Origin of the sequence: Micromonospora musae (assembly GCF_003626545.1) — a bacterium.
GTDB classification, from domain to species: domain Bacteria; phylum Actinomycetota; class Actinomycetes; order Mycobacteriales; family Micromonosporaceae; genus Micromonospora; species Micromonospora musae.
Genome location: NZ_RAZS01000006.1, coordinates 1 through 113941 on the forward strand (window position 1 = coordinate 1; position 113941 = coordinate 113941).

Annotated in this window: 101 protein-coding genes and 2 pseudogenes (1 of these 103 cut by a window edge); 57 read left to right on the top strand and 46 right to left on the bottom strand. The window is 72.5% G+C overall.

The window, feature by feature from the left end:
* Positions 1-618: 618 nt before the first annotated feature.
* Positions 619-2532 carry a glutamine--fructose-6-phosphate transaminase (isomerizing) gene (gene glmS, locus D7147_RS17480; RefSeq protein WP_120678982.1) on the top strand — a complete coding sequence of 638 codons (1914 nt, stop codon included), beginning with the start codon at positions 619-621 and terminating at the stop codon, positions 2530-2532.
* Positions 2533-2730: 198 nt separating this feature from the next.
* Here the strand turns inward: glmS and D7147_RS17485 are convergent, their stop codons facing one another.
* Positions 2731-4323 carry an alpha/beta hydrolase gene (locus D7147_RS17485; RefSeq protein WP_120678984.1) on the bottom strand — a complete coding sequence of 531 codons (1593 nt, stop codon included), beginning with the start codon at positions 4321-4323 and terminating at the stop codon, positions 2731-2733.
* The gene (locus tag D7147_RS17490; protein WP_120678986.1) at positions 4320-4616 is read right to left on the bottom strand and encodes a hypothetical protein; all 297 of its coding nucleotides are present in this window, start codon (positions 4614-4616) and stop codon (positions 4320-4322) included. The genes D7147_RS17485 and D7147_RS17490 overlap by 4 nt, the downstream gene beginning before the upstream one ends.
* Positions 4617-4792: 176 nt before the next feature.
* On the opposite strand from D7147_RS17490, the gene D7147_RS17495 reads away from it, so the two are divergent.
* The 6 genes from D7147_RS17495 (at position 4793) to ung (ending at position 10399) form a co-directional block, all read left to right on the top strand.
* A complete protein-coding gene (locus D7147_RS17495; RefSeq protein WP_120679808.1) occupies positions 4793-5161 on the top strand; it encodes a holo-ACP synthase in 369 nt (122 codons plus the stop codon).
* Between the two features lie 48 nt (positions 5162-5209).
* Complete coding sequence (locus D7147_RS17500; RefSeq protein WP_120678988.1) at positions 5210-6679, top strand: NAD(P)H-hydrate dehydratase; 1470 nt, start codon at positions 5210-5212, stop codon at positions 6677-6679.
* A 135-nt stretch (positions 6680-6814) separates the two neighbouring features.
* Entirely contained in the window at positions 6815-7933 is a 1119-nt protein-coding gene (alr, locus tag D7147_RS17505) for an alanine racemase (protein ID WP_120678990.1), read from the top strand.
* A gap of 94 nt (positions 7934-8027) precedes the next feature.
* Complete coding sequence (locus D7147_RS17510) at positions 8028-9116, top strand: alpha/beta fold hydrolase (RefSeq protein WP_120678992.1); 1089 nt, start codon at positions 8028-8030, stop codon at positions 9114-9116.
* On the top strand, positions 9110-9598 hold the full coding sequence (tsaE, locus tag D7147_RS17515) for a tRNA (adenosine(37)-N6)-threonylcarbamoyltransferase complex ATPase subunit type 1 TsaE (RefSeq protein WP_120678994.1): 489 nt from the start codon (positions 9110-9112) through the stop codon (positions 9596-9598). Before D7147_RS17510 ends, tsaE begins: the two co-directional genes overlap by 7 nt.
* 102 nt (positions 9599-9700) lie before the next feature.
* On the top strand, positions 9701-10399 hold the full coding sequence (gene ung, locus D7147_RS17520; RefSeq protein ID WP_120678996.1) for a uracil-DNA glycosylase: 699 nt from the start codon (positions 9701-9703) through the stop codon (positions 10397-10399).
* Here ung and D7147_RS17525 read toward each other — a convergent pair.
* Positions 10282-11121, bottom strand: a complete 840-nt coding sequence (locus D7147_RS17525) for a helix-turn-helix domain-containing protein (RefSeq protein ID WP_233563195.1) — start codon at positions 11119-11121, stop codon at positions 10282-10284. The genes ung and D7147_RS17525 overlap by 118 nt on opposite strands.
* A gap of 325 nt (positions 11122-11446) precedes the next feature.
* On the opposite strand from D7147_RS17525, the gene tsaB reads away from it, so the two are divergent.
* From tsaB to D7147_RS17555, 6 genes are all read left to right on the top strand, one after another.
* Positions 11447-12124 (top strand): tRNA (adenosine(37)-N6)-threonylcarbamoyltransferase complex dimerization subunit type 1 TsaB, encoded by a 678-nt coding sequence (tsaB, locus tag D7147_RS17530; protein ID WP_120678998.1) that lies wholly within the window; start codon positions 11447-11449, stop codon positions 12122-12124.
* Positions 12125-12179: 55 nt separating this feature from the next.
* Positions 12180-12632 carry a ribosomal protein S18-alanine N-acetyltransferase gene (gene rimI / locus D7147_RS17535; RefSeq protein ID WP_199716574.1) on the top strand — a complete coding sequence of 151 codons (453 nt, stop codon included), beginning with the start codon at positions 12180-12182 and terminating at the stop codon, positions 12630-12632.
* 3 nt (positions 12633-12635) lie between these two features.
* On the top strand, positions 12636-13697 hold the full coding sequence (gene tsaD, locus D7147_RS17540; RefSeq protein ID WP_120679000.1) for a tRNA (adenosine(37)-N6)-threonylcarbamoyltransferase complex transferase subunit TsaD: 1062 nt from the start codon (positions 12636-12638) through the stop codon (positions 13695-13697).
* Positions 13694-13948: a hypothetical protein gene (locus tag D7147_RS17545; protein ID WP_120679002.1), complete on the top strand. Its 255-nt coding sequence runs from the start codon at positions 13694-13696 to the stop codon at positions 13946-13948. Before tsaD ends, D7147_RS17545 begins: the two co-directional genes overlap by 4 nt.
* A gap of 82 nt (positions 13949-14030) precedes the next feature.
* Complete coding sequence (locus D7147_RS17550) at positions 14031-15731, top strand: ABC transporter transmembrane domain-containing protein (protein WP_120679004.1); 1701 nt, start codon at positions 14031-14033, stop codon at positions 15729-15731.
* On the top strand, positions 15731-17563 hold the full coding sequence (locus D7147_RS17555) for an ABC transporter ATP-binding protein (RefSeq protein WP_120679006.1): 1833 nt from the start codon (positions 15731-15733) through the stop codon (positions 17561-17563). The genes D7147_RS17550 and D7147_RS17555 overlap by 1 nt, the downstream gene beginning before the upstream one ends.
* Before the next feature lie 25 nt (positions 17564-17588).
* Here D7147_RS17555 and D7147_RS17560 read toward each other — a convergent pair whose 3' ends face one another.
* The 7 genes from D7147_RS17560 to D7147_RS17590 all read right to left on the bottom strand — a co-directional run bounded on the left by D7147_RS17560 (position 17589) and on the right by D7147_RS17590 (position 24904).
* Positions 17589-18329 carry a DUF4142 domain-containing protein gene (locus tag D7147_RS17560; RefSeq protein ID WP_120679008.1) on the bottom strand — a complete coding sequence of 247 codons (741 nt, stop codon included), beginning with the start codon at positions 18327-18329 and terminating at the stop codon, positions 17589-17591.
* A gap of 165 nt (positions 18330-18494) precedes the next feature.
* Complete coding sequence (locus tag D7147_RS17565; protein ID WP_120679010.1) at positions 18495-19676, bottom strand: ROK family protein; 1182 nt, start codon at positions 19674-19676, stop codon at positions 18495-18497.
* Between the two features lie 22 nt (positions 19677-19698).
* A complete protein-coding gene (locus D7147_RS17570) occupies positions 19699-20958 on the bottom strand; it encodes a sugar ABC transporter permease (RefSeq protein WP_120679012.1) in 1260 nt (419 codons plus the stop codon).
* Positions 20955-21785 (bottom strand): ATP-binding cassette domain-containing protein, encoded by an 831-nt coding sequence (locus D7147_RS17575; protein ID WP_120679014.1) that lies wholly within the window; start codon positions 21783-21785, stop codon positions 20955-20957. The genes D7147_RS17570 and D7147_RS17575 overlap by 4 nt, the downstream gene beginning before the upstream one ends.
* 119 nt (positions 21786-21904) lie before the next feature.
* Positions 21905-23002, bottom strand: coding sequence for a sugar ABC transporter substrate-binding protein (locus D7147_RS17580; RefSeq protein WP_120679016.1), 1098 nt, complete (start codon positions 23000-23002; stop codon positions 21905-21907).
* 215 nt (positions 23003-23217) lie between these two features.
* Positions 23218-23697 (bottom strand): Cys-tRNA(Pro) deacylase, encoded by a 480-nt coding sequence (gene ybaK, locus D7147_RS17585; protein ID WP_120679019.1) that lies wholly within the window; start codon positions 23695-23697, stop codon positions 23218-23220.
* A 10-nt stretch (positions 23698-23707) separates the two neighbouring features.
* Positions 23708-24904, bottom strand: a complete 1197-nt coding sequence (locus D7147_RS17590) for a THUMP-like domain-containing protein (RefSeq protein WP_120679021.1) — start codon at positions 24902-24904, stop codon at positions 23708-23710.
* 251 nt (positions 24905-25155) lie between these two features.
* Between D7147_RS17590 and groES the strand changes: the two genes are divergently transcribed.
* The 3 genes from groES to D7147_RS17605 all read left to right on the top strand — a co-directional run bounded on the left by groES (position 25156) and on the right by D7147_RS17605 (position 28964).
* Positions 25156-25470 (top strand): co-chaperone GroES, encoded by a 315-nt coding sequence (gene groES / locus D7147_RS17595; RefSeq protein ID WP_018222648.1) that lies wholly within the window; start codon positions 25156-25158, stop codon positions 25468-25470.
* Between the two features lie 69 nt (positions 25471-25539).
* The gene (gene groL / locus D7147_RS17600; protein WP_120679022.1) at positions 25540-27186 is read left to right on the top strand and encodes a chaperonin GroEL; all 1647 of its coding nucleotides are present in this window, start codon (positions 25540-25542) and stop codon (positions 27184-27186) included.
* Between the two features lie 125 nt (positions 27187-27311).
* Positions 27312-28964 (top strand): molybdopterin-dependent oxidoreductase, encoded by a 1653-nt coding sequence (locus tag D7147_RS17605; protein WP_120679024.1) that lies wholly within the window; start codon positions 27312-27314, stop codon positions 28962-28964.
* Between the two features lie 75 nt (positions 28965-29039).
* On the opposite strand, the gene D7147_RS17610 is transcribed toward D7147_RS17605, so the two are convergent.
* A complete protein-coding gene (locus tag D7147_RS17610) occupies positions 29040-29453 on the bottom strand; it encodes a WhiB family transcriptional regulator (protein ID WP_120679812.1) in 414 nt (137 codons plus the stop codon).
* Between the two features lie 254 nt (positions 29454-29707).
* On the opposite strand from D7147_RS17610, the gene D7147_RS17615 reads away from it, so the two are divergent.
* Positions 29708-30535, top strand: a complete 828-nt coding sequence (locus tag D7147_RS17615) for a response regulator transcription factor (RefSeq protein WP_120679026.1) — start codon at positions 29708-29710, stop codon at positions 30533-30535.
* 1087 nt (positions 30536-31622) lie between these two features.
* Here D7147_RS17615 and D7147_RS17625 read toward each other — a convergent pair.
* Entirely contained in the window at positions 31623-32060 is a 438-nt protein-coding gene (locus D7147_RS17625; RefSeq protein ID WP_120679814.1) for a DUF5319 domain-containing protein, read from the bottom strand.
* Positions 32061-32243: 183 nt separating this feature from the next.
* On the opposite strand from D7147_RS17625, the gene guaB reads away from it, so the two are divergent.
* The 4 genes from guaB to D7147_RS17645 all read left to right on the top strand — a co-directional run bounded on the left by guaB (position 32244) and on the right by D7147_RS17645 (position 38029).
* On the top strand, positions 32244-33806 hold the full coding sequence (gene guaB, locus D7147_RS17630) for an IMP dehydrogenase (protein WP_120679030.1): 1563 nt from the start codon (positions 32244-32246) through the stop codon (positions 33804-33806).
* Positions 33807-33840: 34 nt separating this feature from the next.
* A complete protein-coding gene (locus D7147_RS17635; protein WP_120679032.1) occupies positions 33841-34959 on the top strand; it encodes a GuaB3 family IMP dehydrogenase-related protein in 1119 nt (372 codons plus the stop codon).
* A gap of 88 nt (positions 34960-35047) precedes the next feature.
* Positions 35048-36412 carry a M1 family metallopeptidase gene (locus D7147_RS17640; protein WP_120679816.1) on the top strand — a complete coding sequence of 455 codons (1365 nt, stop codon included), beginning with the start codon at positions 35048-35050 and terminating at the stop codon, positions 36410-36412.
* A 162-nt stretch (positions 36413-36574) separates the two neighbouring features.
* Positions 36575-38029 (top strand): M1 family metallopeptidase, encoded by a 1455-nt coding sequence (locus tag D7147_RS17645; protein WP_120679818.1) that lies wholly within the window; start codon positions 36575-36577, stop codon positions 38027-38029.
* 29 nt (positions 38030-38058) lie between these two features.
* On the opposite strand, the gene D7147_RS17650 is transcribed toward D7147_RS17645, so the two are convergent.
* A complete protein-coding gene (locus tag D7147_RS17650; RefSeq protein WP_120679034.1) occupies positions 38059-39174 on the bottom strand; it encodes an LCP family protein in 1116 nt (371 codons plus the stop codon).
* Positions 39175-39317: 143 nt separating this feature from the next.
* Here D7147_RS17650 and D7147_RS17655 point away from each other — a divergent pair, with 143 nt between their 5' ends.
* Together D7147_RS17655 and guaA are read left to right on the top strand one after the other, a co-directional pair.
* Positions 39318-41012 carry an FAD-dependent oxidoreductase gene (locus D7147_RS17655; protein WP_120679036.1) on the top strand — a complete coding sequence of 565 codons (1695 nt, stop codon included), beginning with the start codon at positions 39318-39320 and terminating at the stop codon, positions 41010-41012.
* A gap of 81 nt (positions 41013-41093) precedes the next feature.
* The gene (gene guaA / locus D7147_RS17660; protein ID WP_120679038.1) at positions 41094-42647 is read left to right on the top strand and encodes a glutamine-hydrolyzing GMP synthase; all 1554 of its coding nucleotides are present in this window, start codon (positions 41094-41096) and stop codon (positions 42645-42647) included.
* Positions 42648-42735: 88 nt separating this feature from the next.
* On the opposite strand, the pseudogene D7147_RS17665 reads toward guaA, so the two are convergent.
* Positions 42736-43068 (bottom strand): annotated as a pseudogene (locus D7147_RS17665) (PspC domain-containing protein); the annotation flags it as partial.
* 144 nt (positions 43069-43212) lie between these two features.
* Between D7147_RS17665 and D7147_RS17670 the strand changes: the two are divergent.
* From D7147_RS17670 to D7147_RS17680, 3 genes are all read left to right on the top strand, one after another.
* A complete protein-coding gene (locus tag D7147_RS17670; RefSeq protein ID WP_120679042.1) occupies positions 43213-44160 on the top strand; it encodes an NUDIX domain-containing protein in 948 nt (315 codons plus the stop codon).
* Between the two features lie 124 nt (positions 44161-44284).
* Entirely contained in the window at positions 44285-45184 is a 900-nt protein-coding gene (locus D7147_RS17675; RefSeq protein WP_120679044.1) for an NUDIX domain-containing protein, read from the top strand.
* A gap of 366 nt (positions 45185-45550) precedes the next feature.
* A complete protein-coding gene (locus tag D7147_RS17680; protein ID WP_233563230.1) occupies positions 45551-46456 on the top strand; it encodes a CDP-alcohol phosphatidyltransferase family protein in 906 nt (301 codons plus the stop codon).
* Positions 46457-46536: 80 nt separating this feature from the next.
* On the opposite strand, the gene D7147_RS17685 is transcribed toward D7147_RS17680, so the two are convergent.
* The 3 genes and pseudogenes from D7147_RS17685 to D7147_RS17695 form a co-directional block, all read right to left on the bottom strand.
* Positions 46537-47790: a phosphatidylserine decarboxylase gene (locus D7147_RS17685; RefSeq protein ID WP_120679048.1), complete on the bottom strand. Its 1254-nt coding sequence runs from the start codon at positions 47788-47790 to the stop codon at positions 46537-46539.
* 601 nt (positions 47791-48391) lie between these two features.
* Positions 48392-48670: pseudogene (locus D7147_RS17690) on the bottom strand (hypothetical protein); the annotation flags it as partial.
* Entirely contained in the window at positions 48667-50685 is a 2019-nt protein-coding gene (locus D7147_RS17695; protein ID WP_199734198.1) for a PspC domain-containing protein, read from the bottom strand. The gene D7147_RS17695 and the pseudogene D7147_RS17690, both read right to left, overlap by 4 nt.
* Before the next feature lie 200 nt (positions 50686-50885).
* Here D7147_RS17695 and D7147_RS17705 point away from each other — a divergent pair, with 200 nt between their 5' ends.
* Both D7147_RS17705 and D7147_RS17710 read left to right on the top strand, forming a co-directional pair.
* Positions 50886-52133 carry an ATP-binding protein gene (locus D7147_RS17705; RefSeq protein WP_255510747.1) on the top strand — a complete coding sequence of 416 codons (1248 nt, stop codon included), beginning with the start codon at positions 50886-50888 and terminating at the stop codon, positions 52131-52133.
* Positions 52134-52135: 2 nt separating this feature from the next.
* Positions 52136-52822 (top strand): response regulator, encoded by a 687-nt coding sequence (locus D7147_RS17710; RefSeq protein ID WP_120679050.1) that lies wholly within the window; start codon positions 52136-52138, stop codon positions 52820-52822.
* 14 nt (positions 52823-52836) lie between these two features.
* Here the strand turns inward: D7147_RS17710 and D7147_RS17715 are convergent, their stop codons facing one another.
* Positions 52837-53571, bottom strand: coding sequence for a PIG-L deacetylase family protein (locus D7147_RS17715; protein WP_199716576.1), 735 nt, complete (start codon positions 53569-53571; stop codon positions 52837-52839).
* Positions 53572-54006: 435 nt separating this feature from the next.
* On the opposite strand from D7147_RS17715, the gene D7147_RS17720 reads away from it, so the two are divergent.
* From D7147_RS17720 to D7147_RS17740, 5 genes are all read left to right on the top strand, one after another.
* Entirely contained in the window at positions 54007-55644 is a 1638-nt protein-coding gene (locus D7147_RS17720) for a peptide ABC transporter substrate-binding protein (RefSeq protein WP_120679052.1), read from the top strand.
* A gap of 138 nt (positions 55645-55782) precedes the next feature.
* Positions 55783-56709 carry an ABC transporter permease gene (locus D7147_RS17725; RefSeq protein ID WP_120679054.1) on the top strand — a complete coding sequence of 309 codons (927 nt, stop codon included), beginning with the start codon at positions 55783-55785 and terminating at the stop codon, positions 56707-56709.
* A 72-nt stretch (positions 56710-56781) separates the two neighbouring features.
* A complete protein-coding gene (locus D7147_RS17730) occupies positions 56782-57759 on the top strand; it encodes an ABC transporter permease (protein ID WP_120679056.1) in 978 nt (325 codons plus the stop codon).
* Positions 57760-57785: 26 nt separating this feature from the next.
* Positions 57786-58808 (top strand): ABC transporter ATP-binding protein, encoded by a 1023-nt coding sequence (locus D7147_RS17735; RefSeq protein ID WP_120679058.1) that lies wholly within the window; start codon positions 57786-57788, stop codon positions 58806-58808.
* The gene (locus D7147_RS17740; protein WP_120679060.1) at positions 58801-59817 is read left to right on the top strand and encodes an ABC transporter ATP-binding protein; all 1017 of its coding nucleotides are present in this window, start codon (positions 58801-58803) and stop codon (positions 59815-59817) included. The genes D7147_RS17735 and D7147_RS17740 overlap by 8 nt, the downstream gene beginning before the upstream one ends.
* Before the next feature lie 184 nt (positions 59818-60001).
* Here the strand turns inward: D7147_RS17740 and D7147_RS17745 are convergent, their stop codons facing one another.
* Positions 60002-60406, bottom strand: coding sequence for a chorismate mutase (locus tag D7147_RS17745; protein WP_120679062.1), 405 nt, complete (start codon positions 60404-60406; stop codon positions 60002-60004).
* A 340-nt stretch (positions 60407-60746) separates the two neighbouring features.
* Here D7147_RS17745 and pcrA point away from each other — a divergent pair, with 340 nt between their 5' ends.
* A complete protein-coding gene (gene pcrA, locus D7147_RS17750; RefSeq protein WP_120679064.1) occupies positions 60747-63146 on the top strand; it encodes a DNA helicase PcrA in 2400 nt (799 codons plus the stop codon).
* A gap of 91 nt (positions 63147-63237) precedes the next feature.
* Here pcrA and D7147_RS17755 read toward each other — a convergent pair whose 3' ends face one another.
* Positions 63238-64002 carry a M23 family metallopeptidase gene (locus D7147_RS17755; RefSeq protein ID WP_120679066.1) on the bottom strand — a complete coding sequence of 255 codons (765 nt, stop codon included), beginning with the start codon at positions 64000-64002 and terminating at the stop codon, positions 63238-63240.
* A 264-nt stretch (positions 64003-64266) separates the two neighbouring features.
* Positions 64267-64977 carry a M23 family metallopeptidase gene (locus tag D7147_RS17760; protein WP_120679068.1) on the bottom strand — a complete coding sequence of 237 codons (711 nt, stop codon included), beginning with the start codon at positions 64975-64977 and terminating at the stop codon, positions 64267-64269.
* A 465-nt stretch (positions 64978-65442) separates the two neighbouring features.
* On the opposite strand from D7147_RS17760, the gene D7147_RS17765 reads away from it, so the two are divergent.
* The 4 genes from D7147_RS17765 to D7147_RS17780 all read left to right on the top strand — a co-directional run bounded on the left by D7147_RS17765 (position 65443) and on the right by D7147_RS17780 (position 69884).
* On the top strand, positions 65443-65847 hold the full coding sequence (locus D7147_RS17765) for a cobalamin B12-binding domain-containing protein (RefSeq protein ID WP_120679070.1): 405 nt from the start codon (positions 65443-65445) through the stop codon (positions 65845-65847).
* Between the two features lie 439 nt (positions 65848-66286).
* Positions 66287-67465: an ADP-forming succinate--CoA ligase subunit beta gene (gene sucC, locus D7147_RS17770; protein WP_120679072.1), complete on the top strand. Its 1179-nt coding sequence runs from the start codon at positions 66287-66289 to the stop codon at positions 67463-67465.
* A gap of 2 nt (positions 67466-67467) precedes the next feature.
* A complete protein-coding gene (gene sucD / locus D7147_RS17775) occupies positions 67468-68355 on the top strand; it encodes a succinate--CoA ligase subunit alpha (protein WP_120679074.1) in 888 nt (295 codons plus the stop codon).
* Positions 68356-68603: 248 nt separating this feature from the next.
* Positions 68604-69884, top strand: coding sequence for a cell division protein PerM (locus D7147_RS17780; protein ID WP_120679076.1), 1281 nt, complete (start codon positions 68604-68606; stop codon positions 69882-69884).
* Between the two features lie 226 nt (positions 69885-70110).
* Here D7147_RS17780 and D7147_RS17785 read toward each other — a convergent pair whose 3' ends face one another.
* Positions 70111-70638: a DUF4190 domain-containing protein gene (locus D7147_RS17785; protein WP_120679078.1), complete on the bottom strand. Its 528-nt coding sequence runs from the start codon at positions 70636-70638 to the stop codon at positions 70111-70113.
* A gap of 408 nt (positions 70639-71046) precedes the next feature.
* On the opposite strand from D7147_RS17785, the gene purN reads away from it, so the two are divergent.
* Entirely contained in the window at positions 71047-71667 is a 621-nt protein-coding gene (purN, locus tag D7147_RS17790; protein WP_120679080.1) for a phosphoribosylglycinamide formyltransferase, read from the top strand.
* A complete protein-coding gene (gene purH, locus D7147_RS17795; RefSeq protein WP_120679082.1) occupies positions 71664-73232 on the top strand; it encodes a bifunctional phosphoribosylaminoimidazolecarboxamide formyltransferase/IMP cyclohydrolase in 1569 nt (522 codons plus the stop codon). Before purN ends, purH begins: the two co-directional genes overlap by 4 nt.
* A 141-nt stretch (positions 73233-73373) precedes the next feature.
* Here purH and D7147_RS17800 read toward each other — a convergent pair whose 3' ends face one another.
* From D7147_RS17800 to D7147_RS17820, 5 genes are all read right to left on the bottom strand, one after another.
* Positions 73374-74405 (bottom strand): ABC transporter ATP-binding protein, encoded by a 1032-nt coding sequence (locus tag D7147_RS17800; protein WP_120679084.1) that lies wholly within the window; start codon positions 74403-74405, stop codon positions 73374-73376.
* On the bottom strand, positions 74389-75426 hold the full coding sequence (locus tag D7147_RS17805) for an ABC transporter ATP-binding protein (protein ID WP_120679086.1): 1038 nt from the start codon (positions 75424-75426) through the stop codon (positions 74389-74391). The genes D7147_RS17800 and D7147_RS17805 overlap by 17 nt, the downstream gene beginning before the upstream one ends.
* A gap of 66 nt (positions 75427-75492) precedes the next feature.
* Positions 75493-76446, bottom strand: a complete 954-nt coding sequence (locus D7147_RS17810) for an ABC transporter permease (protein WP_120679088.1) — start codon at positions 76444-76446, stop codon at positions 75493-75495.
* A 150-nt stretch (positions 76447-76596) separates the two neighbouring features.
* Positions 76597-77535, bottom strand: coding sequence for an ABC transporter permease (locus tag D7147_RS17815; protein WP_120679090.1), 939 nt, complete (start codon positions 77533-77535; stop codon positions 76597-76599).
* A 194-nt stretch (positions 77536-77729) separates the two neighbouring features.
* Positions 77730-79331 (bottom strand): peptide ABC transporter substrate-binding protein, encoded by a 1602-nt coding sequence (locus tag D7147_RS17820; protein ID WP_120679092.1) that lies wholly within the window; start codon positions 79329-79331, stop codon positions 77730-77732.
* Positions 79332-79782: 451 nt separating this feature from the next.
* Here D7147_RS17820 and D7147_RS17825 point away from each other — a divergent pair, with 451 nt between their 5' ends.
* Together D7147_RS17825 and mdh are read left to right on the top strand one after the other, a co-directional pair.
* The gene (locus D7147_RS17825; RefSeq protein WP_120679094.1) at positions 79783-80643 is read left to right on the top strand and encodes a bifunctional methylenetetrahydrofolate dehydrogenase/methenyltetrahydrofolate cyclohydrolase; all 861 of its coding nucleotides are present in this window, start codon (positions 79783-79785) and stop codon (positions 80641-80643) included.
* A 150-nt stretch (positions 80644-80793) separates the two neighbouring features.
* On the top strand, positions 80794-81744 hold the full coding sequence (gene mdh / locus D7147_RS17830; RefSeq protein WP_120679096.1) for a malate dehydrogenase: 951 nt from the start codon (positions 80794-80796) through the stop codon (positions 81742-81744).
* A gap of 257 nt (positions 81745-82001) precedes the next feature.
* Here mdh and D7147_RS17835 read toward each other — a convergent pair whose 3' ends face one another.
* On the bottom strand, positions 82002-82808 hold the full coding sequence (locus tag D7147_RS17835; RefSeq protein WP_120679097.1) for an MBL fold metallo-hydrolase: 807 nt from the start codon (positions 82806-82808) through the stop codon (positions 82002-82004).
* 133 nt (positions 82809-82941) lie between these two features.
* Between D7147_RS17835 and D7147_RS17840 the strand changes: the two genes are divergently transcribed.
* A complete protein-coding gene (locus tag D7147_RS17840) occupies positions 82942-84159 on the top strand; it encodes an NADP-dependent isocitrate dehydrogenase (protein WP_120679099.1) in 1218 nt (405 codons plus the stop codon).
* Positions 84160-84452: 293 nt separating this feature from the next.
* Here the strand turns inward: D7147_RS17840 and galT are convergent, their stop codons facing one another.
* The 4 genes from galT to D7147_RS17860 all read right to left on the bottom strand — a co-directional run bounded on the left by galT (position 84453) and on the right by D7147_RS17860 (position 89833).
* A complete protein-coding gene (galT, locus tag D7147_RS17845; protein WP_120679101.1) occupies positions 84453-85529 on the bottom strand; it encodes a galactose-1-phosphate uridylyltransferase in 1077 nt (358 codons plus the stop codon).
* Positions 85526-86332 carry a DeoR/GlpR family DNA-binding transcription regulator gene (locus D7147_RS17850; RefSeq protein WP_120679103.1) on the bottom strand — a complete coding sequence of 269 codons (807 nt, stop codon included), beginning with the start codon at positions 86330-86332 and terminating at the stop codon, positions 85526-85528. The genes galT and D7147_RS17850 overlap by 4 nt, the downstream gene beginning before the upstream one ends.
* Positions 86333-86630: 298 nt before the next feature.
* Positions 86631-88160 carry an adenylyl-sulfate kinase gene (gene cysC, locus D7147_RS17855; RefSeq protein ID WP_120679105.1) on the bottom strand — a complete coding sequence of 510 codons (1530 nt, stop codon included), beginning with the start codon at positions 88158-88160 and terminating at the stop codon, positions 86631-86633.
* Between the two features lie 116 nt (positions 88161-88276).
* The gene (locus D7147_RS17860; protein ID WP_120679107.1) at positions 88277-89833 is read right to left on the bottom strand and encodes a glycosyltransferase family 2 protein; all 1557 of its coding nucleotides are present in this window, start codon (positions 89831-89833) and stop codon (positions 88277-88279) included.
* Between the two features lie 198 nt (positions 89834-90031).
* On the opposite strand from D7147_RS17860, the gene D7147_RS17865 reads away from it, so the two are divergent.
* The 5 genes from D7147_RS17865 (at position 90032) to D7147_RS17885 (ending at position 94271) form a co-directional block, all read left to right on the top strand.
* Positions 90032-90946, top strand: a complete 915-nt coding sequence (locus D7147_RS17865) for an ABC transporter ATP-binding protein (protein WP_120679826.1) — start codon at positions 90032-90034, stop codon at positions 90944-90946.
* Entirely contained in the window at positions 90939-91829 is an 891-nt protein-coding gene (locus tag D7147_RS17870; RefSeq protein WP_120679109.1) for an ABC transporter permease, read from the top strand. The genes D7147_RS17865 and D7147_RS17870 overlap by 8 nt, the downstream gene beginning before the upstream one ends.
* Positions 91826-92785 carry an ABC transporter ATP-binding protein gene (locus tag D7147_RS17875; RefSeq protein WP_120679111.1) on the top strand — a complete coding sequence of 320 codons (960 nt, stop codon included), beginning with the start codon at positions 91826-91828 and terminating at the stop codon, positions 92783-92785. Before D7147_RS17870 ends, D7147_RS17875 begins: the two co-directional genes overlap by 4 nt.
* Position 92786: 1 nt before the next feature.
* Complete coding sequence (locus D7147_RS17880; RefSeq protein WP_120679113.1) at positions 92787-93497, top strand: ABC transporter permease; 711 nt, start codon at positions 92787-92789, stop codon at positions 93495-93497.
* A 126-nt stretch (positions 93498-93623) separates the two neighbouring features.
* The gene (locus tag D7147_RS17885; RefSeq protein ID WP_233563197.1) at positions 93624-94271 is read left to right on the top strand and encodes a hypothetical protein; all 648 of its coding nucleotides are present in this window, start codon (positions 93624-93626) and stop codon (positions 94269-94271) included.
* Between the two features lie 126 nt (positions 94272-94397).
* Here D7147_RS17885 and valS read toward each other — a convergent pair whose 3' ends face one another.
* Positions 94398-97010 carry a valine--tRNA ligase gene (gene valS, locus D7147_RS17890; protein WP_120679117.1) on the bottom strand — a complete coding sequence of 871 codons (2613 nt, stop codon included), beginning with the start codon at positions 97008-97010 and terminating at the stop codon, positions 94398-94400.
* Positions 97011-97081: 71 nt separating this feature from the next.
* Here valS and D7147_RS17895 point away from each other — a divergent pair, with 71 nt between their 5' ends.
* Complete coding sequence (locus tag D7147_RS17895; RefSeq protein ID WP_120679119.1) at positions 97082-97729, top strand: nitroreductase family protein; 648 nt, start codon at positions 97082-97084, stop codon at positions 97727-97729.
* A gap of 38 nt (positions 97730-97767) precedes the next feature.
* Here D7147_RS17895 and D7147_RS17900 read toward each other — a convergent pair whose 3' ends face one another.
* From D7147_RS17900 to D7147_RS17915, 4 genes are all read right to left on the bottom strand, one after another.
* On the bottom strand, positions 97768-98280 hold the full coding sequence (locus D7147_RS17900; protein WP_120679121.1) for a methylated-DNA--[protein]-cysteine S-methyltransferase: 513 nt from the start codon (positions 98278-98280) through the stop codon (positions 97768-97770).
* The gene (locus D7147_RS17905; RefSeq protein WP_120679123.1) at positions 98277-99797 is read right to left on the bottom strand and encodes a DNA-3-methyladenine glycosylase 2 family protein; all 1521 of its coding nucleotides are present in this window, start codon (positions 99795-99797) and stop codon (positions 98277-98279) included. The genes D7147_RS17900 and D7147_RS17905 overlap by 4 nt, the downstream gene beginning before the upstream one ends.
* A gap of 135 nt (positions 99798-99932) precedes the next feature.
* Positions 99933-101261 carry an FAD-binding oxidoreductase gene (locus D7147_RS17910; protein WP_120679124.1) on the bottom strand — a complete coding sequence of 443 codons (1329 nt, stop codon included), beginning with the start codon at positions 101259-101261 and terminating at the stop codon, positions 99933-99935.
* Positions 101258-102157, bottom strand: coding sequence for an LLM class flavin-dependent oxidoreductase (locus D7147_RS17915; RefSeq protein WP_120679126.1), 900 nt, complete (start codon positions 102155-102157; stop codon positions 101258-101260). The genes D7147_RS17910 and D7147_RS17915 overlap by 4 nt, the downstream gene beginning before the upstream one ends.
* Before the next feature lie 66 nt (positions 102158-102223).
* On the opposite strand from D7147_RS17915, the gene D7147_RS17920 reads away from it, so the two are divergent.
* The 4 genes from D7147_RS17920 to ychF all read left to right on the top strand — a co-directional run bounded on the left by D7147_RS17920 (position 102224) and on the right by ychF (position 105170).
* The gene (locus D7147_RS17920) at positions 102224-102616 is read left to right on the top strand and encodes a winged helix-turn-helix transcriptional regulator (RefSeq protein ID WP_199734199.1); all 393 of its coding nucleotides are present in this window, start codon (positions 102224-102226) and stop codon (positions 102614-102616) included.
* Between the two features lie 113 nt (positions 102617-102729).
* Positions 102730-103242 carry a hypothetical protein gene (locus D7147_RS17925; RefSeq protein ID WP_233563198.1) on the top strand — a complete coding sequence of 171 codons (513 nt, stop codon included), beginning with the start codon at positions 102730-102732 and terminating at the stop codon, positions 103240-103242.
* Between the two features lie 84 nt (positions 103243-103326).
* Complete coding sequence (locus D7147_RS17930) at positions 103327-104061, top strand: Type 1 glutamine amidotransferase-like domain-containing protein (protein WP_120679128.1); 735 nt, start codon at positions 103327-103329, stop codon at positions 104059-104061.
* Positions 104062-104084: 23 nt separating this feature from the next.
* Entirely contained in the window at positions 104085-105170 is a 1086-nt protein-coding gene (gene ychF, locus D7147_RS17935) for a redox-regulated ATPase YchF (RefSeq protein ID WP_120679130.1), read from the top strand.
* 39 nt (positions 105171-105209) lie between these two features.
* On the opposite strand, the gene D7147_RS17940 is transcribed toward ychF, so the two are convergent.
* On the bottom strand, positions 105210-106022 hold the full coding sequence (locus D7147_RS17940) for an alpha/beta fold hydrolase (RefSeq protein WP_158609364.1): 813 nt from the start codon (positions 106020-106022) through the stop codon (positions 105210-105212).
* A gap of 190 nt (positions 106023-106212) precedes the next feature.
* Between D7147_RS17940 and D7147_RS17945 the strand changes: the two genes are divergently transcribed.
* Positions 106213-107316 carry a threonine aldolase family protein gene (locus tag D7147_RS17945; RefSeq protein ID WP_120679131.1) on the top strand — a complete coding sequence of 368 codons (1104 nt, stop codon included), beginning with the start codon at positions 106213-106215 and terminating at the stop codon, positions 107314-107316.
* Positions 107317-107334: 18 nt separating this feature from the next.
* On the opposite strand, the gene D7147_RS17950 is transcribed toward D7147_RS17945, so the two are convergent.
* The 5 genes from D7147_RS17950 to D7147_RS17970 all read right to left on the bottom strand — a co-directional run bounded on the left by D7147_RS17950 (position 107335) and on the right by D7147_RS17970 (position 110537).
* On the bottom strand, positions 107335-107793 hold the full coding sequence (locus tag D7147_RS17950; protein WP_120679133.1) for a GNAT family N-acetyltransferase: 459 nt from the start codon (positions 107791-107793) through the stop codon (positions 107335-107337).
* Between the two features lie 85 nt (positions 107794-107878).
* Positions 107879-108256, bottom strand: coding sequence for a carboxymuconolactone decarboxylase family protein (locus D7147_RS17955; protein ID WP_120679135.1), 378 nt, complete (start codon positions 108254-108256; stop codon positions 107879-107881).
* Positions 108257-108422: 166 nt separating this feature from the next.
* Positions 108423-109178: a class I SAM-dependent methyltransferase gene (locus D7147_RS17960; protein WP_120679137.1), complete on the bottom strand. Its 756-nt coding sequence runs from the start codon at positions 109176-109178 to the stop codon at positions 108423-108425.
* Between the two features lie 65 nt (positions 109179-109243).
* The gene (locus D7147_RS17965) at positions 109244-109606 is read right to left on the bottom strand and encodes a PH domain-containing protein (protein ID WP_120679139.1); all 363 of its coding nucleotides are present in this window, start codon (positions 109604-109606) and stop codon (positions 109244-109246) included.
* Positions 109607-109652: 46 nt separating this feature from the next.
* On the bottom strand, positions 109653-110537 hold the full coding sequence (locus tag D7147_RS17970; protein WP_120679141.1) for a LysR family transcriptional regulator: 885 nt from the start codon (positions 110535-110537) through the stop codon (positions 109653-109655).
* A gap of 108 nt (positions 110538-110645) precedes the next feature.
* Here D7147_RS17970 and D7147_RS17975 point away from each other — a divergent pair, with 108 nt between their 5' ends.
* A complete protein-coding gene (locus D7147_RS17975; RefSeq protein WP_120679143.1) occupies positions 110646-111005 on the top strand; it encodes a DUF1801 domain-containing protein in 360 nt (119 codons plus the stop codon).
* A complete protein-coding gene (locus D7147_RS17980) occupies positions 111002-111397 on the top strand; it encodes a VOC family protein (RefSeq protein ID WP_120679145.1) in 396 nt (131 codons plus the stop codon). The genes D7147_RS17975 and D7147_RS17980 overlap by 4 nt, the downstream gene beginning before the upstream one ends.
* Before the next feature lie 120 nt (positions 111398-111517).
* Here D7147_RS17980 and D7147_RS17985 read toward each other — a convergent pair whose 3' ends face one another.
* Positions 111518-111823 (bottom strand): 4a-hydroxytetrahydrobiopterin dehydratase, encoded by a 306-nt coding sequence (locus D7147_RS17985; RefSeq protein ID WP_120679147.1) that lies wholly within the window; start codon positions 111821-111823, stop codon positions 111518-111520.
* 183 nt (positions 111824-112006) lie between these two features.
* Between D7147_RS17985 and D7147_RS17990 the strand changes: the two genes are divergently transcribed.
* The gene (locus D7147_RS17990; RefSeq protein WP_120679149.1) at positions 112007-112447 is read left to right on the top strand and encodes a (deoxy)nucleoside triphosphate pyrophosphohydrolase; all 441 of its coding nucleotides are present in this window, start codon (positions 112007-112009) and stop codon (positions 112445-112447) included.
* Positions 112448-112637: 190 nt separating this feature from the next.
* Here D7147_RS17990 and D7147_RS17995 read toward each other — a convergent pair whose 3' ends face one another.
* Positions 112638-113702 carry a succinate dehydrogenase/fumarate reductase iron-sulfur subunit gene (locus D7147_RS17995; protein WP_120679151.1) on the bottom strand — a complete coding sequence of 355 codons (1065 nt, stop codon included), beginning with the start codon at positions 113700-113702 and terminating at the stop codon, positions 112638-112640.
* A protein-coding gene (locus tag D7147_RS18000) for a fumarate reductase/succinate dehydrogenase flavoprotein subunit (protein WP_120679152.1) crosses the window boundary here: on the bottom strand, positions 113702-113941 show its end. 1677 nt of this gene lie beyond the right edge of the window; 240 of the gene's 1917 nt are visible here — the last part of the coding sequence; its start codon lies off the right edge, out of view; the stop codon is at positions 113702-113704. The genes D7147_RS17995 and D7147_RS18000 overlap by 1 nt, the downstream gene beginning before the upstream one ends.

Here is a 113941-nt window from a genome sequence, read left to right on the forward strand (position 1 = left end):
CGGCCTCCCGGCCTCCCGGCCTCCCGGCCTCCCGGCCTCCCGGCCTCCCGGCCTCCCGGCCTCCCGGCCTCCCGGCCTCCCGGCCTCCCGGCCTCCCGGCCTCCCGGCCTCCCGGCCTCCCGGCCTCGGCCTCTCGGCCCCCGGCCCCCGGCCCCCGGCCCCCGGCCTCCCGGCCCTCGGCGTGCGGCGGCGCTGCGAGATCAACTCGACTTCCTTGAGGTCGGGGCATCCGCCGACCCGGACACCGCGACGTCAAGGAAGTCGTGTCGATCAACGGTCCGGCGGCGGCGTTTCGGTGGTCCGGTCGTGGCGACCAACGGCCCGGCCGCGGAGATCAGTGGTCCGCCGGCCGCACGGTTCGGACATCTGGTCCGGTACGGACACGGACGGGACGTGAACTCGGCGCGGCGGGTTGTCGCCGGTCAGCTGGTCGCCCGTCCGCCGGTTGCGGCAGTGGATGTACGGGTAGGCGGGGGCGGTGAACCGCCGCGTCGTCGCACGTCCGGCCAGGGATTCGGTCCGGTCGTCGCGTCGACTCGGTCGTTCGCTCAAGTTCAGTGATCGTTTACCGGGCTTTCGCGCACACGCGATGAGCGAAACTGGGTTAGGCTGCGGACCATGTGTGGAATCGTGGGTTACGCCGGCGCGCGGCCGGCGCTCGGCATCGTGCTCGACGGGCTGCGGCGGCTGGAGTACCGCGGCTACGACTCGGCGGGCGTCGCCGTGGTGTGCGACGGGCAGCTGCTGACCGAGAAGAAGGCCGGCAAGCTGGCCAACCTGGAGAAGGTGCTCTCCGAGCGCGCCGCCGAAGATCCCACCTCCTGTGCGGCCAGTCCGATCGGCATCGGTGACGGCACCACCGGCATCGGGCACACCCGCTGGGCCACCCACGGCGGTCCCACCGACCGCAACGCCCACCCGCACGTCGCCCCGGACGGCCGGGTGGCCGTGATCCACAACGGCATCATCGAGAACTTCGCGAAGCTCCGCGCCGAGCTGGAGGCCGACGGCGTCCAGTTCACCAGCGACACCGACACCGAGTGCGTAGCCCACCTGCTCTCCGCCGCGCTCACCGAACTGCGCGCCGCCGGCCAGCCGGACGCTCCGCAGCTGCTCGCCGCCGCCATGCGGGTCGTCTGCCAGCGCTTGGAGGGCGCGTTCACCCTGCTCGCCGTCGACGCGGGCGTACCCGGTGCCGTGGTCGGCGCGCGGCGCAACTCCCCGCTCGTGGTGGGCCGGGGTCAGGGGGAGAACTACCTCGCCTCCGACGTCGCCGCGTTCATCGAGCACACCCGGGACGCGGTGGAGCTGGGGCAGGACCAGATCGTCCTGATCACCGGCGACACGATCGAGATCACCGACTTCGACGGCCAGCCCGCCAGCGGCAAGGACTTCCACATCGACTGGGACTCGTCGGCCGCCGAGAAGGGTGGCTACGACTGGTTCATGCTCAAGGAGATCGAGGAGCAGCCGCAGGCGATCGCCGACACCCTGCTCGGCCGGCTCACCGAGTCGGGCGAGATCGCGCTCGACGAGGTCCGCCTCAGCGACCAGGACCTGCGGGACGTCGACAAGATCTTCATCGTGGCCTGCGGCACTTCGTACCACGCCGGCCTGGTCGCGAAGTACGCCATCGAGCACTGGACCCGGATCCCCTGCGAGGTGGAGCTGGCCAGCGAGTTCCGCTACCGGGACCCGGTGCTCGACCGGTCCACCCTGATCGTGGTCATCTCGCAGTCCGGCGAGACGATGGACACCCTGATGGCGCTGCGCCACGCCAAGGAGCAGAAGGCCCGCGTGCTCGCCATCTGCAACACCAACGGCTCCACCATCCCGCGCGAGTCCGACGCCGTGCTCTACACCCACGGCGGCCCGGAGATCGCCGTGGCCTCCACCAAGGCGTTCCTCACGCAGGTCGTCGCCTGCTACCTGATCGGCCTGCACCTGGCCCAGGTACGCGGGATCAAGTTCGCCGACGAGGTGGGCGCGGTGGTCGCCCAGCTGCAGGAGATGCCGGGCAAGCTGCGGGAACTGCTCGACCGGATCGAGCCGGTCCGCGAGCTGGCCCGCGCGCTGAAGTCCGAGCCGACCATCCTCTTCATCGGCCGCCACGTCGGCTACCCGGTGGCGCTGGAGGGCGCGCTCAAGCTCAAGGAGCTCGCGTACATGCACGCCGAGGGCTTCGCCGCCGGCGAGCTGAAGCACGGCCCGATCTCGCTGATCGACAAGGGCACGCCGGTGATCTGCGTAGTGCCCTCGCCGGTGGGCCGGGGCATGCTGCACGACAAGGTCGTCTCCAACATCCAGGAGGTCCGCGCCCGGGGCGCCCGGACCATCGTGATCGCGGAGGAGGGCGACGAGGCGGTCGTCCGCTACGCCGACCATCTGATCTACGTGCCGCGGACGCCCACCCTGCTCTCGCCGCTGGTCACCACCGTGCCGCTGCAGGTGCTCGCCGCCGAGATCGCCGCCGCCCGGGGGCACGACGTCGACCAGCCGCGCAACCTCGCGAAGTCGGTCACCGTCGAGTAGCCACGACGACCCGTCCGGTCCCGGTCCGCCGCACCCGGTGGGCCGGGACCTCGGTGTTTCGGGAAGCCGCCTGCGCACCTCGTGCGCGCCGGTGACCAGCTTCGACGCCGAACTACGCCGGCCGCCGGCAGGTCGTGGTGGCTGGCCCGGAGCTGCCGGCGGTGGTCGCCCCGGCCGTCCGAGACCGTGGCCCGGCAGTCAGCGGCCGAGCACGATGCGGGCCATGCCGTCCAGCGCCGGGTTCTCCGCGTCCCAGTAGCCGGTGTGGCCGCGCGCTCCGCTGGCGAAGATCCGACCGCCGAAGCCCGGCGTCGCCGGATCCCGCCCGAACCACAGCTCGTGCCCACCCTGCCCCGGCCAGCCGAGCGCCGCAGCCAACGGCGAGGCGTGGAACATGGCCCGCCGGGCCAGGTCGTCCGGGGAACGGGCCAGCCGGATCACGTCGTCCGGCGCGCTGCTCGCCCAGACCTCGCCGGAGGGCACGCGCAGCTCGGTGGCGTGCCCCACACCGACTCCCGGCGAGCCCACGAAGACGAGGGCGTCGGCGGCCAAGCCGTGCTCCCGGGCGGCCGTGCCCACCACCAGCGACCCGTAGCTGTGCCCGAGCACGGTCTGCCGGGCCGGCGGGCCCTCGTGGGTGGCCCGCAACCCCTCCTGGAAGTTGTGCAGGGTCGGCCCCGCGTCCCGCGCCTGGCCGGCCGTGACCGCCTCGTGCAGGAAGTCCGGAGCGTCGTAGTCGAGCCAGAGCACGGCCGCGCTCCGTTCGTCGGGCGCCAGCTCGGCGCAGCGGGAGAGCACCTGTGCCGCCCGGCCGAGCTCGCCGGGCGCGTCGTCGAGGCCGGCGGTCATCCCCGGCACGTACGTCAGCACCCGGTCGGAGTGGTCCGGGTCGCCGAGCGCGACGACCACCCGCCCCTCCCCGGCCGGGTCGAGCCCGAGCAGGTACGCGCGCGGCCCCGCCGCCCCGGTCAGCCGGTCGGTGAGCGCGTCCAGGCCGGTCAGCCGGCCGGCGAGCCAGCGCAGCCGGGCCGCCTCGACCGGGCCGGTGGGCACCCGGCCCAGCAACCGCTCCCGCTGCGCAACCAACTCCGCCCGGTGAGCGCCGAGCAGGAGGCGGTTGGCCTGGTCGCGGGCGGTCACCGGCACCCCGTCCAACCGGCCCACCAGCGCCGGCTCGCGCGCCACCAGCCAGCGCCGCTGGGCCGGCGTCAGCCCCGCCCACCAGGCCCGGACGAGCGCCGGGTCGGCGTCCGGCCCGGGCCGGACGGGCGGCGGCGGCTCCTGCCAGCCCGCCGTGGCGGCCCCCGCGAGCGCGGCCAGCTTCGCCGCCGCCGCCCGGTCGGCGGCACCGGCCGACTCGAGCGCCTCCCGCAGGGCCGCCGTCACGCGGGCCGCGGCCGGGCCGTCCCGCTCGCTCGGCCGGATCCGGGCCGGATCCGTGCTCACCCGCCCCTCGCGGTCGATCGCCAGCCCGGACGCGTCCGCGACGGCCACGGCGGCGGCGAGCTGCCCCTTCGCGGTCGCGATCCGTGCCGCCAGCTCGGCGAGCACCTGGTCGGCCTCGATCAGTGCCGGCGTCACCGAGGTCAGGTCGGCGCGGAGGTCGGTGACCCGCGCGCCGGCCGCGGTGGCCGCCGTGCCCGACCACCCCTGCGCCAGCGCCGCACCCCGCGCCGCCAGCGCCGCCGAACGCCTGTCGACGAGGGCCGTCAGCCCGGCCCACTCCGCGCCGGCGGTGCGCCAGGCGCCCGGATCGGCCGCCCAGAGCTGGGCGTAACCGATCGTGGTCATCGGGGCAGGACGGCGAGCCGGCGGGCGGCGCGGTCGTCGACCGCCTGATATCCGTCGACCGACGCCCGGACCGCTCCACCCGCCTCGGCCACCCGACCGCCGAGCCGGCCGAACCAGCCGTGCACCGCGACCTCCAACGCGTCCAGCGCCGCGGCCGTCGACCAGCCGGGAGCGGCCACGGTCAGCCCCGGCGTGCCGGCCAGCCCGTGCGCCAGCCGGTAGGCGTCGTCGTCCAGCGCCCGCGCCGCCTCCCGCAGCACCTCCGGCCGGACCGTGAACTGCTCCTCGGTCATCCCCGCACCCCCCCCGCGTCGATCGGCGTCGACAGCGTGACGTTAGGCGGCCGGAGGCGCGTTCCGGGTGCCCTGTGGACGGCGTGCGGCGGTCGTACGCCCAGGTCGTCCACAGGCGTTGTCCGGCGCGGACCCGGCGGCTAATCTGCGCGGTTCTCCGCCGGTAGGGTGAAGTGGTGATCGTCGCTGTCGGCATCGACGTCGTGCTGGTCGACCGGTTCGCCCGGGCGCTGGAGCGGACGCCGCTGCTCGCCGAGCGGCTCTTCACCGAGGCCGAGCGGTACACCCGCGCCGGCAGCCCGCGCCTGCCGGAGTCGCTCGCGGCGCGGTTCGCCGCGAAGGAGGCGGTGGCCAAGGCGCTCGGCGCGCCGGCCGGCCTGAACTGGCACGACTGCGAGATCGTGCCGGATCCGGGCGGACGGCCCTGGCTCTCCGTCTCCGGCACGGTGGCCGCGGCGGCGGTCGAGCACGGGATCAACCGCTGGCACCTCTCGCTGTCGCACGACGGCGGGATCGCCTCGGCGATGGTGGTCGCGGAACGCTGAAGGTCGGTCGGGCCGATCGGCCCGGGACGTGGGACGGGAGACGGTGCCGTGAGACCGGTGTGGCGGGTGGCGGACGTACGCGCGGCGGAGGCCGGCCTGCTCGGCACCCTCCCGCCCGGGACCCTCATGCAGCGCGCGGCCGCCGGGTTGGCCCGCCGCTGCGCGCTGATCCTCGCCGACCGGGGTGGTGTCTACGGCTCCCGGGCGCTGGTGCTGGCCGGCTCGGGCGACAACGGTGGCGACGCGCTCCTCGCCGGCGCCCACCTGGCCCGGCGCGGCGTCGCGGTGTCGGCCCTGCTGCTCACTCCCGGCCGGGCCCACGCCGAAGGGCTCGCCGCGCTGCGCGCGGCGGGCGGCCGGGTCGTCGACCGCCCGCCGGCCGTGCTCGACCTGGTGCTGGACGGGATCGTCGGCATCGGCGGCACCGGCGGGCTGCGGGAGACGGCGGAGCAGTTGGCCGCCAGCCTGGCCGGCTGCTGCGGGCGCGACGGCCTGCGGGCCACCGTGGTGGCGGTGGACGTGCCGAGCGGGGTCACGGTCGACACCGGCCACGTGCCGCTCACCGCCGCCGGCCGGCCGAACGCGGTCCGGGCCGACGTGACGGTGACCTTCGGGGCGTTGAAGGCCGCCCTGGTGGTGGGCCCGGCCGCCCCGCTCGCCGGTGAGGTCGAGCTGGTCGACATCGGGCTCGGGCCGTGGCTGCGCGGCACACCGGCGCTGCGGGTCACCGAGCGGTCGGACATCGTGCGGTGGTGGCCGAAGCTCGGCCCGGCGTCGGAGAAGTACACCCGGGGAGTGGTCGGGGTGGCGACCGGCTCGGCCACGTACCCCGGCGCGGCGGTGCTCTCCGTGGGTGGGGCGTTGGCCGGGCCGACCGGCATGGTGCGCTACGCCGGCGGCGCCCGGGACGAGGTGCTGCGCGAGCACCCTTCCGTGATCGCGACCGGGCGGGTCGCCGACGCCGGACGGGTGCAGGCGTGGGTCTGCGGCTCGGGGCTCGGCACCGGCGAGGACGCCGCCGCCGAGCTGCGCGCGGTGCTCGCCGCGCCGGTTCCCGCAGTGCTCGACGCCGACGCGCTCACTCTGCTCGTGGACGGCTCCCTCGCCGAGAACCTGCGCAAACGGGACGCCCCGACCGTGGTCACTCCGCACGACCGGGAGTTCACCCGGCTCTGCGGGGAGGAGCCGGGCGCCGACCGGGTGGGGGCCACGCTGCGGCTCGCCGCCTGGATGAACGCCGTGGTCCTGCTCAAGGGCGACCGGACGGTGATCGGCACGCCCGACGGCCGGGCGTACGTCAACCCGACCGGCACCCCCGTGCTGGCCACCGGCGGCACCGGTGACGTGCTGGCCGGGCTGCTCGGCTCGCTGCTCGCCGGTGGCCTGCCCGCGGAGCGGGCGGCGGCCGCGGCGGCGTACCTGCACGGGCTGGCCGGCCGCGAGGCGGCCCGGAGCGGCCCGGTGATCGCACCTGACGTGGCCGCCGCGCTCCGCCCGGTGATCGCCCGGCTGGGCTGATCGTCCCGCGGTGTCGTGGGCGCGGCCCGGGTCGGCCCCCCACCGGGGCGGCGTTGCGGGCGGTCGGGCACGGCGCTGGTCACGCACGCGTGCGTCCAGCCGCGCGTTGATCACACCGGAAAGTACGCTGGGCACATGTGGCAGGCCGAGGTACGCGTCGATCTTGACGCGATCCGTGAGAACGTGAGCCGGATCCGGTCCGGCACCACCGCAGAGGTGATGGCGGTGGTGAAGGGCGACGGGTACGGGCACGGCATGGTTCCGGCCGCCCGCGCGTCGCTGGACGGCGGGGCCTCCTGGCTCGGCGTCTGCACGCTCGACGAGGCGCTCACGCTGCGCCGGGCCGGGATCACCGCGCCCGTGCTGGCCTGGCTGCTGGCCCCTGGGCTGCCGCTGGACGAGGGGATCGCCGCCGGGGTCGACCTGGCCGCCGCGAGCCTTCCGCAGCTCGACGAGATGATCCAGGCGAGCCGGCGCGCGGAACGTCCGGCGCAGCTGCACCTGAAGATCGACACCGGGCTCTCCCGGGGCGGGGCGACCGTCGCGGACTGGCCGGCCCTGCTCGAGGCGGCCGCCAAGGCGCAGTCCGACGGGTTGATCGAGGTCGTCGGGGTGTGGAGCCACTTCGTCTACGCCGACATGCCCGGTCATCCGACGACCGACCGGCAACTGGCCGTCTTCCACGAGGGGCTGAGCATGGCCGAGGAGGCGGGGCTGCGTCCCCGCTACCGGCACCTGGCCAACTCGGCGGCCGCCCTGACCCGCCCCGACACCCACTTCGACCTGGTCCGACCCGGGCTGGCCGTCTACGGTCTCTCCCCGGTGGCGGGGGAGACCTTCGGTCTGCGCCCGGCGATGACGGCCCGCGCCAAGGTGGTGCTGAGCAAGCGGGTGCCGTCCGGCAGCGGCGTCTCGTACGGGCACACGTACACCACCGAACGGGAGTCGAACCTGGCCGTGGTGCCGCTCGGTTACGCCGACGGGGTGCCCCGGCACGCCTCCAACTGCGGTCCGGTGCACCTCGGCGGCGTGCGACGGACCATCTCCGGCCGGGTCTGCATGGACCAGTTCGTGCTCGACTGCGGGGACGACCCGGTCGAGGCCGGCGACGTGGTGACCCTCTTCGGCAGCGGCGCCGACGGCGAGCCGACCGCCGACGACTGGGCCGAGGCCGTGGGCACCATCAACTACGAGATCGTCACCCGGTTCGGCAGCAGCCGGGTGCCCCGGGTCTACGACGGCGAACGACCGTGAGCGGCGAGTCGGGCTCGCGGGCCCCGCGATCGCGAGCGAAGGTAGCGACTGTGGGTGTGAGGAGTGCGCCAGGCCTGCGAGCCGGGGTCGCGCCGTGACGCCGTACCGCATCCCCCGGCCGCGGAGCGCGGCCGGCCGGGTCGCGGGGGTGGTCGGTGCCGCGGTGGGGGTCGCCGCCGCTGGTCTGGCCGCCGGCGTCGCCACCGAACGCGTACTGGTCCGCCGGCTCAAGTCCCGTCCGGCCGATCCGTACGCCGACGAGCAGTTCGGCCAGCAACCGTACGACGAGGCGTTCCAGCTGGAGCTGCCGGACGGTACCGACATCCACGTAGAGGTCGTCGAGCCGAAACGCGCGGCGCCGCGCCGGCCGACGGTGGTGCTGGTGCACGGCTTCTGCCTGGACATGGGGACGTTCCACTTCCAGCGCAAGATGCTCACCGAGCGCGGCGAGCACCGGGTGGTCGCGTACGACCAGCCCGGCCACGGCCGCTCCGGCAGGTTGGAGACCGGCGAGTACGACCTCACCCTGCTCGGCCACACCCTCCGCCGCGTGATCGACCGGACCGCCCCGGAGGGGCCGCTGGTGCTGATCGGTCACTCGATGGGCGGGATGACCATCATGGCCCTCGCCGAGTTGTTTCCGGAGATGTTCGGCGACCGGGTCGTGGGCACGGTGCTGATGGCCACCTCCGGCGGGCTGCTCGCCGAGACCAAGCTGGTGGCGCCGGCACTGATCGGCCGGGTCGGCGGGCCGGTGCTGCACATGATGAGCAACGCCACCCGCTACGGCGGCACGGTCATCGACAAGGCCCGCAAGTCGACGTCGAACGTGGCGTGGCTGCTCACCCGCAAGTACGGCTTCGGGGGCCGTAGTCCCAGCCCGGCCCTCGTGTCGTACGTGGAGACGATGAACTCGCGCACCTCGGCGGACACGGTCACCCGGTACCTGCGTACGCTGGCCACGCACTCCCGGTACCCGGCGTTGGCCGCGCTGGCCGGCACGCCGGTGCTGGTGGTCGTCGGTGACAAGGACATGATCACACCGGTGACCCACTCGGAGGAGATCGTCCGCCGGCTGCCGCACGCCGAGTTCGTCAAGATCCCCGACAGTGGCCACGTGGTGATGCTGGAGCATGCGGACGAGGTCAACGCCGCGGTGGCGAGGTTCCTGGAGGAGTGTTGAACAAGGTCGTCGTGAAGCTGCCCACCGTCTCCGACACGCAGGAGTTCGGCCGCCGGCTGGCCGACGTGCTGCGCGCCGGTGACCTGGTGCTGCTGACCGGTCCGCTGGGCGCCGGCAAGACCGCGTTGACCCAGGGCATCGGCGCCGGCCTCGGCGTGCAGGGTGCGATCACCTCGCCGACCTTCGTGATCGCCCGGGTGCACCGGCCCGATCCGGCCGGCGGCGGCCGGGTGGCGCTGGTGCATGCCGACGCGTACCGGCTGGGAGACGCCGCGGATCCGCGCGCCGAGATCGACGACCTGGACCTGGACGCCTCGGTGGACGAGTCGGTGACGGTGGTCGAGTGGGGCGAGGGGCTGGTCGAGCAGCTCACCGACGCGCACCTTCGGGTACGCATCGACCGCCGCGAGGACGACACCCGGATCGTCGAGCTCGAGCCGGTGGGCGGCGACTGGCCGCAGCGCCTCGACGCCCTGGCCTGAGCGGCTCCTTCCCACGCCGGCCACCCGAGCGGCGGTCTCCCGCCGCGGCGGTGTCGGGGGCGGCTGGTAGGAAGAGGGCCGACCGACTGCGAAAGGTTGCCGATGGCCGACGTTCCCGCCCTGGACCTGCCGGCGCTCCTGCCGGAGGAGTGGCGCTCCCTGCTCACCCCGCACCTCGATCCGGCCCGCACGGCGGCGCTGGGTGAGTTCGTCGCCCGCGAGTACGCGGCCGGGCCGGTCTTTCCGCCCCTGGAGGACCTCTTCTCCGCCTTCCGGCTCTGCCCACCGGGCGCCTGCCGGGTGCTGATCCTCGGGCAGGACCCCTACCACCGGGCCGGGCAGGCCCACGGACTCAGCTTCAGCGTCCGCGAGGGCGTCTCCGTCCCGCCGTCGCTGCGCAACGTCTTCAAGGAGCTCGGTGAGGACGTCGGAGCGCCGAAGCCGCGCAGCGGCAACCTCGCCGGCTGGGCGGCCCAGGGCGTGCTGCTGCTCAACAGCGTGCTCACCGTCCGGCAGGCCACTCCCGGCTCACACGCCAACCAGGGGTGGGAGGAGTTCACCGACGCCACCATCCGGGCGCTCGACGCGCTCCCCGAGCGGGTGGTCTTCCTGCTCTGGGGCGGCTACGCCCGCAAGAAGGCGGCGCTGGTCACCAGCCCGCAGCACGTCGTGCTGGAGGCGGGTCATCCCAGCCCGATGAATCCGCGTGGCTTCCTCGGCAGCCGGCCGTTCAGCGCGGCCAACAAGGCCCTCGCCGACGCCGGCCGTCCCACCGTCGACTGGGAGCGGTCCGCCGGCTGACCGGTCACGCCGGGTGGTGGCCGGTGCGCGGGCGCAGCTGCCCTTCGCGGTAGCGGTGCAGGAGCGCCGCCGTGCGGGGATCGGTCACGTCCAGCTGCACCAGGGGCACCACCCGGTAGCTCCGGCCACCGTGCCGGACCTCGACGGTCTCCGGCAGCTCGTCGCACATGACCGCGCGGATCTCGCCGTAGCGGGGTGCGCCAGCGATGCTCGCCCGGCTCCTCGGGTTCGAGGTGCGGCCCGCCGAACTCTTTCCACCGGGCGTTCCACCGCTGGCCGTACGCCTTCTCCAACCAGCGGGTCAGCCGGGCGGAGTCGCGCCAGCGGATCGCCAGCTCCGGGGCGTCGACCGGTAGCGGCGCCCCCTGGAGCAGCGCGGCGGTCGCCCCGGTGATCGCGTTCGGCAGGTCACCCAGCCGGTCGAGCAGCTGGTCCAGGTTGAGGCGCTCGATCCGGTCGGCCAGTGGGCGGCCGGCCAGGGCGGCCAGCTCGGCGTCCAGGTGCGCGTCGAGCGGCTCGACCGCGACCGTGAGCTGTCCGCCCATCGCGGCGAGCAGGTTCTCGAGCACGGGCAGGGTCGGGGTGCGGTCGCCGCGTTCGATGCGGGCGACAGTGGCCTGGCTGAACCCGGCCAGCTCCGCCAGCTGCCGCTGGGTCAGCGCACGCGACTCGCGCTGCTGTCGGACGGTACGGCTGAGGATCCTCACGAGGCGGGTCGACATGGCGGCAATCGTGGGGCAGGCCGCTGCCGTGGCGGTACCGCGGCGGCGACTACCCGACTCGACCGATCCCGCCAGGCCCGCCGCCGATCGGGTCCGACACACCGAACCACCCACAGATGCGTCACAAGACCCATATTTATGCCTGTGAGGTATCAAGCTCGCGAGTAGTTACGGCACCGACGGTGGTGGTCGCGGCGACTCGCGGCACGAATCGGCGCGGGCGGAGACGTTCGGGGGACGGCAACGACGAACGTCGGTACGGGATGTGGGACGGCGGGTGGGGCGTCACCGGGCGTGACGAGAGGTCCGGCTAGGCTGGCATACCGTGCTCGTACTCGTGGTGGACAGCTCGACCCCTGCGGTCACCGCGGCGCTGGTCGAGGTCTCGGCGGACGGCGTCGCGTTGCGGGCGCACCGGTGCACGGTCGATGCCCGGGCGCACGGTGAACTGCTCGCCCCGGAGGTGGACGCCGTCCTCGCCGAGGCGGGCGCCCGCCCCGCCGACCTCGCGGCGATCGTCGCCGGGCTCGGCCCAGGTCCGTTCACCGGGCTGCGGGTGGGCCTGGTCACGGCCGCCACGATGGGCCAGGTGCTCGGCGTACCCACGTACGGTGTCTGTTCGCTGGACGGCATCGGTCACCCGGTGGCCGCCGGCGAGCCGGTGCTGGCGGTCAGTGACGCGCGCCGCAGGGAGGTCTACTGGGCGGTCTACGACGGCGCGGGCCAGCGGATCGCCGGGCCGGAGGTGAGCGCCCCCGCGGTCGCCGCCGAGCGGGCCCGCGACCTCGCGGCCACCGTCGCGGTGGGCGACGGCGCGCACCGGTACGCCGATGTCCTGGGGCTGCCGGTCCGCGCCGAGCCCCGCTTCCCGGACCCGCTCGAACTGGCCCGTCTGGCCGCCGAGCGGATTCGCGCCGGCGCGCCCGGCGAGCGGCTCACCCCGCTCTACCTGCGCCGCCCGGATGCCGTGGCGTCGATCGCCCGCAAGCCGGTCCTCCCGTGAGCGCGAGGAGTGAGCCGGGCCTGCGAGCCCCGCAGTCGCGAACAAGGGTTGCGCCGTGAGCACCGTGCGGCTCGGCAGCTTCCGCTGGTGGCACATCGACGAGGTGCTGCCGATCGAGGCGGACCTCTTCGGCGCCGAGCAGTGGTCGGCGGCGATGTTCTGGAACGAGCTGGCCAACGGGCACTACTACCGCATCGCGACCGGCGACGACGACGTCGTGCTCGGCTACGCCGGGCTGGCCGGGGCCCCACCGGACGAGGTGTGGGTGCAGAACATCGCGGTCCGGCGGGACGCCCAGCGTCGGGGCGTCGGCCGGCTGCTCCTGGAGGACCTTCTCGCCGAGGCGACCCGGCGTGGTGCGCGCAGCACCCTGCTGGAGGTCGCCGTCGACAACGCCCCCGCCCAGCGGCTCTACGCGATGTACGGCTTCGAGCCGATCGGGGTGCGGCGCGGCTACTACCAACCGAGCAACACGGACGCGCTGGTCATGCAGCGGAGCGAGGACTGATCCATGGCTGACGAACCGCTCATCCTCGGCATCGAGACCTCCTGCGACGAGACCGGGGTCGGCATCGTCCGCGGGCACACCCTGCTCGCGGACGCGCTGGCCTCCAGCGTCGAGGAGCACGCCCGCTTCGGCGGTGTGGTGCCCGAGGTGGCCAGCCGGGCCCACCTGGAGGCGATCGTGCCGACCATGGACCGGGCGTTGACCGAGGCGGGCGTGACCATCGCGGACATCGACGCGATCGCCGTCACCTCCGGACCGGGGCTGGCCGGCGCGCTGCTCGTCGGCGTGGCCGCCGCCAAGGGGTACGCGCTCGCCGCCGAGAAGCCGGTCTACGGGGTGAACCACCTCGCGGCGCACGTCGCCGTGGACACCCTGGAGCACGGGCCGCTGCCGGAGCCGGCGATCGCGCTGCTGGTCTCCGGTGGGCACTCGTCGCTGCTGCTCGTCGACGACCTGGCGCGCGGGGTCACTCCGCTCGGCGCCACCATCGACGACGCGGCCGGCGAGGCGTTCGACAAGGTGGCCCGGCTGCTCGGGCTGCCCTTCCCGGGTGGTCCGCCGATCGACCGGGAGGCTAGGGCCGGCGACCCGGCGGCCATCGGCTTCCCGCGCGGCCTCACCGCCGCCAAGGACCTCGCCGCGCACCGGTACGACTTCTCCTTCTCCGGGTTGAAGACGGCGGTGGCGCGCTGGGTGGAGGCCCGCCAGCGGGCGGGTGAGCCGGTGCCGGTGGCCGACGTGGCGGCCTCCTTCCAGGAGGCGGTCTGCGACGTGCTCACCGTGAAGGCGCTGGAGGCCTGCCGCGCCAACGGGATCGAGACGCTGGTGATCGGTGGGGGAGTGGCGGCGAACTCGCGGCTGCGGGCGATGGCCGAGCAGCGGGCCGAGAAGTACGGCGTCCGCGTCCGGGTGCCCCGGCCCAAGCTCTGCACCGACAACGGGGCGATGGTCGCCGCGCTCGGCTCGCACCTGGTCGCCGCCGGGGTGGAGCCGAGCCGGCTGGACCTGCCGGCCGACTCGGCGATGCCGCTGACCGTCGTCAGCGTCCCCGGGGACGTGCGGTGATCGTCCGGATGTGGGAGGTGCGGGCGGAGTCGTACGGCCTCGCCGACCTGATCACCTGGGTCTGCGACACGGCCCTGCCGGAGTTCGAGCACGATCCGCGCCACCTCAGCAGTGAGGTCTTCTCCTCCACCGATCATCGGCTGGTGGTGATCTCGAAGTGGCGCAGCGATCCGCCCGCGTTCCCGGATCCGCCGCCGATGCTGGTCGCCCGACCGCCGCACGCCTGGGACTTCACGCAGGTCGATCGCTGACCCCTGGGGTGCCGAAGAACACGTCCGTCAGCTGGTAATTGGTTCGCACGGGCAACCGCCGGCCGCCTAGCGTCGACGGGCCATGCGTTTCTCACCGGCCGGAGATCCCGGCGTACCCGATGACCGGTCGGCGACCCGCTACCTGATCTGGTTGGCCGGCCGGCAAAAGCTGATCTTCGCGACGGGCATCCTGCTCGGCGTGACCTGGATGGTCGCCCAGGCCCTGATGCCGGCCGCCGTCGGTCGGGCCGTCGACGGGCTGAGTCGTCGGGACGACGGCGCGTTGCTCACCTGGGGTCTGGTGCTGCTCGGTCTCGGCGTGCTCCAGGCCGTCGCCGGAGTGCTGCGGCACCAGTGCGCCGTACGCAACTGGCTCGCCGCCGCGTACCGGACGGTGCAGCTCACGGTGACGGCCGCGAACCGGCTCGGTGCCGCCCTGCCGCGCCGGGTGGCCACCGGCGAGGTGGTGAGCATCGGCACCTCCGACATCAACCAGATCGGGCACGCCGTCGACATCACGGCCCGGGGCACCGGAGCCCTGGTGGCGATCGTGACCGTGGCGGTGATCCTGCTCGGCGCGTCGGTACCGCTCGGGTTGGTCGTGGTGCTCGGCGTGCCGGTGCTGATGGCGGTGGTCGGCCTGCTGATCCGGCCGCTGCATCGGCAGCAGCACGCGTACCGGGACGCCGAGGGGAAGTTGACCACTCGGGCCGGTGACATCGTCTCCGGCCTGCGGGTGCTGCGCGGCGTCGGCGGCGAGCCGATGCTCTCGGCCCGCTACCGGGCCGAGTCGCAGGCGCTCCGCTCGCACGGCGTACGGGTGGCCCGGGTCGAGTCGCTGCTGGAGGCGGCGCAGGTGTTGCTGCCCGGCGCGTTCCTGGTGCTGGTGACCTGGCTCGGGGCGCGGTTCGCGCTGGACGGTCGGATCAGCCCCGGCCAGCTCGTCGCCTTCTACGGCTACACGGCGTTCCTGGTCAGCCCGCTCCGGCAGCTCACCGAGGCGGTGGACAAGCTGACCCGGGGGCACGTGGCGGCCCGGCGGGTGGTCCGGCTGCTCCGGCTCACCCCGGACCTGGTCGACCCGGCCCGACCCGCGACAGTGCCGGACGGGCCGGGGGAGCTGGTCGACGTCGAGTCCGGGGTGCGCGTGCCGCCGGGCCGGTTCACCGCGATCGCCGCCACCACCCCGGAGGAGGCCGCCGCGATCGTCGACCGGCTCGGTCGGTACGTCGACTCGGACGCCACGCTGCACGGCGTACCGCTGCGGGAGCTGCCACTGGCGACGGTGCGGGAGCGGATCCTGGTGGCCGACAACGACGCGCGCCTCTTCACCGGCCCGCTCCGGACGGAGCTCGACCCGCGTGACCTCGGCGACGCCGACGCGCTCGACGCGGCGCTGCGGGCGGCGAGCGCCACCGACATCGTCGAGGCGCTGCCCGACGGGCTGGACAGCCGGGTCGCCGAGCGCGGCCGGGAGTTCTCCGGGGGGCAGCAGCAGCGCCTGCGGCTCGCCCGCGCGCTGGTCGCCGCCCCGGAGACGCTGCTGCTGGTCGAACCGACCAGCGCCGTCGACGCGCACACCGAGGCGCGGATCGCCGCCGGGCTGGGCGCGGCCCGACCCGGCCGGACCACCCTGGTCTGCACCACCAGCCCGCTGCTGCTCGGGCACGCCGAGCACGTGATCTTCGTCGAGGACGGCAAGGTCGTGGCCGAGGGCAGCCACGCCCACCTGTACGACAGCGAGCCGCGCTACCGGGCCACGGTCAGCCGGGGGGAGAACTGATGGCCGCCGCGCTGCCCGTCGCCGACGCCACCCAGGTGCGCCGCTACGCGCGTACGTTGATCCGCCGGCATCCGCGGGCCCTCGCCGTGGCGCTCGGCCTGCACGCCCTGGCCGCCGCGGCCGGTCTGGTCGCCCCGCGGTTGCTCGGCGACCTGGTCGAGGGCATCTCCCGCGGTACGTCCCAGGTGACGGTGGACCGGGTGGCCCTGCTGATCGCCGGGTTCGTGGTGGTGCAGGCGGTGCTGGTCCGCTTCGCCCATCTGGCGTCGGCGCGGCTCGGCGAGCGGGTGCTGGCCCAGCTGCGGGAGGAGTTCGTCGACCGGGTGCTCGCGCTGCCGCTCTCCACGGTGGAGCGTGCGGGCACCGGTGACCTGCTGACCCGTACCTCGCGGGACGTCTCGGCGCTGTCCCGGACGGTCCGCCTCGCGGTGCCCGAGACGCTCGTCGCGCTCGTTACGGCCGCCTTCATCATCGGCGCGTTGCTGCTGGTCAGCCCGCTGCTCGCACTGCCCTGTCTGATCGCGGTCCCGGTGCTGTGGGCCGGCACCCGGTGGTACCTGCGCCGGGCGCCCGCCGGATACCTGCGGGAGAACGCGGCCTACTCGGACATCACCGACGGGATCAGTGAGACGGTCGAGGGCTCACGGACCACGGAGGCGTTGCGCCAGCAGGCCCGCCGCCGTGCCCGCACGAACGCCGACATCGCCCGGTCGTACGCCGCCGAGCGCTACACCCTCTTCCTGCGTACCGTCTTCTTCCCGGTGGCCGAGATCGGCTACGTGGTGCCGGTGGTGGCGACCCTCGTCGTCGGCGGCTGGTTCTACCTCAAGGGCTGGGTGAGCCTCGGTGAGGTCACCGCCGCCACGCTCTACGTGCAGCAGCTGGTCGACCCGGTGGACCGGCTGCTGTCCTGGTTGGACGAGCTGCAGGTCGGCGGCGCCTCGATGGCCCGCCTGCTGGGCGTCGCCGAGCCCTCGCCGGCGGGCGCCGCCGATCGGGCCGCGCCCGAGGGGCGGGACGGCGTCACCGATCGGGCCGCTCCCGAGGGGCGGGACGGTGCCGTGGTCGCGGCCGACGACGGCGGCGACGAAGTGGCGGGCGAACGGCGGCTGGTGGCCCGGAACGTGCGGTACGCGTACCGGGCCGGGCGGGACGTACTGCACGGCGTGACGTTGGTGCCCGAGCCGGGGGAGACGCTGGCCGTCGTGGGGCCGTCCGGCGCCGGCAAGTCGACCCTCGGCCGGCTGCTCGCCGGGGTGCACGCCCCGCACAGCGGCACGGTCACCGTGGCCGACCGCCCGCTGGAGACCCTGCCGCTGGCCGAGCTGCGTTCGCACGTCGCGCTGGTCACCCAGGAGCATCACGTCTTCATCGGTACGCTCCGCGAGAACCTGGCGATGGTCCGGCCCTCGGCCACCGACGCGGACGTACGGGCGGCGTTGTCGGCGGTGGCCGCACTGGACTGGGCGCAGGCGCTGCCGGACGGGCTGGAGACGCCGGTCGGCTCGGGCGGGCATCCGCTCTCCCCGGCGCAGGCGCAGCAGCTGGCGCTGGCCCGGCTCGTGCTCGCCGACCCGCACACGCTGGTGCTGGACGAGGCGACCTCGTTGATCGACCCGCGTGCCGCCCGGGAGCTGGAGCGCTCCCTCGCCGCGGTGCTCCAGGGGCGCACGGTGATCGCCATCGCGCACCGGCTCTTCTCCGCCCACGACGCGGACCGGGTGGCCGTGGTCGAGGACGGGCGGATCACCGAGCTGGGCTCGCACGACGAGCTGGTCGCCGCCGACGGCTCGTACGCCGCCCTCTGGCGCTCCTGGCACGGCACTCCCTGACCCCGCGGCGCTGGTCCGGCCTGGGTCAGGTGCGGCGGAGGAGACGGTAGGTGGCGACGCCGCCGGTGCCGAGGGCGGCGAGGAAGACCAGCCAGACCACCGTGCTGCTCACCCCCGCGTTCGGGCCGGTGTTCGCGGAGGCGGCGGCGAGCAGACCGTCGGCGCCGGGGGCGGGCAGCGCCGCCGGCGGCAGCTCCGGCCAGCGGACCAGGTTGGTGCTCTCCAACATCTGCATGTGGTGCAGCACGAACCGGTTGGCGTCGTCGCAGAGCTTGCGGACGGTGGCGTCGCGGGTGCTCGCCCGGACCGCGCCGATCACCGGGAAGATCTTGCCGTGCGCCACCCGGAGCCGGGTCACGAAGATCTGGTCGAACCGGGCCCCGGAGGCGTTCTGCATTTCCTTGAGCCAGCCCTTCTGCTCGTCCGTGGGCTCCGACGGGATGCTGGCCCGCAGCTTGTTGGCGGCGTCCACGACGAGCTGGTCGAGCTCCTGGTGCTCGGTGGCGATGCCCGCCCCGATCTCCCGTACCTTGGCCGACTGGCCCTTCTCGGCCGCCATCTGCCCGGCCGGCATCTCCCAGAGCCCGGCCAGTCGCACCCCGTTGAGCAGGGTCATGTCGGCCGCGTTGAGCTGCTGGCCACTCGCCGGCGCGGCGACGGCCGCCCCGGGCAACACCCCGAGCGTCGCCAGGATCGCGACGAGCAGCAGCGCCGCCCGGTGCGGGCGGTGTCCCGGGCGGCTACGGGCGGTTCTGAGCGCGGCCATGTCTGCGGTGCCTCCTCGGTGCGGGCCGAACGTGCCGGGGCCGGGCCGCCGGTTGAGGCGGCGGCCCGGTCGGAGACTGGTACGGACCGATCGCCGTTTCAGTTCACGAATCCTCGGCGCGGCGCGCGAATCGGTGACGTCCGCGGTGCCCGGGAGTGGCCGCCGTCAGCCGATGTCGAGCGGATCGGCCAGCAGTCGTTCGAAGGCCAGCTCGGCGGCGCCGACGAGGGCGGCGTCGTCGCCGAGCTTCGGGGTGCGCAGTCGTACGTGCTCCACACAGGCCGGTAACGCGTTGGCGTTGAGTCGGCTGCGGATCTGGGCGGCCGCCGCGAGGTAGAGGTCGCGCATGGTCCCGCCGAAGATGACCATCTCCGGGTTGAAGAGGTTCACCAGGTTCGCCACGCCGAAGCCGAGCCAGTCGCCGGCCTGCCGCACCGCCGCGCCGGCCCGGGCGTCGCCGCGATCGGCCGCGTCGAAGACGGCGAGCAGCGCCTCCCGCCCCTGCGCGTCGGAGCGGCCGGCGTTGCGCAGCAGGCCGTACTCGCCGATCTGGGTCTCCCAGCAGCCCCGGGAGCCGCACTCGCAGCGCTCGCCGTCGCGGACCACCTTCATGTGCCCGACCTCGCCGCCGTACCCGCCGTGCCCGGTGACCCGCCGGCCGCCGGCGATGATGCCGGCGCCCACGCCGACGTCGCCGTACAGGTAGACGACGTTGTCGCAGCCGGCGGCGACCCCGCGGGCGTGCTCCGCGAAGGCGGCCACGTCGGCGACGTTGCCGACCGTGATCGGCACGTCGACACCGAGCTCGGCGCCGAGCGCCGCAGCGACCGGCTCGTCCACCCAGCCGGTGGTGGGGGCGAGCCGAACCAGTCCGTCGTCGCGGCGGACCATGCCGCAGACCGCGACGCCGGTACCGACGCAGACCGCGTCGGCGGGCACCCGCTGCTGCATCTCCTTGACCGCGCCGGCGAGCAGCGGCGCGGCCTCGGCGACGAGCAGGCCCCGAGGCCGGTCCAGCTCCCGGCGGTCGAGCACCACGCCGCCGAGGCCGACGCGGGCGGCCCGCAACCGATCCACCTCGATGCTGTAGGCGTACGCGTGGATCCGGGTCGACTCGGGCCGGACGACCGGCGACGGTCGCCCGGCCCGGCCGGTCTCCTTCGGTGCGCCCTCGCTGACCAGCCCCGCACCGGCGAGGTCGGCGGTCAACGCGCCGATGGTGCTGCGGTTCAGGCCGAGCGCGGTGGTCAGTTCGGCGCGTGAGGTCGCCCCGTGGACGTGGACGTGACGCAGCAGGGCACCGAGGTTCTGCCGGCGGATCTCGTCCTGGCTCGGTCCTGGGGGCATGTGCGGCTCCGGTGGCGCGGGGTCAGCGGGTGCCGGTCGCGGCGGAGCGGCGGCGGGAGAAGGCGTCCACGGTCGCGGCGAGCAGCAGCACCACGCCGGTGAGCGCGTACTTGACGCCCGAGCTGTACCCCATCAGGCCCATGCCGTTGTCGATGACAGCGATCACCGCGCCGCCGAGCACCGCGTCGAGCACCCGCCCCTTGCCACCGAAGAGACTGGTGCCGCCGATGACCGCCGCCCCCACCGCGTAGAGCAGCACGCTGCTGCCGCCGGTGTTCGGGTCCACCGAGTTGGCCCGGCTGGCCGCCACGATGCCGCCGATCGCCGCCATCGAGGAGCAGATGACGAAGACGGAGATGCGGATCCGGTCGACGTCGATGCCGGCCCGGCGGGCGGCCTCCCGGTTGCCGCCGACCGCGTAGACGTGCCGGCCGTAGCGGGTGCGCTGGAGCACGAAGGTCCAGAGGACCAGCAGCACCGCGATGACCGGCACCACGATCGGGACGCCCTTGAGCGAGGTGATCAGGACGTTCCGGCTGCGCTCCAGGTTGAGGATGAAGACCGCCACGCCGAGGATCAGCGCCAGGCCGCCGATCCGGGCGAGGACCACGGCGATCGGGTCGGTGACCAGCCCGCGGGCGGCCCGGTTGCGGTGCCGCAGCAGCTGCGCCGCGCCGTAGCCGGCGACCGCCACGAGCGCGAGCAGCCAGCCGAGCAGCGGGGGGAGGTTGCGGTTGGAGATGGCCACCAGCACGTCGTCGCGGACGGCGATGTTCTTGCCCTCCTCCATGAGCATCAACGCGATGCCCTGGAAGGCGAGGAAACCGGCGAGGGTGACCACGAAGGACGGAATGCCGATCTTGGCCACCAGGAGGCCGAGCAGCGTACCGATGACCACGCCGGTGACGACCGCCGCGAGCACCGCGACGTACCAGGGGTAGCCGAGCACCGTCACCACGTTGGCCAGTACGGCCGCGCAGACGCCGCTCGCGAAGCCGGCGGAGAGGTCGATCTCGCCGAGCAGCAGGACGAAGATCAGCCCCATTGCGATCAGCGTGGTCGCCGCGCCCTGGGTGAGCAGGTTGGCGAAGTTGCCGGCGGTGAGGAACGACGGACGGGCGATCGAGAAGACCGTGCAGAGCACGACCAGTCCGAGGACCGCGGGGAGCCCGCCGATGTCGCCGCCGCGTACCCGGCTCCAGTAGTTGCGCGCGTGACCCGCGACGGTCGGCGGCGGTGTGACGGCCGCCGGGCCCTGCTCCTGTACGGCTGTGGTGGTCATCGGTCGCCTCCTGCGGTCGAGCCGGCCGGCTGCCCGCCGTTGCCGGTGCCGTTGCCGCCCTGGCCCGGCTCGGCGGTGAGACCGAGGCCGCCGGAGCGGCCGGCGGTGATCAGCTCGACCACCTGGGCGTGGGTGATGTCGGTGGTCTTCACCTGGGCGACCATCTGGCCGAGGTAGAGGGCGGCGACCCGGTCGGAGACGGCGAAGACGTCGTTCATGTTGTGCGAGATGAGTACGACGGCCAGACCGTTGTCGGCGAGCCGGCGGACCAGTTCGAGCACCTGCGCGGTCTGCGCCACGCCGAGCGCGGCGGTCGGCTCGTCGAGGATGACGAGGCGGCTGTTCCAGAGCACCGCCTTCGCGATGGCCACCGTCTGGCGCTGCCCACCGGAGAGGCTGGAGACGTGTTGCCGCAACGACTTCACCGTGCGTACGGAGAGGCCGGCGAGCGTCTCCGCGGCCATCTGCTCCATGGTCGGCTCGTCGAGGACGATGCCGCTGCGCTTCTCCCGACCGAGGAACATGTTCTGCACGATGTCGAGGTTGTCGCAGAGCGCGAGGTCCTGGTAGACGACCTCGATGCCGAGCGCGGCGGCGTCCCGGGGGCTGTGGATCGCGACGGGGCTGCCGTCGAAGAGGAACTCGCCGGCGTCGGTGGGGTGGATGCCGCTGATGCACTTGACCAGGGTCGACTTACCGGCGCCGTTGTCGCCGACGAGCGCGGTCACCTCGCCGGCGTGAGCGGCGAACGCGACGTCACGCAGGACCTGGACGGGACCGAAGCTCTTGTCGATCCCGCGTAGCTCCAGCAGGGGAGTTGCGGACACGGGGGGTCTCCTTCGGATGGACGGCGGATCTTCCTCGGCCCGTCCGGCGAGTGCCGCCCGGCACGGGAGGCGACTCCCGTGCCGGGCGGCGGTTGCGCCTCGGCGGGTGCGGCGTCAGGTCAGCTGATGCCGGCGTCGGCGCAGAGCTTCGCGTACGCCTCGGTGCAGACCTCGTCCTTGGTCACGTAGCCGTCGGCGATGACGTCCTTGACGGTCTCCTTGTAGATCGCCTTCGGGGTCAGCAGCACGGACGGGACGTCCCGGCCGCCCTCCGGGTCCTTCACCGTCTGGCCGGTCTCCTTCCGCTCACCCTTGGCGAGCCCGATGGCCAGGTCGGAGGCGGCCTTCGCCTCCTCCTTCACCGCCTTGTAGACGGTCATGCACTGGTCGCCGGCGAGGATGTTCTGCAGGCCCTCGGGGGTGGCGTCCTGGCCGGTGACCGGGACCCGACCGTTGAGCTTGTTCTTCTTCAGGATGGAGATGGCCGCGTTGCCCAGCCCGTCGTTCGCGGCGAGCACGCCGTCGATCTTGCCGCCGGTCTTGGTGAGCTGCTGCTCGAAGATCGTGGCGGCCTGGGCGTTGTCCCAGTCCGGCACGGCGTCGTCGGCGGCCTTCGTGTACTCCTTCGAGTCGAACTTCGGCTTGAGCACCGAGTCGTACCCGCTCTTGAAGAGGGTGGCGTTGTTGTCGGTCGGCGAGCCGTTGAGGTAGGCGACCGCGGGGCTCTTCACGTTCTTGTCGGTGAGGCACTTGACCAGGCCCTCGCCCTGGAGCTTGCCGACGGCCACGTTGTCGAAGCTGACGTAGTACTCCGCCGAGCCGCCGAGGGTGAGCCGGTCGTAGTCGATGGTCGCCACACCCTGGGACTTCGCCTTGTCGAGTACGGCCTTGCCGGTCCCGGAGTCGAGGTTGACGATCATCAGCACGGTCACGCCGCTGGTGATCATCTGGTCGGCGATGGTCTGGAACTGGGTCTTGTCGCCCTGGGCGTTCTGGATGTCGTACTGGACGTCGGCGGCCTTGAAGGCCTCCTCCAGGAACTTGCGGTCGGCGCCCTCCCAGCGGGCGGAGGACTTGCTGTCCGGCAGGATCACGCCGATCTTCGGGGTCTGGCCGGAGCCGGCCTGGTCGTTCCCGCCGGAGTCGTCGCCGCAGGCGGCCAAGCTACCCGTCGCCAGCAGGCCCACGGTGGCGAAGGTGAGGAGCCCTTTACGCATGTTCAGGGTCCTTTCGGAGGGTGGGGGAAGGTGTTGTTTTGTTGTGCCCGGCAACGTATGGCGGTTGTGAGGCCGCACACAAGAGAGCCGATGGGGCGTTTTTGTTGGGGGCAGTAACAATTCAGCAACGCGCCCCTCACCCTGCGGTCACCCAGGCGCAAGCCGCCGGTGGCGCGGTCGGTCGCCGGCACGCGATCGGCGCGGCCCGGGAACGCTCAGCCGGCGGCGAGCGGCGCGGTGTCGGCGTCGGTCAACGCCACCAGGTCAGCCGGCGTGAGCTGGAGCTGAAGCCCGCGACGGCCCGCCGAGACGTAGATCGTCGGAAAGGTCAGCGCGGACGAGTCGAGCACGGTCGGCAGCCGCTTGCGCTGGCCGAGCGGGCTGATGCCGCCCCGGACGTAGCCGGTGGCCCGCTCGGCGGCCGCCCGGTCGGCGAGCGTGGCCCGCTTGCCGCCGACCGCCGCGGCGAGCGCCTTCAGGTCCAGCTCCCCGGTGACCGGCACCACCGCCACGGCGAGCGCCCCGTCGACCACGGTGACCAGGGTCTTGAACACCCGCTCCGGGGGTACGCCGAGCGCGGCCGCGACCAGCGCGCCGTAGTTCGGCGCGTCCGGACTCACGTCGTACGGGTGGGTGCTGTGCGCGACCCTCCGCTTCGTCAACAGCGCCGTCGCCGGTGTGCCCTGTCCCGCCACGATCGGAAATCTAGCCCCGCACCGGTTGGCAGACCAGCACGGTCGGCGCGCCGGCGACCCGGGTGAGCACGAGGCTCGCCGCCGCGTCGCCGGCCAGCCGCAGGTCCCGCCGCAGCTGCTCCGGGGTGAGCGCCGAGCCACGCTTGAGGATCTCCACCCGGCCCACACCCCGCTCCCGCAGGAGCGCGCGCAGCCGCTTCAGCGAGAACGGCAGCACGTCGGTGATCTCCAGGCAGCGGGCGTACGGTCCCGGCGTCGGCTCGTCGGCGTAGAGGTAGGCGATGGCGGGATCGGCGAGGGTGGCGTCCAACTCGTCGGCGAGCTCGGCGACCAGGTGCGCGCGTACGACCGCCGGATCGGGGTCGTGCAGGAACCGGCGTACCGGGCCGACCTCCGCCTCCCGATCCCCGGCGCCCGTCAGCCGGTTGCCCGGGTGTCCTTCCTGCGCACTCAGCAGGGTGGCTCGGCGGGGGACCTCGGCCAGTTCGCCGCACCAGAGAGCCGCCTCGACCAGGTCGCCGTCGACGCTGACCCACTCCGCCTCGGCGCCCGCGGGGATCAGGCCGTGATCGATCCCGGGGGCGACCTTCACCACCGTCCGGGGCACCCGTTCGGCGAGCCGCGTCACGAAGTCCCAGGGCGGTGAGTAGGCGTTCGGATCGAAGATCCGCCGGCCGGTGCCGCCGGCCCGCCGAGCCGGGTCGCAGAAGACCGCCTCCACCCGGTCCACGTCGAACTTCGTCGCGTCACCGCACTCCACCGTGAAGAGGTCGGCCACGCCGGCCGCCTCGGCGTTGGCGGCGGCCATCGCGGCGGTCAGCGGGTCGGCCTCCACCCCGTACACCCGGATGCCGGCTCGGGCGGCAGCGAGCGCGTCCGCGCCCAGCCCGCAACCGAGGTCGGCCAGCGTGCGTACCCCGGCGGCCCGCAGCCGCGCCGCGCGCCGCGCGGCCACCACGCCCCGGGTCGCCTGTTCGAGGCCGGCGCGGGTGAGGAACATCCCGGCGGCCGCCGCCCCGAACTTGGCCGTCGCCCGGCGGCGCAGCTCGACCTGGGTCAGCGCCGCCGCGGCGAGCCCGGCGGGCACCCCGGCCGCGCGGAGGGCGGATGCGGCGGCCAGCGGGTCGCCGGCGCTCACCCGGGCCGCCGCGTCGAGCGCGGCGACTCCCTCGGCGGTACGCAGGGCGGCCAGCTGATCGAGATCCACCCGGTCATTGTGGTGGTCGACCTCGACGCGCCGCCCGGTGGGTTGGCACTCTCCTTGACGGAGTGCTAGCCACGGAATAACCTGCGATTAGCACTCTCAACCTGAGGGTGCCAGCTCCCGGGTCGATCCGACCCGAGCGCTGAACGCCAGGCGGACCGGCACCCGCGACGACGGCCCCGCCCGGTGGCATGTGGCAGATTGACGCTGGTCGGCCCAGTCGACCAGCACAGGAACCAGTACCCCAGGAGGGTATGCCCGTGACTACCGCGACCAAGGTTGCGATCAAGCCGCTCGAGGACCGGATCGTGGTCCAGGCGAACGAGGCTGAGACCACCACGGCGTCGGGCATCGTGATCCCCGACACCGCCAAGGAGAAGCCGCAGGAGGGCACTGTCCTCGCTGTCGGCCCGGGCCGGATCGACGACAAGGGCAACCGCGTCCCGATCGACGTCAAGGTCGGCGACACCGTCCTCTACTCGAAGTACGGCGGCACCGAGGTCAAGTACGCCGGCGAGGAGTACCTGGTGCTCTCCGCCCGCGACGTCCTCGCGGTCATCGAGAAGTAAGCAACCGATCAGTGTCGTTGCCCCGGTCCGGTTCGCCGGGCCGGGGCAGCGCCGCTTGAAGGGACATTGATGGCGAAGATCCTGAGCTTCTCGGACGACGCCCGACACCTGCTCGAGCACGGTGTCAACGCCCTCGCGGACGCGGTGAAGGTCACCCTCGGCCCGCGCGGGCGCAACGTCGTCCTGGACAAGAAGTTTGGTGCGCCCACGATCACCAACGATGGTGTGACCATCGCCAAGGAGATCGAGCTCACCAACCCGTACGAGAACCTCGGCGCGCAGCTGGTCAAGGAGGTGGCGACCAAGACCAACGACGTCGCCGGCGACGGGACCACCACCGCGACCGTGCTGGCCCAGGCGATGGTTCGCGAGGGCCTGCGCAACGTGGCGGCCGGGGCCAACCCGACCGGCCTGAAGCGCGGCATCGACGCGGCGAGCGCCAAGGTCTCCGAGGCGCTGCTGGGCCGGGCCGTGGAGGTGGCCGGCAAGGAGGCGATCGCGCACGTCGCGACGGTCTCCGCGCAGGACGCCACGATCGGCGACATGATCGCCGGGGCGATGGAGAAGGTCGGCCGCGACGGTGTCATCACCGTCGAGGAGGGCTCCACCCTCGCCACCGAGCTGGAAGTGACCGAGGGTCTGCAGTTCGACAAGGGTTTCGTCTCGCCGCACTTCGTCACCGACGCGGAGTCGCAGGAGGCGGTCCTCGAGGACGCCTACATCCTCATCACCACGCAGAAGATCTCGGCGATCGAGGAGCTGCTGCCGCTGCTGGAGAAGGTCCTCCAGAACAGCAAGCCGCTGCTGATCATCGCCGAGGACGTCGAGGGCCAGGCGCTCTCGACGCTGGTGGTCAACTCCATCCGCAAGACCCTGAAGGTCTGCGCGGTGAAGGCCCCCGGCTTCGGTGACCGCCGCAAGGCGATGCTGCAGGACATGGCGATCCTGACCGGTGCCGAGTTGGTCGCCCCGGAACTGGGCTACAAGCTCGACCAGGTCGGCCTGGATGTGCTGGGCTCCGCCCGGCGCGTCGTGGTCGACAAGGACAACACCACGATCGTCGACGGCGGCGGCCAGTCCGCCGACGTCGCGGACCGGGTGGCCCAGATCCGCAAGGAGATCGAGGCCTCGGACTCCGAGTGGGACCGGGAGAAGCTCGCCGAGCGACTGGCGAAGCTCTCCGGCGGCATCGCCGTCATCAAGGCCGGCGGCGCGACCGAGGTCGAGATGAAGGAGCGCAAGCACCGCATCGAGGACGCCATCGCCGCGACCAAGGCCGCGGTCGAGGAGGGTACGGTGCCCGGCGGTGGCGCCGCCCTGGCGCAGATCCTGCCGGCGCTCGCCGACGACCTCGGCCTCACCGGTGACGAGAAGGTCGGCGTCTCGATCGTCCGCAAGGCGCTCGTCGAGCCGCTGCGCTGGATCGCCGAGAACGCCGGTCACGACGGCTACGTGGTGGTGCAGAAGGTCGCCGCCGCCGAGTGGGGCAACGGCCTGAACGCCGCCACCGGCGAGTACGTCGACCTGGGCAAGTCTGGCATCCTGGACCCGGTGAAGGTGACCCGCAACGCGGTCGCCAACGCCGCTTCCATCGCCGGCCTGCTGCTCACCACGGAGAGCCTCGTGGTGGAGAAGCCGGCCGAGCCGGAGCCGGCTGCCGCCGGCGGTCACGGCCACTCGCACGGCCACGGCCACCAGCACGGCCCGGGCTTCTGACCCACGTCGTACGCCCGGTCGGGGCACACCGTCAGCCGACGGTGTGCCCCGACGCGTTCGTGGCGGTGGTTACCGAACGCTGACGTCACTACCGGCCGGCCCGGTCGATCGGAAACACTGGGCCGATGAGCACCACCACCCGCCGGTTCGCCGCGCTCGCCGGGATCACCTCCGCCGCCGTGGCGATCGGCGTCGCCGAAGTGGTCGCCGTGTTGACCGGCCCCCGCTCCGCGCCGCTGGTCGCGGTGGGCGCAGTGGTCGTCGACACGGTTCCGGAGCCGCTCAAGCAGTTCGCCATCGACGTCTTCGGCCGGCACGACAAGCTCGCCCTGCTCATCGGCACGGCCGTGCTGCTGGCCGGCTTCGCCGCGCTGCTCGGCGTGCTCGCCGTACGCCGCCTCGCGATCGGCCTCGCGGGGGTCGCCGCCTTCGGGGCGCTCGGGGTGGCCGCCGCCCTGACCCGGCCCGGCGCGGACCTCGTCGACGCGCTGCCGTCGCTGGTCGGCGGCGGTTTCGGGGCGCTGGTGCTCTGGGCGTTCATCGCCGGCCCGCTGGAGCTGAATCCCTGGCCGTGGAGCCCGCCCGGCGACCAGCTTCCGCCGCCCGGACCCGCGGCGGCGCGGAGCGCCGATCCCGTGGCGGCGGCGCCCGCGACGCGGGAGCGGACCGTGGCCGCGGACGCGCCGCTGGAGCGGACCGATCCGGAGTCCCGGCGGCGGTTCCTGACCGGCACCGGTGCGCTGCTCGGCGCGGCGGCGGTGGCCGGGTTCGGCGGGCGGTGGTTGGCGGGCCGGCGTGGGGTGTCGGCGGCCCGGGAGGCCGTCGTGCTCCCCGCCCCGGCGTCCCCCGCCCCCGCGGTGCCCGCCGGAGCCGACCTGTCCCTGACCCAGCTCGCCCCGTACGTCAGCTCGAACTTCGGTTTCTACCGGATCGACACCGCGCTGGTGGTGCCCCAGGTCGACCCGGAGACCTGGCAGTTACGCATCCACGGTCGGGTCCGCAATCCGATCACGCTGAGCTTCGCCGACCTGCTCGCCCGGCCGCTGGTGGAGCGGTACGTCACCCTCGCCTGTGTCTCCAACGAGGTCGGCGGCGACCTGATCGGCAACGCCCGGTGGCTCGGCGTGCCGATCCGGGAGCTGCTCGACGAGGTCGAGCCGGAGGAGGGCGCCGACCAGGTCGTCGGGCGGTCGGTCGACGGTTGGACCTGCGGCACCCCGACGGCGCTGCTGCGCGACGGGCGGGACGCGTTGCTGGCGGTGGGGATGAACGGCGAGCCGCTGCCCGTGGAGCACGGCTTCCCCGTCCGGATGGTCGTGCCGGGCCTCTACGGCTACGTGTCGGCCTGCAAGTGGGTGACCGAGCTGGAGTTGACCAGCTTCTCGGACTTCGACGCGTACTGGGTGCCGCGGGGCTGGTCGCCGGAGGGGCCGATCAAGACCCAGTCGCGGATCGACACGCCGCGCCCGCGCAATCGGCTGACCGCCGGGCCGGTGACGGTGGCCGGGGTGGCCTGGGCGCAGCACCGCGGCATCCGTCGGGTCGAGGTACGCGTCGACGACGGCCCCTGGCAGGAGGCGGAGCTGGCTCCGGCGGTCTCCGTGGACACCTGGGTGCAGTGGTCGTGGCGGTGGGCGGCCACGCCGGGGGAGCACCGGCTCCAGGTGCGGGCCACCGACGCCACCGGTCGGACGCAGACCGACCGCCGGCAGGACGTCGTCCCGGACGGCGCCACCGGCTGGCACACCGTCCGGGTCACCGTCCGCCCCGCCGCCTGATCGACGCGAACGACGGCGCCGCGCCCCGGGTAGGGACGCGGCGCCGACGTTCGATGTGGGGCCGGGGGTGAGAGGTCAGGCGACCTTGCGTTGGGTGGGCACGGCGCCGCCGGGCGCGGGGGCGATGCTCTCGGCCGACTTGTGCGGGCGGCCCAGGCGGGCTTCCAGCCGGGCGACATCGACCCGGGTGTGCCGGCGGTCGGCCAGGTCCTCCCAGCCGGTGGCGAGCAGCCGCAGCCGCTCGGATTCGCTGAAACCGCCCCAGACGCCGTACGGCTCGCGCACCGCCAGCGCGTGCGCGGCGCACTCCGCCCGTACCGGGCAGGCGCGGCAGACCGCCTTCGCCCCGGATTCCCGGCGCAGTCGGGACGAGCCCCGTTCGCCGTCCGGGTGGAAGAACTGGGCACTGTCGCGTCCCCGGCAGGAGCCGAGCCGCTGCCAGTCCCAGAGATCGACGATGGGTCCGGGCAGTCTACGTACGTTCGACATCAGCACCCCTCCTCCCTCGCGGCACCGCGAGAATCTTCGTGGCCGGCCTCCGGGCGGCGGTCCGCACAGGCGCACCGATCCCGGCCTGGCACTCCCGTACCCGAACGCCTCAGAACTCACACGTGTGTGATCCAAAACCTTTAACGGTTTGCCGCATATGCCCCTTCTGTCGGAAAAGTTCGAAGGATTGCCGGGAACCCCCTCCCGGACCGACCCGCTCATGGTCTGCTCGTTGGCGGAGAGGAGACCCCACAGTGCGTACGGTTCTTGTCTGCGTCCGGACACCACTTGCGGCGCAACACCTGACCTCCGCGGCAGCCCGCCTCGGACTGTCCGCGGTCGTTCGTACCGCCGTCTCCGATCCCGAGGTGATGCTGCGGCTCGCCGAACGGCAACCCGACGTGGTGCTCGCCGACACGGCGCTCACCCGCCCCGACAGCGCCGGCTTCGTCCGCCGGGTGCTGGCCCGCGCGCCGCAGGCCGCCGTGCTGCTCTTCGGCGCCGAGGAGTCCGAGGCCGCCGCCGCGACCATCAGCGCCGGAGCCCGGGGCCTCATCCAGGGCGCCGACCACGATCTCACCAGCGCGGTCGCCAAGGCCCTGCTGCTGCTCTCCGCGCCCGGCCGGGCGGCCCGGCACCGGGTCAACGACCCCGCGCGGGACACCGCGGCGGTCGGCGGGACGAGCCGCTCCGCGCCCGCCGGTCGTTCCGGCGGCGACCCGGCCGCTGGCTGGTCGGCGGGGCCGGCGGAGGGGCCGAACGGTGGGCCCTCCGTGGTGCCGGTGCAACGCGGCGACGACGGGCCGGAGGGCAACGGCGGTGAGCCCGAGGGCACGCCCAAGGACGGGCAGCGACCAACGCCGAACGCCCGCGCCGCGCGTGCGTCCGTCGGGCTGACCGAGCGCGAGCTCCAGGTGCTGCTCGGCATGGCGGAGGGCAAGAGCAACGCCGAGATCGGGCGGGAGCTGTTCGTCTCGGAGGACACCGTCAAGACGCACGCGCGTCGGCTCTTCCGTAAGTTGGGCGCCCGGGACCGGGCCCACGCCGTGGCCGCCGGCTTCCGCGCCGGACTGGTGGCCTGAGCCCCGCCGCATTGGCGGCGTGCGCGGCGCTGGGCTGGTGGTTCGAGCAGCGCCGGGCTGGCGGTGCGCGCTGCGCCTGGCTGGTGGTCCGTGCCGCGCTGGGGCCGATGCTCTGAACCTTGCGGGGCTGGCGGTGCGCGCTGCGCCCGGCTGGTGACCCTGGGGCCCAATGCAAACCCTTGCGGCGACGCTTCAGAGCTGATGTCGCAAAGGAGTCGCCGGCGGACGCGGTAGCTGATCTGTCAGACGGTTGCCCGGCTTCCCGAAAGGCTGTACGGCCCCCGCACCGCTCGCAATCACCGGTGGGAACGATCGGTGAGCTTGTTCAACGGGATCGCCGACGGCGCGCCCGGCCGCTGATATCGCCGGTGGTAGCGGGCCGCTGGTGTCGCCGGTGGCGGCCGTGATGCTGTTGTCGCCGGTGGGCGAAGGTGGCCGCTGGGGTCGCCTTTGGGTTCGTCAAGGGATAGCCGATGGCGGCAGTGGCTGCTGAAATCGCCGGTGGCAGTGGCAGTGGCAGTGGCAGTGGCAGTGGCAGTGGCAGTGGCAGTGGCAGTGGCAGTGGCAGTGGCAGTGGCGGCGGCGGTGGCGGTGGCGGCTGGTATCGGTGGTGACGGCAGTGGTCGGCCGATGTCGCAGATGATTCAGCTCTAAAGCGTGCCCGAGGGGGATCCGCTGCCGCGGAGGTGGCGCAACCGGGTTCGCGCTCGTGCGGCGGGCCCGATGCCACGCGAAGCACAGGCCGCGCGGGGCCGGTTCATCTACCGGGCCGGCGGTCTACTACCTCGGCCGTCGGGATGTTCCACGCCGGCGGCCCGGCCACGATTGCGGCCCGAGGCCACCGCTTACATCTCGAACCGCCCAAACTACCCCAGACAGGCCGACCAGGCCCGGCCTGCCCCGCACCCGAATCGGACGTCGCGGCACGTTGACCCCAGCCGCGCTCGTGATCGACTCGGGTTCCTTGAAGTCGGGCCATTACGCGGCCGGGACACCCCGACATCAAGGAAACCGAGTCGGACCCCAGCACGACCAGCACCGGCGTCGGCGCTTCGGCGGCGGTCGGGCTCCTGACGCCGGTCGGCCTTCAGCGGAGGTCGGGCTCCTCGCGTCCGTTCCCCTCGCGCCCGGGCTCCTCGTCGTTGCCGCCGGTCAGCGTGTCGTGCACGCCGTCGGCGTAGCCCCGGGCGTACTCCCAGGTCACGTAGTGGTCCGGGTCGGGGTCGTAGGCCGGCTCGTGCACGCGGGGACGGCCCGAGCTGAGCAGGTGGCGCAGGTTACCCCGGAGCAGGTCCCAGTCGAAGTAGTGCGGCTCGCGGCAGTCCTCGCACTCGATCACCAGACCGCGCACGCCCACCGGGGCCAGCAGAGCCTGGTAGATCTCCAGGTCGGCGAGATCCTCCAGCACGTCCTGCCGCTCGACGTCGGTCAGTGCGTCCAGCGGTGCGTCGTCGCCCGGGTCGTGCAGGCCGGCTGCCGGATCGGCCGGGTCGCCGTTGAACGGGTCGATGGGCTCGTCGTGCACCTCCTCACCGTAGACCCAACGCCGCGACGACGCCCGCCCCCGCACCTGCGCGGACCGGCCCGGCGCGACGAGGGCCAGCTCAGCCGGATGGGTACGATGGAGCGACGCGCCGCGTGCGGCGCTCCTCCGGTGCTCGCCGCGCCACCTCGCTGAAGCCCGTTCGACCAGCTCAGGGGAGCAATCGTGGAAATTTCGCCCAGCACCGATCTTCCGGCCGGCGCCGATCACGGCGAGCTGGGCGGCCACCTGCCAGAGCTGCCCGCCGGCTCGGCCCGGGTGGTACCCCTCGGCCTCACCTTCGACGACGTACTGCTCCAGCCCGGCGAGTCGGACGTGGTGCCGAGCCGGGTGAACACCGTCACCCGGTTGACCCGCAACGTCACGCTCTCCGTGCCGCTGCTCTCCAGCGCGATGGACACGGTGACCGAGGCGCGCATGGCGATCGCGATGGCCCGGCAGGGCGGCATCGGCGTGCTGCACCGCAACCTCTCGGTGGAGGACCAGGCGCTCCAGGTGGACCTGGTCAAGCGCTCCGAGTCCGGAATGATCACCAATCCGGTCACCGCCAGCCCGGACGACACCCTGCGTGACGTCGACGCCCTCTGCGGCCGCTACCGGATCTCCGGGGTGCCGGTCGTCGACGGAGACGGTCAGCTCGTCGGCATCGTGACGAACCGCGACATGCGGTTCGTCTCCGACCCCGGCACGCCGGTTCGCGAGATCATGACCCAGGCCCCGCTGATCACCGCGCCGGTCGGGGTGAGCAAGGACGAGGCGCTGGCCCTGCTGCGCCAGCACAAGGTGGAGAAGCTGCCGATCGTGGACGGCTCCGGCCGGCTGCGCGGGCTCATCACCGTCAAGGACTTCACCAAGAGCGAGCAGTACCCGGACGCAACGAAGGACGACGCGGGCCGGCTGCGGGTGGCCGCCGCCATCGGTGTCGGTGAGGACTCCTACAAGCGGGCCCGGGCCCTCGTCGACGCGGGCGTGGACGTGCTGATCGTGGACACGGCGCACGGCCACCAGCGGGCCGTGCTGGACATGGTCCGCCGGCTCAAGAAGGACGTGACGATCGACATCGTGGGCGGCAACATCGCCACGTACGCCGGCGCCCGGGCCCTGGTCGAGGCCGGCGCGGACGGTGTCAAGGTCGGCGTCGGCCCGGGTGCGATCTGCACCACCCGGATCGTCGCGGGCGTGGGCGTCCCACAGATCACCGCGATCATGGAAGCCGCCCGGGCCGCCCGCCCGGCGGGCGTGCCGGTGATCGGCGACGGCGGCATCCAGTACTCCGGCGACATCGCGAAGGCGCTGGTGGCCGGTGCCGACACGGTGATGCTCGGCAGCCTGCTGGCCGGCTGCGAGGAGAGCCCCGGTGAGCTGATCTTCGTCAACGGCAAGCAGTTCAAGGCGTACCGGGGGATGGGCTCGCTCGGCGCGATGCAGTCCCGGGGGCAGGCCAAGTCGTACTCCAAGGACCGCTACTTCCAGCAGGACGTGACCAGCGACGAGAAGCTGGTCCCGGAGGGCGTCGAGGGTCAGGTGCCCTACCGCGGGCCGCTCTCCCGGGTCGCCCACCAGCTGGTCGGCGGCCTGCGGCTGGCGATGGGCTACGCCGGCGCGGAGACCATCCCCCAGCTCCACGCGCGCGGCCAGCTGATCCGGATCACCGCGGCCGGGCTCAAGGAGAGCCACCCGCACGACATCCAGATGACCACCGAGGCGCCCAACTACCACACCCGCTGACCCCCACCACCCCCGACAACAACTGGAGTGAGCCATGCGTGACGTGGTCGAGATCGGGTTGGGCAAGACCGCGCAACGCGGCTACCACCTGGACGACATCGCCATCGTCCCGAGCCGTCGGACCAGGGACGTCGACGACGTCTCCACCGCCTGGCAGCTCGACGCGTACCAGTTCGGCATCCCGTGCGTCGGGCACCCCTCCGACGCCACGATGAGCCCCACCTCCGCCGTCCGCCTCGGCGAACTCGGCGGGCTCGGCGTGCTCAACGTCGAGGGGCTCTGGACCCGCTACGAGAACCCGACGAAGGTGCTCGAGGAGCTGGCCGGGCTGGACGAGGACGCGCGGGCGACCAAGCGTCTCCAGGAGGTGTACGCCGAGCCGATCCGGCCGGACCTGATCGCCGAGCGCGTACGGGAGCTGCGCGCCGGGGGCGGCACGGTGGCGGTGCGGGTCTCCCCGCAGCACACCTTGGCGCTCGCCCCGGTGATCCTGGACGCCGGGGTGGACATCCTGGTCATCCAGGGCACGATCGTCTCCGCCGAGCACGTCTCGACCACCGACGAGCCGCTGAACCTGAAGGAGTTCATCGCGGACCTCGACCTGCCGGTGATCGTGGGCGGCTGCACCGACTACAAGACGGCGCTGCACCTGATGCGTACCGGCGCGGCCGGCGTCATCGTCGGCATCGGCGGGGACGACTGGTCGACCACCGAGTCGGTGCTCGGCATCCGGGTGCCGATGGCCACCGCGATCGCCGACGCGGCGGCGGCCCGCCGGGACTACCTGGACGAGACCGGTGGCCGTTACGTGCACCTGATCGCCGACGGGGACATCCAGACCCCCGGCGACATCGCCAAGGCGCTCGGCTGCGGCGCGGACGCGGTGATGCTCGGCGAGCCGCTCTCCCGCAGCGAGGAGGCGCCGGCCGGTGGCGCCTGGTGGCACTCGGCCGCCAGCCACCCGTCGCTGCCGCGCGGGGCGTTCGAGGCGGCCAGCGCGCCGATCGGCTCGCTGGAGCAGGTCCTCTTCGGCCCGGCCGACGAGCCGGACGGCCAGCTCAACCTCTTCGGCGGGCTGCGCCGGGCGATGGCCAAGTGCGGCTACCGCGATCTCAAGGAGTTCCAGAAGGTCGGCCTGGTTCTCGACCGCTGACCTGCGCGAATGCTTCGTGTCGCACCGGCCGCGCCGTTAGGCTCGGCCGGTGCGACGTAGCTGGCCCCGGATCCTGCTCGCCGCCGCGCTGGCGGTGGCGCTCGCGGCGGGCGGCTGCACCCGGTCCGATGAGGACGGCGGGTTCCGGCCGGGCAGCGCCGATCTCGGCGACCCGTACGTTCCCGGGCACGGCAACGGCGGGTACGACGTGGCGCACTACGCCCTCGACGTGCGGTACGAGCCGGCGACCGACCGGCTCACCGGGCGGGCGGTGCTGACCGCGACCGCCACCCAGGGGCTGTCCCGGTTCAACCTGGACCTCACCGGCCTGGAGGTCGACCAGGTGATCGTCGACGGCGCCACGGCGAAGCACCGACGGAGCGGGAACGAGCTGGTGGTGGAGCCCGCCCGGCGGGTTCCGCGCGACACCCGGTTCACCGTCGAGGTGGCGTACGCCGGGGTGCCCAGCACGGTCACCGACACCGCGCTCGGCTCCGGTGGTTTCCTGCACACCGGCGACGGCGCGATCGCGCTCGGCCAGCCCGACTCGGCGGCGACCTGGTTCCCGGTCAACGACCACCCCTCGGACAAGGCCACCTACGACATCGCGGTGACCGTTCCGGAGGGGCTCGCCGCGCTGAGCAACGGGGTGCCCGGCCCGAAGCGCAGCGACGACGGCTGGACCACGTGGCGGTGGAGCGAACGGTCGCCGATGGCGAGTTACCTGACCACGTTGGTGGTCGGCGACTACCGGGTGACCACCGGCACCCACGACGGCCGGCCGATCGTCACCGCCGTTCCGTCGGGCGAGCCGCCGAACGGTCCGGCCGCCGCCTCGCTGGCCCGCACCGGCGAGATCGCCGACTTCCTGGCCGGCTACTTCGGTCCGTACCCGTTCGAGTCGTACGGCGGGGTGGCGATCGCCGACGAGCGGATCGGGTACGCGCTGGAGACCCAGTCCCGGCCGGTGTACGGCCCGGGCTTCTTCGCCGACGGCCGCCCGAACCCGACGGTGGTGGCGCACGAGCTGGCCCACCAGTGGTTCGGCAACAGTGTCTCGTTGAGCCGGTGGAGCGACATCTGGCTGAACGAGGGCTTCGCCACGTACGCCGAGTGGCTCTGGCAGGAGCACGACGGCGGCCGGAGCGTGCAACGTTCGTTCGAGGCCCAGTACGCCGCCACCGACTGGTCGCAGCCCTCGGTGAACCCGGGCCGGGAGGCGATGTTCGGCACCGCCGTCTACAAGCGCGGTGCGCTGGCCGTGCACGCGCTGCGTCGCACCGTCGGCGACGACGCGTTCTTCCGCGTCCTGCGAGAGTGGACGACCGAGCGACGTGACCGCAACGGCACGACAGCCGACCTGGTCGCCCTCGCCGAGCGGGTCTCCGGCCGGCAGCTGCGGTCGCTGATGGACGCCTGGCTGGTCGGCGGTAACGCGCCGGCCCTGCCGTAGCCCCGGCCGCCGGCCCGCGCCCGGCCGAGTGGCGACGACGGGATCGATCCTCGGTAGGCTGCCGCGAACGGACCGGGCGAGAGCGCGGACGGTACGGGTCTTGCGGCGGCGGCTCGCCGGCGGATGGGCGGGATGCCCGCCGGCAATCGGGAGGACGAGGCGATGAGGCAGCCACGGCGGTCTCTGCGGGCGAAGGTCGGTCTGCTGCTGGTCGGGGCGTTGCTGACCGGGTGCGGTTCGACGCCGGACGCGGCCGAGCCGGCCGGCACCCCGTCCCAGGCGGCGCAGCGGCAGTTCAAGCCGGGTGCCGCGGGCGCGGGCGACCCCTACTTCCCCGGCTACGGCAACGGGGGCTACGACGTCAGCCGGTACACGGTCAAGGTCCGGTACGACCCGGCGAAGGACAAGCTCACCGGCACCACCACGGTGCACGCCTCGGCGACCAGCGACCTCTCCGCGTTCAACCTCGACCTGGCCGGGCTGACCGTGCGTTCGGTGACCGTGGACGACGAGCCGGCCAGGTACACCCGCAAGGGCGACGAGCTGACGGTGACCCCGGCCAAGGGGCTGATCACAGGGAACGGCTTCGTCGCGGAGATCCGGTACGACGGAAAGCCGGAGCCGCTGGAGAACGAGCTGCTGGGCGGTGGCGGCTTCATCCACACGACGGACGGCGCGATCGCGCTCGGCCAGCCGGAGTCGGCGAGCAGTTGGTTCCCGGTCAACGACCACCCGTCCGACAAGGCCACCTACGACTTCGAGATCACCGTGCCGGACGGGCTGACGGCGGTCAGCAACGGAGTGCCGGGCGGGAAGGCCAGTCGCGCCGGTTGGACCACCTGGAAGTGGGCCGAGCGTGCGCCGATGGCCAGTTACCTGAGCTTCGTGGTGATCGGCGACCTCCGGGTGACCACCGGGAAGCACAAGGGGCGGCCGATCTACAGCGCGGTCCAGACCGACGTGCCGGAGGGTGCCGCGGACGACTCGATCGCCGAGACCGTGAGGGTGGCCGACTACCTGGAGACGGTTTTCGGCCCGTACCCCTTCGAGGCGTACGGCGGGGTGGTGATCTCCGACCCGCGGATCCGGTACGCGTTGGAGACCCAGTCCCGGCCGGTCTACGCGGTCGACTTCTTCCGGCAGGGGGTGAACACCGAGGTCGTCGCGCACGAGTTGGCCCACCAGTGGTACGGCGACAGCGTGTCGCTGACCCGTTGGCAGGACATTTGGCTCAACGAGGGGCTCGCCACGTACGCCGAGTGGCTCTGGACCGAGCACCGCGGCGGCCGGAAGGCCGAGGAGTCGTTCGCCTCCCGCTTCCACGGTTCGTCGGACCAGGTCTGGCGTACGCCTCCGGGCAAGCCGGGGGTGGAGAACCTGTTCGGCAACTCGGTCTACCAGCGGGGCGGGATGACCGTGCACGCGCTGCGGGTGGCCGTCGGCGACGACGCGTTCTTCAAGCTGTTGAAGACCTGGTCGGCGGAGCAGCGCAACGGCAACGGCGGCACCGACGAGTTCGTGGCGCTGGCCGAACGGGTCTCCGGCAAGCAGTTGGACAAGCTCTTCGACGCCTGGCTCTACGGCACCGAACGCCCCGCCGAACCCAAACCCCTCTGACGGCGGCGATCCCCTGCGCCGCCGGACGGTCAGGTTTTGACGCGGAGGGTGGGGTTCTTGGTCAGGTAGGCGTCGGCGCGACCGGCGCGGAGCTCGGTGAGGAAACGGCGGCCGACCGGAGTGAGCTGCTCGCCCCGGTAGCCGCTGCCCGAACCGACCGACCTGCCGGGCAGGCCGACCAGCACGAACCGGTCGGCAGGTAGGCCGCCCAGGGCGTACGCGACGTCGATCAGCCGACGCCCGCCGACGTAGATCAGCGTGTCGCCGAGCGCGTCGACCACCTGCTGCACCCGGTCCGGGTCCCGGGCGAGCCCCTGGTCGAGGATCTTGCCGACGAGCGCCCGGATCAGCTGCTGCTGGTGGCGCTGCCGGCTGTAGTCGCCGCCGGGGATGTAGCGCTGCCGGGCGTAGTCCAGCGCCTGCCATCCGGTCAGGTGGCGGTTGCCCTTCTCGTACACCATCTGCGGGCCGGTGTAGCCGCCGGGCGCGCTCTCCCGGTGCCGGCCGTCGGGTTGCCGGTGCCGGGAGACGACCCGCTGGTCGATGTGGAGGTCCACCCCGCCGAGGCTGTCCACCAGCCGGTCGAAGCCGGCGAAGGTGACCACCGCACCGGCGTCGATGCGCAGTCCGGTGTAGCCGCTCACGGTGCTGCGCAGTAGCTCGTACCCCTGGGCGGCGCTCGGCTGCTTCGGGCGGCCGGGCACCCGGCTGCCGTAGCTCATCGCGTGGGTCAGCTTGGTCCGACCACCGCGGTAACCCGCCTTCGGGAACGCGGGGATGTCGACCACCAGGTCGCGGGGGAGTGAGAAGAGGTACGCCCGGCCTAGCCCGCGCGGCACGTGCAGGACGAGCACCGAGTCGGCGTGCGGCTCCCAGCCGGGGACGCTGACCCGGGTGTCCACCCCGACCAGCAGGAGGTTGAGCGGGCCGGTGATGTCGGCGCCCGGCGGGGGTGGCGGCGGGCTGGGGCTGGCGGTCGGCGGGTTCGTGGCCGACGGGCTCGCCGGCGCGGCGCCCCGCTCGGGGCCCGACCCGCCAACGAGGCGGCTGACCACGACGCCGCCCACCGTCACCAGCACGACTGCGGCGAGCAGCAGCACGATCAGCGTTCGGCTACGCCGGGCCGCGCCTGCACCGAGGCTCATCTGGGCCTCCTTCCACCCGTACTCGAACAACGCGCCGACGGGGGTCTGGGGTTGCGGCCGGGACGCCGGTGCGGCGGGTGGAGAGCATGATCGCGCGAATCGTGGCCCTGGCGCGACAGCTACCGGCGGGTAATGATGCGGGGATGCGGTACGACGTGGTCGTCATCGGGTCCGGCTTCGGCGGCAGCGTCACCGCGCTGCGGCTGACCGAGAAGGGTTACTCCGTCGGCGTCCTGGAGGCCGGGCGGCGCTTCGCCGACGACGAGTTCCCCCGCACCTCGTGGCGGGTACGGCGCTTCCTATGGGCGCCGCGGCTCGGCTGCTACGGCATCCAGCGGATCACGCTGCTGCGGGCCGCCGACCGGCGAGCCGGCGGCGGGGTGCTGGTGCTCTCCGGCGCCGGCGTGGGCGGCGGCTCCCTGGTCTACGCGAACACCCTCTACGAGCCACTGCCCGCCTTCTACGCCGATCCGCAGTGGCGGGACATCACCGACTGGCGCGACGAGCTGGCCCGCCACTACGACCAGGCGAAGCGGATGCTGGGCGTCGCCACGTACCCGGTGGAGACCGGGGCGGACCGGGCGATGCGGGCGGTGGCCGAGCGGATGGGGGTCGGGAACACCTTCCACGCCACCCCCGTCGGCGTCCACCTCGGACGCCCCGGCGAGCGGGTCGCCGACCCGTACTTCGGGGGCGCCGGCCCGGAGCGCACCGGCTGCACCCACTGTGGCTCGTGCATGACCGGCTGCCGGGTCGGGGCGAAGAACACGCTGGTCAAGAACTATCTGTGGCTGGCCGAACGGCTCGGCGCGCGGGTGCATCCGCTCACCACGGTGACCGCCGTGCGCCCCCATCCCGACGGCGGGTACGAGGTGCACACCGTCCGGACCGGCGGCTGGCTGCGCCGGCGGCAGGTGATCCGCGCCGACCAGGTCGTCTTCGCGGCCGGGGCGCTCGGCACCCAGCGGCTGCTGCACGAGATGAAGGCCACCGGCGCGCTGCCCGACCTCTCGCCCCGGCTCGGCGAGCTGACCCGGACCAACTCCGAGGCGATCCTGGGGGCGTCGGTGCCGCGTCGGCAGGCCCGGGCCGCGGGGCTCGACCTCACCGAGGGCGTCGCCATCACCAGCTCCTTCCACCCGGATCCGCAGACCCACATCGAGCCGGTCCGCTACGGCCGGGGCTCGAACGCGATGGGGCTGCTCCAGTCGCTGCTGGTCGAGGGCGGGCCGCACCGCGTCCGGCGCTGGCTCGGCAGCCTGCTGCGCCAGCCCGGCACCGCCGCCCGGTTGCTCTCCGTACGGCGCTGGTCCGAGCGGACCGTGATCGCCCTGGTCATGCAGGCGGCCGACAACTCGCTCACGCTCCGGTTCCGGCGCGGGCGGTGGCGGGGGCGGCTGGTCGGCGGCCCCGGGCACGGCACTCCGAACCCGACCTGGATCCCCGCCGGCCACACGGCGGCCCGGTTGCTCGCCGAGGAGATCGGCGGTACGCCAGGCGGCGCGCTGACCGAGCCCTTCGACATCCCGATGACAGCGCACATCCTCGGCGGGACGGTGATCGGCGCCACCCCGGTCGACGGGGTGATCGACCCGTACCACCGGGTCTTCGGGCATCCGGGGCTGCACGTGGTGGACGGGGCGGCCGTCTCGGCGAATCTCGGGGTGAACCCGTCGTTGACCATCACCGCGCAGGCCGAGCGGGCGATGTCCCTCTGGCCGAATCGGGGCGAGGAGGACCCGCGACCGCCCCTCGGCGAGCCGTACCGGCGGATCGATCCGGTGCCGCCGCGCAGTCCCGCGGTGCCGGCGTACGCTCCCGCCGCGTTGCGACCGTGACGTCGGGCCGAAAAGGGGACGTCCGGGGCGACCGCGGGGCGCGGCCGGGGGCGGCCGGAACAGTAGGTAGGCTTTCTCCACATGAGCACGCCTCGCCCCGTCCTCGTGGTGGACTTCGGAGCCCAGTACGCCCAGCTCATCGCGCGCCGGGTACGCGAGGCGAAGGTCTATTCCGAGATCGTCCCGCACACCATGCCGGTCGCCGAGATGCTGGCGAAGAACCCGGCAGCGATCATCCTCTCCGGCGGCCCGGCCAGCGTCTACGCGCCGGGTGCCCCGCAGGTCGACGCCGGCATGTTCACCGCCGGGGTGCCGGTCTTCGGCATCTGCTACGGCTTCCAGGCCATGGCCCAGGCGCTCGGCGGCACGGTGGCGCACACCGGCAACCGCGAGTACGGCGGCACCCCGTTGCAGGCCCGCCCGGAGGCGGGCGTGCTGCTCAAGGATCTCCCCGCGGACCTGCCGGTCTGGATGAGCCACGGCGACTGCGTTACGGAGGCGCCGGCCGGCTTCACGGTGACCGCCGAGTCCGCCGGCGCGCCGGTCGCCGCCTTCGAGGACCTCGTCGGGCGGCGGGCCGGCGTGCAGTTCCACCCGGAGGTCGGGCACACCGCGCACGGCCAGGAGATGCTCACCCGGTTCCTCTACGAGATCGCCGGCATCGAGCCCACCTGGACGCCGGAGAACATCATCGACGAGCAGGTCGCCCGGATCCGCGAGCAGGTCGGCGAGAAGGAGGTCATCTGCGGCCTCAGCGGTGGCGTCGACTCGGCGGTCGCGGCGGCGCTCGTGCACAAGGCCGTCGGCGACCAGTTGACCTGTGTCTTCGTCGACCACGGTCTGCTCCGGGCCGGCGAGGCCGAGCAGGTCGAGAAGGACTACGTGGCGGCGACCGGCATCAAGCTCAAGGTGGTCGACGCGCGGGACCGGTTCCTGGGCGCGCTCGCCGGGGTGACCGACCCCGAGCAGAAGCGCAAGATCATCGGCCGGGAGTTCATCCGGGTCTTCGAGGCCGCCGCCCGGGAGATCGCCGCGCACGGTGACGTCGAGTTCCTGGTGCAGGGCACCCTCTACCCGGACGTCGTCGAGTCCGGTGGCGGCACCGGCACCGCCAACATCAAGAGCCACCACAACGTCGGCGGCCTGCCGGAGGACCTGAAGTTCGCGCTGGTCGAGCCGTTGCGCGCGCTCTTCAAGGACGAGGTCCGCACCCTCGGGCTCCAGCTGGGGCTGCCGGAGGAGATGGTCTGGCGTCACCCGTTCCCCGGCCCGGGGCTGGCGATCCGGATCATCGGTGCGGTCGACGAGGAGCGGCTCGCGCTGCTCCGCAAGGCCGACCTGATCGCCCGCCAGGAGTTGACCGCCGCCGGCCTGGACCGGGACGTGTGGCAGTTCCCGGTGGTGCTCCTGGCCGACGTACGCAGCGTCGGGGTGCAGGGCGACGGGCGCAGCTACGGGCATCCCGTGGTGCTGCGCCCGGTCTCCAGCGAGGACGCGATGACGGCCGACTGGTCCCGGCTGCCCTACGACGTGATCGCGCGGATCTCGACCCGGATCACCAACGAGGTGGCCGAGGTCAACCGGGTGGTGCTGGACGTGACCAGCAAGCCGCCGGGCACCATCGAGTGGGAGTGAGCGGCGCTCAGCCCGCGGTCGGCGGTACGGGCCCGCTCGGCGGGACCGGCGCCGTCGCCTGCGGCGCGGTGCCGACGGGCTCGGCGGCCGCCGCCGGCGGGTAGTAGGGCGGCGTCGGGGCGTACCCCGGCCGGCTCGTCGCCGTGGTGGTCGGCGGCGGAGGCTGCGGCGCGGCACCCGCGGGGTGCGGCCAGGCGGGGGCGCCGGGCGGCTCCTCCGGCATCAGGAACCACATGACCGGGTACGCGAGCAGCGCCAGCCCGCCGGTGAGCAGGACGGCGACCGCGAAGAGCACCCGGATCATGGTGGGGTCGACGCCGAGGTAGCGACCGACGCCACTGGCGACACCGGCGACCATGCGGTCGGTGGTGGGGCGCCGGAGCTGCTTGTACGGGGCCTGGGGAGGGGTGTTGGTTGTCATGTCTCCACCCTCCGCGTCGGCTGCGGCGGCGACCTCGGTGAGCGCCCGGATCCTTACCCTGACCGCTCCCTGAGTCGCGAGCCCTGTGTCAGCAATCTGACTCTTTTCGATGCCGGTAACCCGCCCGAGGGAGAATTTTTTTCCGTGACCACCGCGCTGACGCCGCTCCGCAGGATCGCGGCATACGCAGTTTGTGCCGATTCGGCTGGCCGGGTTCTCCTGGTTCGTGCCTCCCCACGCTCCGGCACCCCCGGCCGATGGTCGCTGCCCGGCGGCGCGGTCGACCACGGCGAGGATCCCAACCACACGGTGGTCCGGGAGACGGCGGCCGAGACGGGGTTGTCGGTCTCCGTGACCGGGCTGCAGGACGTGCTGGCGGACATGCGGGCGCTGCCCGAGCGGGGCATCACGATCCACACCGACCGGCTCATCTACCAGGTGTCGGTGCGGGGCGGGACCCTCACCGACCGGGTCGACCGGCCGACCGACCTGGCCCGGTGGTTCACCCGGGAGGAGGCCGCCGAGCTGCCGCTGCGCTCGTTCACCTCGCGCGCCCTCGGCCTGCCCGCGTCCTCGGGCGACGTGGTTCCGGACGAGCCGCCCGAGTTCCCCTCCTTCTACGCGGTGCCCGGGCCGGACGGGCTGCACCGGGCGCAGCGCTTCGCCGCGTACGCGGTCTGCACCGACCCCGAGGGCCGCGTCCTGCTCACCCGCGTCGCCGACGGCTACCCCGGCGCCGGCTGCTGGCACCTGCCCGGCGGCGGCACCGACTACGGGGAGCAGCCCGGCGCGGCGCTCATCCGTGAGCTGGTGGAGGAGACCGGGCAGGACGGGCGGCTCGTCGAGCTGCTCGGCGTGGCCAGTCACCGGGACGCCGCCTCGCTCGGCCCGGAGGGCTACCCGATCGACTGGCACGGCGTACGCGCCTTCTACCGGGTGGTGGTCGACCGGCCCGCCCCGCCCACCGTCGCCGACGTCGGCGGTTCCACCAGCGAGGCCCGCTGGTTCGCCCCCGCCGAGCTGGGCGCCCTGCCGGCCGAACGCCTCACCGAGGTCACCGCCGAAGCCGTCCAAGCCGCCCACCTCACCTGACCCCTACTCCCACCCCCACCTCCGCCCGGCCTGTGGTGATCATGAGGTTATTGTCGGGACACGCCGGGATGGACGGCGATAACTTCATGATCGACCAGACTGGGACGCGGGCGGGGGCCACGGGATGCAGCAGCGGCGGCAGGTGGGTGCGTACGGGCTCTGCCGCGACGACGGGCGGGTGTTGCTCGTACGCGGCTCCGCCGCCGCCCAATTCCCGGCGGTCTGGCACCTGCCCGGTGGCGTCGTGCCGCACGGCGAACACCCCGCGCACGCCGTGCTCCGCGAGGTGGGCGAGGAGACCGGGCTGACCGTCGAGGTGACCCGACTGCGCGCGGTGCTCGCGGACGTCGTCCCGTTCCCCGACGCGGACGTGTCACTGCATACCGATCGGCTCGCCTTCGACCTGGCCGTCACCGGGGGAGCGCTGCGCGACGGGCCGGCGGGGGTGACCGACTCGGCCCGCTGGTTCACGCCGCGGGAGGCGGCGGCGGTGCCGCTGGCGCCGTTCACCGCCGAGCTGCTCGGCCTGCCGGTCTCCCCGTTGCCCGCGGGGCACGCGGGACCCTCCTCCTTCCCGCCGCTCGGCGACCGCCGGCTGCGCTTCGCCGCGTACGGGCTGGTCACCGACCCGCAGGGGCGGGTGCTGCTCACGATGATCGCCGAGGGGTATCCCGGCGCCGGGCTGTGGCACCTGCCCGGCGGCGGCACGGACCACGGTGAACAGCCCGAGCCCGCGCTCCTGCGCGAACTGGTCGAGGAGGCCGGGCAGCTCGGCCGGGTGATCGAGCTGATGGGCGTGGACAACCTGCACAACCCGGCCGCGTTCGGGCCCGAGGGGCGCCCGCTCGACTGGCACGGGGTACGGGTGATCTACCGGGTGGTGGTCGATTCGCCCACCGAGGCCCGGGTCACCGAGGCGGCCGGCGGCTCGACGGCCCGCGCGGCCTGGTTCACGGCCGACCAACTCGACGACCTGCCGTTGACGGACGTCGCTGCCTGGGCGACCGGACAGCGAGTCGGATAAGCCGCACCGCCCGAGCCGGTTCGGGCCCGTTGGGCTACAGTCGAGGTAGGGAATGATGGATAACGGGCGATGAGGCCCGGGATGCGAACGAGAGAGCCGTCTGAGCGGTATATGGAGATATAAGCCCGCCGACAGCTATCGCCAAGCGCCGTTCCCTGTGTAATGGTGTACTCCGCACAACGGCTGCCGGGCCGAGAGTGGTCCGGTACGAGACAGCCGGATGCACGTCCCGAAGACTCATCCGGTGATGGAGGAAGCGTGCCGAGAGCCCCATGGCGCCGGCGTCGTACGACTGACAGTCCGCGCCCCGCAGGGCGTCGCTGGGCGGGCCGGCTCCGCCGCAGCGGCGCGTTCGCCCGGCAGGTTCTGCTGGTCCGGGTGGGCCGGCGTGACGGCGAGCTGACCACAGGCACCGAAACCGCTCTGGTCGAGCCCCGCTACCGCAGCCGTCGTCGCCGCTACGGGCTGGACCGGTTCAGCCGGGCACAGGTCGAGTCGGTCATGCCGGTCAGCCCGGCGCTGCCGCCGATCAGCCCGGCGCTGCCACCGGTGACCGCGCCCGACGACACGGCGGCCGGGTCGATCCCGCTGCTCCCCGGCGAGCGCACCGTCACCCGCCGGGTGAAGTTCGCACTGGTCAACGCGTGCACCCTGAGCAGCCTGACCCTCGGCATGCTCGCCATCTTCCTGGCCATGCAGGGCGAGGTGCGCATCGCCGCGCTCTCCCTCATCGCCTGCGTCGCGTTCGACGGTCTCGACGGGGCGCTGGCCCGCAAACTCGGCGTGGCCAGCCCGTTCGGCGCGCAGATGGACTCGCTGGCCGACATGTGCTCGTTCGGCCTCGCCGCGCCGGTGGTCGTCTACGCTTCGCTCGCCGGCTCCGTGTCGACCGCCGCCGCGGCCGTCGCGTGCGCGCTCGTCGCGGCCTGCGCCGCGATCCGGCTCGCCCGGTTCAACGTCAGCCCCAAGGACGGCCGATTCTTCTGCGGCGTGCCCACCACCATGGCCGCGGCCGTGCTCGCGGTGACCGTGGCCATCGGGTTGCCCGTGCCCGGTCCGGTCCTCCTGGCCGGGGTGGCGCTGCTGGCCTTCGCGATGGTGTCCAGCTTCCCGTACGCCAAGCTCGCCCGGCTGGTGAAGCTGCCGCCGTGGCTGTGGCTCGCCCCGGTGATCGGCGCGCTGGTCGACATCCGGCTCACCTTCGCCCTGATCGTGGTGGGCTACCTGGTCAGCGGGCCGGTGCTCTGGCTGCGCCAGCGGCGAGCCGCCTGACCGGGCGCAAGAGCCGCCACACCCCGTACCGGAAAAGAGAGAGGCGCCGCGATCCGCGGCGCCTCTTCTCGTCGTTCGGCTCAGAGCCAGCGGGCGATCACCGTCGTGCCACCGACCACCTTGTCGCCGGGGCCGACGAGCGGCTCCGCCGCATCGGCCGGCAGGTAGACGTCGGTACGCGAGCCGAACCGGATCAGCCCGAAGCGCTCGCCCTTGGCCAGCAGCGACCCGATGGGCACCCGCTGCACGATCCGACGGGCGATCAGGCCGGTGCGCTGCGCCACCACCACCGTGCCGTGCACCGTGTCCAGCACCGTGTACGCGGCCACGTTGTGCTCGGCGTCCGGCTTCATGGCGTTGACGAACCCGCCGTCGGCCACGAAGTAGTCGACCACCTTGCCGGCCACCGGAGCACGGTTGACGTGCACGTCGAGCACCGACAGGAAGACCGCGACGCGTAGCCACTCGCCGTCGCCGAAGCGCTCGTCGTGCAGGCGCTGCACCGACAGCACCTGGCCGTCCGCGGCGGCCACCACCGCCGCCGGGTCCTCGGGCACGTCCCGCTCCGGGTCGCGGAAGAACGCGGCGACCGGTGCGGCGGCGAGGGCCGGCAACAGCCAGAGCTTCGACTTCGGCCGGGTCAGCCGGGCCAGCGCGGCCAGACCGAGGCTGATGCCGGCCGCCGCGACCCCGTTGGAGTCGATGTGCATGGTCCGGGTCAGCGGCACGCTCGACGGCCGGTGCGCGGCGGCGAGCCGATCCGCCGTGGCCGGGCTCGCCGGGCTGAACCGGAGCCGGTGCAGACGTACCGGCGGCGAGTTGCGCAGCACCAGGTCGACGCCGACGCCGTGCAGGGCGCTCTGCCGCTCGAGCTCCGCCGCCGCGCCCAGGGTCCGGCCCGGCCCGGCGGCGGTCGCCACGCTGAGCACCGCCCCGGCGTTGAGGTACTTGGTGAGGGTCTCGATCGTGGTGCGGGTCTCGTCGGCGGCGCCGAGCAGCGGCTCGGCCGCGATCACCACCTCGGCGGGGTCGGCCTCGGTGAGGGAGTCGACCACCCGGACCCGGTCGGCGACCCACCGACCCTGGGCGGTGACGTGTTCGCGCAGGGCGGCGGTGGACCCTCCCTCGGCGGCCACCACGGTGAGCCGGTCACCGGGCAGCAACGCCTCGATCGCCGCGGCCAGCACCGCGGACTGCGGGTTCACGCCGACCAGCAGCGCGGCCTTCGAGTCGTTGAGCCGGGCGAGCTCGGTGACGAGGGTACGGGCGGCTCGCTCGCCGATGCGGACCGGACCGGGCCGGCCGGGGGTACGCACGGCGGGGGACTGGGTCATGTCGGACGGGCTCCTGACGGGGTAGACACGGCAAGCGCGGGACGGGCCGCCGCGGCGGGGTGGGATCGACCCACGAAGGCGGAAACTCCATCGGCCAGCATAGGCGTCCCCGCGTGCCGATCGCACCGCCGCCGAGGGGCCGGGTCGAGCACTTTCCCCGCCGGGCCGAGGGTCTGTTTCATAAGGCTCGCCCGAACCTTGTGAAACAGACCCCAGGTCAACGCCGCGGGTCGTCCCCGTCGTCGGGGCGAGTCGACCCGGGAGCGCCCACGCCCTCCGGGCCACCGCCCGACCGCTGCTCGGCCGGCCCGCCGACGACAGTCCCGGTCGGCCGCTCGTCGACGCCGTCCCCCCGGTCGGGACCGGCAGCCGTCTGATCGATGGTGGTCGTGCTGACCTCCGCCCGGTCGAGGGCAATCGTGGCCGGGTCCGCCGGTTGCCCGTCGTCGTCCGGCCGGATCTCGGCCGTGCGGTCCACCTGCCAGGCCGGATGGATCGCGCCGGTGGCCGGCTGGTCCGGCTCCCAGCCGGGGAGGATCCCGCCGGAGACGGGCTGGTCCGGGTGCCATCCGGGGTCCACTCCGGTGGCCGGAAGGTCGGCCCGCGGCTCCCCGGCGGCCGGCGCGCTCGCCCGCTCGGCCGCGGTCACGTCCGCGGCCGGTTGGGCGTCGGCCGGGGCCACCTCCCGGTCGGCGTGCCGGCCCGAGCGGAGCGCGCCCACCAGACCGAAGACCCCGATCAGGATCAGCCCGCCGGCGAGGAACCAGCCGACCGGGGGTAGGGCGAGCCCGAGGATCTTGCCGGAGAGCCACCAGGCGGCGAGCGCCAGGAAGAGCAGCCCGAAGGCGAAGGAGACGAGATCGGTACGGTGCGCCTTCATCGGGTCACCACCAGGCTTCCGGCATTGATGTGGACGAAGAGGCGCAGGGTGCCGCCGCCGGCGCCGTCCGCGCCGAGGTCGCTGAACTCCCGGGATCCGCCGGCTGCCCCGGCCTGGTGTTGCCCGAAGACTGTCGCGTCGCCGGCGTTGACGTCGGTCACCGTGGTCACGTCGACGTTCTGCGGCACCACGACCGTGCCCTGTCCGAAGTTCACCGAGACGGTGATCTCGGCGTTGTGTCCGGCGAAGTCGACCGAACGCAGGTCCAGCACCGCGTCACCGAAGCTGTTCTCGTAGCGCGTGGCGAGGTCCTGGTAGCTCGACGGAGCCCAGGTCACCGCGCCGTCGACGCCCCGGAACCGGTCGTACGACTCGGCCACCGTCGCCACGGCGAGCGCGGCGGCGGTCACCAGACCGAGCGCGATCAGCCAGCGGGCCCGGCCGAACCAGGTGCCGACCAGCAGCCCGACCCCGATGGTGGCCAGCGCCGCGGCGAAGTACGCCGACGCGCCGACGTCGAAGACGTTGAGCAGGTCGAGGATGACGACCAGGCCGAGCGCCAGGAAGATCAGGGAGAAGGTCACCGCGCCGAGCGCCGAGCGCTCCTTCGGGCGCTTCGGTGGCTTCGGCGGTTTCGGTGGCTTCGCCGGCGGAGCGGCACCCGGGGACTGGGTCGCGTACGGGCCGTGCGGGGCGAACGGCGGACGGTAGCCGGTCGGCGGCATCGGAGCGGTGGGGGTGTGCCCGCCGCCCGGCTGGCCCCCGCCGAAGGGGTCGGACGCGGGCCCGGTCGGCGCCGGCCAGCCGGGTGCCGCCGGGGCCCCCCACTGGGGTGCGGTCGGCTGGGCCGGCGGCCAGCTGGGCAGCTCGGCGGTGCGGTCGGCGGGCTGCCCGGAGACCGGTGCGCCGGCCTGGGGCTGGGGAGCGCTCCCCCCGTGCGGAGCGATCACCTCCCGGGCCTCCGGCCCCGGCGAGGGCTGGGGCTGCGGGCCGACCCCGGGCGCGGGCGCGCCGGGCATGGCGCTCAGGTCGGCGGTGGGTGGTGCGGCGTACTGGGTCGGCGCGGGGTAGCTGACCGGGGGCACCGGGCCGGGCGGCGCGGGTGGTGGCCCGGCCGGGGCGGGCTGGGAGCGTCGGTGCCCGCGGTTCAACAGCAGCGCCCCACCGATCAGGATGGCCGCGCCGAGCAGCACCGCGCGGAAGGCGTCGGTGACGATGTAGCCGAAGCCGACGGCCGCGACGATGCCGAGCACGATCACGGTGACCGGCGACATGCTGGACCGGCCGCGGCCGAGCATCGACTCGATCGGTGACGCGGTGTCGCCCTCGCCGGGGATGATCAGCCACGCGGCGATGTAGACCAGGATGCCGACCCCGCCGAAGAAGCCGAGCACCGCGAGGAGCACCCGCCAGAGCACCGGGTCGGTGTTGGTGGCGCGGCCGATGGCGGCGCAGACACCGGCCAGGTAGCGCCCGTCGCGCGGGCGGACCAGCCCGTACCGCGTGGTGAATCCGAATGCGCCGGGCGGGGGGCCACCGGCCGCGCCACCCGGGCCGCCCGGCGGTGGCGGCGGGGTACCCCCGCCCCCGCCCCCGCCGCCGGCGAACCCGAAGGCCGGACCGGGGTCGCCGCCTCCTGACCCGAAGGCCGGACCGGTGCCGCCGCCACCGAATCCGGAGGCCGGCCCGGTGCCGCCGCCTCCGGGCCCGAAGGCCGGACCGGTGCCGCCACCACCGAATCCGGAGGCCGGCCCGGTGCCGCCGCCTCCGGGCCCGAAGGCCGGACCGGTGCCGCCCGGGCCGAAGCCCGGGGTGGGGCCGGCGCCGGCCGTCTCCGGACCCGGTCCGTACCAGGCCGGTCCCGGCCCGGCGTCCGTCGGTCCGGGCCCGGGGCCCGCGCCGGGCGGCGGACCGGCCGGTGCGGGTCCCGTCCAGCCGGGGGAGCCGGGCGGAGGCGTCGCTCCGCCCGGCGGTGCCACCCCTGCGCGGGGCGACTGGGCAGCTTCCTCGGTCATGCTTCCGATCCTGCTGCTTCACCCGCCCGAGTGACCTCAGGAGCCGACCCTGACGGCACCCTGAGATCCCGGGGCGGGAATGTCGGGGGCGTCCCCGTGGTCGAGACCCGTCGCAGCGTGTGACGATCGAGCGGTACCACCGTCAGGTGCCGGCCGCACCGCCACGGCCCGGCGCCGTCGCCGCGACGAGGGAGCCTCCGATCAGCAGCGTCAGCCCGCCACCGCGCCTCTACCGCGCCCCGGAGCACCGGATGGCCGCCGGGGTGGCCGCCGGTATCGCCGAACATCTCGGCATCTCGGTGCTGCGGGTACGGGTGGCCTTCATGGTCCTGCTCGGGCTGAGCGGGCTCGGCCTGCTGCTCTACGCGGCCTTCTGGGCGGTGGTGCCGCTGCGACCCGGTGACACCGGCGTGCCGCCGCGTCGTGACGTGGCGCAGCTGTTGCCGTTCGTGGCGATCGGGCTCGGTGTCCTGCTGGTCCAGGTGATGGTCTTCGACTCGATCGGCGCGGCCGGCACCGCCGGCTGGCTGGTGGCGATCATCGCGGTGGGCGCGGGGGTGATCTGGCACCAGTCGGCGCCCGAGCGGCGTCGGCGGTGGGGCGAGTCCCTGCCGGTGCCGTGGCTCGGCGCCGTGGTCGAGGAGAGCGACCGGCGGGCGTTCGTGCTCCGCTTCATCGGTGGCGGGGTGCTGGTCGCGGTCGGCATCATCGGGGTCGCCGCCGTCTACTCCCCGGCCCAGAACCTCGACGCGGTGATCAACGGCGTCATCTTCGCGCTGGTCGGCCTCGCCGGGGTGGGCGTGGTCGCCGCGCCGGTGCTGTGGCGGACGTACAACCAGCTCCGCTCGGAGCGGGAGGGACGCATCCGCGAGCAGGAGCGGGCCGAGCTCGCCGCGATGGTGCACGACCAGGTGCTGCACACCCTGGCCCTGATCCAGCGCAACGCCGGCGACGTCAAGACGGTGCAGCGGCTGGCCCGGGGTCAGGAGCGGTCGCTGCGCAACTGGCTCTACAAGCCGACCGCGTCACCGACCGAGCGGTTCGCGGCCGCGTTGGAGCAGGCCGCCGCCGAGGTCGAGGACACCTTCGCGATCAACGTCGAGGCGGTGGTGGTCGGCGACCGGGAGACCGACGAGCGGGTCGGGGCGCTGGTCGCCGCCGCCCGCGAGGCGCTGGTGAACGCCGCCCGGCACGCCGGGGTGCAGACCGTATCGCTCTATGCCGAGGTGGAGCCCGAACAGGTCAGCGTCTTCGTCCGGGACCGGGGGAAGGGATTCGACCCGGATACGGTGGAGGACCACCGGCACGGGGTACGTGGTTCGATCGTCGGACGGATGAGTCGGCACGGCGGGCGGGCCGAGATCCGGTCCGCGCCGGGGGAGGGCACCGAGATCCGGTTGATCCTGCCGATCTCCCGGGACTCGTCCACAGCGGAAAGGGACAGATGACGATGGCCGAGCAGCCGATGGAACCGGTCGACGGGGCGGGTGTCCGCGCCGAACGGCTGCGGGTGTTCCTCGTGGACGACCACGCCATGTTCCGCGCGGGCGTACGAGCCGAACTCGGCGCCCACGTCGAGGTGGTGGGTGAGGCGAGCACGGTGGCCGAGGCGGTCAACCGGATCGCCGCGACCGTGCCGGACGTGGTCCTGTTGGACGTGCACATGCCCGACGGGGGCGGGCGCGCGGTGCTGGAGGCGATGCGGCGTACCCACCCGCAGGTCAAGTTCCTGGCGCTGAGCGTCTCGGACGCCGCCGAGGACGTCATCGGCCTGATCCGGGCCGGGGCGCGGGGTTACGTCACCAAGACCATCTCCCCGGACGAGCTGACCGCGGCGATCCGCCGGGTGGCCGACGGGGACGCCGTGTTCAGCCCCCGGCTGGCCGGTTTCGTGCTCGACGCCTTCGCGGCCCGGCCGGACGCCCCGGTCGCCGACCCCGAGCTGGACCAGCTCACCAACCGGGAGCGTGAGGTGCTCCGGCTCCTCGCCCGGGGGTACGCGTACAAGGAGATCGCCAAGGAGCTGTTCATCTCGATCAAGACGGTCGAGACGCACGTCTCCAATGTGCTGCGCAAGCTGCAGATGTCCAACCGGTACGAGCTGTCCCGCTGGGCGGCGGACCGCCGGCTGGTCTGAGCGGCGGCTCTTCCTCACTCGGTACGCAGCACGGTGTACGCCTCGACGAGGCGACCGGGTGGCAGGCCCGCGTTGTCCGCGGCGGTGGTGAGCCGGTCCCGGATCCAGCTCTCCACCTCGAAGTGTCCGGTCTGCGAGCGGTGGGCGCGCATCGCCGCCAGCTTGCGGTCGAACCGGTCGGTGATGTCGACCGCGTGGTCCGGGGCGGGGCCGCCCGCGTACCAGACCTCCCGGACGACCCACGGCTCCAGCCCCTCGGCGATCAGCTCCGGATGGGCGAACCGGTTGCGCGCGTCGGGGTAGACGGCACAGGTGGTGGCCTCGCCGACGGCCAGGTGGTCGGGGTGACTCGGCCCGGTGAGCTGCTCCCAGCGCCGCAGCGGGGCGTGGGTCAACACCCGGTCGGGCCGGAACCGGCGGATCGCCGCGGTGATGTCGCGACGTAGCGCCAGGGTGGGGGCGAGCGCGCCGTCCGGGTAGCCGTCGAGGTGCTCGACCTGTTCGACACCGAGCGCCGCGGCGGCGGCCCGCTGCTCCGCTTCCCGCAGCCGGGGTATCTCGGCGCGTTCGGTGTCGTCGAAGCCGCCCGACTCCCCCCGGGTGACGATCAGGTAGGCGACCTCGATACCCTCATCCCTCCAGACGGCGATCGTGCCCGCGCAGGCGAAGTCGACATCATCCGGATGGGCAAAAACCGCCAGCGCGCGACGGACGTCGGCGAGTGCCGGAGCGGACGCGGGAAAGCTCACAGAGGCCGAGACTACGCGCGCAACGGGCGTGTCGGTGGGACAAGGTCTTACCTGCTCAGAGCGGCATGAGCTGCGTTTTTCATGATCTTTTCTCAAGTATCGGCAACGTGGCGGCCAACTAACGTCTTGATAACGGCACCTTCACGGAACCGGCCGGTTGGTGTCACAGTGGCAGCACCTCGCCTCCCGGTGTGAGGCACCCCGCACGACCTGACCCCCACGCCCACCGCTGAGGACCGCGGCGCCGTGGGGGCGACGCGTGCCCGGTGTCGATCCCGAGCGGGTGGGGCGGCCCGGCGGATCGGTGCACCAGGGGGTGTCCCGAATTCCCAGTGGTGTTCGGCGGTCTGCGGTAACAGGTCGCCGTTGCGTCACCCCCCAAGACGTGCGTGATACCCACGACGGAACCAGGTTAGAAAGAGGAGGCCCCTCGGAATGAGAGTCTCGAAGCGGACGAGCGGCGCGGTTGCGCTGGGCGCAGCGGTCGCGCTCATCGCGTCCGGCTGCTCCGGCAGCGACGACGGCGGCGACGCCGGCAACACCGCAGACGGCGCCATCGTCATCGACGGCACCCAGCCGGAGGTTCCCCTGGTTCCGGCGAACACCACCGAGACCGGTGGTGGCGCGATCATCGACTACCTGTGGACCGGGCTGGTCGAGTACCCGAACAACGGCGGCGCGCCGCAGAACGCCGTTGCCGAGTCGATCGAGACGACCGACTCCAAGGTCTACACGATCAAGATCAAGAAGGGCCTGAAGTTCCACGACGGCTCCGAGGTGAAGGCAGCGAACTTCACCAAGGCCTGGAACTGGGCGGCCTACTCGCCGAACGGCGCGCAGAACTCCAGCTTCTTCGCCGACATCCAGGGCTTCGCCGACGTGCAGTCGGAGGACCCGGACGCCGACGGCCCGCAGAAGGCGCCGCCGCCGAAGGCCAAGGAGCTGACCGGCCTGAAGGTCGTCGACGACTACACCTTCGAGGTCACCCTCGCCGCGCCGACCGCGGTGTTCCCCACCAAGCTCGGCTACAGCGCCTTCGTGCCGCTGCCGGACGTGTTCTTCACCCAGACGCCGGAGGAGTTCGGCAAGAAGCCGGTCGGCAACGGCCCGGTGAAGTTCGTGTCGTGGGAAGACGACGTCTCGATCAAGCTGACGCGCTTCGACGACTACACGCTGCGCGACAAGATGAAGATCAAGGACGTCGACGTCAAGCTCTACCAGGAGGACACGGCGGCGTACAACGACCTCCTCGCTGGCAACCTCGACTTCCAGCAGCAGGTCCCGGTCTCGGCGCTCGCCGGTGACAAGTGGAAGAACGACCTGGGCGAGCGGGCGATCCAGTCGACCACGCCGTCCACGGGCATCATCGCCTTCCCGATGTACGACGCCAAGTTCAAGGACCCGAAGCTGCGTAAGGCCATCTCGCTGGCCGTCAACCGGCAGGAGATCACCGACAAGATCTTCTTCGGCAACCGCACCCCGGCCGACAGCTGGGCCAACCCGCTCACCCCGGGCGCCGTGGCCGGCAACTGCACCGCCTGCCAGTTCAACGCCGACGAGGCCAAGCGGCTCTTCGCGGAGTCCAGCGGCTACCAGGGCGAGATGGTCTTCTACTACAACGCCGACGCCAGCCACAAGGACTGGATGGAGGCCGTTGCGCAGAGCGTGAAGAACGTGCTGGGCATCAACGCCCGGGCCGAGGGCATCCCGACCTTCGCGGTCTTCCGCCAGCAGATCAACGCCCACAAGATGACCGGCCCGTACCGTGCCGGTTGGCAGCAGGACTACCCGGACGTGGAGAACTGGGTCAACCCGCTCTACGTCAAGGGTGGCTCGTCGAACGACGGCCTGTACAGCAACCCGCAGGTCGACACCCTGGCCAAGGAGGCCAGCGGCGCCGCCAACCTCGACGAGGCGCACGCCAAGTTCGCCGAGGCTGTCAAGATCATCGACGCCGATGTCCCGTCGATCCCGGTCTACTTCCAGGGTCAGCAGTCGGGCCACTCGGACAAGATCAAGAAGGTCGAACTGACCAACGTCGGCGAGATCGACATCACCTCCGTCGAGCTCTGATCCGTACGGTCTGACCCAGGTCGGGCTCACCACACCAGGTGAGCCCGACCTGGGGCCGTTCCACGAGGGGTGCACAAGACCCCTCGACGTCACCAGCGTGTCGCTCGCCGACGCGCCCCCTGTCTGGAGGACCACCCCATGGGCCGTTATCTGTTGAGACGGCTGCTCCAACTCGTCCCGGTCTTCATCGGAACGACCTTCCTGATCTACTGGCTGGTCTGGGCCGTACCCGGCGACCCGTTCGCCGGCAAGTGCGGCGAACGGCCGTGCCCGCCGGGATTCGTCGCGATGATGACCGAGAAGTTCCAGCTGGACCAGCCTCTCTACGTGCAGTACGCCACGTACATGAAGAACCTTTTCCAGGGGGACTTCGGCACGACCTTCGGCAACCGCTCGATCAACGAGATCATCGCCACGGCCTACCCGAACACGCTGAAGCTGGCGGTCGTGGCCCTGGCGATCGAGGCGATCATCGGCCTCACCGCCGGTGTCGTGACCGGGCTGCGTCGTAACGGCTTCCTGGACAACCTGGTCCTGATCTCCACGCTCTTCCTGATCGCCCTGCCGATCTTCGTCATCGGCTTCGTGCTCCAGTGGGTGCTCGGTGTTCAGCTGAACATCGTCGAGCCCACCGTGTCGAGCGAAATGCGACTCTCCGAGCTGATAGTGCCCGGCTTCGTACTGGGCAGCATCTCGATGGCATACATCGCCCGGGTGGCCCGTACCAGCATCTCGGAGAACCGTCGCTCCGACTACGTCCGTACCGCGATCGCCAAGGGCCTGCCGATGCGGCGGGTCGTCGGTGTGCACCTGCTGCGCAACTCGCTGATCCCGGTGGTAACCCTGCTCGGCACCGACCTCGGTGCCCTGATGGGCGGCGCCATCGTCACCGAGGGCATCTTCCAGATCAACGGCATCGGCCGGATCGTCTACCGGTCGATCGTCACCAAGGAGAGCGCCACCGTGGTCTCCATCGTGGTGATCCTGGTGCTCGTCTATCTCCTGATGAACCTGCTGGTGGACCTGCTCTACGCCGCCCTGGACCCGAGGATCCGCTATGAGTGAGCGAAGCGAACGAAACATCAACGCCGTGTCCCGGGCCGCTCAGGGCGGCACCGAGCGGAGCGAGGTGGCGGCATGAGTGACCCGACCGCTGCTGCGATCGTCGGCGCGCCGCCATCGCACCAGCCCACCGAGATCGGCGGCCCGACCGACGCCGGGCAGCCCGCGCACGCCAAGCAGGAGAAGCCCCGCGGCCTGCTCGGCGACGCCTGGCGCGACCTGCGGCGCAAGCCGCTCTTCTGGATCTCCGCGGTCTTCATCCTGATCTTCGTCGTGATGGCCGCCTTCCCCTCGCTCTTCACCTCGGCCGACCCGACCGCCGGTGAGCTGAGCCGCAGCCTCGAGAAGCCGTCCGGGCACGCCTGGTTCGGCTACGACATCCAGGGTCGCGACGTCTACGCCCGGACCATCTACGGCGCCAACGCCTCCATCGTGGTGGCGCTGCTCTCGGTCCTCGGCACGCTGCTGATCGGCGGCACCATGGGCATGATCGCCGGCTTCCGTGGCGGCTGGGTGGACGCCCTGCTCTCCCGGATCGCCGACGTCTTCTTCGGCCTGCCGTTCGTGCTCGGCGCGATCGTCATCCTGACCACCTTCAACGGCTCCGGCACCAGCAACAGCGAGTGGGAGGTCAAGGGCCTCGTCATCGCCTCGCTGGTCGTGCTGAGCTGGCCGGTCGTGATGCGGCTGATGCGCTCCTCGGTGCTCGCCACCAAGGAGGCCGACTACATCGTGGCGGCCCGGGCGCTCGGCGCCGGCAACGGCCGGATCATCCTCAAGCACCTGCTGCCGAACACCCTGGCGCCGATCCTGGTGTACGGCACGATCATGGTGGGCTCCTTCATCGGCGCCGAGGCGACGCTCTCCTTCCTGGGCGTCGGGCTGAAGTCGCCGGTGGTCTCCTGGGGCATCATCATCAACGAGGCGCAGGACCTGATCCGGGTCGCCCCGTACCTGCTCTTCTTCCCCGCCGCGTTCCTCGTCGCGGCCGTGCTGAGCTTCGTGATGCTCGGTGAGGCCGTCCGCGAGGCCCTCGATCCGAAACTCCGCTAGGGGAGATTCAGTTGTCCGACATTCTCGTGTCCGAGCAGTCCGCCGCGGGAGCCTCCGGGCGCCCCGCCGGCCGCCTGCTCGAGGTCGACGACCTCCGGGTGGAGTTCCGTACCCGGGACGGCGTCGCCAAGGTCATCAACGGGGTCACGTACCACGTCGACGCGGGGGAGACCCTCGCCGTGCTCGGCGAGTCCGGCTCCGGCAAGAGCGTCACCGCGCAGACCATCATGGGCATCCTCGACACGCCGCCCGGCTTCGTCACCGGCGGGCAGGCGCGCTTCCACGGCAAGGACATGCTCAAGATGTCCTTCGAGGAGCGTCGCCGCATCCGCGGCGAGGGCATCGCGATGATCTTCCAGGACGCGCTCTCCGCGCTGAACCCGGTCTTCACCGTCGGCTTCCAGATCGCCGAGCAGTTCCGGGTCCGGCGCGGCATGAGCCGCTCGGACGCCAAGAAGCGCGCGATCGAGATGCTCGACCAGGTCAAGATCCCGAACGCCAAGGGTCGGTTCAGCAACTATCCGCACCAGTTCTCCGGTGGTATGCGGCAGCGCGCGATGATCGCCATGTCACTCGCGCTCGACCCCGAGGTGCTGATCGCGGACGAGCCGACCACCGCGCTCGACGTGACCGTGCAGGCCCAGATCATGGACCTGCTGGCCGAACTCCAGCGCGAGCGGCAGATGGGCATGATCCTGATCACCCACGACCTCGGCGTGGTCGCCGACGTCGCGGACCGGATCGCGGTCATGTACGCCGGCCGGATCGTCGAGGAAGCCGACGTGTACGACCTGTACGCGAAGCCGGCGCACCCCTACACCCTGGGCCTGCTCAACTCGATCCCGCGGTTGGACGAGAAGGGGCAGGAGCTGCGCACCATCAAGGGCCTCCCGCCGAACCTGATGAACATCCCGCCGGGTTGCCCGTTCAACCCGCGCTGCCCCATGGCGCAGGCGGTCTGCCGGGAGAAGCTGCCGCCGTTGCTGCAGATCGGCGCCGGCCGCGCCAGCGCCTGCCACTTCGCCGAGGAGCTGGTGAACCGTGACTGAGAACATCCTCGAGGTCCGCGACCTGGTCAAGCACTACCCGATCCACCGCGGCGTGGTGTTCAAGAAGACCATCGGTCACGTCAAGGCGGTCGACGGCGTCTCCTTCGAGCTGCGTCAGGGCGAGACGCTGGGCGTGGTCGGCGAGTCCGGCTGCGGCAAGTCGACGCTCGCCCGGGTGCTGATGAACCTGGAGAAGCCGACCGCCGGCAGCGTGCACTACAAGGGGCAGGACATCTCCAAGCTCTCCGGTGGGGCGCTGCGTCGCCTGCGCCGGCAGATCCAGCTGGTGATGCAGGACCCGTACACCTCGCTGAACCCGCGGATGACGGTCGGCGACCTGATCGGCGAGCCGTTCGAGATCCACCCCGAGGTGGCGCCGAAGGGCAGCCGGCGGGGCAAGGTCAAGGAACTCCTCGACCTGGTGGGCCTCAACCCGGAGCACATCAACCGGTACCCGCACCAGTTCTCCGGTGGTCAGCGGCAGCGCATCGGGATCGCCCGGGCGCTCGCCCTGCGTCCGGAGATCATCGTCTGCGACGAGCCGGTGTCGGCGCTGGACGTCTCGATCCAGGCTCAGGTGATGAACCTGCTGGAGAAGCTCCAGGCCGAGTTCGGCCTCTCGTACGTCTTCATCGCGCACGACCTCTCGGTGGTGCGGCACCTGAGTAACCGGGTCGCCGTCATGTACCTCGGCAAGATCGTGGAGGTCGGCACCGAGGACGAGATCTACGAGCGGCCGACCCACCCGTACACCCAGGCGCTGCTCTCCGCGGTGCCGGTGCCGGACCCGACCGTTCGGGAGCACAAGGCGATCATCCGGCTGACCGGTGACGTCCCGTCGCCGGCCAACCCGCCGTCGGGCTGCCGGTTCCGGACCCGGTGCTGGAAGGCGCAGGAGGTGTGCGCCCGCGAGGTGCCGCTGCTGCAGATCCGGTCGGGCTCGGACCACCCGAGCGCCTGCCACTTCGCCGAGAAGCGGGAGATCGTGGCGACCCACGAGGCCGCCTGACGTACCCCTCGAACCGCCTGCCGGTGTCCCCTACACCGGCAGGCGGTTCTCTCTTTCCCACCCCCCGGCCCCCGGGAACTCCGACCCGTTGATCATGGGCTTGACGGGCTGTTCGATCACCGGAACAGCCGTCAACCTCATGATCAACGAGGCGCGGCGGCAGGGGGTGCGGGGTGGGGTGAGGTCAGAGCGGGCCGCGGCCGGCGCGTAGCAGCAGCAGCGCGAGTTGGGTGCCGTCGGGGCCGAGCGCCGCCCGGAAGTGCTCCAGGATCTCGCGCTCGCGGGAGAGCACCAGCCGGGTGCCACCGGAGGCCCGCCGCATGGCGCCGACCTCCTGGGAGAGGCCCGCCCGCTCCTGCCAGAGCCCGATGATCGCCTGGTCGATCTCGTCGATCCGGGTGCGGATCTCCCGGATCCGAGCCGCCGTCATCGGCTCCTGCGTGCCGGCGTCCAGCACCCGACCCGAGGCCCGCCCGGCCCCCGAACTCTCCGCCGCGTCCGCGGAGGCCGGCGGGCCGCCCGCCGACTCGTCGGGCTCCTCGTCGCCGCCCCGCACCGAGCCGCCGTTCTGCTGCACCACGTCTGTCATCTTCGCCTTATCCCTCGGACGTCGTGCCCCGGTGGTCGGAACCCGGGAACGAGAAAGCCCCGGGCTCCAGAAGCCCGGGGCGTTTCGCAGGTCTGTCGTTCAGGCGCGACCTACGGCTGCCGGACTCCCGGTGCCGTAGTAAAAGTAGTAGCGCTGAGCGAACACGTCGTCGAGTATGCCCACGTCGCAGGCCGGGGCGCAAGGATTCCCACCAGCCGGACCGCGGCCGGGCGACCGGCCGGGTCCGGCGTCGCGAGCGCCGAACCGCCACCTTCCCGTCGGAGCGGTCGGGCGTGCGCGGTCGGGGAGTGTCCGGCCGGCGGCATAGACTCGCCGTGCGATGCATCCTCTCTTCGACATCCCCGCGTCCCCGCCCGCGCCGGAGCCGGCCCGCCCGCACCGACCCGGGCCCGCCGGTCGCCGCCTCGACCCCCAGGAACTGCTCACCGGGCTGAACGGGCCGCAGCGCGACGCGGTCACCCACTCCGGCTCGCCCCTGCTGATCGTGGCGGGCGCCGGCTCCGGCAAGACCCGGGTGCTCACCCACCGGATCGCCCACCTGCTCGCCGCGCGGGACGTGCACCCGGGGGAGATCATCGCGATCACCTTCACCAACAAGGCCGCCGGCGAGATGAAGGAGCGGGTCGCCGCCCTGGTCGGCCCGCGGGCCCGGCTCATGTGGGTGTCGACCTTCCACTCCGCGTGCGTACGGATCCTGCGCGCCGAGCACGAGCACGCCGGGCTCAAGTCCACCTTCTCGATCTACGACGCGGACGACTCCCGTCGGCTGATGCAGTTGGTCACCCGGGAACTCGACCTCGACCCGAAGCGCTACCCGGCGCGTGGGCTCGCGGCCCAGGTCTCCAACCTGAAGAACGAGCTGGTCGACCCGGAGGAGTTCGCGACGCGGGCGAAGGGGCCCAACGAGCGGGCGCTCGCCGAGGCCTACACGCTCTACCAGCGTCGGCTGCGCGAGGCCCACGCGCTCGACTTCGACGACCTGATCATGACGACGGTGCACCTGTTCCAGTCGCACCCGCACGTCGCGGAGACCTACCGCCGCCGCTTCCGGCACGTGCTGGTCGACGAGTACCAGGACACCAACCACGCCCAGTACGTGCTGATCAAGGAGTTGGTCTCGGGTACCGAGGGGCTGGCGCCGGCCGAGCTCTGCGTGGTCGGTGACGCCGACCAGTCGATCTACGCGTTCCGGGGCGCGACCATCCGCAACATCCTCGAGTTCGAGCGGGACTACCCCGACGCCCGGACGATCCTGCTGGAGCAGAACTACCGCTCCACCCAGACCATCCTCAACGCCGCCAACGCGGTCATCGACCGGAACACCTCCCGGAAGCCCAAGCGGCTGTGGAGCGACGCGGGGCACGGCGAGCAGATCGTCGGCTACGTCGCCGACACCGAGCACGCCGAGGCGGACTGGGTGGCCCGGGAGATCGACCGGCTCGTCGACGACGCCGACATCCGCCCCGGCGACGTGGCGGTCTTCTACCGGACCAACGCCCAGTCCCGCGTCTTCGAGGAGGTGTTCATCCGGGTCGGCCTGCCGTACAAGGTGGTCGGCGGGGTGCGCTTCTACGAGCGCAAGGAGGTCCGCGACGCGCTGGCCTACCTGCGTGCCGTGGTCAACGACGACGACACGGTCAGCCTGCGCCGGGTCCTGAACACCCCGCGTCGGGGGATCGGCGACCGGGCGGAGGCGTGCGTCGAGGCGCTCGCCGGCCGGGACCGGATCTCCTTCGGCGCGGCGCTGCGCCGGGCCAAGGAGGCTCCGGGCATCTCCACCCGCGCCGCGAACAGCATCGCCGACTTCGTCGCCCTGCTCGACGGTGCCCGCGAGCTGGCCGAGACCGGCACCCCGGAGGAGGTGCTGGAGGCGCTGCTGACCCGCTCGGGCTACCTGAGCGAGCTGGAGGAGAGCATCGACCCGCAGGACGCCGGGCGGGTCGACAACCTCCAGGAACTGGTGAGCGTCGCCCGGGAGTACACCGAGCGGATCGAGGCGACCGGTGAGGAGGGGGAGCGGGCCACCCTGGCGGGCTTCCTCGAACAGGTCGCGCTCGTCGCCGACGCCGACCAGGTGCCCACCGACGACCCGGAGCATCAGGGTGTGGTCACCCTGATGACGCTGCACACCGCGAAGGGGCTGGAGTTCCCGGTGGTCTTCCTGACCGGCCTGGAGGACGGCGTCTTCCCGCACCTGCGCTCGCTCGGTGACACCCGCGAGTTGGAGGAGGAGCGGCGGCTGGCGTACGTCGGGATCACCCGGGCCCGGCAGCGCCTCTACCTCTCCCGCGCGGTGACCCGTTCGGCCTGGGGGCAGCCGGCCTACAATCCGCCGTCGCGGTTCCTCGAAGAGCTGCCGCCGGAACTGGTGCGCTGGGAGCGCACCGAGGGGTCGTACACCTCGTGGGCCGGTGGGGGAGGCGGCGTCGGCGGCCGCGCGGACCGCGCGCCCGGCGGGCGCGGCGGCTTCACCGGTGGTACGCCGAAGGCGGCTCAGCTGGCGCGGCGGCTCGGCGTGGACGCCAGCCGGCTGAGCACGGCGAGCGAGCTGCCGCAGGCGCCGAAGGTGGCCGCCGGCGACCGGGTCAACCACCAGCGTTACGGGCTGGGGCGAGTGCTCGTCGTCGAGGGGCAGGGCCCCAGCGCCCGCGCGCAGATCGACTTCGGCGATCAGACGCTCTGGCTGGTGCTGCGGCACGCCCCGATCGACAAGATCTGACCGGGCCGGTTCGGCCGACCACGGGCTGACGAAACAGGCCGGAAGCCCGGCCCGGCCTACTCGCCGGACCGGGCTCCGCGCCGCCGTGTTCTCAGCAGTTCACGTCGATGCCCCGAGCGCGCAGGAAGGGCGCCGGGTCGATCTGGTTCCACATCTGACCCTGGTGCACCTCGAAGTGCAGGTGCGGGCCGGTCGCGTCGCCGGTCGCGCCCTCGTAGCCGATGACCTGGCCGGCGGTGACCTTGTCGCCGACGCTGACGACGAGCCGGCTCTGGTGCGCGTAGTGGGTCAGGTAGCCGTTGCCGTGGTCGATGAAGACCGAGTTGCCGTACCCGTCGCCGGCGTCTCCCGCCTTGACCACGGTGCCGCCGAAGGCGGCGTGGATCGGGGTGCCGGCGGGCATGGCGAAGTCGATGCCCTGGTGCTGGGTGCCCCAACGGGGACCGAAGCACGAGGTGATCGTCGCGCCCTTCATCGGGATGACCCAGGTGGGCTTCGGCTTCGCGGTCTTCTTCGGCTTCGGCTTCGCCTTCGTGGTGGCGGGCTTGGTCGAGGGCGACGGGCTGACCGTCGTGGCGCTCGGTGCGGGGCTCGCCGACGGCGGGACCGGGACGCTGGAGGAGCGCACGGAGCGGTCGGCGCGGGCGGCGGCCTCGGAGCGGGCCTGGGCGTCGAGCGAGACCGGGGCCGGAGTGGGGTCGTCCCCGGTCGTGACGATCGCGGCGCCGGCCACGCCGAGCCCGACCAGGGCGACCGCCCCGACCACGAGCAGCCGGACCCGACCGGCCGGCCGCCGGTGCTGGACGACGTCCGCCTCGGTGGGCTGCTCGTTCTGGGTGGTGCTGTCTTCCTGCACGGGTGGACCTTCGGGTGTCGAGGGGCTGGGACCCGACCGATCCTGGTGACCTGCGGCGCGGTGTCGACCGACGGGGCGGACCGCACCGCCCGTCGTCCCGCCCCACCCTGCCCGGATACGTCCTGGTCCGGGCGGTCTGACCCGCTAAGTGATCATGGGTTCCGGTGTCGCCGGCCACACTCCGACGTGTGAGCCAGGTTACTTCCGGTGAAAAGAAACCGCCCGGATCAGCCGATCCGGGCGGTCAACGGTCGATACGCAGCGTCAGGAAGCGGCTACGTCGTTGTAGTAAGCCTCGACTTGTAGCTCGATGTCCACTCCGCGTTCCTTGAGGAACGGCTTCGGGTCGATCGGCTCGCCCTTGACATGGAGCTCGAGATGCAGGTGCGAGCCGTAGGCGTGGCCCGTCATGCCGATCAACCCGAGCTGGTCGCCGGCCTTGACCTGCTGGCCCTCCCGCACGTTCAGGGCGGAGGAGTGGCCGTAGATCGCCTCGCTGCCGTCGGAGTGCTTGACGATCACCGCGTTGCCGTAGCCACCGAACCAGCCGGCCTTGGTGACCGTGCCGTCGTGGATCGCGACGTACGGGGTGCCCTCGGGCGCGACCAGGTCGACGCCGGTGTGCAGCTTGCCCCAGCGCTCCCCGTAGGACGACTCGAGGTCGTAGCCCTGGAAGGGGAGGAGCCAGACGTCGGACTCGGCGGAGGCTTCCTGTCGGTCGTTGCCGCGGGAGGCGACGTCGGCGGATTCGGCACGGGCCGCCGCGTCCTGACTGGTCACCGCGGCCTGGCGGACCTCGTCCAGGGCCGCCTGGTTGATGTCCTTGGCGTCGGGCAGGGCGCTCGCGCCGAGCGCGACGACACCGGCGCCGACGAAGGCGGTGGTGACGACGGCGGCGTAGCGGCTCCGAGGTGGGGTGGGTACGCGGCGGCGGCCGCGATATCTATCGGGCTCAGACGACAGGCGCTGGCGCACGCACACCCTCCGTTGTCGGGGTACCGAAGCAGCCGCTGGACATTCGGTGACGCTCAGGTGAACGTCCGCCGGCTGCGTCGTCACCCGTCCATGGACTCGATGACAACCGTGGACACGTTAGCCAACCGCCACACGAGTCACAAGCCAAAGCGCCGAATCGGCGCGTCAATCTGTCCGCTTGCGTCCGGTATTGCGCCCCCTTGCGTCGCTGTTCGATGAGCCGATAACTGTCCGTTCGTCGCCGAGCGTGACCGGTACGGCGGAGTCGTCCGGCTTGACGACAACCGGCCGACCGTGCCGCCGCCCGACCGGCACCCTGCTCGGGCCCGGTGACCAAGGAGTCCTCGCCCGTGCCCCGTCCACCCCGCCCCACCGAGGACTCCGGCCCGGATTTCCGGACCCCCCGCGCCCGGGTTACCGTTCGTTCAGGTGAATGGCCGCGGAGCCGGTGAAAGGTGTGCGCTGATGAGCTCTCGTATTCGGGTCGTCGTCGCAAAGCCAGGTCTGGACGGCCACGACCGAGGCGCGAAGGTGGTCGCCCGGGCCCTGCGGGACGCGGGTATGGAGGTCATCTACACCGGCCTGCACCAGACCCCCGAGCAGATCGTCGAGACGGCAATCCAGGAGGACGCCGACGCGGTCGGGCTCTCCGTGCTCTCCGGCGCGCACATGACTCTTTTCCGCCGGGTGCTCGAGCTGCTCGCCGAGCGCGACGCCGGCGACATCGTGGTCTTCGGGGGCGGCATCATCCCCGACGGCGACATCCCCGAGCTGGAGCGACTGGGCGTCGCCAAGATCTTCACGCCGGGCGCGACCACCACGTCGATCGTGGAATGGGTGCGACAGAACGTCGCCCAGCCCGTCAGCTGACCTCGCCGGCGGGAGCCCGCGAGGGCCGCGAGCGCCGGGGTCGGCAGTTTCCGGAGACGGGGGAGGGGCCGGACGCACCCCTCACACGTCCGGCCCCTCTATGCACGATGCCCCGCCGCCACCCCTCGACCGACAGGGCATCGGCCGTCTCCCGTCATCGCGCTGATCAGCGCTCCGACACCTGACTCAACGACGTCCCGACGGAGGGGTTACGCACTCCCGGCAACATCGCCCGGACGACTGAATACGCGGCGAGAGGCACCGCCGCGGCGCGGTTGTGCATTACCGCACACCGCGCACCCGCTCGGTTGCCGCCGGTGCCCACCTCGCTAGGCTGCGCCCAATGGCCTGTTTCAACTGATGGCAGGCGTCAAACTGTTTTCTGAACGCTGGTGGCGGCGCGACGGCGCGCCGCGGAGACGGGACGGGACGCGCAATCGTGGACCTGTACGAGTACCAGGGGCGGGACCTGTTCGAGCGGCACGGTTTGCCCGTGCTCGCCGGCGGCGTCGCCACTACCCCGGAGGAGGCCCGCGCGATCGCCGAGCGCCTCGGCGGCCGGGTGGTCGTCAAGGCGCAGGTGAAGGTCGGCGGCCGGGGTAAGGCCGGCGGCGTGAAGCTGGCCGAGGGCGCGGAGGAGACGGTGGCCCGCGCCACCGACATCCTCGGCATGGACATCAAGGGGCACACCGTCCACAAGGTCATGATCACCGTGACCGCGGACGTGGCCGAGGAGTACTACTTCTCCTACCTGCTCGACCGGGCGAACCGCACCTTCCTCTGCATCGCCAGCGTGGCCGGCGGCATGGACATCGAGCAGGTCGCCGCCGAGACCCCGGACAAGGTCGTCAAGGCCCCGATCGACGCCGTCAAGGGTGTGGACGAGGCGAAGGCCCGCGAGATCGTCGCCGCCGCCGGCTTCCCGGCCGAGGTCGCCGACCAGGTCGTCGAGGTCGCGGTCGGCCTGTGGCAGGCGTTCGTCGCCGAGGACGCCACCCTGGTCGAGGTGAACCCGCTGGCCAAGACCGGCGAGGGCAAGCTGCTGCTGCTCGACGCCAAGATCAGCCTGGACGAGAACGCCGGGTTCCGGCACCCCGACCACGAGGGGCTGGTCGACCAGGCCGCGGTGGACCCGCTGGAGCAGGCCGCCAAGGAGAAGGACCTCAACTACGTCAAGCTCGACGGCGAGGTCGGCATCATCGGCAACGGCGCGGGTCTGGTCATGTCGACCCTCGACGTGGTCGCGTACGCCGGGGAGCGGCACGGCGGCGTCAAGCCGGCCAACTTCCTCGACATCGGCGGCGGCGCGAGCGCCGCGGTGATGGCGAACGGCCTGGAGATCGTCCTCTCCGACCCGTCGGTGAAGAGCGTCTTCGTCAACGTCTTCGGTGGCATCACCGCCTGCGACGCGGTCGCCAACGGCATCGTGCAGGCGCTCGCCCTCCTCGAGCAGCGTGGTGAGAAGGTCACCAAGCCGCTCGTCGTCCGGCTCGACGGCAACAACGCCGAGGCCGGTCGGGCGATCCTCGACGACGCGAACAACCCGCTGATCGAGCGGGTCGACACCATGGATGGCGCGGCCGAGCGGGCCGCCGAGCTGGCCGCTGCGGGAGTCTGATCATGGCAATCTGGCTGACCAAGGACTCGAAGGTCATCGTGCAGGGGATGACCGGTTCCGAGGGTTCCAAGCACACCAAGCGGATGCTCGCGGCCGGCACCAACGTCGTCGGTGGCGTGAACCCGCGCAAGGCGGGCCAGTCCGTCGACTTCGACGGCACCGCCCTTCCGGTCTTCGCCTCCGTCGCGGACGCGATGAAGGAGACCGGCGCGGACGTCACGGTGATCTTCGTTCCGCCGCAGTTCACCAAGGGCGCGGTGATCGAGGCGATCGACGCCGGGATCGAGCTCGCCGTGGTGATCACCGAGGGCGTGCCGGTGCACGACACCGCCGCGTTCTGGGCGTACAACGTGGCGAAGGGCGAGCGGACCCGGATCATCGGGCCGAACTGCCCCGGCATCGCCTCCCCGGGCGCCTCCAACGCCGGCATCATCCCGGCCGACATCACCGGCTCCGGCCGCATCGGCCTGGTCAGCAAGAGCGGCACGCTGACCTACCAGATGATGTACGAGCTGCGCGACATCGGCTTCTCGACCTGCGTGGGCATCGGTGGTGACCCGATCATCGGCACCACCCACATCGACGCCCTCGCCGCCTTCGAGGCCGACCCGGAGACCGACGCGATCGTGATGATCGGTGAGATCGGTGGCGACGCCGAGGAGCGGGCCGCCGAGTTCATCAAGGCCAACGTGACCAAGCCGGTGGTCGGCTACATCGCCGGCTTCACCGCCCCGCCCGGCAAGACCATGGGCCACGCGGGCGCGATCATCTCCGGCTCCGCCGGCACCGCCGACGCGAAGAAGGCGGCCCTGGAGGCGGTCGGCGTCAAGGTCGGCAAGACGCCGACCGAGACCGCCCGCCTGATGCGGGAGATCATGTCCGCCAACTGAGCGGAGCACCTGGTGAGGGGGTCGACCGGAACGGTCGGCCCCCTCAGCCTTCTCCGGACGGCACCGATCGGCACCGGCGGCGTGCTCCCGAGCGCCCGGCGGCCCAGCCACCGAGGCGGCCCGCCCGGCCGGCCGACACACCCGCCCTCGACCCGGTGCCCGAGCGTCGGCGCGGCCGGAGACTCGCGAACCACACCGGGGCGGTATCGGACTGCCGTCGGGGACGCGACGTGCCAGAGTAGACCCCGATGTCCTCCGACACCCCTGAGCAGACACGCCGTTCCGGTGCGGTCGCCGCTGCCGACGAACGGCCGGCCGACCGTGCCGCCGGCAGGCGGGTGCCGGCACCGCGCTCCGACGGGTCGCCCCGAACCCGGGCACCGCTGGCGGTGGCCGCCGCGGTGGCCGCCGTCGGGGCCGCGCTCACCTCGTACCTGCCGGTCGCGGTCGTGCTGGGCCTGGCGCAACTCACCGAGGACGCCGGCTCGCCGACCGGCGCCCTCCGGGCCGGGCTGACCGGCTGGCTGCTCGGGCACGGCGTGCCGCTGCGGACCGACGCCGGGCCGATCGGGCTCGCCCCGCTGGCGCTCACCGCCCTGGTGGTCTGGCGGCTGGCCCGCGCGGGTGTCCATGTCAGCCGCGCGACCGGTGCCCGCGGCGGTCGGTCGCCGCGCCAGGCGCTCGTCTCGGCCGGCGCGGTCGGCGCCGGCTACGCGCTGCTCGGCGTCCTCGCCGCCCTGCTCACCGGCGGAGCCGCCGCACCGCTTCGCGCGGGGGTGAGCCTCGCCCTGCTGGGCACGCTCGCCGCGCTGGTCGGCGCCGTGCGGATCACCGGGGTCGCCCGGCTCTTCGCCGAACGCGCTCCGGCGGTGCTGCGCGACGGGGTCCGCACGGGCCTGGTCGCCGGGCTGCTGCTGCTCGCCGCAGGGGCCGGCGCGGCCGGGCTGGCGGTGGCGACAGGTGGCGGCGACGCGGCCGACATGATCGGGGCCTACCGGACCGGAGTCGCCGGTCAGGCGGGGATCATCCTGGTCAGCCTCGCGTACGCGCCCAACGCCATGATCTGGACGACGAGTTACCTGCTCGGTCCCGGGTTCGCGGTCGGCGCCGACACCGCCGTACGCACCAGCGAGGTCTCCGTGGGCGCGCTGCCGGCGGTGCCTCTGCTCGCCGGGCTGCCGCGCGGCCCGATGGACGGGCTCGGCGCGGGCCTGCTCGCGGTGCCGGTGCTGGCCGGGATGGCGGCCGGTTGGCTGCTCGCCCGCCGCGTGCTCCGGCTCGCGGCCGAGGAGCGCACGCCGTCCGGGTGGGGTTCGCTGCTCGGGCCGGCGGCGATCGCCGGTCCGGTGGCCGGCGTCCTGCTCGGCGTGGCGGCGGCGCTCTCCGGCGGGCCGCTCGGGGGTGGCCGGCTCGCGGAGATGGGTCCGGTCGCCTGGCAGGTGGGGGCGGTGACCACGGCGGTGGTCGCGGCGAGCGCGCTGCTCGGCGCCGCGGCGACGCGCGTCCTCACCCGCCCCGCCGCCCGCTGACCGGCCGCGCCCGGCGGGGCGTCGCCCCGGTCAGCGGCAGCACCGAGTGCAGCCGCCCGGAGGAGAGCAGCGGTCACCCACGCCGACGTGGCGCGGCCCTCATCCGGATCCATGACGCCGCGGTTCGGTCACGTCGCGGGCCTGGCCGGGGCGCCGGCGGGTCGCGGCGTGAACGACGAGGGGGCGTTCCGCCGCACGCGGAACGCCCCCTTCGCTCAGCCGCCGGTCAGGGCTCGGTCGGCAGGCTCACGTTCGCGATGACGCCGAGGATGATCACCAGGATGCCCAGGACCACAGCGACGGCACCGCAGATCAGACCGGCCTTCGCCTGCCCGCCGTTGCTCGCCTGCCCCTGGTCGGCCTTCTGCTTGGCCAGGTAACCGGTGATGATGCCGGCGATGCCGACGGGGATGCCGAGGTAGAAGCAGCACACCAGCGGGATGGCCGCGATGCCGAGGATCATCGACACCAGGCCGAGCGTGTTGTTCTGGCCCGACGGCTGCGGGTAGCCGGCGTTCGGGTACGTCGGCGCCCCGCCGTACGGCTGCTGCTGGCCGTAGGGGTCCTGGTACGGCTGGCCGTACGGGGGCTGCGGGTTCTGGGGGTTCTGCGGCTGGCCGTACGGCTGGCCGGGGGTGGGCTGCTGCCCGTAGGGAGCGGCCGGCGGCGGGCTGTACGGATCGTGCGGCTGGGCGGTCGGATCCTGGTTGGGCTGCTGGCCGTGGGGGTCCTGACCGGGGTAACCGGGCTGCATTCGACGAGGCTCCTTGGCTGTGTCCGTCGGTTCGTGTCGGTGTTGCTACTCATGATCGCGCCGATGTCCCGGGCACGCACCACCCCCAACACGTGATGCCGGTGATCCGGGTTCACCTGCGGCGGCGGTCGAGGGTGCGACCAGCGGGCCGGTCACCCCGTCGGGAGGTCGTTCCGCCGCGGGAACGGCCGTCGCGTCGGGCCGTGGGGTGGCGGTCAGCCGGCGTCGGGGATGTTCACGGCGGTGGGCGACCTCCTGTCGTCGACGCGGCGGGTCGGCGACGCGGGACGCGTGGCGGAAAGACGCGCCGACCCGGGGCGAGCGGCAGCGTACCGCCTGAACGCCGCCCGGGTCGGCGGCGCGCCGCCCAGACGCCGATCACTCTGACCTGCCCGATAGGGTTGCCGGGTGCCCGAGCCCGTGCCCGCCGCCCGCATCGTCGTTCTCGTCTCCGGATCCGGGAGCAACCTCCACGCGCTGCTCGACGCGGCCGCCGACCCGGCGTACGGCGCGCAGGTGGTCGCGGTCGGCGCAGACCGCGACGGGATCGGTGGGCTGGACCACGCCGCGGCGGCCGGGCTGCCGACCTTCGTGGTGCCGCTCAAGGCGTACGACACCCGGGAGGAGTGGGACCGGGCGCTCACCGCGCAGGTCGCCGAGCACCGCCCCGACCTGGTCATCTCCGCCGGGTTCCTGAAGCTGGTCGGGCCGAACTTCCTCGCGGCCTTCGGCGACCGCTACCTGAACACGCACAACACGCTGCTGCCCGCGTTCCCGGGCATCCACGGCCCGCGCGACGCCCTCGCCTACGGCGTGAAGATCAGCGGTGCCACGCTCTTCTTCGTCGACGCCGGGACGGACACCGGCCCGATCGTCGCGCAGGTGGCCGTGCCGGTGCTCGACGACGACGACGAGGAGACGCTCACCGAGCGCATCAAGTCGGCCGAGCGGCGCCAGCTCGTCGAGCAGGTCGGCCGCCTGGTACGGAACGGCTGGACGATCATCGGAAGAAAGGTCACGATCCCGTGAGCTCCACTCAGGACGAGCGCCGCCTGATCAGGCGGGCGCTGGTCAGCGTCTACGACAAGACCGGCCTGGTCGAGCTGGCCCAGGCGCTGCACGCGGCCGGCGTGGAGATCGTGTCGACCGGAAGCACGGCGGCGACGATCGCGGGAGCCGGGGTGCCGGTCACCGCGGTGGAGACGGTCACCGGGTTCCCCGAGGTCCTCGACGGTCGGGTCAAGACGCTGCACCCGAAGGTGCACGCCGGCCTCCTGGCGGACCTGCGCAAGCAGTCGCACGTCGACCAGCTGGACGAGCTGGGGGTGGCCGCGTTCGACCTGCTGGTGAGCAACCTCTACCCGTTCCAGGCGACGGTCGCCTCCGGCGCGAGCCTGGACGAGTGCGTGGAGCAGATCGACATCGGTGGCCCGGCGATGGTGCGTGCGGCGGCGAAGAACCACGCCTCGGTCGCGGTGGTGACCGACCCGTCGGGGTACTCGGCCCTGCGCGCCGCCCTCGACGCCGGGGGCTTCACCCTGACGCAGCGCCGGGCCCTGGCCGCCCGGGCGTTCGCCGACATCGCCGAGTACGACGTGGCGGTGGCGAACTGGTGCGCGGTGCAGCTGGGTGGGGAGCCGGAGTGGCCGGCCTTCGCCGGGTTGGCGCTGCGCTCCGACCGGGCACTGCGCTACGGCGAGAACCCGCACCAGGCGGCGGCGCTCTACACCGACCCGGACGCGCCGGCGGGGCTGGCCCAGGCCGAGCAGCTGCACGGCAAGGAGATGTCCTACAACAACTACGTCGACGCGGACGCCGCGTGGCGGGCCGCGAACGACTTCACCGACCAGCCGGCGGTCGCGATCATCAAGCACGCCAACCCGTGCGGCATCGCGGTCGGCACGGACGTCGCCGACGCGCACCGCAAGGCGCACGCCTGTGACCCGGTCTCCGCGTACGGCGGCGTGATCGCGGTCAACCGGCCGGTCTCGGTCGAGCTGGCCCGGCAGGTGGCCGACATCTTCACCGAGGTGCTGGTGGCGCCGGAGTTCGAGGCCGGCGCGGTCGAGGTCCTCCAGGCGAAGAAGAACCTCCGACTGCTGCGCGCCCCGGCCTGGAACCCGCCGCCGGCGGAGTGGCGGCAGGTCAGCGGTGGCGTGCTGGTGCAGCTGGCGGACCGGATCGACGCGGACGGCGACGACCCGGCGAGCTGGCGGCTCGCGACCGGCGAACCGGCCGACGAGGCGACGCTGCGCGATCTCGCCTTCGCCTGGCGGGCGGTCCGGGCGGTGAAGAGCAACGCGATCCTGCTGGCTAAGGACGGGGCGACCGTCGGGGTCGGCATGGGCCAGGTGAACCGGGTCGACTCGGCGCAGCTCGCCGTCCGGCGGGCCGGCGCCGACCGGGCGAGTGGTTCGGTCTGCGCCTCGGACGCGTTCTTCCCGTTCGCCGACGGTCCGAAGATCCTTCTCGAGGCCGGCGTCCGGGCCATCGTGCAGCCCGGTGGCTCCATCCGTGACGAGGAGGTCATCGCGGCCGCCAAGGAGGCCGGCGTGACCATGTACCTGACCGGCACCCGCCACTTCTTCCACTGACTCCTCGCCCGACCGGGCCGCCCGTGCCTTCGGGTGGTCCGGTCGTGCTCGGCCGGTGGGCCTCTCCGCATACGACGCGCCCCGCGGGCCACGAACCCTGTCTCGCAGGGCGTGGCACGCGGGGCGCGAACGTCGGGCGGGTCAGGCGGCCGTGGGGCGCACCTCGGCGAAGTGGCAGGCCGAGGGGTGCGGGTCGGCGGCCCGCGCGATGGTGAGCGGCTCCTCCCGGGCGCAGATGTCCTGCGCCTTCCAGCACCGGGTGCGGAAGCGGCAGCCCGACGGCGGGTCGGCCGGCGAGGGGACGTCACCGGTCAGCCGGATGATGTTCCGCTCGTGGCGTACCTCCGGGTCCGGCACCGGCACGGCGGAGAGCAGCGCCTGGGTGTACGGGTGGGTGGCCCGCTCGTAGATCTCGTCCTCGGTGCCGATCTCCACGATCTTGCCGAGGTACATGACGCCGACCCGGTCCGCGATGTGCCGCACCACGGACAGGTCGTGCGCGATGAAGATGTACGAGAGCCCCAGCTCGTCCTGGAGCTGTTCCAGCAGGTTGATCACCTGGGCCTGGATGGAGACGTCCAGCGCCGACACCGGCTCGTCGCAGACGATGATCTCTGGACGCAGGGCGAGCGCCCGGGCGATCCCGATGCGCTGCCGCTGACCACCGGAGAACTGGTGCGGGTACCGGTTGATGTGCTCCGGGTTGAGCCCGACCAGGTCCAGCAGCTCCTGGACGCGCTTGCGGCGGCTGCCCTTCGGCGCGGCGTCCGAGTGGATCTCGAACGGCTCGCCGATGATGTCGCCGACCGTCATCCGCGGGTTCAGCGAGGTGTACGGGTCCTGCATGACCATCTGCATGTTCCGCCGCAGCCGGCGCAGTTCGCCGCCGGAGGACTTGAACAGGTCCCGCCCCTCCAGGGTGGCGCTGCCCGAGGTCGGCGTCTCCAGCCGCATCAGCATCCGGGCCAGCGTCGACTTGCCGCAGCCGGACTCGCCGACGATGCCGAGGGTCTCGCCCCGGCGCAGCTCGAAGCTGACCCCGTCGACGGCCTTGACCGCGCCGACGTGCTTCTTGAACAGCACGCCCTGCGTGATCGGGAAGTGCTTCATCAGGTTGTCAACCGAGAGGATGGTCTCGCCGCGGACCTTGGTGGGGCTAGCGGGCGCTGTCATCGAGCACCTCCTGCGCGAAGTGACATTCGCTGGTCCGGCCGTCGCCGAGGACCAGGCTGTGCGGCACCACGTCCACGCAGACCTGCTGCACGTACGGGCACCGCGGGTGGAACGGGCAGCCGGACGGGATCCGCATCAGGTTCGGCGGCAGTCCCTTGATCGTCGCGAGCTCCTGGCCCTTGACGTCCAGGCGCGGGATCGACTCCAGCAACCCCTTGGTGTACGGGTGCGCCGGCGCCCGGTAGAGCGAGCGGACGTCGGCGTGCTCGACGATGCGACCGGCGTACATGACCGCGATCCGGTCCGCCACGCCGGCGACCACACCCAGGTCGTGGGTGATCAGGATCATCGCCATGCCGAGTTCCCGGCGCAGGTCGGCGAGGAGGTCCATGATCTGGGCCTGCACGGTGACGTCGAGCGCGGTGGTCGGCTCGTCGGCGATCAGCACCTTCGGGTTGAGCGCCAGCGCCATCGCGATCATGACGCGCTGCCGCATACCGCCGGAGAACTGGTGCGGGTAGTCGCCGATCCGCCGCTCGGCGGCCGGGATCTTCACCAGGTCCATCAGCTCGATGGCCCGCTTGCGGGCGTCGGCGCGGGACATCCCCTCGCGCTTGCGCAGCGTCTCGGCGATCTGCCAGCCGACCGGGAAGACCGGGTTCAGCGCGGAGAGCGCGTCCTGGAAGATCATCGCGATCTCCTTGCCGCGCACCTGCCGGCGCTGCTCCTCCGACTGGGAGAGCAGGTCGCGCCCCTGGTAGAGGATCTGGCCGGAGCGGACGTGCGCGGGTGGGGTGTCCAGGATGCCCATGATCGCCTGGGCGGTCACCGACTTGCCGGAGCCGGATTCGCCGAGCACGGCGAGCGTCTCTCCGGCGTCGAGGTGGTACGACACCCCGTTGATCACCTTGGCCACGCCCTCGTGGGTGCGGAACTCGACGTGCAGGTCCCGGACCTCGAGCAGGTGGCCACCCTCCGGCGTCGCGGAGGCGGGTGTGGGTTGGACGACGGCGTCGGTCATGACTGGTCTGCCTTTCCGCTCGCGACTGCGGGGCTCGCTTCGCTCACTGCTCGCGTTGGCATCGACTCACCGCAGCTTCGGGTCGAAGGCGTCACGGATCGCGTCGCCGAGCATGATGAAGGCGAGCACGGTCAGTGCGAGGAAGGTCGACGGGACGAGCAGCGGCGTGGACGACTCCCGCATGTGGACCCGGCCGGTGTCGATGTCCTGACCCCAGGAGATGGTCTCCTGGCTGAGGCCGATGCCGAGGAACGAGAGGGTCGCCTCAGCGGCGATGAACGAGCCGAGCGCGATGGTCAGCACCACGATGGCGGGAGCGAGCGCGTTCGGCAGGATGTGCCGCAGCATGATCCGGAGGTGGCCGGCGCCGAGCATCCGGGCCGCCGCCACGTAGTCCTGCTCCTTCGCGGTGATCACCGAGGAGCGCACCACCCGGGCGGCCGTGGTCCAGCCGAGGACTGCCAGCACCACGACGACCGCGCCGAGCCGGAAGTTCGGGTTGTCCGTGCCGATCCGCTTGAGCAGGACGATCGCGGCGAGCAGCAGCGGGATGCCGAGCACGATGTCGATCACCCGGGAGAGCACCGCGTCGGCCCAGCCGCCGAAGTAGCCGGCGAGCAGCCCGACCGCGAGCGCGATGACGCCGGTGATCAGCGCGGAGAGCGCGCCGACGAGCAGCGACGCCCGGGTCCCGTAGACCGCCCGGGCGTACGTGTCGCAGCCCTGGAACCCGAACCCGAAGATGGCCCCGCCGGACGGGCCCTGGTTCTGCCGGTCGAGCGCACAGTCCTTCGGATCGCTGCCGGTGAAGAGGCTCGGGAAGATCGCCATCAGCGTGACGATCACGACCAGAAGCAGCGCGATCCAGAAGATCGGCTTGCGGCGCAGGTCGCGCCACGCGTCCCCGGCCAGGCTGCGCGGCTTGTTCGGGCCGACCTGGTTGGGCGTGCCGGGCTCACCCGAGGGACCACGCCGGGCGGCCTGGTTCTCGGTGGCGGCCACCGTTTCGAAGTCACTCATGCCTGCACCTCGCTCCGCTCTGTGCCGGCATGAGCGCCCAAGCACGCTGCGTTGATCATTCGTCCGCCGCACTCACTCGGCGCACCCCCTCGCTGCGCTACGGGGCGCGCCGAGCCGCGGGACACTGCGCTGATGATTCGCTCGCTGCGCTCACTCATAGCGGATCCTCGGGTCGAGTACGGCGTACAGGACGTCCACCACCAGGTTCGAGACCAGGTAGACCACGACGAGCACGCTGACGATGCCCACCACGAGGGGGCCGTCCTCGGTGCGGATGCCGCGGAAGAGGTTGAAGCCCACGCCGGGGATGTTGAACACGCCCTCCGTGATGATCGCGCCGCTCATCAGGTTGCCCAGCTCGACACCGAGGAAGGTGACCACCGGGATCAGCGAGTTGCGCAGCACGTGGACGCTGACGATGCGCCGCTTCAGCAGGCCCTTCGATCGCGCGGTGCGGACGTAGTCGGAGCGCAGGTTCTCCGCCACCGACGTGCGGGTCAGCCGCAGCGCGGTGGCCAGTGAGAGCGAGCCGAGCACGATGCCGGGCAGCAGCAGCGCGTAGAAGTCGGGCTCCGCGCCGGCGGTGGGCGGGAAGAGCTGCCACTTGACGCCCAGGAAGAACTGGGCGAGGGGAGCCAGCACGATGGTCGGGATGCCGAGCACCAGCAGCGTCAGCACCAGCGTGGAGTTGTCGAAGATGCCGGCGCGGCGGATGCCGGCGATCACGCCGGCCGTGACGCCGAAGATCACGGCGACCGCGAGCGCGATGAGGGCGAGCTTCACGGTGACCGGCCACGCCTGCTGGAGGATCTCACCGATCTTCCGGCCGGTCAGCGACTGGCCCAGGTCGCCCTGGAGCAGGCTCCTGATGTAGTCGAAGTAGCGGTAGAAGAAGCCTCCGACGCCGGTCGCGTCGAGGTGGTACTTCTCCGTCAGGTATGCCCGCTGAGCGGCCGTCACCGGTCGCTCGCCGGCGAGTGCCTGGATCGGGTCGCCCTGGCCGGCGAACATCAGCGCGTAGACGATCAGCGTGGTCCCGAAGAAGGCCAGGACCATCTGTAGGAGGCGCCGCAGGATGTAGCGGAACATACTTTCCAGTCTCTCCGGAAAAAGGCGAAAGGGTCGCGAGACGACATCTCTGGTCGAACCGGAAACACCTGCGACCCGGTCCTCGGCCCCGACCGGGGCCGGCGCCGGAACCGGCCCGGACGCCGAGCGACCGGGCCGGTTCGGATGTGCCCGGGCCACCCGGGCTTCCCCGGGTGGCCCGCGCCGCAGTCAGCTCAGCTGGCCGCCTCGACCTTCAGCAGGTTGACGCGCTGGAACAGGTCCATCTCGACGCTCTTGACCTTGGACGAGTGCCCGAACACGTTCTCGCCGAAGCGGAGCGGGATCACCGGCATGTCCTTGGCCAGGATGTCCTCGGCCTGCTGGTACTTCTTGATCGCCTCTTCCTGGGTGGGCGCCGCGGAGCCCTCCTTGACCAGGCGGTCGAACTCCTTGTTGCTGTAGCCGTAGTAGTTCGACGAGCCGTTGGTGCTGTACAGCGGGCCGAGGTAGTCCTCCATGGACGGGTAGTCCATGACCCAGCCCAGCCGGAACATGCCCACCGGCTGCTTCTTCTCGACCTTGTTCAGCAGGTCGGCGAACTTCGGCTCGGCGGAGCCGACGACCTCGACGCCCAGGTTGGCCTTGAGCTGGTTGGCCGTGGCGTCGACCCAGTCCTTGTGACCGCCGTCCCCGTTGTAGGAGATGGTGATCTTCGCGGGGCCGCCGGCGGCCTGGTACAGCCGCTTGGCCTCGGTCGGGTTGAACTCACCGGCCGCACCCGCGGTGTTGTCCCGGTAGCCCGGGAGCACCGGCGAGACGAACGAACGGGCCGGCTGCTGCGAGTTCTTGAAGATCGACTTCGTGATCTCGTCGCGGTCGATCGCCATCGAGATGGCCTTGCGCACGTCCGGGTTCTGGAAGTCCTTGTCGAACGTCGGGAACGCCAGGAACTGGAACGACGACATCGGGCTGGTCTGGTACCGGTCGCCGAGGTCGGTCTGCGCGGTGCTCAGGCTCTCCGTGGGGATCGTCGGGAGCACGTCCAGGTTGTCCGCCAGCAGGTCCGCGTACGCGGCGGTGAGCTGCTGGTAGATCCGGAACTCGATGTTCTTCGCCTTCGGCTTGTCGAGCGGGTACGCGTCGTAGCGCTCGACCTCGATCTTGCTGTCGTGCTGCCAGGTGCCCTTCATCTTGAAGGGGCCCTGGCCGATCGGCGCCTGCTCGTAGTCGCTCTTCAGCACACCGGGCGCGGAGAACGCGGCGTCCGGCAGCGGGTAGAACGCGTTGTAGCCGAGCATCGTCTTGAAGTCGATGTACGGCGCCGACAGGGTCACCTGGAAGGTCAGGTCGTCCAGCTTCTTCAGGCCGGACATGGTCTTGGCCTTCGGGTGCTCGCCCTGGAGGTCCTCGTAGCCGGCGATCTTCTCGAAGAAGTAGCTGCCGCCCTGGCCGTTCGGCGCGTAGGCGCCGTAGTTCCAGGCGTTGATGTAGTCGTCGGACGTGACCTTCTCACCGTTGTGGAAGGTGAAGCCGTCCTTGAGCTTGATCGTCCAGGCCTTGTTGTCGGTCGACGTGACCGACTCGGCCGCGACCTCGACGGGCTTGTTCTGGGCGTCGTAGTCGACGAGCGGGCTGAACAGGCCGGAGACGACCTGGGAGCCGGACGTCTCGGTGGTGTTGGTCGGAACCAGGTGCTGCGGCTCGGCGATCTGAATGCTGACCGTGTCGGAGCCACTGCCGCCGGAGCCACCGTCGCCGCCGCTGCCGCAGGCCGCGAGGCCCAGCGTCACCGCAAGCGGGAGGGCGGTCCAGGCGGCGAGCCTACGAACTCGCATGAAGCCTCCTCATCTCCTCACACTGCGCAGTCGAGCCCGACGCTGGGTGACGCTGCGCAACGAGCGGCAACGGTAGGCCGTTAACGCGACTTCGGCAACGACTTGATCACAACCTGGTAACGGAGCGGCTGGCCGGCTTCTGCTCCGGGGTGCCCATGCTGTTAGAGGCACCCCGGTCGATTCGGCTCTGACGAGCGTTTTTTCGTCTGGATCAAGGCTGATGAGGTCTCGGTTCCTACCCGGATGGGCGAATCTTGGAGTACGTGTCCAGATTGTTGCCCAAAGAAACTAACCGTCCCGACGAGTTGTGACGCAGACCATAATCGACACGAAGAGTGACCTAATTCATGTCACGCACCGTTACCAATGGGCGAACCGGAGGCAGACCGCCGGTGGCGGCGGTCATCGGGTCGTCGCAACCGGGGCGTGCCGGCCGTGAGACGATCTGCTCGTGACGGCGACGCTTCTGGACGGCAAGGCGACTGCGGCGGAGATCAAGGACGAGCTGCGTACGCGGGTCAAGGCTCTGGCCGAACGGGGCATCACCCCGGGGCTGGGCACGGTGCTCGTCGGCGCCGACCCCGGATCGCAGGCGTACGTCAACGGCAAGCACCGCGACTGCGCCGAGGTGGGCATCGCCTCCATCCGGCGTGAGCTGCCGGCCGACGCCACCCAGGAGCAGGTCGAGCAGGTGCTCGCCGAGTTGAACGCCGACCCGGCCTGCCACGGTTACATCGTCCAGCTGCCGCTCCCGGGCCACCTCGACACCCAGCGGGTGCTGGAGCTGATCGACCCGGCGAAGGACGCCGACGGCCTGCACCCGGTCAACCTCGGTCGGCTGGTGCTCGGCTACCCGGGGCCGCTGCCCTGCACGCCGCGCGGCATCGTCGAACTGCTCCGCCGGTACGACGTGGCGCTCAGCGGCGCGAAGGTCGTGGTGGTCGGTCGCGGGAACACCGTCGGCCGCCCACTCGGCCTGCTGCTGACCCGCCGCAGCGAGAACGCGACCGTGACGCTGTGCCACACCGGCACCCTGGACCTGGCCTCGCACACCCGGGCCGCCGACATCGTCATCGTGGCGGCCGGCGTACCCGGCCTGCTCACCGCCGACATGATCAGCCCGGGCGCGGTGGTGGTCGACGTCGGCATCACCCGGGTGGTCGGTCCGGACGGCAAGGGCCGCTACACCGGCGACGTCGACTCCGGCGTGGTGGAGGTGGCCGGCGCGCTGGTCCCGATGCCGGGCGGGGTCGGGCCGATGACGCGGGCCATGCTGCTCACCAACGTGGTCGAGCGCGCCGAGCAGGGCTGACAGCCGGGAAGCGGCCCCCGGCAACGGATTCCGGGTGGCGGAGCCCCCGCTGCCCCCAACGGGGTCATAACCGTCCGCCCCTGGCCTGATCGGTGCCAGGATGACTGATACGGTCCGGAAAACCGACTGGTATCAGGGAGTGGGACGACCATGGGTAAGAAGGTCACTGTCGTCGGCGCCGGCTTCTACGGCTCCACCACCGCACAGCGCCTGGCCGAGTACGACATCTTCGACACCGTCGTTATCACCGACATCGTCGAGGGCAAGCCTGCCGGCATCGCACTGGACCTGAACCAGTCGCGATCGGTCGAGGGTTTCGAGACCAAGGTGGTCGGCGTGACCACCGGCCAGAACGGTGAGGGCTACGACGCCATCGAGGGCTCCGACGTCGTAGTGATCACCGCCGGTCTGCCGCGCAAGCCGGGCATGAGCCGGATGGACCTGCTCGAGACGAACGCCAAGATCGTCCGTCAGGTCGCCGAGAACGTGGCGAAGTACGCACCGAACGCCGTGGTCATCGTGGTCTCCAACCCGCTCGACGAGATGACCGCGCTGGCCCAGATCGCCACCCAGTTCCCGCGTAACCGCGTGCTCGGCCAGGCCGGCATGCTCGACACCGCCCGGTTCAGCAACTTCGTGGCCGAGGCGCTGAACGTGCCGGTCAAGTCGGTGAAGACCCTCACCCTCGGCTCGCACGGCGACACCATGGTGCCGGTGCCCTCGCAGAGCACCGTCAACGGCAAGCCGCTGCGTGACGTGATGCCCGCGGAGCAGATCGAGGACCTCGTCGTCCGGACCCGCAACGGTGGCGCCGAGGTGGTCGCGCTGCTCAAGACCGGTTCGGCGTACTACGCGCCGTCGGCCGCCGCCGCCCGGATGGCCAAGGCGGTCGCCGAGGACTCGGGCGAGGTCATGCCGGTCTGCGCCTGGGTCGACGGCCAGTACGGCATCTCCGGCGTCTACCTCGGCGTGGAGGCCCAGATCGGCGCCGAGGGCGTCAAGCAGGTCGTCGAGACCGACCTCGACGCCGACGAGCTGGCCAGCCTCAAGGAGGCCGCCGAGGCCGTCCGCGCCAAGCAGGCCGACATCTCCAACATGTGACCTGAGCACCACCCGGGAGGGGCGCGCCGCACACGGCGCGCCCCTCCCGCCATCTCCCCACCCCCTGATCCCACCCCCTGATCCCACCCCCTCCGACCCCAGCCACCCCCGTTGATCAAGAGATTTGCGTCATCCCGGCGCCGGATCCTGACGCAAATCTCTTGATCAACGCGGCGGGGCGGGTGGGCCGGGCGCGCCGGGGCCGGGGCGGGCCGGGGCCGGGGGCGGGTGGGCCGGGCGTGAGGGAGGGGTGGGGGTTAGAGGGGGTGGAAGGGGGTGCCGAGGTGGGGGGTGGCCAGGGTCGTGGGGCCGGCCTCGGCGAGGGTGCGGAGCAGGGCCGTGCGGGAGGTTCGCGCCGTGTCCGGGTCCGCCTCGTGGGCGTACGCGAGCTCCGGGTCGACCAGCTGGACGGCGTGCACCAGCAGGTCGCCGGTGAGCAGTAGCCGCTCCTCCCGGCCGTCCAGCAGCACGCACTGGTGTCCCGGCGTATGCCCCGGCGTCGGCAGGAGGCGTACGCCCGGCCCGATCGAGGCCTCGCCGTCGACCTCCCGCAGCTGGCCGGCGGCGCGCAACGGCGCGACCAGCCCGGCCTCCAGCTGCGGGTTGACCCGGTCGACGGCGGCTGCCTCGGCGCGCTGCAGCAGGTAGGTGGCGTTGCGGAAGTACGGCGTGCCGGGAGAGCCGGTGACCGCCCAGCCGATGTGGTCGGTGTGCAGGTGGGTCAGCACCACCGTGCGGACGTCGGCCGGGTCGATGCCGGCGGCGGCGAGTTCGGTGGGGAGGCGACCCGGTACGGGCGCCCAGCTCGCGGCGGGGGAGTCGGCCGGCCCGATCCCGGCGTCGACCAGGGTGACCGGTCCGTCGCCGGCCCGGATCGCGAAGCAGCGGAAGCCCAGCCACCAGCGTCCGTCGGGGGTCACCGCCGCCGGGTCCCGCCGGTCGGCCTCCCGCCACTGTCGCGCCGTGGCGGCCGGGAACGCCGCCGTGCGGGGCTCGAAGAACGGCCCCTCGCCGTCGGTGATCGCGGTGACCGTGATAGACCCGAGGCTGCGGCTCAGCGGCATCGGGCGATGATGCCACTGATCTCCCGCGCCGGTCGTGGATTTTCCCTCCACCGAGGCCGGCTGGGGGGTGCCGGCAACTTTCCAGTACGCTCGTACTGCTTGAGCACGTGTCCCCCGAGAGGAGCGCCGGCCGATGGCGAAGATCAAGGTAAACAACCCGGTCGTGGAGCTCGACGGCGACGAGATGACCCGGATCATCTGGAAGCAGATCCGGGAGCAGCTGATCCTGCCCTACCTCGACGTCGACCTGCACTACTACGACCTGTCGATCCAGCACCGCGACGAGACCGACGACCAGGTCACCGTCGATGCGGCCAACGCCATCAAGGAGCACGGCGTCGGCGTGAAGTGCGCGACGATCACCCCGGACGAGGCCCGGGTGGAGGAGTTCGGCCTCAAGAAGATGTGGCGGTCGCCGAACGGCACGATCCGTAACATCCTCGGCGGCGTCGTCTTCCGCGAGCCGATCATCATGTCGAACGTGCCGCGCCTGGTCCCCGGCTGGACCAAGCCGATCATCATCGGCCGGCACGCCCACGGCGACCAGTACAAGGCCACCGACTTCGTGGTGCCCGGCCCCGGCAAGGTGACCGTCACCTACACCCCGGCCGACGGCTCCGCCCCGGTCGAGATGGAGGTCGCCAACTTCGCCGGCGGCGGTATCGCCATGGGCATGTACAACTTCGACGAGTCGATCCGGGACTTCGCGCGGGCCTCCTTCCGCTACGGCCTGGACCGCAACTACCCGGTCTACCTGTCGACGAAGAACACGATCCTGAAGGCGTACGACGGCCGGTTCAAGGACCTCTTCGCCGAGGTCTTCGAGAACGAGTTCAAGGCCGAGTTCGACGCCGCTGGCCTCACCTACGAGCACCGGCTGATCGACGACATGGTCGCCGCCGCGCTCAAGTGGGAGGGCGGCTACGTCTGGGCCTGCAAGAACTACGACGGTGACGTGCAGTCCGACACCGTCGCGCAGGGCTTCGGCTCGCTCGGCCTGATGACCTCGGTGCTGCTCTCCCCGGACGGCCGCACCGTCGAGGCCGAGGCCGCCCACGGCACTGTCACCCGGCACTACCGGCAGTACCAGAAGGGCGAGAAGACCTCGACCAACCCGATCGCGTCGATCTACGCCTGGACCCGGGGCCTGGCCCACCGGGGCAAGCTGGACGGCACCCCGGCGGTCACCGAGTTCGCCAACACGCTGGAGCAGGTCATCGTCGACACCGTCGAGGGCGGCCAGATGACCAAGGACCTCGCGCTGCTGATCTCGCGCGACGCCCCGTGGCTGACCACCGACGAGTTCATGAACGCGCTCGACGAGAACCTGGCGCGCAAGCTCGCCGCCTGATCTCGATCAGCAACGACGAAGCCCGCCGGCAGCGCGCCGGCGGGCTTCGTCGTACCCGGAGGAGTGATTTTCCGTCACTCCGCTCGGCGCGCCTCGTTGACCAGGGTGGACGAGATGCCAGTCGCGTCCTGGAAGGTTGGCCGTGGTGACCGCGCGGCACGAGTGCCGATCAGCCAGCCTTCCCGGCTGTCGTGCACAGCCAGCCGTCCCTTCCCTGCGGGGGGCCCTGTCCCGGGCCCCCCGCGCCCTGTTCGGGGAGCTTCACTGGCGCGCACCCGCCGCGGCGGCGGTGTTCAGGCGGCGCGGAGGAGTTCGGCGGCGCGCTCCGGTGCGACGTCGTTGATGAAGGTGCCCATGCCGGATTCCGCACCGGCCAGATACTTCAGCTTGTCCTTCGCCCGGCGGATGCTGAACAGCTGCAGGTGCAGGTGGCCGAGTTCACGGTCGATCCGCACCGGCGCCTGGTGCCAGGCCGCGATGTAGGGCATGGGCATGTCGAAGAGCCCGTCGAAGCGGCGCAGCAGGTCCAGGTAGAGCGGCCCGAAGGCGTCCCGCTCGGCGTCGTCGAGCGCGGGGATGTCCGGCACCGGCCGGTTCGGGGCCACGTGCACCTCGAACGGCCAGCGGGCGGCCGCCGGGACGTACGCCGTCCAGTGCTCGTTGGCCAGGACCACCCGCTCGCCGGCGGCCCGCTCGGCGGCGAGCAGGTCGGCGTAGAGGTTGCCGCCGCCGGTGCGCTCGGTGTGCCGGCGCGCGGCGGCGAGCATCGTCCGGGTCCGCGGCGTGACGAACGGGTACGCGTAGATCTGACCGTGCGGGTGATGCAGGGTCACGCCGATCTCCACCCCCCGGTTCTCGAAGCAGAACACCTGCTCCACACCGGGCAGCTCGCCGAGGGCCACGGTCCGGTCGGCGAGCGCCTCGAGCACCGTACGGACCCGGGTGGGGGAGAGGCTCGCGAACGAGGCGTCGTGGTCAGAGGTGTAGCAGACCACCTCGCAGCGGCCGAGCCCCGGCCGGACCGGCGTGAACGGCGTGATCTCTCCGGGCGTGTCGGCGGCCCGGCCGCTCAGGGACGGAAACCGGTTCTCGAAGACCACCACGTCGTAGTCGGGCGCCGGGATCTCGGTGAGCCGGTCACCCACCGACGGGTCGAGCGGGCACTCGTTCGCCGGCGGCAGGAAGGTGCGGGTCTGCCGGTGCACGGCGACCGCCACCCACTCGTCGGTCAGTGGGTCGTAACGCAGTTGGGACGCGGGCGGCGGAGGTGGCAGCTCCCGCCGGTCCGGCTGGTCGCGGACGGCGTCGTCCCGCTCGTCGAAGTAGATCAGTTCCCGGCCGTCGGCCAGCCGCATCTCGGTGCGCTTCACTCCGCCGCCCCTCTGTTCGTCGGCGTGCCCGTCGCCGTCACCATCACCAGTTCGCCCACGCGTTCGCCGAGCACCCGCCGCGCCTCGGACGACAATCCCTCGTCGCTGACCAGCGCGTGCGCGGCCGACAGTTCGACGATCGAGGAGATGCCGACCGTCCCCCACTTCGAGTGGTCGGCGAGCACCACCAGCCGGTCGGCGGACGCGACCAGGGCGCGGTCGGTGTCCGCCTCCATGAGGTTGGGCGTGGTGAATCCGGCCCGCTCGCTGATCCCGTGCACACCGAGGAAGAGCAGGTCCAGGTGCAGCGATCGGACCGCCTGCACGGCCAGCGGCCCGACCAGCGCGTCGGACGGGGTACGCACCCCGCCGGTGAGCACCACCGTCTGGTCCGGGCGTCCGCCGGCGTGCATGATCTCGGCCACCGGGAGCGAGTTGGTCACCACGGTCAGCCCGGGCACGTCCAGCAGCCGGCGGGCGAGCTCGGCGGTGGTGGTGCCGGCGGAGAGCGCGATCGCCGCACCCGGGCGGACCAGCTGGGCCGCCCGGTCGGCGATGGCCGCCTTCTCGGCCGGCTGTCGGACCGACTTCGCCCGGAAGCCCGGTTCGTCGGTCGAGCCCGGCCCGGCCACCGTCGCGCCGCCGTGCACCTTTGCCAGCAGGCCGCGCTCGTGCAGCGACTCCAGGTCACGCCGGATGGTCATGTCCGAGACACCGAACTCGGTGGCCAGTTCGCTGACGCGTACGCCGCCCGCCGCGCGGACCCGCTCCAGGATGGTCGCCTGCCGTTGCTGCGCCAGCATCCGCCGCACCTCCCGGCCATTTCCGGCACTCTCACGTGGTCAAACGAGTTTCAACAAGAATGAACATTAGCGCGTGGCCGGAACCGGTGGAAGCGGGGTGGGTCCAGCGGCCGGACGGCGGCCCGCCACCGTCGGCACCTGCGTGATCAGGCCCGCCGGTCGAACCGGGCCCGCCGGTCGGACGCACCGAGCGGGTCAGCCGCCCGCCGGGCGCACCGCGCCGCACCGAGCCGCGCCGCACGGAAACGCCCCGAGCCGCGGCGCACCGAGCCGCACCGCGCCCAGCCGGGACGCGGGCTCAGAGCGGTGGCAGCTTCGGTTCGACCCAGCCGGTCTCGGTGAGGTGGTGCAGCACCGCCTGGACCGCCTCGTCCACGGCGAGATCGCTCGTGTCCAGCACCAGGTCGGCGTCGGTCGGCTCCTCGTACGGGTCGTCGACGCCGGTCATCCCGGTGAGCAGGCCGGCGCGCGCCCGGGCGTACAGGCCCTTGCGGTCCCGCCGTTCGCAGATCTCCAGCGGGGTGGCGACGTGCACCAGTACGAACCCCGCCCCGGCCGCGAGCGCCATCTCCCGGGCGGTTGCCCGGGCCGCCGCGTACGGGGCGATCGGGCAGCAGATGGCGACCCCCCGATGCCGGGCGATCTCGGAGGCGACCCAGCCGATCCGGCGTACGTTCGAATCCCGGTCGGCCTTGCTGAACCCGAGCCCCGCCGAGAGCTCCCGGCGGGCCACGTCACCGTCGAGCAGGGTGACCGTACGCTCACCACCCTCGCGCAGGGCGTCCGAGAGCCCCCGGGCGATGGTCGACTTGCCCGAGCCGGAGAGCCCGGTCAGGAAGACCACGAGCCCACGGTGGCGGCGCGGCGGGCGGGCCCGGGCCAGCTCCCTGGCGACCGCGGGCGGGGTGTGCCACTCGGGCAGCGGGAAGCCCCGGTCCAGCAGATCGTCGATCTCCGCCTGGGTCAGCGCCAGCCGCCGGTTGCGCGGGGGGATGTCCTCCCGCCAGCGCCACTGCCCGTCCCGACTGTCGTAGGCCAGCTCGCGCGGCACCAGCACCCGCAGCCCGGCCCCGGAGAGCATCTCGCCGGTGGAGAGCAGGTGGGTCACGCCGTACGCGGCGGAGACCCGGGCCCGCAGCAGGGCGTCGCTGATCTCGTCGCGGCGTCGGGAGAGCGGCACGGTGACCAGAGTGGCCGGTGGCATCCGGTCCCGGGCGGCGAAGACGGCGCGTACCAGCGACTCGGGCGGCAGCCCGCCGGTCCCGTCCTCGCCGACGGGTATCAGCACGAGCAGATGTGCGCCGAGGGTGCGGGTGGCGTGCGCGATCTGGGCGAGCTGCGGCCGGTGCAGTGGACGATCGGCGATCACCCCGAGCACCCGGCCGGGGGGCAGCAGCGCCCGCACCTCCTCCGGGGTGCGGCGCAGCCGCTGGAACGGCCCGTGGCCGCCGTCGCCCAGCCGGCGCAGGGTGCCCCCGACCCCGGCGACTCCGTCGCGGACCGGCCACGCGTCGGCCACCTCCAGTGCGGCCACCGGAGCGCCCTCGCCGTCGGTGAGCACCAGCGCCCGCCGGGCCGGGTCCCGTGGATCGAGCCCCTGGGCGAGCGCCGTCGGCACCTGGAGGGTCACCGCGACCTGCCACGGGGTGCCGTCGGCGAGCCGGGCCCGGCGACTGACGGAGACCAGGTCGGCGCGCGTCATGAAGCCGGTGAGCGGGGCGTACGCCCCGGTCAAGAGCAGCTCAAGGTCGGCCAGCTCCGCCGGGCGCGGCGTGTACGCCGGCGCGTCGCGGAGCACCTCGTCGGGCAGCACCCACCCGTTGCTCATCACACCCCCACTCGCTGATCGGCACACAGTTTCGCAGCAGAGCGGCGATCGGTCGAGGGTGCCACTCCACGAGGGAGCCTGAGCGGGCACCCGGCCGCCGCGCCGGCGAGCGCCGGTCAGCCGCGTCGGCCCCGGGGCGAGGGCCGGACGAGCAGGCCGGCCGGTACGCGGCGGCGGACCACCTGGCGCAGTCGGAAGAGGAACGCGGTCTCGTCCACGACCCGCGGCGTCGCCCCGTCGGCGGCGCACCGGACCAACAGCGGCAGGCGGACGTCCTGCGTCCGGGCCAGGCTCGTCACCCGCGCCTTGAGTCGCCAGGTGCCGGCCGTGCGGCCGGCGTTGACCGTCCGGTAGTCCACGGTGACCGTCCCGCGGTGGACGGCGTGTGCGGTCCCGTCCGGCCCTACCACCCGCTCGACCGTCGAGGTCACCGGCAGGAAGACCTCGTCGCCGCCCTCCTGGTGACGGGCCACGACGTCCACCCGGCCCGCGCCGAGGGCCGTCGTCACGTCGCGCAGCTCCGCGGGGACGTCCGCCACCGGCAGCACGAGCAGGTCCCGGTCGCCGTCGCGGCCGACGGCGACGGGCCCGTCGCCGGACTCCAGCCAGGCCGCGACGGTGAGGGTCAGGGTCGAACCGGCGAGGGCGTGGCCTTCGATCCGGGCCGCCGCGCGCAGTGTCCTCTCCCACTCGGCGAGCCGGCGCAGATCCGCCAACCGGTCCCGCTCGGCGAGGTGGGCCAGGATGCGGTACATCGGTGGCAGCCCGGCGGCCACTCCCGCGGCGAACCGCTCCCGGATGATGTCCCGGACCTGCGCGGCCACCTGTTCCGCCCACTCCGCCGGCGCCTCCAGCAGCCGCCGTCCGCGCAGCCGGTCGAGCATCTGGTGCCGCAACCAGCGTCGGTGCAGCCGGTCACGCAGCGGGCCGGGCTCCACGTGCGCGTCGACGACGTCCAGGGTCTCCCGCAGCGCGGTGAAGTACTCCTGGGGGTCCAGCCGGCCGGCGGTCACGTTCCCGCTGTCGTCGCGGCGGTTGTGGTGGTAGCAGGTGTAGTCGGAGAGCACGCACGTCCGCTTCGACAACAGGTACGCCCGCACCACCATGCGGTGGTCCTCCAGGCGCCGTGGCCACCCTTCGGGGAAACGCAGCTCGTGCTCGTCGAGGAACCCTCGGCGGAACATCTTGTGGCAGGTCAGGCTGTCGATCAGCGGCGAGTTCGCCAGGGTCGCGTCGGCCCGGTTGCGCCGGAACAGCTCGCGCGGCACCCCTCGGCCCCCGTGGCCCGCCATCCGGCCGATCACCACGTCGGCGCCGTGCGTGGCGCCGTAGCCGTACATCCGCTCGAGGGCCTCGTCGCCGAGCCAGTCGTCGTCGTCGACGAACATCACGTACTCGCCCCGGGCGTGGGCGACCCCGATGTTGCGGGGCCGTGACGGCCATCCCGAGTTCTCGATGTGCACGACCCGCAGGTGCGGGTGGGCGGCCGCCAGCGCGTCCAGCCGAGCCGGTGTCCCGTCGGTCGACCCGTCATCGACGAAGACGGCCTCGAACCGCGACGCCGGCATCGACTGCCGCAGCAGCGAGTCGACGAGCTTCTCGATGTGCGGGCCGCTGTTGTAGGCGGGCACCACGACGCTCACCTTCGGGGACTCGCTCGTGCCGTCGATCATCTTTCTCCCAGCTGCCTCTGCGTGCCGGATCGGTGACCGGTCCGACCGGAATCGATACCACCGTGCATGGGACTCCCTCGCTCCTTCCAAGGTTCCCTCATGTCCGGTCTCCTTAGGGGGCGGGCGGGGGGAGGATCAGGGGTGGACCGGGGGCGCGGCGGGCCCCACGACGCGCCGCTCCTGCCTACGCTGGGCTGCGTGACACTGATCGCGACCGAGTCGCTGACCAAGACGTACGGGGGTGTGGTCACGGCGTTGGCCGACCTCACCGTGGCGGTCGAGCCGGGGATCATCGGGTTGGTCGGCGCGAACGGCGCCGGCAAGTCGACCCTGATCAAGATCCTGCTGGGCCTGCTCACGCCGACCAGCGGCCGGGTGCAGGTGCTGGGCCTGGACCCGACCACCGACTCCGCGGCCGTCCGCGCCCGGGTCGGCTACATGCCGGAACACGAGGCGCTCCCGCCGGACCTCACCGCCGCCGAACTGGTCACCCACCTCGGGCGGATCAGCGGCCTGCCGCGTACGGTCGCCCGGGAACGGGCCTCCGAGGCGCTGCGGCACGTCGGGCTCTACGAGGAGCGCTACCGCCCGGTCGGCGGCTACTCCACCGGCATGAAGCAGCGGGTGAAGCTCGCCCAGGCGCTGGTGCACGACCCCGACCTGCTGCTGCTCGACGAGCCGACCAACGGCCTCGACCCGGCCGGCCGGGACGCCATGCTCGCCCTGGTGCACCGGATCGGCACCGAGTTCGGCATCTCCGTGCTGGTCTGCTCCCACCTGCTCGGCGAGGTGGAACGGATCTGCGACACGCTGATCGCCATCGACGGCGGACGGCTGCTGCGGGCCGACCACATCTCGGCCATGACGACGAGCACCGACGTTCTCGCCGTGGAGGTCAGCGAGGGCACCGACGATCTCGCCGCGCGGCTCTCCGCGCTGCAGCTGCCGGTGACCCGGGACGGGCGGCTGCTGCTCGTACCGCTCGCCGACGACGCCACCTACGATCTGATCCTCGGCGCGGTCGCCGAGCTGGACCTGCCGTTGCACCGGCTCGACCAGCGCCGGCACCGGGTGGCCGAACTCTTCGCCACGAGGGAGCCCAGCCATGTCTGAGCCGACCGGCGTCATCCACGACATCGGCTACCAGCGCTACACTGGTCCGCGGCTGGGCCGCCGGCAGGTCTTCGGCGCGCTCTACCTGCACGGGCTGCGTACGGCGTTCGGGCTGGGCCGGAGCGCGAAGGCCAAGATCTTCCCGTGGCTGGTGGTCGCCATCGTCACGGTGGTGGCCGCCGGCGTCACCGCGGTGCGCAGCCAGATCGGCGAGGTCGTCATGACGTACGCCCAGTTCGCCGACAACATGAGCTGGCTGGTCATCTTCTTCGCCGCGGTGGTCGCCCCGGAGCTGGTCTCCCGGGATCTGCGCAGCGGGGTGCTGCCGCTGTACTTCTCCCGGCCGATGCCCCGGTCGGACTACCCAATGGCCAAGCTGCTGGCGATGATCACCGCGCTCTGGCTGCTGCTCGGCGCGCCGCAGCTGGTGATGTTCCTCGGTGCCGCGTTCACCACCGGCGACGGTATGAACGGGGTCTGGAAGGAGCTGCTCGACCTGCTGCCGGGCCTGCTCTACGCCGGGCTCTGGGCGGCCGTCTTCGCCTCGATCGGGCTGCTGGTCGCCTCGCTCACCGGCAAGCGGGCGTTCGCCGCCGGTGGGGTCGTAGCCGTCTTCCTGATGACCACGCCGATCGTCGGCACCCTGTCGATCATGCCCTCCCAGACGCTGAACGAGCTGGCCGGTCTCGCCTCCCCGTCCACGCTGGTGCAGGGGGTCGGTGCGTGGTCGCTCGGCGACCTGCTGATCACCGGCGACGCGGCCGAGGCGACTCACTCGCTGATCGGCGACTTCGGCCCGGTGTACGCGGTCGCCGCCGTGCTGCTCATCGCCGGCTGCGTCACCCTGTTGCTCGCCCGCTACCGGAAGGTGGCCACCCGATGACCACGACGAGCCCCGCCACCGTGGCCGGAGCCCCGACCGTCGCCGCCAGCACGCTGGACCTCGCCGGGGTCTCCCGCTGGTACGGCAACGTGGTCGCCGTCAACGACGTCTCCATGCGACTCGGCCCGGGCGTCACCGGGCTGCTCGGGCCGAACGGCGCGGGCAAGACCACCCTGCTGCACATGATGGCCGGCTTCCTGGCCCCGTCGCGCGGCACGGTCGCCCTCGACGGCGCGCCGACCTGGCGCAATCCCGAGGTCTACCGCCGGCTCGGCCTGGTGAGCGAGCGGGAGGCGGTGCACAGCTTCCTCACCGCGTACGAGTTCGTGCTGGCCAGCGCGAAGCTGCACCGGCTGCCCGATCCGAAGGGGGCGGCCCGCCGGGCGATCGCGCTGGTCGAGATGGAGGACGCGCAGAACCGGCGGATCGGCACCTACTCGAAGGGCATGCGGCAGCGGACCCGGGTGGCCGCGGCGCTGGTGCACGACCCGCAGGTGCTGCTGCTCGACGAGCCGTTCAACGGAATGGACCCGCGTCAGCGGCTGCACATGATGGAGCTGCTGCACCGCCTCGGCGGCGCCGGCCGGACCATCCTGTTCAGCTCGCACATCCTGGAGGAGGTCGAGCAGGTCTCCGGCACCGTCCAGGTGATGGTCGCCGGCCGGCTCGCCGCCTCCGGCGACTTCCGTACGATCCGCCGGCTGATGACCAACCGGCCGCACGTCTTCGCGGTGCGCTCCGCCGACGACCGGGCGCTCGCCGTGGCGCTGATGGCCGAGCCGTCGGTCACCGGGGTCGAGCTGGGCCGGACCGGCCTGACCGTGCGGGCCGGTGACTACGGCGCCTTCACCCGGGCGCTGCCCCGGATCGCCCTGGCGAAGGGCATCCGGGTCCAGCAGCTGGTGCCCGAGGACGAGTCCCTGGAGAGCGTCTTCTCCTACCTGGTGGAGGCCTGAGATGTCGACCGTTTCCTGGATCACCGCCCGGGGCCTCTTCGGCCGCCGCCGGTTCCTGATGCTCTTCCCGCTCCCGGTGGTGCTGGTGCTGCTCGCCGTGCTCTCCCGTTCGCTCGGGGTGGATCCGGGCGAGTGGGGGCCGCCGGTGCTGGTCGGCCTCGGGTTGGCCGTGGTGCTGCCGGTGGTCGCGCTGATCGTCGGCACCGGCGTGCTCGGCGCGGAGATCGACGACGGCACCGTGGTGCACATCCTCACGAAGCCGCTTCCGCGCTGGCAGATCGTGCTGCCGAAGCTCGCGGTGGCGACCGGGGTCACCGCGGTCACCGTCGCCGTGCCGATCTACGTCGCGGGCGTGCTCGCCCACTCGGTACGCCTCGGCCTGGCGCTCGTCGTCGCCGCGTGCCTCGGCGCGCTGGCGTACTCGGCGCTCTTCCTGGCGCTCAGCCTGGTCACCCGGCGGCCGGTGCTGCTCGGCCTGGTCTACGTGCTGATCTGGGAGGGGCTGCTCGGCAACTTCGTGAGCGGCACCAAGGTCCTGTCGATCCAGCAGTACGTGATCGCCCTCGCCGACCGGCTGGCCCCGACCGGGCTGCTGGAGACCACCGTCTCGGTGCCGGTGGCGGCGGTGATGACGGCCCTGTTCAGCGTCGGCTTCACCGTCCTGGCGATCGACCGGCTGCGCTCGTTCAGCGTGGCGGGCGAGACGAGCTGAGCGTCGCCTGTTCGTGGGTGGGCCCCTGTCGACGCGGTACGCGCGGCAGGGGCCCCGGCTAACCGGTCAGCTCAAGGTAGGGCTGGCCGGATGGACCGGGCCTGCCCGGTCGGCGAGGCTTGACCTGTGAGCGCAGAAGTGGGACAGGTCATGGTGGGGCGACCCGGTGCGAGTGCGGGGCGGCACTGGCTGGTGAGTCTCGCGGTGGCCGGGTTGGCCGCGGCGGTGATCACCACGATCGCCCGCAGCAGCGGGCACTTCAACTGGTGGGCGGGGTTCGTGCTGATCCCGGGCGCGCTGATCGCGGCCTGTGGCGGCCCGCTGCTGGCGCGGGGCGGCGGCCGGGCCTTCGCCGGGTACGTGGTGGCCTGCGCCGGCGCGCTGGTCTTCGCCACCGGCGCGCTGCTCATGTTCGGCGTCATGGGACGTGGCTGGCCCGTCATGATCATGGTGCCGTGTCTGGCGGTCGCCGGCACCTACCTGTGGCGCCCGGCGCATCCGCTGGCCCGGGGACTGCACCGGGCCGTGGCGCTGCTCGCGCTGACCGGGGCGCTGCTCGGTGCGACCTTCCAGCTGATCCGCGCCGGCGTCGTGGACTTCGGCGACACCGACTGGTGGGGCGCGTACCTGATGCTGGCCGGCGTGATCGTGCTCGGCAATGCGGTCGAGCTGACCCGGCACCGGATGCCGTACCGGCTCCAGGCGATCACCCTGCTGGTCGGCCCGGCCGTAGTCGCCTTCCTGCTCGGCCTCCGCTTCCTCCGCGGCTGGTAACCCCCCCCGGCCCCGCCCACCACCCGTCGCCGGTCGGGAACTCGTTCACGGAAAGAGTGGCCTTCCGCGCGCGAATGGCCACTCTTTCCGTGAAAGTGCGGGGACGGGTCAGAAGGCGGGGACGGGTCAGAAGGCGGAGGCGATCACCAGCTCCGTCGTCCGGTCGGGGAGGAGGTCCAGCTTGCCGATCCGGCCGGCCGACCGTAGGTCGTCGGAGACCAGGGTGAGCTTCTCCAGCAGCGCGGCCGGACCGAGCGCCTCGGCGAGCGGCACCTCCGCCTTCATCGAGAGTTTCCGCTCCGACTTGGCCCGCCGCACCTGACTGAGCGCCTCTCCGGCGAGCCGGAGCAGCTCCGGATCGCCCTCGCCCTCGATCGCCCGGCCCACCTCGTACGTCGTCGGCCACGGCGCCCGGTGCACCGAGCCGTACCGCCACCAGGACCACACCTCCTCGGTGACGAAGGGCAGCACCGGGGCGAAGAGCCGCAACTGCACGGAGAGGGCGGTGGCCAGCGCCGCCCGGGCCGAGTCGGAGGCCGACCCGGTGCCGTAGGCGCGCTCCTTGACCAGTTCGATGTAGTCGTCGCAGAAGCGCCAGAAGAACGACTCCACGGCCAGCAGGGCGGCAGTGTGGTCGTACGACTCGAAGGCGGTCGTCGCGGCGGTGACCACGTCGGTGAGCTCGGCGAGCATGGCCCGGTCCAGCGGCTCGGTGGCGGCGGCGCGCAGCGCGTCGGCGGCGCCCAGCCCGAGGGCGAACTTCGACGCGTTGAGCACCTTGGTCGCCAACCGGCGGCCGATCTTGATCTGGGCCGCGTCGTACGCCAGGTCCATGCCGGGCTTGCCGTTGGCCGCCCAGTACCGCACCGCGTCCGAGCCGTTCTGCTCCAGCAGCGCCATCGGGGTCACCACGTTCCCCTTGGACTTGGACATCTTCTTCCGGTCCGGGTCGAGGATCCAGCCGGAGAGCTCCGCGTCCCGCCAGGGGAGCACGCCGTGCTCCAGATGCGAGCGGACGATGGTGGAGAAGAGCCAGGTACGGATGATGTCGTGCCCCTGCGGGCGCAGGTCCATCGGGAAGACCTGGGCGAACAGGTCGGGATCAATCTCCCAGCCGCCGACGATCTGCGGGCTGAGCGACGAGGTGGCCCAGGTGTCGAGGACGTCGGGGTCGCCGGTGAATCCGCCCGGCCGGCCGCGCTGGGACTCGTCGTACCCGGCCGGGGTGTCGGTGGACGGGTCGACCGGCAGCGCGGACTCCTCCGGCGTGAGAGGCTGGGACCAGTCCGGCTCGCCAGCGTCGTCGAGCCGGTACCACACCGGCACCGGCACCCCGAAGAAGCGCTGCCGGCTGACCAGCCAGTCGCCGGTCAGCCCACCCACCCAGTGGTCGTAGCGGTGCCGCATGTGCTCCGGCACCCAGTGCAGCTCCCGGCCCCGGGCGAGCAGCTCCTCGCGTAGCTGCGGATCGCGTCCGCCGTTGCGCAGGTACCACTGTCGGGTGGAGACGATCTCCAGCGGCCGGTCGCCGCGCTCGTAGAACTTCACCGGGTGGGTGATGTCGCGTGGCTCGCCGATCAGGTCACCCGCGTCGGCGAGCATCCCGACGATCTCGCGGCGGGCGCCGTTGACGGTCTGCCCGGCCAGCGCCGCGTACGGCTGCGCCGGCACGCCGGCCGGCGGCTCCGGCAGCAACCGGCCGTCGCGCCCGATCACCACCCGGGTGTCGAGTTGCAGGTCGCGCCACCAGGTCACGTCGGTGAGGTCACCGAACGTGCAGACCATCACCATGCCGGTGCCCTTGGCCGGGTCGGCGAGCGAGTGGGCGTGCACCGGCACCTCGACCCCGAAGAGCGGGCTCCGCGCGGTGGCGCCCACCAGGTCGGCGTACCGCTCGTCGTCCGGATGGCAGACCAGCGCCACACAGGCCGGCAGGAGCTCCGGCCGGGTCGTGTCGATCAGCACCTCGCGCCCGCCCGGACCGGTGAACCGCAGCCGGTGGTACGCCCCGGGGCGCTCCCGGTCCTCCAGCTCCGCCTGGGCGACCGCGGTGGCGAAACCGACGTCCCAGAGCGTCGGCGCCTCCGCCTGGTACGCCTCGCCCCGGGCCAGGTTGCGCAGGAACGCCCGCTGGCTGGTGGCCCGCGCCACCCGACCGATGGTGGTGTACGTCAACGACCAGTCCACCGAGAGCCCGAGCCGCCGCCAGAGCGCCTCGAAGACCTGCTCGTCGGCGACGGTGAGTCGTTCGCAGAGTTCGATGAAGCTGCGCCGGGAGATCGGGGTCGGGTTCTTCCGGGCCTCGTCGCTGATCGGGGTGGCGGGCGGCCGCCAGGCCGGGTCGTACGGCAGCTCGGGGTCGCAGCGCACGCCGTAGACGTTCTGCACCCGGCGCTCGGTGGGCAGGCCGTTGTCGTCCCAGCCCATCGGGTAGAACACGGACTTGCCCCGCATCCGCTGGAAGCGGGCGACCGTGTCGGTGTGCGTGTACGAGAAGACGTGTCCCATGTGCAGCTCGCCCGATACGGTGGGCGGCGGGGTGTCGATGGAGTACACGTCCTCCCGGCGACCGGTGCGGCTCGGCGTATCCGACGCCGTGCCGCCTACCGGAACGGTCCTTCTCCGGTCGAACGCGTACGTGCCCTCCTCCTGCCAGCGGCGTGCCCACGTCTCCTCGATGCCGTCCAGGGTCGGACGTTCGGGGACGCCGGCACGGGCCGTCCTCGCCGTATCAGTCATCCTGCGATCGTAGGCAGCCCCCAACGGCCGGACCACGCGGTTTACGGCGTGACACGATGCAATTCGTGCCGATGCCTCCGCTGAGCCCCGACGAGCTGCTCACCACCACCCGTACGGTCCGCCGCCGGTTGGACCTGACCCGGCCGGTGCCGATGGAACTGGTCCGGGAGTGCCTGGAGATCGCGCTCCAGGCACCCAGCGGCTCCAACCGGCAGGGATGGCACTTCGTGCTGGTCACCGATCCGATGCTGCGGGCCGAGATCGGGCTGCTCTACCAGCGGGCGGTGCGGGCGTACCTCGACTCGGAGTCCTCGGCGGGTCGCCTCTTCGCCGACGACCCGGCCCGGTCGGCGGCGCAGCGCCGGGTGGCCGAGAGCGTGGCGTGGCTCGGTGACCGGATGGGCCAGGTGCCGGTGCTGCTCCTGCCGTGCCTGCGGTTGCCCGGCGGTGGCGAACTCGCCGCGGGCAACCAGGCCGGGCTCTGGGGGTCGCTGCTGCCCGCGGTGTGGAGCTACATGCTCGCCGCGCGGGCGCGTGGCCTCGGCACCGCCTGGACCACCCTGCACCTGGTCTACGAGGCGGAGGTGGCCGAGCTGCTCGGCCTCCCGGAGGAGGTACGCCAGGCGGCGCTGATCCCGACCGCCTGGTACGCCGGCGAGAGCTTCCGGCCGGCGACCCGGCAGCCGCTGGACGAGGTGCTGCACGTCGACCGCTGGTGATCGCCGCCGGTCGGCGCGGTCGCGTGCCCCGGCCGGGGTCAGCTCACCGCCGTCGGCCGCTCATGACCGAGCAGCCACCGCTTCACGTCGAGCCCCCAGCGGTAGCCGCCGAGCGTCCCGTCGGTACGCAGCACCCGGTGGCAGGGCACGAAGAGCGCTACCGCGTTGCGGGCGCAGGCTGCGGCGGCGGCGCGTACGGCCGGCGGTCGCCCGGCGAGCCCGGCGAACGCCGTGTACGTGACCGGCTCGCCCGGCTTGACGTCGCGCAGCACCTGCCAGGCGTGCGCCAGGAACGCGCCGTCGGTGCGCTGCTCGACCGGCACCGAGTCGATCGCGGTCAGGTCACCGTCGAGGTAGGAACGGACGGCTGCGGTGACCGGCCCCAGGTCGGCCCGGTGCCGCAGGGGCGCCCGTAGCGTCGGGTGCACCAGTGGCAGCAGGGCCTCCGGGTCGTCGGTGAAGCCGGCCGCCCGGACCGCCCCGTCGGGGCCGGCCACGATGCTCAGCGGGCCGGCCGGGGTGGTCAGCACCGAACTGTCTACTGTCGTCATACCGCTCTCCAGAGTCTGATCACCGCGTACGACCGCCAGGGCCGCCAGCGGTCCGCGTACGCGGCGAGGGTCTTCGGGTCGTCGGGCAGGCCGAGCGCGGCCGCGCCGCGCCGGACGGCCAGGTCGGTGGGGAGCAGGACGTCCGGATCGCCGAGCGCGCGCATCGCGACGTACCCGGCGGTCCAGGGGCCGATGCCGGGGAGCGCGACCAGCCGGCGAACGATCTCGGCCCGGTCCCCGCCGGGTGCGAGCTCCAGGTCGCCCTCGGCCACCGCCCGGGCCAGGCCCCGGATCGTCTCGCGTCGAGTGGCCGGCATCCGGAACGCCGAGTCGTCCAACCCGGCGATCTCCGCCGCGCTGGGGAACCCGCGCAACCCCCGCTCCGGTCCGCCGTCGGCCCGGTGATCATGAGGTTGACGGGCGTTTCGGAGATCCACTCCGTCGTCAACCTCATGATCACCAAGGTCGGGTGAGGGGGAGGGGACGGTGGGGGCCAGGAGGCGGGTGAGGGTGGTGCGGGCGGAGGTCACCGAGACCTGCTGGCCGACGATCGCGCGTACCGCCATCTCGAAGCCGTCCACCGCGCGGGGCAGCCGGATGCCCGGCTCGGCCGCGACCGCGGCGGCGAACGCCGGATCCGCGCCGAGCGTGCCGTCCACGGCTCCCGGATCGGCGTCCAGGTCGAGCAGGCGGCGGCAGCGGGCCACCGCCGGGGCAAGATCACGCATGTCGCTCAGCCGCAGCACCGCCGACACGTGACCGTCCGCCGGGGTCAACGCCGCCTCACCCGTGCCGTGCGGCAGCCGCAGCCCCCGGCGGTACGTGCCGTCCCGGACCTCCTCCACTCCGGGTAGCGCGCGCAGTGCGAGGAAGTCCAGCAACGCGGTGGCGTGCAGCGGCGGGCGGTAGGCGAGCCGGAGCGTGATCGTTCCCGCGCCGCCCGCGACCCGCCGCCCGCCGCGCGCCCGGCGCAGCTCGCTCGGCGGTACGCCGTAGACCTCCCGGACCGTGTCGTTGAACTGCCGTACGCTGCCGAACCCGGCCGCGAACGCGACCTCGGCCATGCCGAGCCCGGTCGTCTCGATCAGGATCCGGGCGGTCTGCGCCCGCTGGGCCCGCGCCAGCGCGAGCGGTCCCGCCCCGACCTCGGCGTGCAGCATCCGGTGCAGGTGCCGCTCGGTGTAGCCGAGCCGGGTGGCCAACCCGGGCACCCCCTCCCGGTCCACCACTCCGTCCGCGATCAGCCGCATGGCCCGGCCGACCACGTCGGCGCGTACGTCCCACTGCGGTGAGCCGGGGGCGGCGTCCGGCCGGCAGCGGCGGCAGGCTCGCAGCCCCGCCCCCTGTGCCGCCGCCGCGGACGGAAAGAAGCGGACGTTCTGCCGCTTCGGCGTGGTGGCCGGGCAGGACGGCCGGCAGTAGATCCCGGTCGACGTCACGCCGGTGTAGAACCAGCCGTCGAACCGCTGGTCACGGCTGTCGACCGCCCGGTAGCACCGCTCGAAGTCCAACTCCACGACACCGATGATGCCCCGTCGACGGGGTGCCGGCTGGCGGGAATCGGACGTGGGCGTGCCACCGCCCGGCCGCGCCGCTCCCGGCCCCGTCGTCACCGCCTCCGGCCGCCCACGCGGCCGCGGCCCGACCTGTCGTCACCGCCTCCGGTCGCCAACGCGGCCGCGCGCCGCACCGAGTAGCGCGGGGCGGAAGACGCCGTCCGGGTCGTACCGCCGCCACAGCTCCGCCACCCGCCGTCCGGTTTCGCCCGGGTAGATCCGGTCGAGGGCCGCCCGGTCCGGCCGGCTCTCGAAGTTGACGTACGCCCCGTCGGAGCGCCCGGCGATGCCCCGCCAGGCGGCGTCCAGCGCGGCGCCGCCCTGCGGCGGGAAGACCGAGCCGACGGCCAGGGTGTCCTGATGCCGGTGCGGGTAGGCGGTCGCCGTCGGGTCGACGTCGTTGACCGCACCGCCCACCGATCGCAGCTGCACCAGCGCCCGCTGCGGTCCGCCCGCCGCCCGCGTGATCGCCCGGGCGGCGGCGTCGTCCATGGTGAGCAGGCTGTTCGTGCTCAGGCTCGGCTGCTGTCCGACGTTCGCGTGCAGGTGACTGGTCGGGACCAGGGCGGGGTAGGGCACCAGGTCGGTGCGGTGGTCGAGCAGTCTGCCGATGGCGAGCAGCGGTTCGATGAGCGGGCGCGCCCGGCGCAGGCTCTCGGCGGCGACCACCGCGGTGATCTGCATGACCGTGGTACGCCCGTACGGGAGGAGCACGGCGGCGCTGCTCAGCTCCCGGGGCGCCTGCGCCAGGTACTCCGCCCACTGCCGCACCGGCGCGCCGTCCGGGGTGGCCTCGACGGCGAGCTGCGCCAGCCCGACGTTACGGATCTCCTCCGCCTCGATCTCGAACGCCACCACGACGCCGACCCCGGCCCCGGCGCCGCGAACGACCCAGAACAGTTCGGGCTCGTGCTCGGCGTCGGCGCGGATCAGCGTCCCGTCCGCGAGCACCACCTCCACCGCCCTGACCCGGTCGATCGTGAGCCCGAACCGGCGGACCAGCCAGCCGACGCCGCCGCCGGTGGCGAGCCCGCCCACCCCCACGTTGCCGTGGTCGCCCGAGCTGATCGCCAGGCCGTAGGGGGCCAGTGTCTTCGCCACCGTGGCCCAGCGCGCGCCCGCCTCGACCCGGACCAGCCGGGACCGTTCGTCGAGCACGTCGACCCGGTTCAGGCCGGAGAGGTCGATCACCAGGCCGCCGTCGTTGGACGAGGTGCCCGCGAGGCCGTGACCGCCGCTGCGTACGGCGATGGGCAGGCCGCGGTCCCGGGCGTACCGGACGGCGTCGACCACCTGCTGGGGCGTGCGCGGCAGCAGGACCCCAGCGGGGGAGTGCCGCGTCGTGTACGTCGAGCGCAGCGTCGCGTACCGGCCGTCGCCGGGGGTGACGAGCTTGCCCTTCAACGAGTCGGGAAGGGTCATCATCGCTGCTCCCTGATCTCGAGTACCTGCTCCAGGACGCCCGGGACCACCTGCTCGGCGAAGACCCGCAGCTGTGCGAGTGGCGACGCGATCGGCCAGAAGACGAACGTGTCGAGGCCGAGGTCGACCGCCCACCGGGTCAACGTGTCGACCCAGAGCCGGACGTCGCCGACGAGGCCGGTGCCGCCCCCGCGCGGGCCGATCGCGCCGATGACGTTGTAGACCCGACGGATCCGCGCCGGGTCCCGGCCGGCGGCGCGCGCGGCATCGTCGATGATCTGCTGCCGGGCCGGCACCTCGGCCGGCGGTACGTAGATGTTGAGTGGGGAGATCCAGCCGTCGGCGTACCGGCCGGCGACGGTCAGCATGCGGGGCCGCTGGCCGCCCAGCCAGAGCGGCACGGGCTGGGGCGGCACGGGGCCGGCCTGGTACCCCTCGACGGTGTGCTGCTCGCCGAGGTGCCGGACGGTCTCCCCGGCCAGCGCCCGGCGCATGATCTGCAGCCCCTCGGCGGTGTACGTGATGGTCTCCGCGCCGCTGCGGCGGGGTCCACCCATGGCCGCCACGGCGTCCGAGCTGGGGCCGCTGCCGACGCCGAGGACGATCCGGCCACCGGTGAGCACGCTCAGCGACGCGCCCGCCTTGGCGAGCATGGTCGGTGGGCGCAGCTGCAGGTCGGCCACGTCGGTGAGGAACGAGATCCGGTCGGTCTCGGCCGCGAGGTGGCTGATCAGTGTCCAGGTGTCGAAGTGTCCGGGCTGGTAGGCGTGGTCCTGTACGGCCAGGTATGCGAGCCCGCTCGCGTCGGCCGCCCGGGCCAGTTGTCGGGTTTCGGGTAGTTTCTCGCCCGACGGATCGAGGCTCACGCCGAAGGTGATCGGCTGGTGGTAATCGGTCATGGGGCCAAGCGTGGGGCCGGGGCGCCGGAGTGGGCAAACCCGAGGTTAGCTACTAACATTTGGTAAGTGACAAGCGCCGAGATCGCCGCTCTGCGGCACTACCAACACATCGACGACACCGGCTGCCGGGTCTTCCAGGACTCGCTCGAGCTGGTCGGCCGGCGGTGGACCGGGGCGATCCTGCTCGCCGGCGTGCGGGGAGCGCGCCGGTTCGGTGATTACCGGGCCGCCGTGATCGGCATCTCCGACCGGCTGCTCGCCCAGCGCCTCAAGGAACTCGAGTCCGACGGCTTGATCGAGCGAACGGTGATCCCGTCCTCCCCGGTCCAGATCCGCTACGCCCCCACCACCGACGGCCAGGAGCTGATGTCGCTGCTCCAGCCCCTTGTCGACTGGAGCCATCGACGCCGGCTCAGACCGCGCGGCCGGGCGCGGGCGGGAGCGGGGGCGGCCGGTTGACCGCCCGTTGTCCGGTCGGCGTCCCGTCCCGTCTGGGCGGTTACGCACCCGCCGTCGAAAGTGTCGGTAGTGGCGGGTACGGTCCGGCCACCAACTCAAGAAGGGGTGCGGCGATGGCGAGCGTGGCGGGTCCGGAAGCGACGCGGAGTGAGCTCCCTCCGTTGGACCGGGCCGTCCTGCAGGGCTTCTATCGCCGGATGCGGGCCGTCGCCCCCGCAGCCGTCGGCGCCATCGAGCGCGACCGTGCCGGTGAGCTCGGTGTGCCCTTCGTCGACACCGCCTGCGGCCGGCTGGCCCGGTCACTCGACGAGGACGGGCTGCGGGCGCTCGGCATGTGGGCGCACCACTGGTGCATGCGCTTCTACGACGACGACACCGGGCCCGGCCTGCGCCTCGTCCGGGAGATCGCCGGGCGGTCCCGCCTCGGCTGGACGGCCGACGAGGTGCGCTGGATGCTGCGCGAGTCACGGGTCGCCGGCCCGGCGGCCGAGGCCCGGTTCACCCTTCCGCTGGCGGCGGCCCGCGAGCTGGCGCCCGGGCAGCTGCCCGCCGCCGAGCTGACCCTCGCCGGGTGCCCCACCGGCGGGTCGACGGCGCTCGTGCCCCGCCAGCGACGCGCCTCCTGAGCGCCGGGGCGCGACGCCCGCCGGGCGAGGATGGCGGCCACTGGGGCAGGATGATCGGTGGCTGCCCTCGACGGAAGGACGATCGTGCCCGCCAGCGAACCGACCATCCTCGCCACCAGCATGGGTTTCTTCAGCCGCAAGCGCGGAACGTACGATCTGCGGCCCGGACCGATCTTCGAGTTCGGGGCGGAGCTGGCGCAGGCCGGCCCGGAACCGCGCATCTGCTACCTGGGGCAGGCGGTCGGCGACCAGCCCACCAGCTTCACCGCCCTGTACGGGGCGTTCGCGGGCACCCGGTTCCGCATGTCGCACCTGGCGCTCTTCCCGATGCCGAACGTCGACGACATCCGCGCCCACCTGCTCGCCCAGGACGTCATCTGGGTCGGCGGCGGCAGCGTGGCGAACCTCCTCGCGGTCTGGCGGGTGCACGGCCTCGACGAGATCCTGCACGAGTGCTGGCAGGCCGGGGTGGTCCTGGCCGGGGTGTCGGCCGGTTCGATCTGCTGGCACGTGGGCGGGGCCACCGACAGCTTCGGGCCGCAGCTGCGCGCGTTCACCGACGGGTTGGGCTGGCTGCCGTACGGCAACGGGGTGCACTACGACAGCGAGGAGCAGCGTCGGCCGCTGATGCACCGGCTGGTCGGCGACGGCACGCTGCCCACCTCCTACTGCACGGACGACGGCGTCGGCCTCGTCTACCGGGGCGACCAGCTCGTCGAGGCCGTCGCCGACCGGGAGGGCGTCTCGGCGTACGAGGTCAGCCGGGCCGAGGACGGCACGGTCCGGGAAACCGTCATCGCCCCGCGCCTGCTCGGCTGAGGCCACGGGTAAGCTGGCTCGTCGTGAGTCTCACCATCGGCATCGTCGGCCTGCCCAACGTCGGCAAGAGCACCCTGTTCAATGCGCTGACCAAGAACGACGTGCTCGCGGCGAACTACCCGTTCGCCACGATCGAGCCCAACGTCGGCGTTGTCGGGCTGCCGGACGAGCGGCTGCACAAGCTCGCCGAGATCTTCACCTCGCAGAAGGTGCTGCCCGCGCCGGTGTCGTTCGTCGACATCGCGGGCCTGGTCCGCGGTGCCTCGAAGGGGCAGGGCCGGGGCAACGCCTTCCTGGCGAACATCCGGGACGCCTCGGCCATCTGCCAGGTCGTCCGGGCCTTCTCCGACCCGAACGTGGTGCACGTCGACGGCAAGGTGTCCCCGTCCGACGACATCGAGACGATCAACACCGAGCTGATCCTCGCCGACATCCAGACGCTGGAGAAGGCGGTGCCGCGGCTGGAGAAGGAGGCCAAGCTCCGCAAGGACCGCGCCGCCGCCCTGACCGCCGCGAAGAAGGCCGTCGAGCTGCTGGACACGGGCGTCACCCTCTACGCGGGTGCCACTGACGCGGGCATCGAGCTGGAGCACCTGCGTGAGCTGCACCTGCTCACCACGAAGCCGTTCCTCTACGTCTTCAACGTCGACGAGGCCGAGCTCGGCAACGCGGAGTTCCTCGACGAACTGCGCGCGCTCGTCGCCCCGGCCGAGGCGATCTTCATGGACGCCAAGATCGAGTCGGAGCTGGTGGACCTGCCGGAGGACGAGGCCCGCGAGCTGCTGGAGTCGATCGGGCAGAACGAGCCGGGCCTGGACCAGCTGGTCCGGGTCGGATTCCGCACGCTCGGGCTCCAGACGTACCTCACGGCCGGCCCCAAGGAGGCGCGGGCCTGGACCGTCCCGATCGGCGCGACCGCGCCGGAGGCCGCCGGGGTCATCCACTCCGACTTCCAGCGCGGCTTCATCAAGGCCGAGGTGGTCTCCTACGGCGACCTCGTCGGGGCCGGGAGCATGTCCGCCGCCAAGGCAGCCGGCAAGGTCCGGATCGAGGGCAAGGAGTACGTCATGCAGGACGGCGACGTCGTCGAGTTCCGCTTCAACGTCTGAACTTCCAGGCCCTACCGCACGCCGTACGCCTGCCGGCTCCTAGCCACCCCTGACCCACGTCAGCATCTCCCGCCAGTGGGCCGGAGACGGTGTGTGGGCGGCGTCCTCACCGATGCGGACCTCGGCGTCAGGCATCCGGGCGGCGATCAGTGGCGCGTCGGCGACAGCTCTGCCGGGGTCGTGTCGACCAGCCCAGACGAGGACGCGGCAGGGCACGTCTCGGAGGTGGAATCCCCACGGACGAATGTCCGTCGCCAGCCAATCGCCGACCAGGCCGGCGGCTCCCTGGCGGGCGCCTTCGAGGTTGGACTCCCCACTCGGCTGCAGCCAGGTGTCCTGGCCGGTCGCAAGCAGTTCTCGGTGCTGTTTGAGGGGGTCTTCGGCGTACCAGGCGGCAGCCCGGGTCACGTAGGAGCGACCGAGTCCCGGGATGTTGCGAATCGTCCACGCTTGCAGCCGCTGTCGGCCGCGTACCGTCTGCAGCTCCCGGTACGGACCGGTGAATCCGGCGGCGACGACGCCGGTAAGGCGTTGCGGGAACCGGGCACCACAGGCCACGGCGTACGGTGCGCCACCGGAGAACCCGACCACTCCGAACCGCTCGATTCCCAGCGATGCCATCAGCGCACCGACCGCATCGGCCACGCCGAAGAGCGTTGGCCGCCGGACAGGTGTCGACCGGCCATATCCGGGCCGGTCCACGGTTATCAGGCGAACGTCGACCAACGCCGTGTCGTCCGGGCGGCTGAGCCGAGAACCGGGCGTGCCGTGCAGGTACACCACGGGCACCCCGGCCGGATCGCCGTACTCCGCCCAGCCCAGAACCCGATTGTCCGGTAGTGCGAAATCCATGTCGCTCCTCGCCTCCAGCAGAAAACCGCGGTCGCCGCCACCGGCACTCGGCCGAGTGCCACGCATCATGTGACGCCAAGCCAACCGTCGCGGATCAAGTGGAGTACGACAGCCGGCCGCCCGGAGCGCCGGTGCTGCCGTAACGGCGGCGCCCCGAACGCGGCACGGGGCCGTCTGCGACGATCTGCCGATGCACGACACAAGGCAGCGCCGGCTGGCCGCCCAGGCCGCCTCCGACCGAATCCTCTCCGGCGCCCGGCCGGCGACCATGCGGGAGCACCTCGCCGAGCTGGGTGCGGGCGCGGACCTGGACGGTCAGCCCGACTACTACGGCGACGGACCGGTGGCCGCGCTGGAGGAGCGGGTGGCGGAGCTTCTCGGCACCGAGGCCGCCGTCTTCTTCCCCACGGGAACGATGGCCCAGCAGGTCGCCCTGCGCTACGGCGCCGACCGCAGCGGGCATCGCACGGCGGCCCTCCACCCGCTCGGGCATCAGGAGGTACACGAGCGGCACGCCTACGCCCAGCTGAGCGGCTTGCGCAGCACCTGGCCGACGACCGCGCCCCGCAACCCCACGGCCGAGGAGATCAGCGCGCTCGCCGAGTCGGTGAGCACCGTGGTCATCGAGCTTCCGCTGCGTGACGCCGGCTTCGTGCTCCCCTCCTGGGACGAGCTCGTGGCCGTGTCCGCCGCGGCGCGTGCCGTCGGCGCGCGCGTGCACTTCGACGGCGCCCGGATCTGGGAGTCCACGCCCTACCTGGGGCACACCCTCGGCGAGATCGCGGGCCTCGCCGACAGCACCTACGTCTCGTTCTACAAGTCGCTCGGTGGCATCAGCGGCGGCGCGCTCGCCGGCAGCACCGAGCTCGCGGATTACGCCCGGGTCTGGCGGCACCGCTACGGCGGGCAGGTGTTCCAGCCGTGGCCTGCCGCCCTCAGCGCCCTTGCCGGCCTCGACCGGGTGCTGCCGCGCCTCCCCGAGTACGTGCGGCACGCCCGGACGGTCGCCGCGGCCCTCGCCGCGCTGCCCGGGGCGCGGGTGTATCCGGACCCACCGCACACGCACCAGTTCCGGCTCTGGCTGCCCCATCCGGCGCAGGCGCTCAACGAGGCGGCGCTGGCGCTCGCCGAGAAGGAGAAGGTGTGGTTCGTGGCCGGCTGGCAGGAGACCGAGGTGCCGGGCGTGTCGAGGACCGAGGTGACCGTCGCCGCGCCCGGCCTCGAGTGGAGCGCCGAGGAGGTCGTCGAGGTCGGTGAACGGTTCCTGCACGTCGCCGGCGCGCTGCGGGACTGACCGGTCCGCCGGTGGCCGTCAGGCCGGCTGCCAGCGGAGCCACTGCTCGTCGTGCTGGAAGCCGACCCGCTGGTAGAAGCGCACCGCGCGCTCGCTGGAGTGGACCGTCACGTGCTCCAGGTCCAGCTTGCCGGCCTCTTCGAGCACGGCACCGAGCAGCTCGCCGCCGATCCCGCTGTCGCGCAGCTCGGGCACCACGTACACCGACTGGACGTCGCCGCTGCGCCGGGCCCGGTCGGCGGGCGTGGGCACCCGGTCGGCGACCATCAGCCACGCCATCCCGACCACCGAGCCGTCGACCTCGGCGAGGAAGGGGAGATGGCTCGACAGGTGGTCGGCGGCCCAGGCGGCGAACGACCGCAGGAACGCGTCACGGTCGGTGCCGGTGTAGCCGCTCTCCTCGGTGACGCGGCGCCACCGGAGCCCGCCCAACGTCTCCGCGTCCGCCACCGTCGCGGCCCGTACGGTCACCTGCATCTGCCACCCCTGTGCGCTCGCGCGGACCAGCCCGGTGCGGCGGCGGCCGCCCCGACAGTGGATCTTAAGGGCTGCGGCGGAAGCGTCAGTTCTCGCCGAAGACCGCGAGCGCGACCTGGTAGCAGTCGAAGGCGCGGGCCGCCCCGGCGTACGCGGCGAGGTGGATGAAGAGTTCGACGATCTCCTCCTTGCTTACGCCGGAGTGCAGGGCGATCCGCAGCTGCCCGCGCAGCGGCTCGTGCGTGCCGAGCGTGGCGGCGATGGCGACGGAGACCAGCGCCCGGCTCCGGGTGTCCAACCCAGGGCGCGGCCACGACTCGCCGAAGGTCTGCATCGTGGCGAGGCGACGGAAGTCTTGACCGACCTCCGGCTCACCGGGGGCGAGCGGGAGCGTGAGAGGCGCCCCCAGAAGCCGTTCGGCGGTGTCGAGCGCCTGCTGGTAGCTCTCCGATTGGTCGGCCATCGTCGCCTCTCCCGAAACCCGTACCTGCCGCGCGACCGAACTGCGACCGGTCGCGCTCCGCGCCGGCCAGACCGACCGGCGGGGCGATCGTCTCCTCTTCCCGTTCCGCCGCCGGCTATGCCCGTGCGGGCTGCCGTCTTCGTGGCCGCTGATCGCCCGCACGGGGTCAGAGCGGCGTCGCTGAGCCGCTCGCGCGGGCGACGACGACGAGTTCCCCGTCGCCCGCCCCGACCGGCTCGCGCCGCCAGCCACCGAAGACGTGCTCGACGGAGAATCCGGCCGTCAGCAGCGAGTCGCGCAGTTCCCGTTCGCTGCGGAACCGCAGCGTGGCGGTGCTGGACAGCTCCTCCCGGCCGGGCAGGACGTAGTGGTGCACGATGCCGACGGTGCCCTCCGAGATCGCCGTCACCTCGGTCCAGGCCCGCACCTCCCGGCCGTCCGGCAGGGTGACCCGGCGCCGCGAGTCGACCGGGTTCCACCGCTCCCAACGCCGGTCGGCCGGGTCACGGGAGTCGAAGAGCAGCCGGCCGCCGGGCACCAACGCCCGGCGCAGGTCACCGAGGGTGGCCGCCCACTGGGCGCGGGTCGCGAAGAACTGAGCCACATGGCTGGTCATCACGGCCACGTCGTACGTCCCGGTCGGGAGCGTGGCCGAGGTGCCCTCGACCCAGGTGACCCGGTCGGCACCGGGCTTACGGCGGGCGGCCGCGAGGGAGGCGTGCGCCGGGTCGACGCCGGTGACCCGGTGACCGGCCGCCGCCAACGCGACGGTCAGCCGCCCGGTGCCGCAGCCGAGGTCGAGCACCCGCGCCCCGGGCGTCTCGCCGACCGCGGCGAGGAAGAAGTCGTCGTCGGGGCCCCACGTGCATTCGGCGTCGTACACCTGCACCAGCCGCGGGTCCTCGAACTCCCGGTGCCTCACCGGTCCGACCTCCGGCCCGCCACGCCGCCGCCTCTCGCTCGTCTCCGCACGCCGCACCGTCGCGGTCAGGAGATGTAGTGCAGGATCACGTTGTGCACGTGGTGGCTCTTCTGCGCACCACGGAACTCCACCTCGTAGGTGTGTGTGCCGACGTGGATCGCGATCGCACCCGTGGAGAAGAACGAGCCGCCCCACGACTTGTTGCTGACCACGCTCACGCTGGTGATCTTCGAGTACGGAATGCTGGTGATCGCGTACCGCTTGCCGATGAACGAGCGGTCCTGGATGATCACGCGCCGATCGGTGAGGCCGATGAAGCCGGTGCCGGTGCCGACGGCGTCGTAGACGGCGATTATCTGCTCCCCGTCGAGGAGCCCGCTCTGGATCTGCTGCAACTGCTCCTTGCGGTCGTACGTCGCGTTCGCCATGCGGGTCACGGTAGGCAGCGGGTGCCAGCCGTCGGGACGGCGCGGGTCAGCGCTCGACCGAGTCGGCCGCGGCCCGGACGAACTCACGGACCCGCGCCGTGGTGTTCGACTCCACCCAGACCGGGCCGCGCCGGATCGGCGGGGCGTCATGGATCGGCACGTAGGCGACGTCGGGGCGGGGGTAGTACCGGCGGGTGTGCTCGCCGACCGGCAGCACACCCCGCCCGAGCGCCACCAGCGACAACATCTCCGAGAACGTGTTGCCCGCCGGCCCCTTCGGCACCGGACGGCCCGACGGGGTGTGATCCGGGGTCCGGTCCCGCTTGAACCCGTCGGAGGTCGCCGCGGGGTACTGCACGACCGGGTGGTCGGCCAGCACCTCGAGCGAGACCGACTCCCTGGTGGCCAGCGGATGCCCGGCCGGTACGGCCAGTACCCGGTCCTCGGTGAGCAGCACCGGGCCGGTCGCCATCCCGTCGAAAGGGTACGCGGCGACGAGCACGTCGACCGACCCGTCGAGCAGGCTGGGCCGGGAGTTGAAGAGCTGCACCTCGCGTACCTCGACCGCACAGTCGGGATGCCGCTCGCTGAAGACGGCGACGGCCTTGAGCAGCACCGGGGCCGTCCACTCGCCGAGGAACGCGACCCGCAGCGTTCCGGTGACCCCGCGCCCGGCGTCGACGGCCCGGGCGAGCGCGTCCTCGATCCCGGCGACCAGCGGCCGGAGGTCGTCGGCGAGCTGCCGCCCGATCGGGGTGAGCCGGACGACGCGGCTGGTCCGCGCGAAGAGCGGAGCGCCGACCCGACGCTCCAGACGCTTGATCACATGGCTGACCCGGCCGGTCGTCAGCCGCAGCCGTTCGGCGGTACGCCCGAAGTGCAGCTCGTCGGCGAGGGTCAGGAACGTCTCGACCTCGTACCGCTCCAGCATCGCGCCGTCCCATCGTTGCGTCAGGGGCAACGATCGTAGCCCGAACCCGTCTTGGTTGCCGCCGACGATCGGCGGAGGCTGGAGTCGTTCCCAAGCGAGAGGCACGCCATGAGCAGCACCACCATCGAGCAGTACCTGACCGATCTGCAACCGCCCCTGCGGGAGGTCGGCGAGAAGCTCCGTGCCGTCATCGACGCGGCCCTGCCCGACGCCACCGCTGGGATGTGGCACGGCCATCCGGTCTGGGGCCTCGGCGACAAGCCGGGTCAGCGACCGGTCGGCCTGGTCAAGGCGTACGGCACGTACGTCACCTTCGGGTTGTGGCGCGGGCAGGAGGTCGACGACCCGTCCGGGCGCTTGGCCCCGGGGGCCCGCCGGATGGCCTCGGTCAGGCTGCGCACGGTCGCCGACGTCGACCCGACCCTCTTCACCGGCTGGCTGGGCCGGGCGCGGGAGCTGGAGCGGTGAGCGGCGTGCGGGTCACCGGGTTCGACCACCTCGTGCTCAACGTGGCCGACGTCGAGCGTTCGCTGGAGTTCTACTGCGGCCGGCTCGGCCTCGCACCGGTTCGGGTCGACGAGTGGCGTGCGGGGCGGGTCCCGTTCCCCTCGGTACGGGTCAGCTCGGACACCATCATCGACCTGGTCAGGGGCGACCGGGGGGAGTCGAACGTCGACCACTTCTGCCTGGTGGTCGCCCCACTGGACTGGGCCGCTGTGATCGACTCCGGGGCGTTCACGGTGTTGGAGGGGCCGGTCGGGAGGTTCGGGGCGCGGGGCTCCGCGACTTCGATCTACGTTCGCGACCCGGACGGCAACTCCGTCGAACTGCGCTGGTATCCGGCGGACCGGCACGGCTGACCGCCTTCCCTGACGAAGCCCCGCCGGCGGCCGGATGCACGGCTCCGGCGGGGCGCCGTTCCGAGCTGCCGCCCGATCTCTCGGGTTCGGCCGCTCCTCGATCGCGCGACGGCCCGCCGGTCAGGCTTCGGTGACCGCCCGGTACGCGTCCTCGATCCGGGCGGCGAGCAGCACCTCGCCCTCGCTGAGCGGAGTGTTGCCGTGCCCGACCCGGATCAGGGTGTGGTCCACTCGGCGGCTGATCTCCGGACGCAGGTGCAGCGCGTCCGCGACCACCTTCACCCGCTCCGTCAGCGCGGCGTGCTGGCTGTCGTCGATCACGAGGGTGCGTCGGATCTGCTCACCGTCGCGGGTCCATCCGGGGAGCAGTGTGAGCGCATCGGAGAGGTAGTCCTGCTTCGCTCGGCCGTTGAACAGCGCGCGCATCACCGCACCTCCCAGGCGCCGTTGCCGGCTTGTGGCCAAATCGTCGCCGTCCCGTGTCTTGTCGGTGGCTTCCAGTCTTTCGCCCCGCGCTTCGTGTGTCCACGCCCACACTTCCGGGTCTTGCTGGCCTAGCGGCCGGATCCGGTATCCAAACCGCCGATTGATCTGGCACGCTGGACGGCCGTGCAGACCGAACGGGCGAGTGGTGGCGGGCAGGCCGCACGGCGGGACCTCAAGGTGGTCGTCGGCGCGGCGATAATCCGGGACGGACGGGTGCTCGCGTGCGCCCGCTCCGCGCCGCCGGAGGTGGCCGGCATGTGGGAGTTCCCGGGCGGCAAGGTCGAGCCGGGGGAGTCCGAGCCCGAGGCGCTGGTCCGGGAGTGCGTCGAGGAGCTGGCCGTGGACGTGGAGATCGGCGAGCGGGTCGGCCGCGACGTGCGGATGGCCCACGGCCGCTCCGTGCTCAAGGTGTACGCGGCCCAGCTGCTCGGCGACGCCCAGCCCCAGCCGCTGGAGCACTCGGCGCTGCGCTGGCTCTCCGCCGGGGAGCTGGACTCCGTGACGTGGCTGCCCGCCGATGCCCCCATCGTGGCCGCGCTCCGTCCCCTGCTGGCCGCGGACTGACCGGCCGCCAGCCGGATACCGGCGAGGCGCTCCGCGAGCGGCCACCACGGGCCGCCGAGGTTCAGGTTGCGCGCTCGGCGGGGGGACGACGCCGTTCCGGTGCTCCAGGTCGGGGAACCGGGCATCCGGGCACGATAAGGACGGGGGCCGGCGGCAAGTGCCGCGGCCCCCGTCATCGTCGTCGACGTGCTCAGTGCTTGTCCTGCTCCGGGTGGGCGAAGTTCAGGTGCTCCGGAGGGAGCGGGAACGTCACGTCGTCGCCGAACGGCGACGGCGCGGCCGCCCGGTCGAAGGTGAGCTCCGTGAGCGGCAACTTGCCCCGCTCGTCCACGGCCGGCGCGGTCGGGTGGGGAACCTCGCGGTGCCAGTTCACCCCGCTCTGCGCCTGGGCCTCGGCCTGCGGGTCGTGCGAGCCGCCGGCGTGCGAGTGCAATGAGCCCCCGACCGGGCCGGGCGTCGCCGGGCCGGCCGCGCGGGCGCTGGTCACGCTGGTCTGGGGCGTCTCACCCCGACGGAAGATCTTGCTACCAAGCCACACAAGGGGATCGTACCTGCGGTCGACGGCCCGTTCCTTCATGGGGATGATCCCGTTGTCGGTGATCTTGATGTGCTCGGGGCAGACCTCGGTGCAGCACTTGGTGATGTTGCAGTAGCCCAGGCCCATCTCCGCCTGCGCGTACTCCTTACGGTCGGTTCGGGTGTCGAGCGGGTGCATGTCCAGCTCGGCGGCGCGGATGAAGAACCGCGGCCCGGAGAAGGCCGGCTTGTTCTCCTCGTGGTCGCGGATCACGTGGCAGACGTTCTGGCAGAGGAAGCACTCGATGCACTTGCGGAACTCCTGCGAGCGCTCCACGTCGACCTGCTGCATCCGGTAGTCGCCGGGCGGCACGTCGGCCGGGGGTGCGAAGGCCGGGGTCTCCCGGGCCTTCTCGTAGTTGAACGACACGTCGGTGACCAGGTCCCGGATGACCGGGAACGTGCGCAGCGGGGCGACGGTGACGGTCTCGTTCTCCTCGAAGGTGGACATCCGTGTCATGCAGCCCAGACGAGGCTTGCCGTTGATCTCCATCGAGCAGGAGCCGCACTTGCCCGCCTTGCAGTTCCACCGGCAGGCCAGGTCCGGGGCGTCGGTCGCCTGGAGGCGATGGATCACGTCGAGGACGACCTCGCCCTCGTTCACCTCGACCATGTAGTCCTGCAGGTCGCCGCCGTCCTCGTCGCCCCGCCAGATGCGGAATTGGCGCTTGGTTCCCATCAGTTGCCCGCCTCCTCAGCGAGGGCGTCGAACTCCGTGAGTTCCTCGTCCGTCAGGTACTTGGCCAGCTCGGCGCGGTCGAACAGCCTGATCAGCTCGGGGCGCATCTTCGGCAGCGGCTTGCGGGCCAGGTTCACCGAGTCGCCCTCCAGCGAGCAGACCAGATTCACCCGGCGCCACTGCGGGTCCATGGCCGGGTGGTCCTCCCGGGTGTGCCCGCCGCGCGACTCCCGCCGCTC

Excerpts from the sequence above, each read along its gene's own strand:
- glmS (WP_120678982.1), top strand. The coding sequence starts at position 619 with ATGTGTGGAATCGTGGGTTACGCCGGCGCGCGGCCGGCGCTCGGCATC.
- D7147_RS17485 (WP_120678984.1), bottom strand. The coding sequence starts at position 4,323 with ATGACCACGATCGGTTACGCCCAGCTCTGGGCGGCCGATCCGGGCGCC.
- D7147_RS17490 (WP_120678986.1), bottom strand. The coding sequence starts at position 4,616 with ATGACCGAGGAGCAGTTCACGGTCCGGCCGGAGGTGCTGCGGGAGGCG.
- alr (WP_120678990.1), top strand. The coding sequence starts at position 6,815 with ATGTGGCAGGCCGAGGTACGCGTCGATCTTGACGCGATCCGTGAGAAC.
- ung (WP_120678996.1), top strand. The coding sequence starts at position 9,701 with ATGGCCGACGTTCCCGCCCTGGACCTGCCGGCGCTCCTGCCGGAGGAG.
- D7147_RS17525 (WP_233563195.1), bottom strand. The coding sequence starts at position 11,121 with ATGTCGACCCGCCTCGTGAGGATCCTCAGCCGTACCGTCCGACAGCAG.
- tsaD (WP_120679000.1), top strand. The coding sequence starts at position 12,636 with ATGGCTGACGAACCGCTCATCCTCGGCATCGAGACCTCCTGCGACGAG.
- D7147_RS17550 (WP_120679004.1), top strand. The coding sequence starts at position 14,031 with ATGCGTTTCTCACCGGCCGGAGATCCCGGCGTACCCGATGACCGGTCG.
- D7147_RS17555 (WP_120679006.1), top strand. The coding sequence starts at position 15,731 with ATGGCCGCCGCGCTGCCCGTCGCCGACGCCACCCAGGTGCGCCGCTAC.
- D7147_RS17560 (WP_120679008.1), bottom strand. The coding sequence starts at position 18,329 with ATGGCCGCGCTCAGAACCGCCCGTAGCCGCCCGGGACACCGCCCGCAC.
- D7147_RS17565 (WP_120679010.1), bottom strand. The coding sequence starts at position 19,676 with ATGCCCCCAGGACCGAGCCAGGACGAGATCCGCCGGCAGAACCTCGGT.
- D7147_RS17570 (WP_120679012.1), bottom strand. The coding sequence starts at position 20,958 with ATGACCACCACAGCCGTACAGGAGCAGGGCCCGGCGGCCGTCACACCG.
- D7147_RS17580 (WP_120679016.1), bottom strand. The coding sequence starts at position 23,002 with ATGCGTAAAGGGCTCCTCACCTTCGCCACCGTGGGCCTGCTGGCGACG.
- groES (WP_018222648.1), top strand. The coding sequence starts at position 25,156 with ATGCCCGTGACTACCGCGACCAAGGTTGCGATCAAGCCGCTCGAGGAC.
- groL (WP_120679022.1), top strand. The coding sequence starts at position 25,540 with ATGGCGAAGATCCTGAGCTTCTCGGACGACGCCCGACACCTGCTCGAG.
- D7147_RS17605 (WP_120679024.1), top strand. The coding sequence starts at position 27,312 with ATGAGCACCACCACCCGCCGGTTCGCCGCGCTCGCCGGGATCACCTCC.
- D7147_RS17610 (WP_120679812.1), bottom strand. The coding sequence starts at position 29,453 with ATGTCGAACGTACGTAGACTGCCCGGACCCATCGTCGATCTCTGGGAC.
- D7147_RS17635 (WP_120679032.1), top strand. The coding sequence starts at position 33,841 with ATGCGTGACGTGGTCGAGATCGGGTTGGGCAAGACCGCGCAACGCGGC.
- D7147_RS17645 (WP_120679818.1), top strand. The coding sequence starts at position 36,575 with ATGAGGCAGCCACGGCGGTCTCTGCGGGCGAAGGTCGGTCTGCTGCTG.
- D7147_RS17650 (WP_120679034.1), bottom strand. The coding sequence starts at position 39,174 with ATGAGCCTCGGTGCAGGCGCGGCCCGGCGTAGCCGAACGCTGATCGTG.
- D7147_RS17655 (WP_120679036.1), top strand. The coding sequence starts at position 39,318 with ATGCGGTACGACGTGGTCGTCATCGGGTCCGGCTTCGGCGGCAGCGTC.
- guaA (WP_120679038.1), top strand. The coding sequence starts at position 41,094 with ATGAGCACGCCTCGCCCCGTCCTCGTGGTGGACTTCGGAGCCCAGTAC.
- D7147_RS17675 (WP_120679044.1), top strand. The coding sequence starts at position 44,285 with ATGCAGCAGCGGCGGCAGGTGGGTGCGTACGGGCTCTGCCGCGACGAC.
- D7147_RS17685 (WP_120679048.1), bottom strand. The coding sequence starts at position 47,790 with ATGACCCAGTCCCCCGCCGTGCGTACCCCCGGCCGGCCCGGTCCGGTC.
- D7147_RS17695 (WP_199734198.1), bottom strand. The coding sequence starts at position 50,685 with ATGACCGAGGAAGCTGCCCAGTCGCCCCGCGCAGGGGTGGCACCGCCG.
- D7147_RS17710 (WP_120679050.1), top strand. The coding sequence starts at position 52,136 with ATGGCCGAGCAGCCGATGGAACCGGTCGACGGGGCGGGTGTCCGCGCC.
- D7147_RS17720 (WP_120679052.1), top strand. The coding sequence starts at position 54,007 with ATGAGAGTCTCGAAGCGGACGAGCGGCGCGGTTGCGCTGGGCGCAGCG.
- D7147_RS17725 (WP_120679054.1), top strand. The coding sequence starts at position 55,783 with ATGGGCCGTTATCTGTTGAGACGGCTGCTCCAACTCGTCCCGGTCTTC.
- D7147_RS17730 (WP_120679056.1), top strand. The coding sequence starts at position 56,782 with ATGAGTGACCCGACCGCTGCTGCGATCGTCGGCGCGCCGCCATCGCAC.
- D7147_RS17745 (WP_120679062.1), bottom strand. The coding sequence starts at position 60,406 with ATGACAGACGTGGTGCAGCAGAACGGCGGCTCGGTGCGGGGCGGCGAC.
- pcrA (WP_120679064.1), top strand. The coding sequence starts at position 60,747 with ATGCATCCTCTCTTCGACATCCCCGCGTCCCCGCCCGCGCCGGAGCCG.
- D7147_RS17765 (WP_120679070.1), top strand. The coding sequence starts at position 65,443 with ATGAGCTCTCGTATTCGGGTCGTCGTCGCAAAGCCAGGTCTGGACGGC.
- sucD (WP_120679074.1), top strand. The coding sequence starts at position 67,468 with ATGGCAATCTGGCTGACCAAGGACTCGAAGGTCATCGTGCAGGGGATG.
- D7147_RS17780 (WP_120679076.1), top strand. The coding sequence starts at position 68,604 with ATGTCCTCCGACACCCCTGAGCAGACACGCCGTTCCGGTGCGGTCGCC.
- D7147_RS17785 (WP_120679078.1), bottom strand. The coding sequence starts at position 70,638 with ATGCAGCCCGGTTACCCCGGTCAGGACCCCCACGGCCAGCAGCCCAAC.
- D7147_RS17800 (WP_120679084.1), bottom strand. The coding sequence starts at position 74,405 with ATGACAGCGCCCGCTAGCCCCACCAAGGTCCGCGGCGAGACCATCCTC.
- D7147_RS17805 (WP_120679086.1), bottom strand. The coding sequence starts at position 75,426 with ATGACCGACGCCGTCGTCCAACCCACACCCGCCTCCGCGACGCCGGAG.
- D7147_RS17810 (WP_120679088.1), bottom strand. The coding sequence starts at position 76,446 with ATGAGTGACTTCGAAACGGTGGCCGCCACCGAGAACCAGGCCGCCCGG.
- D7147_RS17815 (WP_120679090.1), bottom strand. The coding sequence starts at position 77,535 with ATGTTCCGCTACATCCTGCGGCGCCTCCTACAGATGGTCCTGGCCTTC.
- D7147_RS17820 (WP_120679092.1), bottom strand. The coding sequence starts at position 79,331 with ATGCGAGTTCGTAGGCTCGCCGCCTGGACCGCCCTCCCGCTTGCGGTG.
- mdh (WP_120679096.1), top strand. The coding sequence starts at position 80,794 with ATGGGTAAGAAGGTCACTGTCGTCGGCGCCGGCTTCTACGGCTCCACC.
- D7147_RS17835 (WP_120679097.1), bottom strand. The coding sequence starts at position 82,808 with ATGCCGCTGAGCCGCAGCCTCGGGTCTATCACGGTCACCGCGATCACC.
- D7147_RS17840 (WP_120679099.1), top strand. The coding sequence starts at position 82,942 with ATGGCGAAGATCAAGGTAAACAACCCGGTCGTGGAGCTCGACGGCGAC.
- D7147_RS17850 (WP_120679103.1), bottom strand. The coding sequence starts at position 86,332 with ATGCTGGCGCAGCAACGGCAGGCGACCATCCTGGAGCGGGTCCGCGCG.
- cysC (WP_120679105.1), bottom strand. The coding sequence starts at position 88,160 with ATGAGCAACGGGTGGGTGCTGCCCGACGAGGTGCTCCGCGACGCGCCG.
- D7147_RS17860 (WP_120679107.1), bottom strand. The coding sequence starts at position 89,833 with ATGATCGACGGCACGAGCGAGTCCCCGAAGGTGAGCGTCGTGGTGCCC.
- D7147_RS17870 (WP_120679109.1), top strand. The coding sequence starts at position 90,939 with ATGTCTGAGCCGACCGGCGTCATCCACGACATCGGCTACCAGCGCTAC.
- D7147_RS17875 (WP_120679111.1), top strand. The coding sequence starts at position 91,826 with ATGACCACGACGAGCCCCGCCACCGTGGCCGGAGCCCCGACCGTCGCC.
- D7147_RS17880 (WP_120679113.1), top strand. The coding sequence starts at position 92,787 with ATGTCGACCGTTTCCTGGATCACCGCCCGGGGCCTCTTCGGCCGCCGC.
- valS (WP_120679117.1), bottom strand. The coding sequence starts at position 97,010 with ATGACTGATACGGCGAGGACGGCCCGTGCCGGCGTCCCCGAACGTCCG.
- D7147_RS17895 (WP_120679119.1), top strand. The coding sequence starts at position 97,082 with ATGCCTCCGCTGAGCCCCGACGAGCTGCTCACCACCACCCGTACGGTC.
- D7147_RS17900 (WP_120679121.1), bottom strand. The coding sequence starts at position 98,280 with ATGACGACAGTAGACAGTTCGGTGCTGACCACCCCGGCCGGCCCGCTG.
- D7147_RS17910 (WP_120679124.1), bottom strand. The coding sequence starts at position 101,261 with ATGATGACCCTTCCCGACTCGTTGAAGGGCAAGCTCGTCACCCCCGGC.
- D7147_RS17915 (WP_120679126.1), bottom strand. The coding sequence starts at position 102,157 with ATGACCGATTACCACCAGCCGATCACCTTCGGCGTGAGCCTCGATCCG.
- D7147_RS17925 (WP_233563198.1), top strand. The coding sequence starts at position 102,730 with ATGGCGAGCGTGGCGGGTCCGGAAGCGACGCGGAGTGAGCTCCCTCCG.
- D7147_RS17940 (WP_158609364.1), bottom strand. The coding sequence starts at position 106,022 with ATGGATTTCGCACTACCGGACAATCGGGTTCTGGGCTGGGCGGAGTAC.
- D7147_RS17945 (WP_120679131.1), top strand. The coding sequence starts at position 106,213 with ATGCACGACACAAGGCAGCGCCGGCTGGCCGCCCAGGCCGCCTCCGAC.
- D7147_RS17950 (WP_120679133.1), bottom strand. The coding sequence starts at position 107,793 with ATGCAGGTGACCGTACGGGCCGCGACGGTGGCGGACGCGGAGACGTTG.
- D7147_RS17955 (WP_120679135.1), bottom strand. The coding sequence starts at position 108,256 with ATGGCCGACCAATCGGAGAGCTACCAGCAGGCGCTCGACACCGCCGAA.
- D7147_RS17965 (WP_120679139.1), bottom strand. The coding sequence starts at position 109,606 with ATGGCGAACGCGACGTACGACCGCAAGGAGCAGTTGCAGCAGATCCAG.
- D7147_RS17970 (WP_120679141.1), bottom strand. The coding sequence starts at position 110,537 with ATGCTGGAGCGGTACGAGGTCGAGACGTTCCTGACCCTCGCCGACGAG.
- D7147_RS17975 (WP_120679143.1), top strand. The coding sequence starts at position 110,646 with ATGAGCAGCACCACCATCGAGCAGTACCTGACCGATCTGCAACCGCCC.
- D7147_RS17985 (WP_120679147.1), bottom strand. The coding sequence starts at position 111,823 with ATGCGCGCGCTGTTCAACGGCCGAGCGAAGCAGGACTACCTCTCCGAT.
- D7147_RS17995 (WP_120679151.1), bottom strand. The coding sequence starts at position 113,702 with ATGGGAACCAAGCGCCAATTCCGCATCTGGCGGGGCGACGAGGACGGC.